Genomic DNA, 115,343 nt, shown 5'->3' on the forward strand with positions numbered 1-115,343 from the left:
ATCGGCGCCCGCCATCAACCCGACCAGCAGCGCGCAATCCTCGACGGTTTGCGCCAGCGGCCCAACGGTATCGAGCGATTGCGACAGCGGCATCGCGCCGGCGCGGCTGATCAGGCCGACGGTGGTCTTGAAGCCGGTGACGCCGCAGAAATGCGCGGGCATCCGGATCGAGCCGCCGGTATCGGAGCCCAGCGCCGCAAAGGTCAGCCGGGCCGCGACCGCCGAACCGGAGCCCGAGGAAGAGCCGCCGGTAATGTGATCGACGTTCCAGGGATTGCGCACCGCGCCGTAATGCACGTTGTGCCCGGTGGGGCCATAGGCGAACTCCACCATCTGCAGCGAGCCGAGCCGGACCGAACCGGCGTCCTTCAACCGCTGCAGCGCGGTCGAGGTCGTGGTCGCCACGAATTCGCGCCGGATTTTTGAGCCGCAGGTCACGACCTTGCCGGCGTCGTAATACATGTCCTTGTGCGCCATCGGCACGCCGTGCAGGGGGCCTGAAATCTTGCTCCTGGCGAGATCAGCATCGGCGGCGTCAGCCGCGGCGAGCGCCTCCTCCTTCTCGATCGCCATGTAGGCGTTGACACGCGGCTGCCACTCCGCGATGCGGTCGAGACAGGATTGTGTCGCCTCGCGCGAGGAAATTTTCTTGCCCGCGATCGCCTTGCCGACCGCAACCAGCGACATCAGGGCCGGTTCGCCGCTCATTTCGACACCTTCGCGTTCTGCACCAGGAGAAAGCTTGCTGGCTCGAGATCCATCGGCAGCGTGCCGGCGATCGGCGCAAAACCATCGAAAGCGGGGCCAATGGAGTTGGCGATGCGTGCGGACACTTCGGCATCCTGCGGCACGCCGGCGACGTCGGTCATTACCTTGACCTGCTTGGGATCGGGTCTACTCATGCGGTCACTCCCGTGTTGTTGTTATTTGCCGGCGCGCGGCTGTGCCCGGAGCCTGCAATGGCCATGTAGCACGCCGCCTGATGGCCCATTGTATCGACATCGCTGAGTTTTGGCGTGGCATTTGCGCAGAGCGGCTCCGCAAACGGGCAGCGGGTGTGAAACCGGCAGCCGGACGGCGGATCGATCGGATTCGGCGGATCGCCCGAGATCGGCGGCGTTTCGGTGCGGTTATCGGGATCGGACGACGGCATGGCGGCGAGCAGCGCCCGCGTATAGGGATGCGAAGGTTGATCCCAGACCTTGTCGACCGGTCCGAGCTCGACCACCTCGCCGAGATACATCACGAGCACGCGGTCACTGATGTAGCGGACGACGTTGAGATCGTGGCTGATGAAGAGATAGGTCAGCCCGAATTCGCGCTTGAGGTCCGCCAGCAGGTTGAGCACCTGGGCTTCGACCGACTTGTCGAGCGCGGATACCGCTTCGTCGAGGATCACCAGCCGCGGCGACAGCGCGAGCGCCCGCGCGATATTGACGCGCTGGCGCTGGCCGCCGGAAATCTCGTGCGGGTAGCGGTTGGCGAAGGTTTCGGGCCGCAGGCCGACCTTGCCGAGCAGCTCGCGCGCCAGCGTGCGCGCGGCGCTGTCAGCCATGCCGTGCACCTTCGGGCCGAAGGCGATGGATTCCTCGATGGTGAGGCGCGGGTTGAGCGAGGCGTAGCTGTCCTGAAACACCATCTGCATGCCGCGGCGCAGCTCCCGAAGCGAGAGCGCGCGGCCGACCTGCATGCCGTCATAGATGATGTCGCCGGCATCGCGCTTCATCAGATGCATCAGAAGCCGCGCAGTGGTCGACTTGCCGCAGCCGGATTCGCCGACGATGCCGACCGTCTCGCCCTTTCCGATCGAGAAGGAAACGTCGTCGACCGCGCGCACGGTCTTGCGTGGGCTGAAGAGATCGCCCCGTACCGGAAAGTGCTTGGTCAGGCCGACCACCTGCAGCAGCGGCTGCGCCGCGCCGCCGATATCCTCGACCTGTTCCAGCACCTCAACTGACTGATATGTCTCACTCATCACGTCAATTCCGGATATCCATGGCGCTACGCATGCCGTCGCTGAGCAGGTTGAAGCAGATCGACACGGCAAAGATCATCACGCCCGGCAGCGCCGCCACCCACGGATTGATATAGATCGCGGTGCGCAGCGTATTCAGCATCAGCCCCCATTCCGGCTCCGGCGGCTTTGTCCCCAGACCCAGGAACGACAGGCCGGCGGCGAGGATCATCGACACCGAGATCAGGCCGGTGGCGTAGACGAAAATCGGCCCGAGCACATTGCCCAGCATGTGCACGCGCATGATGGTGAAGGGCCCGGCGCCGGAGGCGCGCGCCGCCTCCACAAAGTCCATATTGCGCACGCCTGTCGTGACGCTTTCGGAAACGCGGGTGATCTGCGGCACGAACACGATGGTCAGCGAGGCGATCGAGTTGACGATGCCCGCGCCCAGCGCGCCGGAGATCGCGATCGCCAGCAGCACCGAGGGAAAAGCGTAGAACACGTCCACAGTGCGCATGATCGCGGTGTTGAGCCGGCCGCCGACATAGCCGGCGACGAGGCCGAGCGAGGTGCCGATCACGAAGGCGAAGATAACAGGCAAAATGCCGATGATCAGCGACAGCCGCCCGCCATAGATCAGCCGCGCCAGCATATCGCGGCCGAGCTCGTCGGTGCCGAGTGGATAGTTCGGCGTGCCGATATGGCGAAGCCGGCGGATCATCGAGCCCTGATAGGGGTCGGCGAGGCCGAGCCATGGCGCCAGCAGCGCGGAGGCGAAGATCAGGATCAGCACAAAAGCGCAGACCATGCTGACCTTGTCGCGCACGATACGGCGGCCGACGGTCGCCCAATAGCCACGCGCTTTGGTGACGGGAGCGGCCTGCAACGCGGTATCCGACATCACGGCCATGATCAGCTCCGCTTGATGCGCGGATCGATCGCGGCCTGCGCGATATCGACCAGGAGATTGAGCGTGACGAAGAAAAGCGCCAGCACCAAAATCGTGCCCTGCAGCAGCGGCAGGTCGCGCTGGAAGATCGCCGAGTTGAGCAACAATCCCGAGCCGGGCCAGGAGAACACGGTCTCGATCAGGATCGAGCCGCCCAGCATGTAACCGAGCTGCAGGCCCATCACGGCAAGCGCGGTTGGCGCCGCGTTCTTGATGACGTGTTTGAACACGTCGGTCTCGCGCAAGCCTTTTGCGCGCAAGGCCTCGACGAAGTCCTGCGAAAGGATGTCGCCGGTCAGCGCCCGCACCGTGCGGGTGACGATGCCCATCGGAATAACCGAGGTCGTGATCGCCGGCAGGATCAGATATTTCATGTGCTCCCAGTCCCAGCCCCACGCACCGGAGCCGCCGGGGCCGGCGCCGACCGCGGGCAGCCAGTTGAGCTGCACCGAGAAGATGATGACCATCACCATGCCGAGCCAGTAATGCGGCACCGAGACGCCGGCGATGGCAAAGGAGGTCGCGACCTTGTCGATCCAGGTGTCGCGGAAATAGCCGGCGATCAGGCCGAACAACAGCCCGAGCGTGAAGCCGATCAGCGCGGCGGCGATGGCGAGCGTCACGGTGTTGCCGACGGCGCGCAGCACTTCCGACAGCACCGGGCGGCCGGTCGCGATCGAAGCGCCGAGATCGCCATGGATCGCGCGCCACAGCCACAGCCCGAACTGGACCGGTAGCGGCCGGTCGAAGCCGTAGGCGGTGCGCATTTGCGCGGCCAGTTCCTGCGAGGCATCGGCCGGCAGCACCGCAACCAGCGGATCGCCGGGCGTGATGTGCACGAGCAGGAAACACACCAGCGCGACGCTGATCACGATCGGAATGACGTAGACGATACGTCGGGCAGTATAAGCGAACACAGACTTACCTAACGTGATGCCGCACGATGAGGTGCGCTGGTTACAGTAAGGGACGCACGATGTGAGGGTTCCCTCCCGCCTTGCGGGGGAGGGCTAGGGAGAGGGGTGGGCCACACCGGGACTGCCCGTGTGAACCCCTTCCCCCAACCCCTCCCCGCAAGGGGGAGGGGAGCCCTGCCAGCCTGCTCACCTTACGGCGCCATCGACACCGGCGAGAAGTCGACGAACCAGCTCTTCGGCTGCACAAAACCCTTGACCTTCGGGCTCATGGCGCGCGGCGAGACGTCGTGGGCAACATAGAGGAACGCCGCATCGTCCACCGAGGCCGCATGCAGTTCGGCCAACGCCGCGTCACGCGCGGCGGGGTCGAAGGTCTGGCGGGCTTTCGTCACCAACTCGTCGAATTTGGGATTGTTGATATAGCCCCAATTGTTCGAGACGGGAGGTGCCATCGACGATTGCAGGAAGCGCACCAGCGCGAAGAACGGGTCCATCGCCGCGTAAGTGACGTTAGTGGCGTTGGCGCCGTTCGCGGTCGGGTCCTTGGCGCCACGGCGCCAATTGGTGAACAGTGTGTTCCACTCGATCACGTCGAGCTGGACGTCGAAGTAGCATTCGGCCAGCGCCTGTTGCAGATATTCGTTCATCGGCAAGGGCTGCATCTGGCCCGATCCCGACGCCGACGTCTGGGTCTTCACCGTCAGCTTCTTGCTCGGGCCGTAACCCGCCTCCTGCATCAGCTTCTGCGCCGCCTTCAGATCATACTTGATCTCGAAGGTCGGCTTGCCGCGCCAGGGATGGCCGGGCTCGAAGGTACCGGTGGCCGGCACCATCAGGCCGGCGAGCAGACCGTCCTTGAGGCCCTCGCGGTCGATACAGAGATTGGCGGCCTTGCGGACGCGAATGTCGTTCCACGGCGAGCCTTCGATGCGCGAGAACTGCCATGGCCAGACATGGGGAGATTCATTGGCCTGGAGCTGGAAACCGCGCGCCTTGATCTCCTTGACGGCATCAGGTGCCGGCGCCTCGACCCAATCGACCTGGCCTGAAAGCAATGCCGCGGTGCGGGCATTGGCTTCCGGCATCGGCAGCAGCACCATGCGGTCGATCTTGGGCACGCGGCCCTTGTCCCAATAGCCCTCGTTCTTGACCAGTTCGAGCCGCTCGCGCGGGGTGAACTTCGACATCTTCCACGGGCCGGTGCCCGAGGCGGCCCTGGCGAACGCCGCCCAGGCGGCCTGTGACTTGGCCTTGGCGTCGGCACCTTCAGCCTTGTCATAAAGCGCCTGCCACTTCGAAGGGCTGGCCATGAACAGATTGGTCAGGTTGATCGGCAGAAAACTGTCCGGCTCCTTGGTGGTCAATTCCACCGTCATGTCGTCGATCTTGCGGGCGGAAGCCAGCGTCGGCATGCGCGAGGCGGTGACGCCAACCTGGCTGGCGTCGAAATGCGGCGCATCCTGCTTCAGCACCTTCTCGACGTTCCAGACCACGGCATCGGCGTTGAAGTCGCTGCCGTCATGGAATTTGACGCCGGGACGCAGCTTGAAGGTCCATTTCTTCTTGTCGGACTCGTCGACCTTCCATTCGGTCGCGAGCCCGGGAATCATCACGCTCGCCTTGTCGGCTGACGACAGGTCCCACATCGTCAGCCCGTCATACATGGTCAGGCCGGTGAAGCGGTTGCCCTCAAAGCCCTGGTCGGGCTGGCCGAGCGTGCGCGGAATATCGGCGGCGGTCATGCCGATCCGCAGCACCGTCTCGGCGCTCGCCAGTTGCGGCAGACCGACCACCAGCGCCGTCGCCAGCAGCCACGCGGTGGCCGTCTTCTTCGATTTTTCGTTACGCATATGCAGCAATCCCTTCTCGACTTGGGTGACTAATTCTTATGCAACGGTATGCAACGCCTGTGCCAAGGATGGCGCGCCGCCAGAGGCTTTTAGCCACACAACTCTCATGAGTATGTGCATGCAAGTGCGCCTTCCATGCTCCATCTGGCACCAAGTTTGCATTTTTTAACTTCACCCTGCCCGATGGAGCTTAAATCATGCGCACCCGATATTCGATGCTTCTTGCTGCCCCGGCAATAGCCCTCGGATTCTCTCTTGGCCTGCCTACAATTTCGGCGCAGGCGGAGACCGTTGTGCGCTACGGCATATCGATGGCGGACATTCCGCTGACCACAGGCCAGCCCGACCGCGGCGCCGGCGCCTATCAGTTCTCGGCCTATACGATCTACGATCCGTTGGTCGCGTGGGAGATGGATGTGTCCGACCGGCCCGGCAGACTGGTGCCGGGGCTTGCGACCGAATGGAAGGTCGACGAGCAGGACAAGAAGAAATGGCGCTTCGCCCTTCGCAAGGGCGTCAAATTTCACGACGGCAGCGATTTCAACGCTGACGCCGTGATCTGGAATCTGGACAAGGTGCTCAATGACAAGGCACCGCAGTTCGACAAGCGGCAGAGCGCACAGGTCAAGACCCGCCTGCCCTCGGTCGCGAGTTACGCCAAGATCGACGACGACACGATCGAGATCACCACCAAGACGGTCGATTCATTCTTCCCGTACCAGATGCTGTGGTTTCTGGTCTCCAGCCCTGCGCAATATGAAAAGCTCGGCAAGGACTGGGACAAGTTCGCCAGCCAGCCCTCCGGCACTGGGCCGTTCAAGCTGACAAAGCTGGTGCCGCGCGAGCTCGCGGAGCTGACCAAGAACGCCGACTACTGGGACAAGAAGCGGCTTCCGAAGGCCGACAAGATCGTGCTGATCCCGATGCCGGAAGCACTGACGCGCACCAATGCGCTCTTGGCCGGACAGGTCGATCTGATCGAGACCCCGGCGCCGGATGCCGTGCCGCAGCTCAAATCCGCCGGCATGAAGATCGTCGACAACGTCACGCCGCATGTCTGGAACTATCATCTGAGCGTGCTGCCCGGCTCGCCCTGGACCGACATCCGCCTGCGCAAGGCACTCAACCTCGCGATCGACCGCGACGCGGTGGTCGGATTGATGAACGGCCTCGCCAAGCCCGCCAAGGGCCAGGTCGACCCGTCGAGCCCGTGGTTCGGCAAGCCGACCTTCGAGCACAAATACGACGTCGCTGCGGCCAAGAAGTTGGTCGAGGAAGCCGGCTATTCGAAGGATAAGCCGCTGAAGACGACCTTCATCATCGCGCAAGGCGGCACGGGGCAGATGCTCTCGCTGCCGATGAACGAATTTTTGCAGCAAAGTTTCAAGGAAATCGGCATCGAGATCGACTTCAAGGTGGTCGAGCTTGAGACGCTCTATACGCATTGGCGCAAGGGCGCAGCCGACGAGATGAACGCGAACATCACCTCAAACAACATCGCCTATGTCACGTCCGATCCGCTTTATGCCATCGTGCGCTTCTTCCACTCCGGCCAGGTCGCGCCTGTCGGCGTTAACTGGGGCGGCTACAAGAACCCCAAGGTCGATGCGCTGATCGACGAAGCCAAGCAGACCTTTGATGTCGTCAAGCAGGACGAGCTATTGGCGGAGGCCCATGCGCAGATCGTCGACGACGCCACGCTGGTGTGGGTGGTGCACGACACCAACCCGCACGCGCTGTCGCCGAAAGTGAAGAAGTTCGTGCAGGCGCAGCACTGGTTCCAGGATTTGACGCAGATCGGGCTGGAGTAGGCAATCGTGAGGTAGGACATTCGCGCCGCGCGCAGCATTCGTCATACTCCGCGAAAGCGGAGTATCCAGTACGCCGCGGCCTTCCGGCTATCTCGCTGGCGTCACGGCGTACTGGATCACCCGCTTTCGCGAGTGATGACAGTGCGGGTAAACTATTTCGTCAGCAGCGCAAAGGCGCCGTTCCAGTCCACCGGCGGCGGGGCTTGCTGGAAATTGCGGATGCGCGCTTCGTACAAATCGTACAGCAGCTCCAGCGCATTGGCCTCGTCGGTCTTGCGGCCACGTTCGATTGCGGCGAGCGCGCCATCCCAATCGCGGCTGCGGTAGCAGGCGAGCATCTCGATCGTCAGGTTGCGCAGGCGCTGGAAGCGGCCGGACTGCGCAACGTCCTCGCGGCCGGCGATGGCGTAGATCACCTCCGGCTCCTTCTTGCCCTTCACCATGATGAAGTCGAGCTCGAGAATGGCGAACCTGTCCTTGACCGCCAGCGCGGTCTTGGAGCCGACGATGATGGGGAAGCCGTATTCCTTGGACTGGCCTTCCAGGCGCGAGGCCACGTTGACGCTGTCGCCGAACACCGAATAGTTGAATTTGAGATCGGATCCCATGTTGCCGACCACGCAGATACCGGTGTTGAGGCCGACGCCGATATTGAGCGGAATGAACGGACGCCCCGCCTCCTTGGCTTCCTGCTCGCGCTCCCGGTTGAGCTCGTCGACGCGTTCCAGCATGTCGATCGCCGCCTCGCAGGCGTTGAGCTCGTGGTCCTTGTCGTCGAGCGGCGCGTTCCAGAACGCCATGATGGCGTCGCCCATGTACTTGTCGATATAGCCCTTGCGCGCAAGAATCGCGTTGGTGAGCGGCGTCAGAAAACGATTCATCAGCGTGGTGAGGCCCTGCGGATCGTCTTTGTAGGTCTCCGAGATCGAGGTGAAGCCGCGCATGTCGGAGAACATGATGGTCATCTCGCGCTCTTCGCCGCCGAGCACCAGCTTTTCCGGATGCTGTGCGATCTGCTCGACCAACACCGGCGACATATACTGCGCGAAGTCCGAGCGAATCTTCTTGCGCTGCTGCTGCTCGCGCACGAAGGCGGCGAAGATCAGCGTCAGATAGAGCGCGGTGGTCGACATCAGGGGATAGGTGAAGTCGATCAGCAGCCGGTGCTGCGTGAAAAAATAGGCCGACGTTCCGACCAGCACGCTTGCAAAGGCGCCTCCGACGACGACCAGCGAGACGGGGCCAAACAGCGGCGCCAACGCAATCACCAGCAGCCCGAACAGCATTGCTGCCGCGAATTCGAGAACGATACCGTTGACTGGCTGTGAGATGACAGCACCCGACAGCGCGCTTTCCAGCACCTGGGCATGGATCTCCACGCCGGGCATGGCGCGCGCGACCGGCGTGGTCTTGATGTCGTTGAGGCCGACCGCCGAGGTGCCGATCAAGACCAGCTTGCCCGCTATCATGTCGGGCGCGACGTTCTTCTCCAGCACGTTGACGGCGGGAACGTAGATCGAGGCGTCGTTGCGCGCGTAGTGAACCCAGAGCTGGCCGTTCTTATCCGTCGGAATCTGGACGCGTCCGATGCCGAGGCTCTTGATTCCGCCCTTCTCTGCCTTGATCAGGATGGTGCCGGAACCGCTGGCGACGCGGAGCATCTCGAAGGTCAGCGACGGCATGGTCTGGCCCTGCGCCAGCATGATCATCGGCACCCGCCGCACGATGCCGTCGCGCTCGGGCTTGATGGTGAACAGGCCGCGCCCGGCGGCGGCGTGCTCCAGCACCGGCACGTTGCGCAAAAGGCCGGGAAATTCGTACATGAAGCGCTGCGGCTCCTCGCCGAGCATCGCAAGGCCGGTGACCGGCAGCGTCTTGTCAAGCGCTACGATTTCCTCCGGCAGGCCCGACTCGCCGAGCACGACGCGCGACTTCGTGATGGCATCGGCCAGGATCTGGTCGTTGCTCGGCATCTTGCGCAGCTTGGCGCGGGTTTCCTCATCGAGCTGCGGGAAGGCCTCGGCCGCCACGGCCGGGTTGAGCCGGTCGGGTTCCGAAAACACCGCGTCGAACGCGATCACGACAGCGCCGAGCCGCGTCAGCTCGGTAATGAGCTCGGCAATCCGCGTCCGCGGCCACGGCCACTGCCCGAACTTTTCCAGGCTCTTGTCGTCGATATCCACGATGGTCACCGGCCGCGTGGTCTTCTTGCGGGGGTCGATGCGCTGGAACGCGTCAAACGTCCTGACGCGGATTTCCTCGACCGGCGCCGGATCGGCTACCCGCAGTGCGGCGAACCCGATCAGGAGCACAAGGCACAGCAGCCGGGCGTAGCCGATGCGCCGCGAGAACCATCTGGGTAGGGCCCGCAGTCGTTTCATGCTGTCTGGATACCACGCATCGACGGCTCAGGCATGCTGGATTTGCGCGAAAAGCCCGCTCCCGGGCCGCCGGATCAGATGCTGCCGCTGCCGCCGGGATGCAGAAGGAAGTCGCTCATGTGCAGGTTCGTCTTGGCAACGTGCTGCAGCAGGATGCTGTTGTTTCCGTCGAACTGAATCAGGGTGTTGCCCCCGACCTGCGCGACAGCGCTGCTGTTGACCCAAGCGTCGAAGGACGCCGCATCATCGGGGTTGAACGGCAGATTGGCCAGAAGGTCGATCTTGTCCTCGCCAGGCGCGAAATCGATGATCTTGTCGTGACCCATGTCGGCCGCGAACACGAAGTGGTCGGCGCCTGCGCCGCCTTTGAGGATATCGTCCTGCGCGGTCGAGAAGATCACGGCCTTGCCGTCGATCGGGTCTTCGGCGAGGGCGAACTGACTGGTGTTGCTGACTGGCGCGTCGTTCTTGGCACCCACGCTGTAGGATCCGCTACTGAACGCCGTCGTCCCGCCGGTCAGCTGCGGCATGGCAATGATCAAGCCGGAGGCCGAGCCATCGGTGCCATCCCAGGCCAGGAACGTCAGATGCTCGGTGTCGCCGCTGCCGGAGCCGTTGAAGCGTACCTTGGCGTCGGCGGATAGCAGCAGGACGTCACCATAGGCCAGATCGATCGTGAACCACTCCCCACCGGGAAGCTGATATTCCCAGCTTCCTCCCGCCCCACCATTATCGACCCCGGTAATGGCAATTCCATGCAGGGCGCCGTCGGGATCGTTAACCGTAAGCTTGTCGCTGCCGAAGAAGAAGTGGCCGTCGAAGACGGCTACACCATTATCGTTCGCGAGCTGCGCCACCTTGGTGGACACGCCCGGTTCGACCACCGGCGCATCGTTGACCGGCGTTACGATCACCGTTGCCGTATCCGACACCACGGAAAACGCCGTGGAGCCGCCCGCGAGCGATACGTCCGCCGTCGTACCGCTGGTTCCCGTCGTTTGATCCCAGGCCAGGTAGGTGATCGTAGCCGCTTCACCGTTCCCGCCGTCGGGCACATACCTGATCAAGTCAGTAGACGCCAACAGCAGCGCCGCTGTCGTCGACACTGACGGGAAAGCGACGAATGTGGTGCCGTCGGTGGAATATTCCCAGTGACCATGTCCGCCGGTCGTGCTGGTAATCGCGATGCCCTGCACCGCGCCATGATCGACGTCGGTAATGCTGGCCCCAAGGAAAGAGGCAATGGTCTGACCGGTGCTGGCCGGCGCATCTTCGGTGATCGGTGCCAGCGATGGCTGCAAAGCGGTCAGTACCGGCGCGTCGTTGGTGCCGGTAATGGTGACATCTAACGTGCGGCTGACCGTGCCGCCGTGGCCATCATCGAGCGTGATCGTGAAATGCTCGACCTTTGTCTCGCCCTTCGCAAGATACTCGACGGCCGCATCTGGAACGCTGTAGCTCCAGTTGATGATGCCGCCGGCGCCGTTGACGGTGTCTGGACTCACCGTTGCACTCAACGCACCCAGCGCACCGGCCGAAGCCGTGATGGTCGGGCTGATGGCGTGGGTGTCGGTCAGGTCGACATCCGCCAGCGCAATGGCGCCGGCGTCCGTCAAATTGCCCGCGGGCGCGACCTGTTCCGTCACCGCGCCCGTCACGTCCGCCGTCGCAACGACAGGATCGTCATTGGTGCCGGTGATGGTGATGACGAAAGCCTTCGAGGTCGTGCCGCCGTCGCCATCATTGATCGAGACCGTATAGGTCAGCTTCAGGACTTCGCCTTGCCCCAGATAGTCGAACGCGGTCGAAGCCGCCGCGAACGACAGGTTGACCGAGCCGGCAGACGAACCGGAATTCTTGGTCACCCCACCCGATGTCACCAGCGCGATCAGCGCGGCATCGTCTAGCGCAAGACCTGTGGTTTTGCCGGACGCCACCACACCGGTGATGTTGACGGTGTGGCCGACATCCGTCAGGTCGACGTCGGTGAAGGTGACCGGGATTGTTGTGGTCAGTGCTGACGTGTCGGTCTGTTCGGTGAGATTCTGCTGCGCAATGCCGGCAATCACGGGGGCGTCGTTGGTGCCGGTAACGGTGACGACGAATGTTTTCGGCGTTATGCCGCCATCGCCATCGTTGACCGAAACCGTATAGGTCAGCGTCAGCACCTCACCCTTGGCGAGATAATCGAACGCGGTCGAGGCGGCGGAGAATGACAGGTTGACCGAGCCCGCCGTAGAGCCGGCATTCTTAGTCACCGTGCCGGGCGTCACCAGCGCAATCAGCGCGGCCGCATCGAGTGCAAGGCCGGCGGTGACGCCGGACGCCGCCGCACCGGTGATGCTTGCGGTGTGGCCGACATCGGACAGGTCGAGATCGGTGAAGGTGACCGGAATCGTCTTGGTCAGCGCCGCAGTACCGGTCTGCTCGGTGAGGTTCTGCTGCGCGATGGCGGCGATCTCGGGCGCGTCGTTGCGGCCCTGGATGGTAACGGCGACTTCCTGCGAGGTGACGCCGCCATGGTTGTCGTCGACCTCGACCGTATAGGTCAGCGTGACCGTCTCGCCGCTGGCGAGGTAGTCGAAATAGCTGTCCGGCGCCGAGAACGACCAGTTTTGCGAGCCCTGCACGCCGTCGGTGGCATCGCTCAGCGTCCCCAGCGACAGCCAGCCGAGCGGAACCGTGCCGTTGGCGAGGCCGGTCTTGACGCCGGAGGCGTGAATGCCGGTGATCCGGGCCACATGCGTATCCGACAGATCGGGATCGATGAAGGTGATCGCCCCGCTCGCCGTATCTGATGCCGCCGAGCCGTGGGTGTCCGGCTTTTCCGAAATGGTCGCGACTTGCGGATCGCTGGTGATTTCAACGGTATCGTTGCTGCCGGTAACGGTGATGGTAATCGGCTTGGTCACGACGCCGCCATGCCCGTCATCGACGGTTGCGGTGTAGGTCAGCGTCAATATTTCGCCGTCGGCGAGAAAATCGAAGACGCCGTCAGCCGCGCTGTAGCTCCAGCTCGCCGATCCATTGTTGGTATTGCCGGTGGCCTGTACCACCGTCAGCGGCTCCTCGACGGCTGATATCGCCGCGAGCTGTTTGGCCGTGAGCTGCGAAGTGATGTTGACGCTGGATGCGTCGAGGTAGCTGAACGAGGTGAAGGCGGCGCTCGCCACCGGGCGGTCCGTCAGATCGACATCGGTGAAGGTGATAGTGCCGGCCGCGACATGGAGCGCGTTGGAGCCGGTCGGGTTCGGCTGGATGGGGTTGGAAAGCTCGGCAAAGGCGTCGCTGGTTGTGTCGATAGTTGGCACGTCGTTGGTGCCGACGACGACGACGTCGGCGCCCTGGATCGTGACCGTGATCGGGATGGAGACGACGCCGCCATGGCCATCGTCGACCTTGGCGATGTAATTGAGGACCAGCGTCTCGCCTTCGGCGATGAAATCGAACTTGCTGTCCTCGATGCTGTAGCTCCAGGTCGCCGTGCCGTTATTGGTGTTGCCGGCCGTCTGCACCACGCTGAGCGGCACCTCGACGGCGAGGACTGCCGCGAGTTGCTCCGCCGTCAGCGTCGCGGTGATGTCGTTGCCCTCGGCGTCGTAGTAGCGGAACGGATCGCTCGTGGAGATCGCCGCGCTGACGACCGGTCGGTCGGTCAGGTCGACGTCGGCGAAGGTGACGGTGCCCGTCACGGTATCGACCGCCGTATTGCCGGTGCCGATCCGCTCGGTGATTTCGCCGGCGGTCGCGGAGAGCGTCGGCTTGTCGTTGGTGCCGGTGACGACGATCGTGAACGGCACGAACGTCGTCTCGTTACTCGGCGCGTAGTTGTTGTCGACCCGCGCCATGTAGGTCAGCGTCAGCGTCTCGCCGGCAGCGAGGAAGTCGAACGCGCCGTCGGAGACGTTATAAGTCCAGGTCGCGGTGCCGATGTTCTTGCCGTTGGGGTCCTGTGCCACAACCAGCGGGACTTCGACCGCCGTGATCGCCGCCTTTTGCTGCGCCGTCAGTGTCGCCGTGACCTCGACACCCTGCGCATTCTTGTAGGTGTAGGACGAAAATTGCGTGCTGACACTCGGCGTGTCGCCAGCATTGACGTCGAGATAGGTGACCGTGCCGGACACTGTGTCGACGGCCGGGTTGGCGGTGACACCGGCCCGCTCGGTAACCGCGCCGCCAAACGCAACCGCCTGCGGTGGGCCGGGAATGTGCACGAGTTTTTCGACCGGGGCAGCATCCTGCCCGGCGGCCACTCGTTCCGGAATGTTGAGGAATTGCAGCGTGACCGGAACGACACTGTTGCTTGCCAGCTTGAGGAACAGCGTTTCCGGTTGGATCGTATCGGTAAAATTGGTCGTGAGCTTGGTGTTCGGGTTGTTCAGGTCGGTGAACTTCAGCGAGAAAACGTCGCTGATGATCTTCTGCGCATCGGGCGACAACTGCACCGAGGACTGGAAGCTGACCCCGCCCTGGCCGTTGATAATCGTCTGCGTACCGGCCCGGTTGACCGTCGCGATCTGCGTCAGCGTCGTCTTGTCGTACAGGATGTAGGAGCCGGTGGTGCCATCGGGCTCGATCAGCACCTGGAATTTCGCGGGCGGCGCGATGCCCTGGCCGGGCACTTCGAAATCGATCTCAACCAACACCGCGGTGCCACGGATGCCCATGGTCGCGACCGGCGTGTCGATCTTCATATCGCCTTTCTTGGCGGTGGCGCCGGCGACAAAGGAGATCGTGCCCTGCACCAGGCTTAGCAGCGACTTGTTGTCCGACCCGTTGGGGTCGTAGACCATTTCGTTGAGCACCATCCTGGCGTTCGAGGCGAGGCCGAACACGGTGCCGTCGATGAAGGTGATGCCTAGCGTCGAATCCGAGCCGGATTGGACGACATCGCCTTTGTGAACGGTGTCGCCCTGGTTCAGGATGACAGACACGCCGTTGCGGATCGCGGTCGCGTTCCCGGTCAGCTTGGTGACATGCCCGATGATGGCCGGCGCCACGCTGCCGCTGCCGTCGGCTTGCGCAAACTGCATGTGCCCGCTCAGCGCGCTGACGATGTCGCCGGTGAGATGGGCGCCATCGGGCGAGGCCAGCGCCGCGCGCTTCTCGCCCTTGAAGTAGTCGCGCAGCACCACCTCGTGGTCGCCGCTGCTCAGGACGAGGTCAACGCCGGACCGCTTGAAGTCGCCATGGAAGAGCAGATGAGCATCAGAAATAATTATGGCGTCGGAAGGCGCCTGTGTCGAAATCTTGTCGACGTGAAGCTTGCTGGAAGACGAAAGATGGCCGTGCTGTGACAGCGGCCCAAGGTCAATGTCCGCGCCGGCGAGGGGATCAAGTCCGCCCGATCCGAATTTGCCGGCGTAGTTCAATGGGGCACCGCATCTAAATGGTTAAGAATTATAAAATTTCCCTGCGGGATTTTCATACCACGCAGGTAACCAACACAAAAGTACGCACGCCGCGAACACCCTCTATATGAGGTGTGCCTGCAACAGGTCCGAAAAGGACCGGGGAACTGTCGGGCGGGAGTATGGCAATGGCAAGGCCAAATTTCACACGCCGAACCGAAAAATTAGGCAGCGCCCGCGCCCAGGGACAAAGGCCAATAGTCAGAATAACTTATCTTCGCCGCACCGCACCGAATCCGGCTCTCTCTTAGGGGATCCAAGGCTGCCTTGGCGCCAAAGTCCAGCTACTGGAATCGCCAGATGCACCGCGAGACCGATGGCCGTTCTGGGGTTGTAAGCCCCTCCGACCGGCCCGCCCGATTAGGTTAATCCACCAGCCGCCGGAGCCGGGTGCGCACCGGTGATGTCGGCCGCAACCGGTAAGATCTCCTTCAGGCTATTTCGCAACTCGGCCGCCGGCCGCCCCTCGCCTTAAGCAGATCAAAAGCCCATCCGCCCATCCTGTCGCCTGCAAATGATCCGGTCACGCGCAGGCCCTCCACGCCCGCCGATGCCCGGACAAGGGGCGTCAGATGGGGTTGTCGGTCTACGCACGCGCATGGCGTGCGGGCATCGTCGCGTGCGGCCTGGCCTGGTTCGCACCCGCGGGGCTGCGGGCTGAGACAGCGGATACGCCGGCGACGGCGGCGGTCGAGGTCCAGCCATCGGCGGAGCCGTTCGCCCTCGCCACCATCTCCCTCACCAGCGGCGGACTGCTCGACAAATGGCTCGGTGTGCAGCGCCGGCTCGACGACGAGATGGTGCAGCTCGAGCTCTGCGAAGGCGACCGTGACGGCTGCGTCTCACAGGCCGCAATCAAATTCCTCGACATTGTCGGCGCCGCCCGCCAGCGCGACGGCCGCGCCCGTCTCGGCGAAATCAACCGCACCATCAATCTTGCGATCCGGCCGGTCAATGACATCGCGCAACACGGCCAGATCGACGTCTGGACATCGCCGCTCGCAACGCTCGAACGCGGCGGCGGCGACTGCGAGGATTACGCGATCGCAAAGTTCGTCGCGTTGCGACGCGCCGGGCTCACGTCCGACGATCTCAGAATTGTGGTCTTGCACGACACCATTCGTGGCGAGGACCACGCGGTCGCCGCTGCGCGGCTCGATGGACGCTGGCTGATACTCGACAACCGCCGCATGGCAATGGTTGCCGATGCCGACGTCAGGAACTTCCGTCCGACATTCGTGATCAGTGAACGGGGCGTGATGCGATATACCGATTCCTCCCTGCTCGCCGATGCCTCGAACCGGAAGCCCGCGGCTTCGCTCGTCACGAGCTCACTGGCCGCCTTCGCGAACCAGCCAGCCGAATACACCGACTGACGACTGACCGCGCGCAAATGTTGCGCGGTGACAATCGGCAACAATCTGCTTTCCTTGCCGGATATTCCTCGCCGCGCAATCAATGGTGCGGTGCAGCCGTAAGCCGATTGCATCTTCGAAACATCACCCGACGTAGTTTGGTGCATCGCTTCGTGCGCAGCTCACGCGTCATCTTCGACTTTCGTATTGACGCTTTCCCGTTTCAGGAAGATTGTTGCTGCACAGTGCCAGAAAATAGGCGCGCTTAAAGTTCATTGGGAGGGACAGCATGAAGAGCATTGCGTTTGCCGCAAGCCTTGTATTTCTTGCGCCACTCGGTGCAAGCGCTCAGACGACCGAGCAGTTGGTCAAGGGAGCGGCCGATACAAGCAACGTTCTCAATTACGGTATGGGCTACAATCTGCAGCGGTTCAGCACGCTGACGCAGATCAACAAGGATAACGTCAAGAACCTGGTGCCGGTGTGGAACTACAGCTTCGCCGACGATCGAAGCGCGCAGTCACAGCCATTGGTATACCAAGGCATCATCTACATCACCAGCCACAACGCGACGATGGCGGTCGACGCCAAGACCGGCAAGCAGATCTGGAAAACCAAGGTCGAGTATCCAGCAGAGACGCCGCGCATCGTGTGTTGCGGCATCATCAATCGCGGCGGTGCGATTCACAACGGCAAGCTTTTTCGCACCACGCTCGATGCCCATGTCATCGCGCTCGACATGAAGACCGGCAAGGAGCTGTGGCGGCAGAAAGCGGCCGACTTCAAGGAAGGCTATTCGATGACCGTGGCGCCGCTGGTCGCCGACGGCGTGGTCATAACAGGCATTTCCGGCGCCGAGTTCGGTACGCGCGGATTCATCGATGGCTATGATCCGGAAACCGGCAAGCGCCTGTGGCGGACCCACACAGTACCGAGCCCCGACGAGCCCGGCGGCGACACCTGGAAGGGTGACACGTGGAAGCTCGGCGGCGGATCGACCTGGATCACCGGCTCCTATGATCCGGAGCTGAACACGGTGTATTGGGGCGTCGGCAATCCCGGGCCGTTCAACGCGGCGGTCCGCCCCGGCGACAATCTGTACACCTGCGCGGTGCTGGCGCTGGAGCCGAAAACCGGCAAGATCAAATGGCACTATCAGTTCTCGCCGAACAATCCGTTCGACTACGACGCCGTCGCCGAGATGGTGCTTGCCGACATGACCATCGAAGGCAAGCCCACCAAGGTCCTGATGGACGCCAATCGCAACGGCTTCTTCTACGTACTTGACCGGACCAACGGCAAACTGCTCGCGGCCAATCCCTACGTCACCGTCAACTGGGCCAGCGGCATCGACATGAAGACGGGCCGTCCGATCGAGACCGATGTCTCCAAGGACGCCCGCGACGGCAAGAAAGTCCTGGTTCAGCCGTCGATCCTCGGCGGCAAGAACTGGGAGCCGATGTCGTACAACCCGCAGACCGGCCTCGCCTACGCCAACACGCTCAACATCGGCGGCAATTACAAGTCCGAGCCGGCCGTCTTCAAGCAGGGCGAATGGTATCTCGGCATGGACCTGACGGATCCCTGGGCGTGGCCCAACGGTCCGCGCGGCTATCTCAAGGCCATCGATCCCATGACCGGCAAGGCCAAGTGGGAAGTCGGAAGCGACATACCGCGATTCTCGGGCGTATTGTCGACGGCCGGCGGGATCGTGTTCTCCGGCCAGTTGACCGGCGAGTTCGACGCCTTCGACGCCAACGACGGCAAGAAGCTGTGGAGCTTCCAGACCGGCTCCGGCATCGAAGGACAGCCGGTGACCTGGCAGCAGGACGGCGTCCAGTATGTCGCCGTCACCAGCGGTTACGGCGGCGTCTACTCGATCTTCTCCGGCGATGAGCGGCTTGCCAACGTGCCGACCGGCGGGTCGCTGTGGGTGTTCGCGGTAAAGAACTGATCGCGGAACGCGGATGATCGACAGGGTACCCAGGTTGACGGCGGCATCTATTGCCGCCGCTGCGATGGCTATAATCGCGTGGATGACGATGCCGGCCACCGCACAGCAACAGGCGGCTGTCAGCGATCAGGCGCTGATTGCTCCCGGCCGAACCACCTATGCGCAGAAGTGCTCGCACTGCCATGGCCCGAATATGGTGACAGCGGGAACGGTCGCGCCAGACTTGCGCGCATTTCCTGATGACAACGCGCGGTTCGTCAACACGGTGAAGCACGGCAAGAACAACATGCCGCCGTGGAAGGACATTTTGAGCGATCAGGAGATCACGGAGATCTGGGCTTTCGTGTCGAGCCGGAGGAAGCCATGAAGCGCCGGCTGGCCTTTGCCGCCGCACTGCTGGCGACGGCAACAACGGTGCACGCGGCTGAAGATCCACTCAAGATTTGTCTCGACGAGAACGTACCGCCGCTTTCGCTGCATCAGAGCGGCAAGCCCGACAGCGGGTTCGACGTCGTACTTGCAGAGGCGGTTGCGGCACGCTTGGGGCGGCCGCTCAAGATCCAATGGTTTGAAAGCAAGCTCGACGAAACCTCGAGCCCGGCGCTCGAAGCCAACGCCTTGCTGTCCGATGGCCGCTGTTCACTGGTCGGCAGTTATGCGCTGACCAAGGACGCGCTGGTGGTGCCCGGCGTCAAGACGGCAAGGTTGCCGGATTTCGAAGGCGCGACCCGCGACGACCGCCGCCGCCGCGTGCCGGTCGGCGTGCTGGCCCCAAGCCAGCCCTATGTCTATTCACCGCTCACCGTGGTGCTCGGCGAGAAGGCGCAGGGCCGCAAGATCTTCGGCATCCGTGATCTCGCCGGGCTTCGTATCGTGATCGAAAGCGGCACGCTGGCCGATGCGATCCTAATGACGTTCGACAAGGGACGGCTGATCGACGACATCACCCATCTGGTTCCGGGGCGGGACGATCTGCTCGGTGCGCTCAATCGCGGCGACTTCGATGCCACATTGCTCGACCTGCGCCGCTTCGACGCCCACCGCGCCGCCCATCCGGACAGCAAGCTCACGGCGTCCGGCTACTATTATCCGATCGGCGTCAACCGGGGCTATGTCGGCCTCGCCAGCGATCCCGCGCTCATCGTCCTGGTCAACAAAGCGCTCTCCGAGTTGCAGACGGCGGGAACCATCGCCGACCTCGCCAAGGCAGCCGGCCTCACCTATCTGCCGCCGGTGGAGCCCGCGATCCTCGGCGACCAGTTGCAGCAGGTGCTGCAACAATAGAGCCGGGCTGCGGCGGTTTCGTCATTGCGAGCCAACGGGTCGCGCGAATGCGCGCCCGATGACAGGCTCCGCGAAGCAATCCACCTCTCCGCACGGGGATAGATGGATTGCTTCGTCGCTTCGCTCCTCGCAATGACGACGTTTGCTGTCCGAACTAACCGCTCAAGCCAAACAAAAAGGGCTGCGCGATCGTCTCGCGCAGCCCTTGTCCAGCTCGCTGTCATCCGAGTGAACGCCTTATCAGAACATCAGGCCTTCCTTGACCAGCACCCAGCGGCCGTTCTTGACCTGCTGGACCTGGGTGATGGTGTTGGCGAGATGGTTGGTCTTGGAGAACTTGGTCGGCGGCGAGTTGAAGATGTCGAGGAATTGCTCGCCTGATTCCAGCGCGTCCAGCATCTTCTGCCCGGTCAGATCCTTGCCCGCCTTGTTGGCATAAAAGGCAAAGGTCTGGATCGCATTGTAGCCGATGATTGCCTGCGTGTTGGCGTCCGAACCGAACATCTTCTTGTAGTTGGCGAGCCAATCCTTGACCTTGCCCTTGGCGGTGTCCTCGTAGGGGATTTCGAAGCCCGAGGCCGCATAGAGCCCTTCGACCGCTTCCTTGCCGAGAGCCGGCACTTCAAGCACGTTCACAGGCGTGGCACCGAGGAAGGTCACGTCCCATCCGAGCTTCTTGGCTTCCCCCATCGCCCCGATCGGCTCGCGGATGACCGCGCCGAGCAGTACCATATCGCAGCCGTCGGACTTCATCTTGGCGACCTGCGCGCTGAAGTCGGAAGCGCCGCGCTTGTAGCTGGTGACCGAGGCCGGCTGAACCTTCATCACCTCGAGCTGCTGGTTGAAGCCGTCGAGCACGTTCTTTCCGTACTCGTCGTCCTGGTACATGATGCAAGGCTTCTTGAAGTTTTTCGTTTCCATCATGTACTTGACGGCGGCGCGCGTGCTTTCAACGTAAGGCAGCAAATTGTTGAACTTGAGCCGTTCCTGCGGCTTGGCTGGATCGAACTTGAAGGTGAATTCGGCGGCGGTCAGCGGGAACAGCTGCAGCACGCCGGCATCGAACAGGATGTCCTGCGCCGCGAGCACGGTGGGCGAGCCCATCGGACCGACCATGGCGAACACCTTGTCGCGCTCGACCATCTTCTGCGACGCCAGCACGGCGCGCTTCGGATCGTAGCCGCTGTCTTCAATGACCAGCTTGATCTTGCGCCCCTGGATGCCGCCGGCGGAGTTGATCTCCTCTACGGCCATCTTCATGCCGTTCGATACCGGCACGCCCCAGAACTTGATCGGGCCAGACAAGTCCTGATGGGTGCCGATGACGATCTCGCTCGCCGAGATGCCTTGATCGGTAACCTTGGTCTGGGCGGTGGCCGGTAATTGCGTCAGCGCAAGGGCGCTCACCGCAAGGCCCAGCACCTTGAACGATTTCGACATTGCAGTCTCCTCTTCCTTGGCCCGTGTTGCGCGAAGGGTGGGGCCTTCTCGATCCTTCGCCGTTTTCAAATAGTTTGGTTCTAAAGATCGCTACGCCACCGCCTTCTCACGATACATGGCCTCGATTTCGGTCGCATAGCGCTTGTTCACAAAACTGCGCTTCAGCTTCATGGTTGGCGTCAGCTCCTCGTCCTCCGGCGTGAGCTGGCGTTCGATCAGGTAGAACTTCTTGATGGTCTCTACGCGCGCGAAGTTGGCGTTGACCGCCTCGATCTCGCGCTGGATCAGATCCTGGATTTCCTGCGCGCGGCACAGGCTGGCGTAGTTGGTGAAGGGAATGTCGTGGTCCTGGGCGAATTTCTCGACATTCTCCTGGTCGATCATCACGAGGCAGGTCAGATACGGCCGCTTGTCGCCGATCACCACGGCATCGGAGACGTAGGGCGAGAATTTGAGCTGGTTCTCGATCTCCGACGGCGTGATGTTCTTGCCGCCCGAGGTGATGATGATGTCCTTCATCCGATCGGTGATCCGGACAAAACCTTCATTGTCGATCGAGCCGACGTCGCCGGTGTGCAGCCATCCTTTGGCGTCGATGGTCTCGGCGGTCTTCTCCGGCTGGTTCAAGTAGCCCATGAACAGGAAATCGCCGCGGATCAGGATTTCGCCCTGCGGCGAGATCGCAACTTCCCCCCAGGGCGCCGCCTTGCCGACCGAACCGAGCTTGATGCGATCGGGCGGCATCACGGTGGCAACGCCGCAATTCTCGGTCTGGCCGTAGACCTCGCGCATGTCGAGACCGAGCGCGAGATACCAGCGGATCAGATCCGGCGCGATCGGCGCGGCTCCGGTGAATGCCAGCCGGCAGCGGTCGAGCCCGAGCATGCGGCGGATATTGCGGAACACCAGCCAATAGGCAGCGCGGTTGGCGAGCCGCAGCGACAGCGGCGGCGTGTCGCCCTGCAGCTTGTACTCGGTCATCCGGTTGCCGATAGCGAGCGCATTGCGATACATCCAGTTCTGGAACGTGGTCGCATCCTTCAACGCGATGGTGATTCCGGAATAGAATTTTTCCCAGATCCGGGGCACCGCGAGGAACGCCGTCGGCTGCACCTCGCGCAGATTGTCCGGCACGGTTTCCGGGCTTTCGGCAAAGTTCATCACCGATCCCAGCGCCAGCGAGACGTAATAGCCGCCGATCCGTTCGGCGACATGGCAGAGCGGCAGGAACACCAGCCGCTCCTCGGAATCGGTCGACGGAAACAGATCGTTGGCGTGGCGCATCTGGTGCGTCACACTGCGGTTGGAATGCATCGCGCCTTTCGGTGGGCCCGTGGTGCCGGAAGTATAGACGAGGATGGCGAGATCCTCCGCACGGCGGCTTCCGATCATCTCGTCCCAGAGCGCTTCCCTGCCCTGCGCATGGTTGCGCCCGAGCGCGGTGAACTCAGCGAGCGACAGCACCATGGGATCGCTGAACGCGCTGAGGCCTTCCATATCGAACACGACGATCTTCTGCAGTGTCGGACAACGCGAACGGCAGGTCAGGATCTTGTCGAGCTGCTCTTCGTCCTCGGCGAAGATCACCTTGGTCGAGGAATCGTTGATCAGGTATTCGACCTGCGAGGAGGAGTCCGTCGGATAGATGCCGGAGGAAACGCCGCCGGCGCAGAGGATGCCCATGTCGGCATGGACCCATTCGGGCACGGCGTTGGCGATGATCGAGGCGACGTCGCCCGGCCGAAAGCCGCTCGCATGCAGGCCGTAAGCGATGTCCTTGGATATCTGCAGCCATTCGCGCCAGCTGGTCGCCTGCCAGATGCCGAACTTCTTTTCGCGGATGGCCGGGCGGTCGCCGCGGGTCTCCACGGATTTGAGAAAACTTCTCGCGATCGTATCGGCGACCGTCAGCACTGCAGCTTTCGCCATGCGCGCTCTTCCTCCCTCTTGTCGCCTGCTATCTGCCACCGGTCTTGGGAGCCGGTCTTGGGTCAAAAGCAGGGTTAGAACTTAGCTCGAATTCGCTCGTAACGCCAAGGCCTTACCTGCGGCATCTTTAGTCTTAAGCATGATCTTGCCGGACGGCCGGCGTGCACCTTCCCGCATCATGCCCTAGCGCCAGGTCTTCTTCTTTTTCCAGCGCCGCTCGCCGCGGGCGCCCTCTTCCTTGGCGCCGAGATAGAATTCCTGGATATCCTTTGAATTCATCAGCCGCTCGCAGGTGTCGTTCATCACCACACGGCCGATCTCCAGCACATAGCCGTAATGCGCCGTCTCCAGCGCCACCTTGGCGTTCTGCTCGACGAGGAGGATGGACATGCCCTGCTCCTCGTTCACCCGCTTGATGATAGTAAAGATCTCCTTCACCAGGATCGGCGACAGCCCGAGCGACGGCTCGTCCAAGAGCAACAGCGTCGGCCGGTTCATCAGGGCACGCCCGATCGCCAGCATCTGCTGCTCGCCGCCGGAAAGCTGGCCGGCTGGCTGGTTGATGCGCTCCTTCAGCCGCGGGAAATAGCCATAGACGCGATCGAGATCCTCGGCGACGCCGTCGCGATTCTTGCGCGGATAGGCGCCCATCATCAGGTTCTCGCGCACCGACAGGAACGGAAACACTTCGCGTCCCTCCGGCACGTGGCTGAGGCCCAGCCGCACGATCTTGTCGGCTTCCATGCGCTGGATCGGCTTGCCCAGAAATTCGATCGAGCCCTTCTGGGGGTCGAGAATGCCGGAGATGGTCTTGAGCACCGTGGTCTTGCCGGCGCCATTGGCCCCGAGCAGCGTGACGATGCGGCCGCGCGGCACCTCGAGGCTGATGCCTCTGATGGCCATGATCGGCCCGTAATAGCTCTCGATATTGCTGAGCCTCAGGATGATATCGGAAGCGCTCATGGCATCATCCTCATGCGCCGAGATAGGCGGCGACGACGTCGGGATGGCGCTGCACCTCCGACGGCGAGCCCATCGCGAGCACGCGGCCGTAATTGAGCGCGATCACGCGGTCGGAGACGCGGTTGACCAGCGTCATGTCATGCTCGACCATCAGGACGGTGATGCCGAGCTCGGATTTCATGTCGCGGATCCAGAACGACATGTCCTCGGTCTCCTCGACGTTGAGCCCGGAGGACGGCTCGTCCAGCAGGATCAGCTTCGGCTCCGAGCACAGTGCGCGCGCCAGCTCGATCACCTTGCGGACGCCGTAAGGCAGACCCGAGATCAGCTTGTCGCGATAGGCTTCGAGGTCGAGGAATTCGATCACCTGCTCGACGCGCCGGCGATGGGCCTTCTCGCCGGCACGTACGCTCGGCAGGAACAACAACTCCTGCCAGAGTTGCGTCGTGGAGTGGCGGTGACGGCCGACCAGGAGATTGCTCAGCATGGTCGCATTCTCGAACAATTCGATGTTCTGGAAGGTACGCGCAATGCCGAGGCCGGCGATCTCGTAAGCCGGCTGCTCGGTGATGTCCTGGTCCTCGAAGAAGATCTTGCCCGAGGTCGGTGGATAGATCCGCGAGATCAGGTTGAAGATCGAGCTCTTGCCAGCGCCGTTCGGGCCGATGATCGAGAGGATCTCGCCCCTCTCAACCGCGAAGCTGACCTTATCGACCGCTTTCAGGCCGCCGAAATGCAGAGACAGGTTTTCCGCACGGAAATAGCTCATCGGTTCCGCTCCGATTTCACGTAGATCTTCTGACGCTTGAAGGTGGCGCGCTTGTAGAGCGGGAATAGCTGGAAGAAGAGTTTTATCTTCAGCCAGCGCCCGTAAAGACCGAGCGGCTCGAACAGCACGAACAGCACGATGATGATCCCGTAGATGGCGCCCTTCAGGCCATTGGCGGAGGCGATAGCCGAGGCGTTGGCGTGAATTTTTCCGGCCGTTATGCTGTCGGCGCCGAAGGTCGCGGCCAGCCCTGCGATGACGCTGGGCATATCATCCTTGAGGTAGGTCAGGAACGGATCGATCATCACGAGGAAGATCGCACCGAGCACCGCGCCATGCAGGCTGAAAGTGCCGCCGATCAGGATCACGATGATGAACTCGATCGAGAGCTGTAGCGTGAACATTTCCGGCGAGATGAAGGAAAGCTTGTGCGCGAACAGCACGCCGGCAAGGCCAGTGATACCAGCGCTGATCGCAAACGACTTCACCTTGTAGAGCGCAACGTTGACGCCCATGCTGCGCGCCGCCGTCTCGCTGTCGCGAATCGCGACGAAGGCGCGCCCCGTGGGCGACCGTAACAGATTGAGCGTGCCGACGATGGTGAGGACCAGGACGGCAAGACAGAGATAATAAAAGGTCGGCCCGTTCTGCGGCACCGCCTGGCCGAACAGGCTCAGCGTCTTGACCCGCATGCCCTCGTTGCCGTTGGTCACGTTTTCCCAGCGCGCCAGGATTTCTTCGACGATGAAGGCAAAGGAGATCGTCGCGATGACGAGATAGATGCCCGTCAGCCGCAGCGCCGGAAAGCCGACCAGCGCACCGACCACGCCGGTGAGCAGGCCGCTGGCCAGAAAATAGACCGGGAAAGGCACGTTGTATTGCTGGAGATAGGCCGCCGTGTAGGCACCGATCGCCAGAAACGCGGCATGACCGAGCGAGGCCTGCCCGGTGAACCCGGTGAGGATCATCAGGCCGACGCCGACGGTCGCGTAGATGCAGACGAATACCAATTGGCTGACCAGGTAACTCGACAGCACGAACGGCGCGATCAGCAGAAACGCAACCAGGATGCCGTAGGAAATATAGTAGCCGCTGTGCGGAAACAGCTTGATGTCGTCTTCATAGTCCGTTTTGAAAAGAAATCGCATCAGACCTTCTTCCGCGTATGAACACCGAACAGGCCTTCGGGCTTGAGCAGCAGCACCACCAGGAGAACGATGTAGGGCGCGACGTCCTTCCAGCCCTGCGGCAGGTAGAAGCCGGCCATGCTCTCGATCACGCCGATCAGGACGCCGCCGACCACCGCGCCGGGAATCGAGCCGAAGCCGCCGAGCACGGCGGCGGGAAACGCCTTCAGGCCCAGCACCAGGCCGACATTGGAGTGAATGAAGGTGATCGGCGCCAAGAGCACACCGGCGGCGGTCGCCACTGCCGCGGAGATCGCCCACACGATCGACACCACGCGCTTGACCGGAATGCCCATGTAGTAGGCAGCCAGCATGTTCTCGGAGCTGGCACGCATCGCGGTGCCGAGCGTGGTGCGGTTGAAGAACAGGTACAACAGCGCGCAAAGGATGATGGTAGCGGCGATCACCGAGAGCTTGTCATAGGCCAGCACCAGCGAACCGATGCGCAGCACGCCTTGGCTGAACGGCGTCTCGATCTTGAAATCGTCGGTGCCCCAGATCATGCCGACCACGGAGCGCAGGAAATACCCAAGCCCGATCGTCGCCATGATGATGGAAAACTGCGGATAGCCGAGGATCGGACGCACCACGACGCGCTCGGCCAGCATGCCGAACGCCGCCATCGCCGCGACCGCGCCGGCGAATCCGATCCAGTAATTGAGGCCGAGCATGCCGATGAACGTGAACGCGAAGAACCCGCCCAGCATCATCAAATCGCCCTGGGCGAAATTGACGACCTCGGTTGCCTTGTAAACGAGCACAAATCCGAGCGCGATCAGGCCATAGACGCAGCCGAGCGCGATGCCACTCACCAGCTGCTGAACGAAGTCCAGCATCATTTCCCTCCCCGATGCCGGCGATTCTGTCGATCGCCTCTTTCGCATCTTGTGTCTACACGCTGCGTGGTATTCCACGACGCAGCGGCACATGTCCCGCTGCATTGAGCCGAAAGGTTCAAGCCCTGTCAACAAAGCGCTGCGTGCCGCGCCGTTAACAATTGCGGAGAAATGCCGCAGCCCGGGAAGTTGCGGGGTTCGCTGCGATTTGGCGTGCAAAATTCACCGTGCCGAAAGTTCTTCGGTTCATGGTCCGCGATGACCTAACTGGATCGTCCCGAAATCATGAAACCGCATGTATCGGCGCTCGAGGTGCGAAGGTTAACGAAGCGTTTTGACCGCCCGGCGGTCGACGCGCTCGACCTCACCATCCGCACCGGTGAATTCTATGCCCTGCTCGGTCCCAACGGGGCGGGCAAGACCACGACCTTGCGCATGGTTGCCGGCCTGCTCAAGCCCGATGCCGGCTCGGTCTTCATCTTGGGGATCGACGCGCTTGCCGATCCCGTCGCCGCCAAGCAGGTCATGGCCTGGGTCTCCGACGAGCCGATGATCTACGACAAGCTGACGCCGCTGGAATATCTCGAATTCGTCGCCGGCCTGTGGGGCATCGATCCTGCGGTGTCTGCTCCCTCCGCGCACCAGCTTCTGCTGTCGCTCGGGCTGGAGCCGCATCTGCACGAGCGCTGCGAAGGTTTTTCCAAGGGCATGCGCCAGAAGGTCGCGCTGGCCGGCGCGCTGGTTCACGATCCCCGGCTGATCATCCTCGACGAGCCACTCACCGGGCTTGACGCGCTGTCGGCGCGCCACGTCAAGGGGTTGCTGCAGGAGCGCGTCCGCTCCGGCTGCACCGTGATCATGACGACGCATATTCTCGAGGTCGCCGAGCGGATGGCCGACCGGATCGGCGTCATCGCCGCGGGTCGCCTGGTGGCCGAGGGCACGCTGACCGAGCTGCGCCAGCAGAACGGCCGCGGCGACACCAGCCTCGAAGATATGTTCATCGCGCTCATCGATACCACCGCGGCCGCCGCATGAGCTCGGCCGCGGCACTCTCCTGGTTTGCCCGCCACGAAATCCGCCTCGCCTGGCGCGAATGGCTGGCGATGATGACCGGCAGCCGGGGAAAAAGGAAGCGCGCCATCATCTTGCTGATCGCATTCGCCGCCATCATGCACCTGCCGGCCTATGCCGTGATCGGCCGCTTCGCCGATCTGCAGTTTCCGCTCGGCAAGCCCGAGCTGATCGTCATCACGGCGACGATCTTCCTCGCCTGGGCGTTGATGCTGTCGCAGGCCATCGAATCGGTGACACGGGTATTTTATGCCCGCGCCGATCTCGACCTCATCATGTCCTCGCCGGCGAACCTCGCCAACGTCTTCTCGGTGCGGATCGTGGCGATTGCGCTCTCGGTCACCGGAATGGCGCTGCTGTTTTCGACGCCCTTTGTCGACGTGCTCGTGATTGGCGGCGGCGCGCGCTGGCTGCTGGCGTTTGGCCTCGTCGTCGCCATTGGCCTTTCGGCCGCGGCCGTTGCAATCGCCATTACCCTGCTGCTGTTCAGGCTGATCGGCCCGAGCCGCACCCGCCTCGTTGCGCAGATCGTGGCGGCCGTGATCGGCGCCGGCTTCGTCATCGCGTTGCAGGTCGCCGCCATTCTTTCCTACGGCACGCTGTCGCGCTTTGCGGTGCTGACCTCGGATGCGGTCTCCGCCCATGCGCCTGATCTCGAGAGTCCGCTATGGTGGCCGGCACGCGCCGCGATCGGCGACGGCCTGGTGCTGTCCTGGCTATTGGCCTGCAGCCTTTTGCTGCTCGGCGTCGTGATGGCATCCTTTTCGCCAAGATTTGCCGAGACCGTTGTCAGCGTCGCCGCAACCGCCCGGACCGTCAGGCGCGGACCGCGCGCGACAGCGTTTCGAAACGGCTCGCGGCAGCAGGCGCTACGCACCAAGGAATTCCTGCTGCTGCGGCGCGATCCCTGGCTTTTGTCGCAAAGCCTGATGCAACTATTGTATCTGGTGCCGCCAGCCCTGATGCTATGGCGAAGCTTTTCCGAGAGCTCGACGGCAATCGTGCTGATCACACCCGTGATCGTGATGGCCGCGGGCCAGCTTGCCGGCGGCCTCGCCTGGCTGACGATTTCCGGTGAGGACGCCGCCGACCTCGTCGCCACCGCGCCGCTAGCGCCGTCCGGCGTGATCCGCGCCAAGATCGAGGTGGTGCTGATGGCGATCGCGGCGATCTTCGCACCGTTGATCGCAGCGCTTGCATTTGCTTCGCTGGCGCAGGCAATCGTCACCGCGCTCGGCGTCCTCGTTGCGACCGTCTCCGCCACCGCGATCCAGCTCTGGTTTCGCGTGCAGGCCAAGCGCAGCCAGTTTCGTCGTCGCCAGACCTCGTCGCGGCTGGCGACCTTCGCGGAAGCCTTCTGCTCGATCGGCTGGGCCGCGACCGCAGCGCTCGCCGTTACGATTCCGGTCGCGGCCGTCATCAGCGGCGCACTGACATCAGGGATTCTGGCCGCGACTTGGAAGATTAGCCCGCGGCGAGCGTGAAGGGCTGCGCTTCTCCTCATCATGGCCGGCCTTAGGCGCGGATCAGCTCCATCACCGCCGCCGCGAATGCCTCGGGCGCTTCCTGCGGCAGATTGTGTCCGGCCCCCGTCACGACGCGGTGGACCCGGCGGCCGGCGAATTTTGCCGCACTGGCCGCGCCATCGGTCGCGAGGGCGACGCCATCGTTAGCGCCGTCAAGCGTGATCGACGGCACCGTGATCGCAGGCAGCGCCGCCAGCCTGTGCTGGATATCGGCATATTGCGGATCGCCATCGGCAAGACCGAAGCGATGGCGATAGCTATGGATCACCACATCGACATAGTCCGGATTGTCGTAGGCCCGCGCCGTCCGTTCGAAACAGGCCTCGTCGAACGCCCAGCTCGGCGACCATTGCTTCCACAATATCCTCGCGATCTCGCGCCGGTTGGCGGTGAGGCCGGCGCGGCCGCGCTCGAGATGGAAGTAATATTGATACCACAGCGCCACCTCGCGTTCAGGCCGCATCGGCACCATGGCGTTGGCAATATCCTGGATCAGGTAGGAATTGACGCAGACGAGCCCGATGCAGCGTTCCGGCCAGAGCGCCGCGCCAACGCAGGCCGCGCGCCCGCCCCAGTCATAGCCCGCGAATACCGCGCGCTTGATGCCGAGCGCATCCATCAGCGCCATCATGTCCGCACCGACCGCCGCCTGCTCGCCCGAACGCAGCGTCCTCGCATCGCGAAACCGCGTCGGACCATAGCCGCGCAGATAGGGAACGACGACGCGGCAGCCCTGCGCCGCCAGTTGCGGCGCAACGTCGACATAGGAATGGACGTCGTAGGGGAAGCCGTGCATCAGCATCACGGCCGTTCCATCCGCGGGACCCGCTTCGTAACAGGCGATGCTGAGAGCACCGGCATCGACTTGACGCAATGGTTCGAGCCGTTTGGACGATGGCACGCGCGGCGTGGAAGCGGTTGCGGCTTTTTCGGACAAAACGACCTCCCTGGTTGAATTTCAGACTAGGTCAGGCCCGCCTCCAGATGAAGCAAATCCGGCGAATGGCTGTGCGCTATTCTGATCATGACGGCTGCGGATTTCGGCGATACACTGCAAGGCGCGGCCTTTGCCGCAGACGGGTCATGTCATGTTGCGATCTCTTTCTGTCGCCATCGCCCTCCTCGGCTCGCTGATTGTTGCGGCAGTCGCGCAGCAGCAGCCATTGCGCAGCGAGTGCCTGGCGATGGCGAACGCACCGCCCAGCGCGATCCCGGCGAGCTTCCGGCGCGTTGCCGCCAAATCCCAGGAGGTCGCGATCACCTATGTCGGGCACTCCACCTATTATATCGATACGCCCGAGGGCGTGCGGATCGCGACCGACTTCAACGGCGCCTACCGGACCGGGCGGCTGCCCGACGTCGTCACCATGAACCGGGCGCACTCGACGCATTACACTTTATTTCCCGATCCGAAGATTCCGCATGTCCTGCACGGCTGGGGCGAGAACGGGCAGGCCGCGCAGGTCTCGACCCGCGTCGGCGACGTCTATATCCGCAACGTGCCGACCGATATCCGCCGCTATTATGGCGAGGGTTCCGGCGCGATGCTCAAGGACGGCAACTCGATCTTCATCTTCGAGGTCGCCGGCCTCTGCATCGGCCATCTCGGACATCTACACCACAAGCTGGATGAGACGCATTTTGCCGCGATCGGCCGGCTCGACATCGTGATGGTGCCGATCGACGGCACCTATACGATGTCGCTCGACGGCGTCTCCGAGATTACCAAGCGCCTGCGCTCCTCCGTGGTGCTGCCGATGCACCGCTTCGCCACGCCGCTTGACGAATTCATGCGCCTGATCGGCCAGCAATTCACCATCGACCAGCGTAGCGAGCGGACCTTGAAGATTTCGCGGGAGACGCTGCCGGGCACGCCGACGGTGATCATTCTGGAAGGGGTGTGAATTTACGGGCGCTATTGGTAACTACCATCATTGCGAACGAAGCGAAGCAATCCATATCGCGGCATAACGGATAGATGGATTGCTTCGTCGCTTCGCTCCTCGCAATGACGAGGAGCCTGTAACAATCAACAACAATAATGGGAGCGAAACTCATGGCTGCCAGCACTGCCCCCGCCTCCAGCAGCGGACTTTATGCGAATCCACGCGAAGACTGGCTGGCACAGCACACCGAGGAGATCATCGATCCCGCGCGTCCGATCATCGATCCGCACCACCATCTCTGGGACCGCGGCGGGCTGCGCTACATGATCGAGGAGATGGCCTCCGACATCGCCTCCGGCCACAACATCATCGCGACCGTCTATGTCGACTGCCGCTCGATGTACCGCAAGCATGGCCCGGAAGCGTTCCGCCCCGTGGGCGAGGTCGAGTTCGCCAATGGCGTTGCCGCGATGGCGGCGAGCGGCGGCTACGGCACGGCGGCGATCTGCGCCGGCATCGTCAGCCACGTCAACCTCTTGCTCGGCGAAGGCGCACGGGCCGTGCTGGAAGCGGAGATCGCCGCCGGCAACGGCCGCTTCCGCGGCATTCGCCACTCCTCGGCCTGGGACGCCGATCCCAACGTTGCCGGCATGTATGCGACGCGGCCTAAAGGGCTGCTGCTCGACGGCACTTTCCGCAAGGGTTTCGCCTGTCTAGCGCCGCTCGGTTTGAGTTTTGATGCCTGGCTGTTTCATCCGCAGATCGGCGAACTCACCGATCTTGCCCGCGCTTTTCCCGATACCAGGATCGTGCTGGACCATTGCGGCGGCCCGGCCGGCATCGGCCGCTTTGCCGGCCGGCGCGAGCAAGTGTTTCCGGAGTGGAAGGCTTCGATCCAGGAAATCGCCCGCTGCGAAAACGTCGTGGTCAAGCTCGGCGGCCTCGCGATGTGCCTGCTCGGCTATGACTTTCACCTGCGACCCAAGCCGCCCTCATCGGAAGAGGCCGCCGCCGCATGGCGCCCCTATATCGAAACCTGCATCGAAACGTTCGGGCCCGACCGATGCATGTTCGAAAGCAATTTTCCGCCCGATAAGGGCCAGTGCAGCTATCAGGTGATCTTCAACGCCTTCAAGCGGCTCGCGGCGCAGTATAGCGAGGCGGAGAAAACGGCGCTGTTCTCGAAGACGGCGATGGAGACCTACAAACTTAAGCTGGAGTAGGCGCAGCTCCGCGAATGGGCCTCACGCCCACTCGCCTTTGCGGAATACCGGCACGCGGCTTCCGTCGGCGTGAACGCCGTCGATGTCGGTCTCGGCCGTGCCGATCATCCAGTCGATGTGAATGAGGCTCTTGTTGCCGCCCTGACCCGCAATCTGCTCCGGCGTCAGCTTGTCGCCGCCAACGAAGCATTTTGAATAGCACTGCCCGAGCGCGATGTGCGAGGCGGCGTTCTCGTCGAACAGCGTGTTGAAGAACAACAGCCCGCTCTTGGAGATCGGCGAGGAATGCGGCACCAGCGCCACTTCGCCGAGGCGCGCCGCGCCCTCATCGGTGTCGAGCACCTTCTTCAGCACCTCCTCACCGCGGGAGGCCTTTGCCTCGACGATGCGGCCTTCCTCGAACCGGACCTGTATGTTGTCGATCAGCGTGCCCTGGTAGGACAGCGGCTTGGAAGAGACGACATGGCCGCTGACGCGCCGGCAATGCGGCGTGGTGAAGACTTCTTCGGTCGGGATGTTGGCGTTGCAGGTGATGCCGTTCTTCGCTGTCGAGGCGCCGCCTTCCCACTCATGGCCGTCGGCGAGGCCGATGGTCAGATCGGTGCCGGATCCGGAATATTTCAGCGCGTGGAAACGCTGGCCGTTCAGCCATTCGGTCCGCTCGCGCAGCACGGCGTTGTGCTTCTCCCATGCAGCGACGGCGCCGTCCTGATCGACGCGGGACGCCGCAAAGATCGCATCCGCCAGCTTCGCCACGGCGACATCCTCCGGCACATCCGGGAATACCTGCCGCGCCCAAGACGGGCTCGGATAGGCGATGATGTTCCAGTTGGTGTCGAAATTGACGATCTTCTCCAGCGCCGGCTGATAGGCCATCGAATTGGCCTTGCTGGCACGCGCCACCTTGGCCGGGTCCTCACCCGACAGCAGCATCGGATTGTCGCCAACAATGGCAAGGCGCGCGGTGTTGGCGGAGAATGCCTTCGCCATGCCCTCATAGAGCCAGTTGGCGGCCCGATCGAAACTCTCGTTGTGACCATAACGATAGCGCGCCAGCGTGATCTCCTCGTCCGACAGGAACGGCGTCACCAGCCCCGCGCCGGCCTTGTAGGCGTGCTCGGCAATCCGCCGCACCAGCGGCAGCGCGACGGAGGGCGCGGTGAGCAGCAAATCCTGTCCGGGCTGCAACCGCAAGCCGACCTTGACCGCGACTTCGGCGAGGCGGTCGAGCTTCACGGGATCGATCGAGGCGGAAACGCTGCGCTGATGTGCGGTCATGATTCTTTCGGCCAATGCTGCTGGATTCTTTGAAGCTTCGCAGCCCTTGACCGATCACGGGAAATCAAGCCAGGGCGAGCGAAGCGCCTGACAACAGCAATAGCACAAGAATGATCCGGCGAAACCCGATCTCGTTCACGTTCCGGAATGCAACAATGCCGAGCACGGAACCGGCAAACAGCGCCGGCAGGCTGATCGCGAGGTCGACCACGAGTTTGGGAGACAGGCTTTGGCGCCCGAGCAACAGCGCCAGGGCCAGCACCTGCATGATGGCGATGAAAGGTTGCACCAGACCGCGCTGGTCGCTCTTCGGCATGCCGCGTATGTCGCACCAGATCGTCGGAACAGCGCCGGGCATGGCCGTCAAGCCGCCGACCAGGCCGCCGCCGAATCCGATCAGCGCGGTCAAACGCCGGCTCGCCGCGACGCCATCACGCATCAGTGTTGGCCGGAACAGCATGTAACCGGCATACAGCGCCACGATGATACCGAAGCCGATGCGGAGGAAATGCGTATCCGCGTTCTGTAGAAGGTAGATCGCAATCGGAATGCCTAGCGCGCCGCCGACGATCAGCAGCAGGCTGCCTTCCCATTGAATGTTCCGGCGTAGCGCCCACAAATTGGCAGCTTGCACGCCGATGCTGCAGGCCATCATCAGCGGCACCGCCTCCATCGGCTGAAAGATGCGCAGGAGGATCGCGCCCGCGACGGCGGAAAATGCAAAACCCGCAAGGCTCGACACGAAGGCGCCGGCGAACACGGCGACGCTCAACAAGAGATGGGTCGCCATGTCGGGCATGTCGTCATCCTCAGCTAGTCAAATGGCAATGCCGGCGCCGGTGGCTTCGTAGCGCCGAGGCATATCGCGTCATCGTCCAGCGCCGGCCGTGACGCATACGCCAACGGATCGGCCAGCACGGCGCTGGCGGCTATATGAAGGATCAGTATCAGGGCGCCGATGATGGCGAGTGACGTGACGCTCAGCGGCGCCCCGTCACGCAAAGCGAGTCTGGGGGGTCTCACCTGTCCTGCGGCCGGCGCGCGCGGGCGCGATACTTCCGTGGGCATTTCGATCGCTCTTTTCAGTATCTCGGGATTCCGCCTCGGGCTTCGGGGGACGCACCTGCGCCTGCCCGGCCATCAAATGCCGGTAACGGCGAAGCACGCGGATCGCCTCGCGGCGCCGCGAACGATGAAGCGCCTCGAGGATGCGCGCAAAGAATCCCTTGCGCTTCCTGCGCTGGCCCGGCTCGCCTTCAACGGAGTGAGTACGCATCGCTGATGCCCCGCGTCGGTGTGTGTTTCGTGCGGGCAACATGTCAGCACGCGCGACGAAGCGCTGTGAAATAGTTCACAGGGCATTCATTGCGCGAGACAAATGGACGTGAGTCGGCTTGACGAACCCTTGATTTGCCCTTGAGGCGGGACGCGCCACGTCTTCGTCAGGCAGCCGCTTCCGCCGTTACAAGCTGCTGATCACGCGGCCGTCACAGACCTCGCACCGTGAGCACGATGGCGTCGGCGCCTGCCTTCCGGTCGACGGATATCTCCTGATATTCCGGCGAACTCTGAAATTCCTCCGCCGCGGCGGCATCGGGAAATTCCATGATCACCACCTTGTCGCGCGGCCATTCGCCTTCGAGCACCACCGGATGCGCGTCCGCCACCAGGAGCTTGCCCCTGAATTTTTTGAACACGTCCATGAAGCGTGACTGATAGCGATCGTAGCGTTCGCGGCGGGTGAATTTCAATTGCGCGATGATGTAGACGCTCATGGCGATCCCCTGTGCTCCTGGCGCGGCGCCTTTGGCCTACCAACGATCAGCCGCGAAACTTCTTCTTGTTCTTCTTTCCGAACGCGGCCTTCGCCGGCGCCCCGCCTTCATGCCGCGGCCTTCCGGCGTGAGCCGGCTTGTCTCGGTGTCCCTTGGTATCGTAACGCGTCTTCTTGTCAAACCCCGCTTTATCGGGCCGCTTTCCGCTCTTGCGGTCCGGCTTCTCGTTCTGCTCGCGATGCGCATTGGGCGGCGGAGCATCTTGCAACGCTTCGATGCGGATGCTGTCTTCCTTGTCGGGACGGCGGATGCGCGCGGCAAAGCGGCTGGCGACGCGCGCGGAAATCTCGAACTCGGTGACGCTATCGAGTATGCGGATGGCGCCGATGTCCTCCTTCTTGATGCTGCCGCGGCGGCACAGCATCGGCAACAGCCAGCGCGCTTCGGCATTCTTGCGGCGGCCGATCGCAGCGGTGAACCACACGCTGTCTTCCGCCATGCGGTGGCGCGCCGCAGACTTTCCGGGCTTCGCTCCGCGCCCGGTCTCGCGATCCGCCCGCTCGCGCGCGCGTTCCGCGCGTGACTTGACGCGATCCTCGCCGGGATCGGCGATGTCTTCGGGCGAAGGCAGGCGCGCGCGATAGAGTCGCGCCAGCGCGGCGGCAATCTCCTCGGCCGGCCGTTCGGCAAGCAGCGCCTGCGCAAGCGCCTGATCTTCGGTCGTCGTCTCCGCGGTGAACACATCGTCCCGCAGCAGCCGTTCCTGATCGAGCTTTCGGATGTCGTCGGCCTGCGGCGCGACGCCCCACGCCGCGTCGACGCCGGCGAGCTTGAGCAGCATGTCGGCGCGGCGACGCCGCGCCGACGGCACCAGCAAGATGCTGACGCCCTTGCGGCCGGCCCGCCCGGTGCGCCCCGAGCGATGCTGCATGACTTCCGGATCGTTCGGCAGGTCGGCGTGAATGACGAGATCGAGCTTTGGCAGGTCGATGCCGCGCGCGGCAACGTCAGTCGCCACGCAGATGCGGACGCGTCCGTCGCGCAGCGACTGCAGCGCCTGCGTCCGCTCGTTCTGGGTCAATTCGCCCGATAGCGCCACCACCGAGAAGCCGCGCTCCAGCAACGTCGCCTGCAGATGCCGCACCGCCTCGCGGGTGTTGCAGAACACCAGCGCGCCCGGCGACTCGTAGAAGCGCAGCAGGTTGACGACGGCATGCTCGACGTCGCCGGCGGCGATGCGGATCGCGCGATATTCGATATCGGCGTGGCCGCCCGCATCGCCCGCGACTTCGACGCGGAAGGCATCCTGCTGGTACTCCTTTGCCAGGGCGACGATGCCGGGCGGCAGGGTCGCCGAGAACAATAGCGTGCGGCGGCTCTCGGGCGTCGCCTGCAGGATCGATTCGATGTCCTCGCGAAAGCCGAGATCGAGCATCTCGTCGGCCTCGTCGAGCACGATCGCCTTCAACTCCGAAACATCGAGCTTGCCGCGCCGCAGATGGTCGCAGAGCCGCCCCGGGGTTCCGACCACGATATGGGCGCCGTGGGACAGTTCGCGCTGCTCGCGGCGCGGATCCATGCCGCCGACGCAGGAAACCACGCGGGCATCCGCGTGCCGGTACAGCCAGGCGAGCTCGCGATGGACCTGAAGCGCCAGCTCCCGGGTCGGCGCGATGATCAAGGCAAGGGGCGCGGCGGCCGGTCCGAGCCGTTCTGTCCCGTCGAGGAGGCTCGATGCCATGGCGAGACCATAGGCGACGGTCTTGCCCGAGCCGGTCTGCGCCGACACCAGCAGGTCGCGGCCATCGGCGTCATCGGCCAGCACCGCCGTCTGCACCGGCGTCAGGGACTCGAAATTGCGCTCCGCCAAGGCTCGCGCGAGCGGCGGGTGGGTAGTCAGGAATGTCACGAGAAATTAGGTCCTGTTTGGCTCGATGAGCCGTAAAATGTTGAGTATCGCTCCGGAACCGAAACGGCTCGAAGCTTGCGCGAATGACGCGAAGCGGCACGGCCCGACGGATGTGGGTGAGATGGGGATGCTTTAGGCGAATTTCACCCCGCGCGCCATCCATTCTTTGCAGATCCGCCGATCACTTCTAGACTGGTTTTGAGGGGAATTTACCGAAAGGGGCCGCCACCGTGACCGCGTTCAAGACCATTCGGGCCCGCGCCGAACAGCGCAAGGGCGGGCCCAAGGGGCTCGCCAAACTGCTGCCGCCAAAGCCCGATCCGAAGGCCCTCGCCAGGCTCGGCGACGACCGGATCCTCGCCGAAATGGCCAAGCGGGTGTTTTGCGCGGGCTTTGCCTGGAGCGTGATCGAGAGCAAGTGGCCGGGCTTCGAAAAGGCGTTTCTCGGCTTCAAGCCGGGCCCGCTGTCGCTGAAGCCGGACGAATTCTGGGACGATCTGATGAAGGACACCCGCATCGTCCGCAACGGCGCCAAGATCATGTCGGTGCGCGCCAATGCGAGCTTCGTCCGCGACATCGCCAAGGAGCATGGCAGCTTCGGCAAGTTTCTGGCGAACTGGCCTTCGTCCGACGAGGCCGCGCTGCTCGAACTGCTGGCCAAGCGCGGCAGCCGGCTCGGCGGTAATACCGGCCAGATGATGCTGCGCTTCCTCGGCTGGGACGGTTTTGTCACGTCGCGAGATGTCGTGCTGTGCCTGCGCGATGCCGGGCTCGACATTGCCGAGACCGTCACCTCCAAGCGCGACCTCGCCAAGGTGCAGGCGCAGTTCAACGCTTGGGCCGAGGAGAGCGGGCTTTGCTACGTGCAGATGTCGCGGATTTGCGCGCTGTCGATTGGGGAGAATTATTCGGCGGAGCGGCTCGAGAGCATGATGGGTGGTGACGAATAATGATCCGCCTTCGCTCTTCGAGCTGCGGCGAGACAAGTGCGCTCAGATCACGAAGAATCCGTGCGTGCCGTCGCGGCGGAGCTGTTCGACGAGGCCGTATTCCCAATCGAGATAGGCCTGCATCGCGCTTTCCTTGACGTCGGTGCCTTCATAGGGGCGGCGATAGCGGTGTGACGGATCGGGCCTCGGGATCACCTGCGGCGGACCGACCTCCAGCGCGCCGTCATAGCCACCTTCGAGCACGTAGACTTCCCAGCCCATCTGGGCGAGCCAGGATGCGGTCATGTCGGCGCGGACGCCTCTATCGTCTGTCAGCACGATGCGCCCGCCGCGCACGGGCGCAGCCATGTCGATCTCCTGCACCAGTTGACCACCGGCGTAGTGGCGGAAGCCGGAGAGATGCCCTGCGGCGTATTCTTCCTCCGCGCGGACATCGAAGCGGTACAGCGTGCGATCGGCCTGCGCCTGCAGTGCCACCATTTCGGCAAGGCCGATGTGGCGGACGCCGGCGCGATAGGCAACGTCGCGCGCATTGGCTTCGGCCCCCGCGATTGCGCCGATCTCGCCGCGCCTGCCGGCGCCATGTTCGAGCTTCTGTTTGGCCAGCGTCCAGCCGATCGTCCCGTTGCGGAGCGCCCGGACTTCATTGGTAACACCGGCATTGATCAGCGACTGGGTGCCGATGATCGAGCGGGTGCGGCCGGCGCAGTTGACGATGATGGTGGTCTCAGGATCGGGCGCGGCGCGGCCCGCGCGCAGCACCAGCTCCGCGCCGGGCACACTGATCGAGCCCGGGATATTCATGGTGGTGTATTCGTCGAAGCGGCGGACATCGAGGATCTGGATATTGGCGCCATCAGCGATCAGCGCATTGACCTCTTCGGCGGCCAGCGAAGGCGTGTGTCGCCGCGCCTCGACCAGCTCGCCGAACGCCTTGGCGTAGGAGTTGACGTCCTCGAACAGCTCATAGCCAGCCGATTTCCAGCCCTGCAGTCCGCCGTCGAGCTGGCGAACGTTGCTGTAACCCAGCGCCCTAAGCCGCTCCGCCGCGTCAGGTACAAGGCCCTCGCCGCCATCATAGAGCACGATCAGAACGTCCTTGCCCGGCAAGCGGGCCTCCGCCTCCAGCGCAATGCGGCCAGCCGCCATGTTGGCGGCAAACAGCGGATGGCCGGTGGCGAAGACGGCCTCATGCCTGACATCGAGCAGCGCGATTTCCTCGCGCAGCAGCAGCGCGGTGCGGACTTGCGAAGGGCTTACGGACGGTACGGTCATGAACGCTGGATTCCGGATGGGGATTGTTCCTCCTTTAGCAGCATCGCGATGCGCGCGTCACCGCCGGGAAGGTATTGGCTCTCATGCCGCGCCGCATTGGACCGATTGCACCGACCTGCCTGAACCGGCATATGATTGCCGGTCAGACCAGCGGCCGGGGATTCGATGGACCTCAAACAATTGCGCACCTTTCGTGCCGTCGCCGAGCTCGGCAGCCTGAGCAAGGCGGCCGACCGGCTGCGCGCCGCGCAACCCGCGCTCAGCCGGCACATCAAGCTCTTGGAGCACGAGCTTCGCGTCGAATTGTTCGTCCGCAATGGGCGCGGCATGCTGCTGACCAGCGCCGGCCGCATGCTGCTCGACCGCACCACCGGTCTCATTCGCCAGATCGAGCAGGTCAGCGACGACCTCAAATCGGCCAACGGCAATCCATCGGGCCGCGTCATCCTCGGGCTGGTGCCGACGGTGAGCGCGGTGCTGTCCGGGCGATTCGCCCGCCGCGTCCTCGACGAGTTTCCTGACATCTCGCTGCGTCTCGTCGAAAGCTATGGCGGACATCTGGTCGAGTGGCTGCATCGCGGCGAAATGGATCTCGCGATCATCTACGGCCCCGCGGTCGATCTGCATCTGCAGGTCCAGTCGATCGGGCGCGAGGATATCGTCGCGGTCGGGCCGCCGGGGTCGGGGCTGAACAAGCGCAAGCAGGTCGACCTGAAATGGCTGGCGAAGCAGAAGCTGATCCTGCCGAGCATCTCGCACGGCTTGCGGGCGCTGCTGGAAAAGGCGCTGGCGCGCGAAAAGCTGAAGCTCGAGGCCATGATCGAGGTCGATTCCTATCGCGCGCAGATCAGCCTGATGGAGGAAGGGCTCGGCTATACGCTGCTACCGCCGTCGGCGATCCGCACGGAGGTCGCGGCAAAACGGCTGGAGATGGCGGCGGTCAATCCATCGGTCTCCCGTGAATTGATCCTGGCCTCGCCGATCGCCCATCCGCCCTCGATCGCCACGACGACGATTGCGACGCTGATCGTCTCGGAGATTCAGGAACTCTCCCGGCAAGGGCGCTGGAAGATCAACATGACGGCGTAGTGCCGCACATTCGCTCTTCGTCATGGCCGGGCGTAGCCGTCCGAAGGACGGCGTCGCTTTCCGCTCGCCTATGCCCGGCCATCCACGTCTTTCCTGTATGGTGACACCAAAGACGTGGATGCCCGGGACAAGCCCGGGCATGACGAGTTCGGCGGTAGCGCCGCGCGTCAATTGAACAGCGCCTCGTCGCCCAGCACCGATTGCCGGAAGCGCGTCGTGAGAATCACGCCATCGGCCGGCGGCATCACGAACACCAACGCCTCCGGATTGATCTTGATCTGCGCAAATGCCGTCCCTCGCCCGGCATGGGCGAGCTCGCGCAGCTCGGTCACCTCGGCCATCGTGCGGACGATGCGCGAGGTGCGGATGCCGCAAGCGCTCGCGATGGCGGACAGATCGACGCCGGAAGCGGTCGGCGTTTTCTGCATGCCGGTCTCGCCGAACCGCTCATTGTCGAGCACGGCGATGGTGAGGTTCTTCGGCGCCTCGACCGCAATCGTGGCGAGCGAGCCGACATTCATCAGCATCTCGCCGTCGCCGGTGATGACCAGCACCTTCCGTTTGGGCTGCGCCAGCGCGAGGCCAAGCCCGATCATCGAGGCGCCGCCCATCGCCCCCCACAGCGGAAAATTGTTCGGATGATCGCCGGCGGCCGAGACGTCCCAATTCGGCGCGCCGAGGCCGGCGATGACGAGCAGATCGGCGCGGTCACGCAACAATTCGTTGACGACGTCGCGGCGGTGCAGGAGCGCGTTCGGATTGCTGGTCATTTGCGGGCAAGCTCCTTGAAGTTCTTGGCGCCGAGCACGCGCTGGCCGATCAGCACCGCCACCGGCTTCCAGGTGTTGAAGGCAAGGTTCGCCGCGCCCTGCACGGTGGAGGCGACGAGGTCAGGTTCGTCGACCTTGTTGACGATCACGCCCATGGCCTCGAGCGAAGGGCGCGTGCCCTGCCCCATCGGGATCTGCCATGGGTTGAACTCGCCCCAGTCGCCGCGCATGGTGACGATCATCAATAGCGGCATGTGACAGATCACCGGCAGCGACAGCATGTTGATGCAATTGCCGACGCCGCTCGACTGCAGCAGCAGCACGCCGCGCTCGCCGCCGAGCCACGCGCCGGCGAGCATCGCCACGCCCTCTTCCTCCGTTGTCAACGTGACGACACGGGTCTCGGGATCGGCCTCGAAGGCGCGGATCAGGCGGCTATGGCCCGCATCCGGCACCATCGCGACCTGGCGAATGCCGGCGTCCTTCAGCACGCGATAGATCTCATCCGGCCACGTCGGCAGTGCCGGCGTCGCCTCGCCCCGTGATTTTGCTGCTTCCGCCATCGGGCCCGGTTTCCTCTGCGATTCCTACAGTTGAGTTGCGCGGACAATAGAGCGCGGCCGGAAGTCAAGGAATTTGAATGTGGACATGGCTTCTATCGCAAAATTGAAAGGCTGGAGTGGGGTGACGCTCTCTTCAGACGTTACGAGCCACCGGGTCGCGCGCAGGCGCCCCCGATGACAGGCCCGCAAAGCAATCCATCGCGCCGAGCGGTCGACATGGATTCCTCGGCATGACAGTTGGATACAATTTCGCATTGCCGTAGCGCGATCGCTGCGGCGGTCGCGAAGCGCGCCCTCCGCACGACATCGTCAATGTGCCGATGATTTGAGACGGTAAGCGCAAGAACTTGTAGAAGTACGTCGGGCGCTGCGCCCTGGCGCCCAAAACGCCGCACCAGCCGATACAACTTCAGCGTTCAAGTCGAAAAATGTTCTTGATTTGTTCTAAGCATTTCGGCACGCTGCTTCCATTCAATTTCGGGGGCTTTCGATGAACCGCATCCAGACTGGTCACACCAGGCTCGTCATCCATAACGACAAAGATACTCCTCAGGATTTTGTCATAGGCCTTCTCCGCTCTGTCTTCAGTCAGTCGCTGGGTGACGCGATCGAATTGATGGCGGCAATCGAGATGAAGGGCAAAGCGGTCTGTGGAACATATCCGCACGCCGTTGCTGAAGCCCTCCTGAAGGTTTCCGAGGAGCGCATCGAGGCATCGGGTCATCGGTTGATGATCAAGGCCGAGGCCAGTGGCGACTTACAAGGAGACCGGTGCAAACTGTGCGGGAATTTTGCCGGTGAGCAGATCTGCCTGGTGAGCAACGCGGCGCTGATTTGCGACGACTGCACCCTGGCCGTTGCGGCCAATTTGCGTGATCTCACGCAAACAAAGCAGTTCAATTTTGCAAGTGCAGCCCTTGAATGGCACTTCGCCGAAGTTCCTCGGGACCAGCTGATCGCAACATCGCGACAATTTCCCGGACATATGCGCCCGGAAGTTCAAGCGGCGGTGGACAAGTTGTTTTCGGCCTCGCCAATTCGCTTCTTTGGCATTCACGAGCGCCACCGCTACGAGACACTCACATTCGCCTCGCTGAGCCGGTTTGGCGAGACTACGCATGCCATCGCGCCAGTGCAGTACCAGGATGTGGAGATCGGCGAGGCCGAGCCGGTGAAATGCCTCGACAATGGATTATGGCTGTGTGCCACCGATAACGATCTGCACTATGCGGTGCTGCTGTCGGCTCATCGCGAGCACGGCGAAGAAACCGGCGTTCGCATCGAAATCCTGGCTCCTGCCGGGCCGGCAAGTGCCGAGCTTGTGAAGCGCTCATTTTCCGACATCGAGAAAGCGGTCGACGCCGCGCGCTGCTATCGGGGCAAGGTTCTTTCATTTGATGCCGACGCGAGCTATCGCGGAAGCTCGCGGGGCCTCATGGTTCACAAGCTGCCGCGCATCGAACGCGCCAACGTGATCCTGCCCGAGGCGACGTTGAAACTGCTCGACCGCAACGTCCTCCATTTTGTGGAAGGCCGCACGCAGCTGCGCCGGCTCGGACAGTCCACCCGCAAGGGAATCCTGCTGTATGGGCCGCCCGGCACCGGCAAGACGCATACCATTCGGTACCTCGCCAGCAACCTGGCCGGCCATACGACATTGATCATCACGGCTGGTCAGGTCGCGCTGCTCGGCACCTATATGAACCTTGCCCGCCTCCTACAGCCGAGCATGGTGGTGATCGAGGACGTCGATCTCATCGCGCGCGATCGCGAGATGATGGGAGGACCTTGCGAGGAGAGCCTGCTGAACAGGCTTCTCAACGAAATGGACGGTTTGAAAGAGGATGCCGACATCCTTTTTGTCCTCACCACCAATCGACCCGAGCAACTCGAAGGCGCGCTGGCCGATCGGCCGGGCCGGATCGACCAAGCGATCGAGATCCCGCTGCCCGACGACGTCAGTCGCAGGAAGCTGATCCAGCTCTACGGCCAGGGGTTGGCGCTCGATGAATCTCTCGTCAGCGAGGCCACACGTCGCACCAAGGGCGTCAGCGCTGCCTTTATCAAGGAATTGATGCGACGTACAGCACAAGCCAGCATCGGTCGGGACGGCGGCACAACGATACAGTCCCCCGATCTCGGCGAAGCACTCGATGACATGCTCTTCGCGAGCGGCAAGCTGAACGTCAAGCTGCTCGGAGGGACGCAGAGCGTTACGATCGATGGATGAATGGGCTGAGATGCCGATCCTGACCGAGTCAGGTTGCTGACACTACTTCGGTGTGGAATCCGGCGGGCAATCCGGCGAGACCTTCAGCGGCTTATTGCCGCTCCACACCGTCCGTGCGGCGGAGTTCGCGCCACCTGCATCAGGCAACACGGCGCTCTGGCCGACAGTCTGCGAGTTCGGCGTCTTCTCTTCTCCATGGCCCGTCGTCGCAGACGGTGACGTGGTGGTGCACGCCGTGTCCTGCTTGTCGGCCGATTCCGCCGTGGTTTGGGCTGAGGCTGCATTCCCTCCGATTACCGCTGCAAGAATCGCTACCGCGACGCGGGTCATTTTCGTCTCCGCTGGCTGAAAAATAACTTGCCCGGAGCGGAACGTTCTGCTGCAACGATGGTTCCCGCCAGCCTGGACATGACGTTACGGAGCATTCGAACCGACGCGGTATTTGCTTCGCCAGGCGGATCGAAGACGGAGCACGCATGACCATCGATCTGACCCGCCGCACGCTGCTTCATCTTGCCGGCGTCTCATCGCTGTCCGCAGCAGCGGCCGCGGCAGCACGGGCGGAGGGCGCGGCGGGCGGCAGCGGGCCGACCTTCGCGAGCCAGACGCCGATGCGGATCGGCATGGTGACCTTGCGCGTGCGCAACCTCGATCTGGTCGCCGACTTCTATCGCGACGCCATCGGACTCACTGTCATGCAGCGCACGCCAACGGGCGCCCGTCTCGGCGCGGGCGGCGTGCCGCTACTCGATCTCAGCCGGCGACCGAACGCCGCCACCGAGCCGCGAAACGCGGCTGGCCTTTACCACACCGCCTTCCTGATGCCGACGCGCAAGGACCTGGCGCGCTGGCTGGTGCATGCCGCGACCAGCAAGGTGCAGCTCTCCGGCTTCGCCGATCACCGCGTCAGCGAGTCCGTCTATCTCGACGATCCCGAGGGCAACGGCATCGAGGTCTATGCTGACCGCGCACCTGACCTGTGGAAGTGGGACGGCGCGACGGTCGCGATGGCGACTGACCCGCTGGATTTTGACAATCTGCTGGCCCTGACGAATCCGCGCGTGTCCAACTATGCCGGCGCGCCTGAAGGGCTGCGCATCGGCCACATGCATCTGCGTGTCGGCGATCTCGACCAGGCGGATCGCTTCTATGGCGGCACGATCGGCTTCGACCCGACGCGCAAACGGACCGGCGCCGCATTCCTCTCCTCGGGACGCTATCACCATCACCTCGGCATCAATGTCTGGCAGAGCGCCGGCGCCGGATGGCGCGATGATGCGGCGACCGGGCTTGCGTGGTTCTCGCTGGAAATCGCGGCGCCGGAAATATTGGAGGCGCAGGAGCAGCGGCTGCGGCAAGCCGGTGCGCCGGCTGCGGCAATTAGCAACGGAATTGAGACGGCGGACCCCTGGGGCACCAAGGTGCGTCTGATCAAAGTTTGACGGCGCAATAACGAATAAGCCACAGCATCCCCGCGCCGGGGTCAAAGCTGTGCCGGGAAGGATGATTTCATGAATTTGCCGATGAGCTGGGACGAATGGGCGCAACATGACGGCGTTGCGCTGGCGACGCGTGTCGCAAAAGGCGAACTGACGGCCGCTGAACTTTCGGCGCAAGCGGCTGCCGCGATCGCCAGGGTCGATCCCCCGCTCTCAGCTGTCGTCGAAGTGTTCGACGATGCCGTCACTGACCCCGCAACCGACGGCACCAATCTCGACGGCCCGTTTGCCGGCCTGCCCTTCCTGATGAAAGACCTCGGCCCGACCCTGAAGGGCCGGCTGCAGGAAATGGGCTCGCTCTATATGCGCGGCAATCGCGCCAGCGCCGACACCTTCCTGACCAGGAAGCTGCGCACGGCCGGGCTCAACCTGATCGGGCGCACCACCACGCCGGAATTCGGCGTCTGCAGCTCGGCGGAGAATCCCGCCGTCTATGTCACGCGCAACCCGTGGGATACCGACTACACCACGTGCGGATCGTCGGCCGGCAGCGCGGCGATGGTCGCCGCCGGCGCGGTGCCGATCGCGCATGCGACCGATGGCGGCGGCTCGATCCGGATCCCGGCCGGCGTCAACGGCAATATCGGGCTGAAAGTTTCGCGCGGCGTGTTCTCGCTGTCGCCCCTGCTGTCCGATCTCTCTGGCCTCGTCTCCATTCAAGGCTGCCAGTCGCGCACCGTTCGCGATACCGCTGTCTTCGTCGACGCCTGCCGCGGCCCGGCGCCGGGCGAGTTCATGCCGTTCTGGAGTCCGCCGGAGCCTTATACCCGGATGATCGCGCGCGACCCGGGAAAGCTGAAAATCGCGCTGTCGCACAAATGGGGCGACTTTGAAGCGACGCCACACATCGCGGCCGAGCTGGAAAAAGCCGGGCGCTTCCTCGAAGGCCTCGGCCATCACGTCGATTACGCCCTGCCCGAGATCGACTACAGCGCAGCTTTCGCGGCGCAGACCACCTGCTACATCAGCAATTTTGCCGTCGTGATCTCCAACATGCTGGCGGCGCGCGGGCTCGAGGAGCCGCCGGCGGACCTGATCGAGCCGATCAACATCCGGATCTGGCAGCACGGCCGCGATACGAGCTACGCCGACCGCGCAAAGATGCAGGCCGTGTTCAACACGACCTCGCGCGGCTTCGGCACGTTCTTCGAGGATTGGGACATCATGCTGACCCCGATCACGGCGCTGCCGACACCAAAGGTGGGCACGACGGAGTATCTCACGATCAGCGACAATCCCGACGTGCTCGACTGGTTCGGCAATCTCTGGCGCAATTTTGCCTTTACCCCGCTCGCCAATCTCTGCGGCATCCCCGCGATCTCGCTGCCGCTCGCCACTCACGAGCACGGCCTGCCGCTCGGCATCCAGGCGATCGCCAGGCAGGCCAATGACGGCCTCTTGCTGCAGCTCGCCGCCCAGATCGAGCGCGCGATCGACGGCAAGTGGAACGGGGGGCAGAGGCCGGGCGTGCATGTGACGAAGGAGTGAACGGCAGGCGCGTCGTACTTGAATGATCCGAAGCTCCACCGAATAGCGATCCAGGACCGTCCAACACCGCAGCCGGAGCGGTGTTGATCCTGCCCTGCCGCCGGTGCCGCTACTATTTCGCCACCGGGACGGCTGGCGTGCTGCCCTGACTTCGGCCAGCGGCAGTTGCGTCCCACCAGTTTCCCAGGGCATCAAGCAACGGCATGAGCTTGAGACCGGCCGCTGTCAGATCATATTCCACGCGCAACGGATATCCTTCGAACTCGCTGCGCGCCACGATGCCCGCGTCCTCCAGCTTGCGGAGCTCCAGCGTGAGCATCCGGTGCGAGATGGTGGGGTTGTCCCGGCGCAGGTCGCTGAAGCGTTTCGTGCCCTGCTTCAGATAGTAGATCAGCAGACTGGGCCAGCGGCCGCTGAGGATCTGCATCACTTCCTCGATCGGACAGCGCGAGACGAGATCTTTCATCTGAATGCTCGTGGTTACAAAAAGGTGCGTAATTTACTTGGGCAGCGCGATCCGTAGATTCCAGTGACGCTGCGCAGCGTGATCGGCAGAAATCACGGAGAACATCTCAATGGAACCAATTCTCATCTATGGCTTCCCGGCCGGAAGCTCGATGGGGCTTGTCGCCGCGCTCGAATGGCTTGGCAAACCCTATCGGCTATGCCGTGTCGATATGCTCGGCGAGATGCGCAATCCGTCCTATGCGCGCATCAATGCCCGGCATGAAACGCCGGTCCTGATCACGGATGCAGGGCGGGTGCTGACCGAGACGGTCGCGATCGCCGCCTGGCTCGAGGCAAGAGACAGCGAGCAGCGCATCAGTTTCACGCCGCTTTCGCCGGAAGCGGACCGGATGCACCAACTGATCGGCTTTATCAACACAGGTTTTACCAGCGCCTTCTCGCCGCTGTGGGCCGCGATGGAGATGGCGAAACCGAACCCGCAAATGCAGTCGTCTCTGCGTGAGTTCGGCGCCGCGCGCGTGATCGAGCGGCATGACAAGCTCGAAGCGATGATCGGAGATCAACCCTTTCTCACGGGTGAGCGCCCGACGCTGGCCGACGGCATTCTGGTCGGCGTTGCGCGGTGGCTCGATTTTCATCAAGTCGCCGATCCGGCGCGCTGGCCGAAGCTCGCCGCTTTGCGTCGGCGCATCGAAGCCGACCCCGCCGTCATCTATGCGAAGGCCTTGGAGAGCGGAGATACGGCTTCGAGCTCCGGCGCTTGCAGCGGCCACATCCTGCTCGCGGACGTTATCGAGCGGTTCGGTGATTGAGGCGATCATGCGGCGCGGCCAGCAGCATCCCATGCGCTGATCGTTGCACAGACGTGCAGCGCTGCTACAGCGGCGGATGCCGGCGGTGCCAGTCCGTCGCGCTCTGGAACGCTATACCGGCGCGGATCAGCATCGCCTCATCGAGATCCGCGGCCACCAACTGGATCGCAATCGGCAAGCCATCGCTGCTGAACCCGCCCGGCAGGGTCAGTGTCGGCTGTCCCGTCATGTTGAAGGGGGCGGTATAGGCCTGCAGCCAGGCGATCAGCTCCGGCTGCAGGCCCATCGTCCCCATGGCCTTCAGGGACAATGGCGCGAACGGATGCGCTGGCACAAGGAGCAGGTCGATCTTTCCGAACAGAGTGCGCATGCGGCCGCGGAAAGCCATGCGCCGCAGCAGCACCGCTTGATAGTCGAGGCCGGACAAGGCGCCTCCGGCCTCGAGAACCATGCTCAACACCGGACCGTAGGAATCCCGGCGCGCCGGATACGTCGCCCGATGAGCGACCGCCGCTTCCACGGCGCAATTCGGAGCCCAATCGGCAATAGCCTGAGTGACATCCGGCACCTGGACTTCCACGAGTTCGGCGCCGAGCGCGGTGAGCACACACGAGGCGTCATCGAGAACCGTAACCACTTGCGGATCGACGTCCCGGCGGCTCCAGTTGCGATCGACGCCGATTTTGAGACCGCCAATGCTGTCGTTCGCCATCGTCGCGAAACTCGCCACCGGCGCTTGCAATGCGGTGGGATCGGCCGGGTCGGCGCCGGCGATAGCCGTCAGCAGCGCGGCGGCATCCGCGACACTGCGCGCCATCGGCCCGACGTGATCGAGGCTCGGCGCTAGGTCGAAGACGCCGTGCCGGCTCACCCGTCCCCACGTCGGCTTGAGGCCGGTCAAGCCGTTGGCAGCCGACGGCCAGCGGATCGAGCCGCCGGTATCGGAGGCAAGTGCCCCGAAGCAGAGCCCGGCTGCCACCGCGACACCCGGCCCGCTTGACGAGATGCCCGGCCAGTAATCGGCATTCCAGGGATTGCGGGGCGGCGTGATCTCGGGATGATGGTCGGAATAGGCGCCTTCGGTCATCTGCAGCTTGCCGAGCAGCACGGCGCCCGCTGCGCGCAGACGCCGCACGGCGGTGGCGTCCTCGGCCGGCCTGAAGCTCTTGTAGATCGTCGTCCCTGCCGCAGTCGGAACGCCCTCGGTCCAGAACAAGTCTTTGACGGCAAGCGGAATTCCGTGCAGCGCTCCGCGATAATCACCGGCAATCATGTCGGCCTCCGCCACCCGCGCCTCGGCCATCGCGCGCTCGGCCGTGACGAGAGCGTAGCTCGCGAGCCTGCCATCCAGTGCTGCGATCCGGTCGAGCTGCTGACGGGCCGCCTCCACCGGCGATATCTCGCGCGTGCGGATCAGCTCCGCCAGCTCAGTCAATTCCAGGAAATGCACTTGTCTCATGGCCGCTCAGCCCATCGCTCCCGCGCGGACATCCGCGACAAACCGAGCCAGCGCCTTGCCGACATCGTCGGGCGCTTCCTCCTGCAGAAAGTGCGCCCCCTTGACCATCACGGTCTGCTGATTGGGCCAGGAGCGACAGAACTCCCGCTGTGCGCCGATCAGAAATCCGGCCGGCTCCGCGTCGATAAAGAGTTTTGGCATCGGGCTGGCCGAGAGCCAGCGCGCGTAGTCTTCGACGATAGCCACCACGTCCGCCGGCTCGCCGGCGATTGGCAGATCCCGCGTCCATGCCAGCATCGGCATGCGCAAGAAGCCGGGATTGCGATAGTGGCGCCGATAGACCTCGATGGCTTCCTCGCTGATATGGCGCAGCGGAAGCAGATATTCGATGAAAAGATTCTGCCGGAGGATCAGGTCCTCTCCGAGATCGCTCCGTTGCCCCTGAAAGAAGGCGCGCGTCGCCGCGGGCCACTCATCCCAGGACGCGAACGGCCGCACAATCCCTTCCATATAGGCGATCGCCTTGACTCGCCCAGGATTGCGTCGGGCCCAATCGAAGCCCAGCGCCGAGCCCCAGTCGTGAACGATGAGGATCACGTCCTTCATCAAGCCCATCTCCTCGAACCAGCTATCGAGATAGCGGCGATGATCGAAGAACCGGTAATTTCCGTCAGGAGCAGGACCGGAATTGCCCATGCCCACATAGTCAGGTGCAAGGCAGCGTCCATAGGGCAACAGATAAGGGATGATGTTACGCCACAAATACGAAGGCGTCGGAACACCGTGCAGGAACACGATCGGATCGCCTTCGCCAACGTCGACGTACGCCATGTTGCTGTCGAGCACCGCAACGCGTTTCCGGTAGGACACATCTTCGGTCGAGATTGCGGGATACGTCATCGGGAACACTCCTCTTGTTCAACCGTGCGGAACCATTCGCGCCAGGTTCTGACACCTGCTAACGCGTTTTACCAGTGTCGGTTGCAGAAACCAGCAAAATTATTATGCTGGTGTCATGAGACATTCGGACAAATTCCCGGTTCCCGGCGATGTCGCGCTGCTCTACGATTTCGTGAACTCGGTCGACCAGCGCCGATACGTTGAGCAGGGTGTCGCGCATGAGCCTGGCGACGAACTGGAGACGCCGCCGCAGCTCGAAAGATGGCTTCAGAGTCGCGGCCTGTTGAAACCCGGCGCAAGGGTTTCGCCAGCCGAGCATCGCGAAGCGCTGGAGCTGCGGACGGCCCTCAGGCAATTCCTCAGTTCCTCGCCAACGCAGCTGAGCGCGGCGGCCATCGATGTTGAACGCGCTGCCGCCCGCTTTCCCTTGTTAGTCACGGCCTCCCGAAAACGTTCGCTCGACTTGCGACCGCTTGAGCGGCGCGCGAGCAGCGGACTCGGAGCCGTTTTGGCTGAACTCGTGCGCCTATCCGATAGCGGCAGGCTCGAACGTATGAAGATGTGCAGTTCCGACGAGTGCCAGTGGATCTTTTACGACCGCTCCAAGCCGGGCAATCGCCGCTGGTGTTCATCGGACCGATGCGGAAACCGGGAGAAGACCCGGGCCTATCGCGACCGCCAGCGCCGCGGTGATTGATGACCATGCATCCCCGGGCAGATGGCTCGCATTGCCCGAGGATGAGCCGCTGATGCGGACCTCAGGATCCGCCTTACTTCCACTTCGCCAGATAGAACCGCGGCAGCTCGTCCGGATACGGCGTGAAGTCGAGCTGCTTGGAGTGGCCGTAGGTCGTCACATAGGTGTGCAGCGGTGCCCAGTAGGCCTGTTCGGTGATCTTCTTGATCGCCGCCGAATAAGCCTCCTTGCGCACCTCCGGATTGATGGTCGAACCGCCCTGCAACAGCAGCTTCGTCACCTCGGGATCCCTGGCATAATCGTCGGCGCCGCCGTCGAAGTAGTTCGGCATGATGGCCGAGACGTCGTTGATCGAGTAGCTGCCCCAGCTTCCGAGATACATCCGCAGTTCGCCGGCCTTGGCGCGCTGGGTCAGGGCCGCGACCTGAAGCTGGTTGAGCTTGGCGCGGATGCCCACCGCATGAAGGTAGTTCTGGACCGCAGAGCCCCATTGCGGCAGCACGTAGCTGGCAAGCTCCACATCGAATCCATCGGGATATCCCGCTTCAGCGAGAAGCTGCTTGGCCTTGGCCGGATTGTAGTCGTAGGTCACCGCCGCTTCGGCATCGCAGCCGAACTGCGAGGGGAAGCACGGCGCTGCGGGAACGCGGCTGCCGCCGGTGACGAGCTTGTCGGCGATCGCCTTGCGGTCGATCGCATGCCAGATCGCTTGACGTACTTTCTGCTTGGTCAGCGGATTGTCGGCGCCGGTGCGGCCGGCAGCGTCGAGCGAGAGAAAGCCGATCCGCATCGATTCCTTCCGCACCGCCTGCAGATGCGGCATCCGGTTCACGGCTTCGAGCTGGTCCGGATTCATGTTCCAGATCCAGTCGGCCCGACCGGCAAGCAATTCCGTCATCTCGGTCGTGGCATCAGGCACGAAGCGCACGCTCATCTTCTTGATCGCCGGCTTGCCCTTCGGGCTGCCGGCCCAGTAATCGTCAAAGCGCTCGAAGTCGATGGAAACGCCGGGCTCGACCTTGGTCATCTTGTAGGGGCCGGCGCCGACCGGCGCCTTGGCGTAGCCTTCCGCGCCGACCTTCTCGCGATAGGCTTTTGGATAGATCGGCAGCACCAGCGCAAAATATTCCAGCGCGGCCGGGGTCGGCCGCTTCAGCGTGACACGAACCGAAAGGTCGCCGGTCTTCTCCGCCTTGTCGATCCAGTTGTAGTTCGACGGCGTCGACACGCGGCTCCCCGGATCGGCCACGAGGTTGATCGTGTAGACGACGTCATCGGCGGTGAGCTGGCTGCCGTCATGGAATTTGACGCCCGGCCGCAGTGTGAATTCGATCGTGGTCGGATCGGGCAGCTTCCATTCAGTGGCGAGCAGCGGCTCGATCTTGAAGCTGTCAGGATTGCGGTAGACCAGCCCGTCCCAGCCCTGATGATGCATCACTACGCCGGTGCGCAGGTTGTTGTAGAAGGGATCGATGTTGGGCAGCGCGTCGCGCATCACGATGCGCAACGTATCGGCGGATTTTTGCGCTGAAGCGGGCAATGCAGCGGCGCCCGATAGAACCGCCGCCAGAATTGCAACGCCGAGCCTGGTTTGCATGCGCATATCGCTCTCCACTATTTTCCATTACAGACGCCGTTATTTTTGCAGCGCACAGCCGTTAGGCCCTCATCCTGAGGAGCCCGCGGAGCGGGCGCCTCGAAGGATGTAGGCCACAGACGGGGCCTCATGGTTCGAGACGCGCGTTCCGCGCTCCTCACCATGAGGGGCTTATGCCGCAGCAGGACTATGCCAAATGACATTCTACCATTCCCTGGGGCGGACGGACCATGTGCGCTGGTGCCTCATGGCGGCAGCGCTCGACCGCGATGCGGCAGCGCGGGTTGAACCGGCAGCCGGGCGGAATATTGGAGGGATCCGGCATGACGTCGCCGAGGCCGAGGTCCGGCACCCCGCGGCCCGGTTCCGGCGTCAGCACGCTTTCCAGCAGCACCTTGGTATAGGGATGTAGGGGGTTGCGAAACAGCGCGTCGGTCTCGTTGCGCTCGACGATCCGGCCGAGATACATCACCGCGACTTCGCTGGCGACGTGCTCGACCACCGCGAGGTTGTGGCTGATGAAGAGATAGGTCAGCCCGAGATCCCTGCGCAGATCGGCCAGCAGGTTGAGGATCTGCGCCTGCACCGAGACGTCGAGCGCGCTGGTCGGCTCGTCGCAGATCACGATGCGCGGCTCCAGCACCAGCGCCCGCGCAATCGCCGCGCGCTGGCGCTGCCCGCCGGAGAGCTGCGCGGGCATCCGCTCACCCATCGCGGCGGAGAGGCCGACGCGCTCGAGAATGCCGCCGACGCGCCGCTCAATCTCGGCGCGAGAGAAACTGCCCTGGGCCTCCAGCGGCAGCGCCACGATATCCCTGATGCGCCGGCGCGGATTGAGCGAGGCGAACGGGTCCTGGAACACCGGCTGGATCAGCCGGGCGCGCGCCTTGCGGTCAAGATCGAACAGGCGCTTGCCGTCGACCAGCACGGTGCCCGCGGTCGGCTTGAGTAGTCCTAGGATCAGTCGCGCCAGCGTGGACTTGCCGCAGCCGGATTCGCCGACCACACCGAGCACGCTGCCGGCCGGCACCCTGAAGGTGACATCGTCGACCGCGACGACGCGCTTTTCCGCCGCCATCAGGCCGGTGCGGACGCGAAATTCACATCGGAGGTTTTCGACCTCGATCGCAGCGGTCATGCGGGTTGCAGCTCCGCCCAGCCCGGCTCGAGCCGGCAAAGAAAATCATGCGCCTCGCCCGCCGGCCGCCGCGGTATGGCGCGGGTGCAGGTCTCATCGGCATGGGCGCAGCGCGAGCGAAAGGCACAACCGACAAACCCTTCGCCGATCGCCGGCACGATGCCGGGGATCGAGCCGAGCGGCTTGTCGCGCTGCATGCGGCCCGGCACCGGCACGCAGGAAAGAAGCCCGCGGGTATAAGGATGCTGCGGCGAGCGAAACAATTCGGCGGTCGGGGCACGCTCGACTACCTCGCCGGCATACATGACAGACACATGGTCGGCGACGCGCGCGACGATGCCGAGGTCGTGGGTGATCAGGAGGATCGACAGGCCGAGCTCGCGCTGCAGCGAGGCAAGCAGCCGCAGGATCTGCGCCTGCACGGTGACGTCGAGCGCGGTGGTCGGCTCGTCGGCGATCAGCAGTTCGGGATCGCACATCAGCGCCATCGCGATCATGACGCGCTGGCGCAGGCCCCCCGAAAGCTGGTGCGGGAACTGGCCAAGCCGCATGCCCGGTGCGGTGATGCCGACGCGCCCCATCAGTTCGGCGGCGCGATCCAGCGCCGCGCTGCGTGAGCCGCCCTTGTGGCGCGTCATCACCTCGGCCATCTGCGAGCCGATGGTGAAAGCGGGGTTGAGGCTCGTCATCGGCTCCTGAAAGATCATCGCCATGCGGTTGCCGCGCAGGCGCGCCATCTCGCGGTCCGACAGCGAGGTGAGATCGGTGCCGGCAAAGCTCATCCGTTTCGCCGAACGCTGGCCGCCGCGCGCCAGCAGGTTCATCACCGCCAGCGCGGTGACCGATTTGCCGCAGCCGGATTCGCCAACCAGGCAATGGGTCTTCCCCTTCTCGACCCGGAACGAGGTGCCACGCACCGCTGCGGTGCGGCCGAACGTGACCCGAAGCTCCTCGACTTCCAGAAGCGCGCTCATCGCAGCCGCTCCGCGCCGAGCAGGTTACGCAGTCCGTCGCCGACCAGGTTGATGCCGAGCACCAGGACGGCCAGCGCGACGCCGGGGATCATGATCACCCAGGGCGAAAAGAACATGTAGTCCTTGCCTTCCGCAATCATCAGCCCCCAGGACGGCAGCGGCGGCGGCACGCCAAGGCCGAGGAACGACAGCGCGGCTTCGAGCAGGATCGCCAGCGCCATCTCCAGCGTCGCCACCACGGCGAGATGGCTCGCAATGTTCGGCAAGATTTCCTTGATCAGGATATGCGAGGTCGAAGCGCCGGCGCACCAGGCCGCACTGACATAATCGTGGTTGCGGACCTGCATGGTGGTGGCGCGCGCCACCACCGCGAAACGGTCCCACAATAGCAGCCCGAGCGTCGCGACGACCAGCCCGAGGCCCGATCCCATCAGCCCGACCACGGCAAGCGCGACCAGCACCACCGGAATCGACAGCCGTGTCGTGATCGCAAACAGCACGAGGTCGTCGACGCGGCCGCCGAAGAAGCCGCCGAGCACGCCGAGCGTGGTGCCGATCAGCCCCGACGTGATGACCGTCATGATGCCGATCAGAAGCGAAATGCGCGCGCCATAGACCAGCCGCGCCAGATAATCGCGCCCAAGCTGATCGGTGCCGAGCAGGTGGCCCGCCTGGCTGCCCTCCATCCAGAACGGCGGCTTGAGGCGGTTGCCGAGATCCTGGGTGAACGGGTCCGCCGGTACCAGCCAATTGCCGATCAGTGCCGCGGCCAGCACCAGCGCGACGATGGCGATGCCGATCGCAAAGCCGGCGGTGCCGATCCGCGACGTGGCGAGGCCCGAAGGCTGCGGCGCCTGAATGGCAAGCGGCTCGCTCATCCCGTTCGCAGCCTCGGATCGAGCAGCGCATTGAGAATATCAGCGAGCAGCGTCAGCCCGATGTAGAACACGGCCAGCACCAGCACCACCGCCTGCACCACGGGAAAATCATTCTTGGCAATGCTCTCCCAGCCGAGATAGCCGACGCCGTGCAGCGCAAACACCGTCTCGATCACGATCGAGCCGCCGAGCATGAAGCCGAGCTGAACCGCGGCGATCGAAACCACCGGAATCGCGGCATTACGCAGCGCATGCTTGAAGATGATGCGCGCCCGCGACAGGCCTTTTGCACGTGCGGTGCGGATATAGTCGGAGGCCATCGCCTCGATCATGCCGGAACGCGTCAGCCGCGTCAGCGCTGGAATCGCGGTGAAGGCGAGCACGATGCCGGGCATCACGAAATGCTGCCAGGTGCCGGTGCCTGAAATGGGCAGGATGCCGAGCTGCAGGCCGAGCACGATCATCAGGATCAAGGCGAGCCAGAAGCTCGGGACCGCCTGCCCGACCATGGTGAATATGGTGACGCCACGATCGATCCAGGTGTTCTCGCGGAGCGCCGCGAGGATGCCGAGCGGAATCGAAACGATCAAGGCGAGGCTCAAGCCGACCAGTCCGAGCGTCAGCGTGATCGGTAGCCGCTTCTGGATCAGGTTCGCGACGCTATCCTTGAAGAAATAGCTCTGGCCGAAATCGCCGACGAGGGCGCGGCCGGTCCAGGCGAAGAACTGGACGTAGAGCGGACGATCGAGCCCATAGGCCTTGCGCACGATCTCGACGTCGGCCTGCGTCGCCGACGGGCCTGCGATCGAAATCGCAAGATCTCCGGACAGCCGCGTCAGCAGGAACGCAAGCGTCATGACGGTCAGCGCGACCAATACCCCGAGAGCAAGACGCCTGGCAATCAGACGCAACATCTACGAACTCCAGCGCCGACGGATCGCACCCACGTTCTCAAGCCGGCCAAGCAAGCACAAGTGTCACCAAACTGTCGCCCCATGCAAGAGACGATTGCAACGATTTCCCGCCGCGACGACCGCCGGTTGCAGTGGTGCAATGTGTGTGCCAATGCAGAATGCAATCTCTCGCGGCTCCTTGATTGAGAAACTTGGCCATTCCGGAAGCAAATTTGGCGCCAAGGTCCGCGGGATTAAAAGACGCTGCGTTGCGTCGAACGCCATCTGCCTGGCCTGTGAAAGCCTACGCCCATTTTTCGAGCGATCTGAGCCGAGATGGCTCCGCGGACATTCCAAATTTTGTCTCAGTCCGAGCCGCAGGTTGACGCAATCCCGACCGAGCATCGCGCCGCGCATTTGCAGCCGTAGCGACGTGGGGGAATCATGAAGTCCGTTCTGAAGTGGGTCATCTGGCTCTACATCGCGGCAGCCTGCGCTTATATTTTCTATGAATGGTACTCTTACACTGGGCTCTACCGGCTGGCCGCCGAGTGGCAGCTGGAGCACTACGGCTCCTACCAGCTCAAGCTCACGCTGATCGTTCCGTTGGTGGTCCTGCTCGCGCCAGCCGCCGTGCTCGTCTCGCTCACCGGCATGCAGGACCAACTGCGCAGTGCCACCCAGGGCGGCGGATCGCCCGCGCTGTTCGCCGTGCTGGGTGCCCTGGCCGTCGCGGTGGCGGCCGGGGCCGGCTGGTACGGCTATGTGAAGTCGATGGAAACGGTCGACGTCGAAAGCTTCGATCTGTCGAAGGGCGACACGCCGCGATCGACCCATGTGACAATCACCGGCATCGCGCGCACCGAATACATCGTCGAGTTCGGCAGAAAATCTTCCGACACGACGATGCTCGACCGCTACATTCCATTGACTCCGGCGAACTGGCGTCCGGGCGAGCCGCTCGTCTATTTCATGAAGACCAACGCGACTGCCTATATGCCGCCCGGTGGCGGCGGCATGGTGATGCTGTCGCCGAGGACGCCGGCCTTCCAGATCACGACGCAATCCGGCGTCCTGATACGTGACGGTCTGCCGGGGCCAGTCGGCGAGCACTACCACAAGAACAAGCTCGCGCTCGCATCGCCGCCGATCCTGCTCGACCTCGCCTACGGCGCGGACGTGAAGCCGTTCTTCGTCACGGCCGGGGTGAGCGGCGTGCTCGGCTTCCTGATGCTGTTCGCTGCCGGGGCGGCGGCGCTGCGCCAGCGGCGTCAGGAAATATAGCGGCCTGGCGCGAACGGCGTCACGTCGTAGGGCGGCGCTGCGCCGCCGATCATGGTGGCAATCGCAGCGCCGGTCGCGGGTCCGGTCGTGAAGCCGATGTGCTGGTTGCCGAACGCAAGCCACAGCCCGGCATGCCGCGGCGCCTGGCCGATCATCGGTAGGCTGTCGGGCAGCGTCGGCCGCGCGCCGCGCCAGGGGTCGCCGACGGCATCGCCGAACTCCATGACGCCACGCGCCAGCGGCACCACCTGGTCGAGCTGGGCGAACGAGGACGGCGCGTCGCGATCGGTCAGTTCGACACCCGAGGTGACGCGGATGCCCTGCTCCATCGGCGTCATGATGAAGCCGCCGTCGATATCATAGACCGGCCGCCGCAACGAACGCGCGGGGTTCGGCTTGAATTCACGGTGATAGCCGCGCTCAAAGGCAAGCGGCACGCGATAGCCGAGCGGACGAAGGATATCCGCGGACCACGGTCCGAGCGCGACCACGACATGGCGCGCCGACATCTCGCCGCCCGTTAGCACCACGCGCCAGCCATCGCCATCCGGCGCGATCGCCTTGACCTCCGACTGCCTGATATCGCCGCCTGCGCCAGCGAACATCCGCGCATAGGCCTTGACTACGGCGCCCGGCGAATCGACTGAGGCGGTCTCCGTATGCAGCAGGCCCACTTTGTAGACAGGCAGAATATCCGGCTCGAGCGCGGAGATGGCCTGGCGGTCGAGCAGTTCGCTGGCGATGCCGTATTCGGCGAGCAGCGCCTGCTCCTGCTTCGCTGCAGAGATCGCGTCGCCGCGCCATGCCCTGAGCCAGCCGGTTTCACGGATGCGATGGCTGGCTTCGGCTTTCACAATCCATTCGCGATGCAGTTTTGCCGAGGCGCCGATCAACCCGTGCAAGGCGGTGGCACGCGGCTTGAAGCGCGACGCCGACATGTCGGCGAGAAAGCGCGCGACCCAACCGGCGTTGCGCACCGCCCAGGACGGATTCCACCGCAATGCCGCGTGACGGTTGGTCAGGTATTTCGGTAGCACCTTCCACAGCGAGGGATTGTTGAACGGCGCGATCGAGCCGCTGCTGATGATGCCGGCATTGCCATACGACGTTTCGCTGCCCGGCTCGCGCCGGTCGATCAGGACCACCGACATCCCGCGCTGGCGCGCGGCACAGGCTGTCGATACGCCGACGATGCCCGCACCGAGCACCACGACATCCGTTTTGTCTTCCAACATCGGTCTTCCCAACCACTTCGCCAAGGAGATGCTCGCATCATGGGCGGCGCAGCGCCGGCCGGCAACATCGGAAGTTCCGCTTCCAACAGAAGTTCCTTTCCCAACAAATGATCACCAAAACGCCGCATGTGAGTCCGCAACCTTTCTGACTCTCGGAGCTTTGTGCAGCGCGACACTCGTCGCATTCCAGCCAACCTTCATAGGAGTTGACTACATGGCTGCACTACTCGGAAACCTGCTCGGTACCGTTGATGGCCTGCTTGGAACCGCCACCGGCGTCGTTGGCGGCGTCAGCGGCAGCGCCTCGGCCGGTGCCAGCGGCACGGCGGACCTGTCGCATACGCTCGATCTCGGCGCGGTGATTGAAACCAACCCGAGCATCGACCTGTCCGCCGGGCTTGACGGCGTCGATGCCTCGGTTTCCGCACCGACCCTGATCGGCGCCAGCGCCGACGTTGGTCATCTCGATGTCGGCGGGCTGCTCCACGGCCTCGCCTAGTTCCTGTTGAGTCCAGACATTTTCAAATGCGCGCGGCGTGGGGAACGCGTCCCCACGTCGCCTCGCGAACGCCTGCACTGCGCGATTCGATCGCACAGCGTCATGCCTCTTGCCTTGAGGTGATTGCCCAATGCCTACGGGCACGCTGACCGCCCCTGACGATTCCGCCGCGCCGACACGGCGCATCGATGACGTCCGCCAGGCGCTGATCGCGCTGTGGCCGCATTTCCTGTGGGCCGGCCTGTTTTCCAGCGCAATCAACCTGCTCTATCTGAGCTCGCCGCTCTATCTGATGCAGGTCTACAACCGTGTCCTGCTCAACGAGAACGTCTCCACCCTCGTCCTCCTCACGCTGATCCTCGCGATTGCGCTGCTCACCATGGCCGCGCTGGACGCGGTGCGGTCCTGGGTCCTGATCCGCTGCGGCATCCGCCTCGATATGGAACTCTCGGCGCGCGTGTTCGAGGCGTTGGTGGTGCACTCGGCGCAGCGCGGCGCCTCGCGTGGCGCGCAGCAATTGCGCAATCTCGACCAGTTCCGCACCTTCGTGACCGGCCCGGGGATTTATTTCGCGTTCGACCTGCCGTGGATACCGATCTATCTGCTGCTGCTGTTCTTCATCCATCCGCTGCTCGGCATCGTCGCGACCATCGGCGCCGTGCTGCTGCTCGGCCTCGCCGGGCTCAACGAGATGATGACGCGCGATCCGATGAAGCAGGCGGAAGCCGCCGGCAACCAGTCCTACGTGTTCACCGAAAATATCCTGCGCCATGCCGACGTCATCCGCGCCATGGGCATGCAGCCGGCGGTAGAGCGCAACTGGCAGAGCCAACGCTCGTCGATGCTGGTGCAGCAGGCGCAGGCCAGCGACAAGAACGCGGTGATGACCTCCTCGATCCGCTTCTTCCGCCTGCTGCTGCAATCGCTGATGCTCGGCACCGGCGCCTGGCTCGCGATCGACCATGCCATCACGCCGGCGACCATCTTCGCCGCCAGCATCGTGATGGGCCGGGCGCTGGTCCCGGTCGAGCAGGCGGTCGGCACCTGGAAGCAGTTCATCGGCGCGCGCGAAGCTTATGCGGAGGTGCGCGAGCTGCTCGGCGCCATCGACCTGACGCCGCCGCAAACCATCGTGCCGCGCGCGCGCAACACCATCGAGGCGCGCGAACTGCGCTGCCTCTTGCCGACACGCAAGGAACCCGTGATCAAGGGGCTGACCTTCGAGCTGGCCGGCGGCCAGGCGCTCGGCATCGTCGGCCCGAGCGGCTCCGGCAAGAGCTCGCTGGCCCGCCTGCTGGTCGGCGCGATCACGCCGGCCGATGGGCGATTGCGCTTCGGCGGGCTCGATTACAGCCATTGGGACCCGCTCGAGTTCGGCCGCCATGTCGGCTACCTGCCGCAGGATGTCGGCCTGTTCGCCGGCACCGTGCGGGAAAACATCGCCCGCTTCGGCGATGCCTCGACGGAGGAGATCATCGACGCCGCCAAGCGCGCCGGCATCCACGAAATGGTGCTGGACCTGCCGAAGCAATACGACACCAGGCTCGGTCCCGGCGGCGTCGGCTTGTCCGGCGGACAACGCCAGCGTCTGGCGCTGGCGCGGGCGCTGCTCGGCCGGCCGCCCTTGCTGGTGCTTGACGAGCCCAACGCCAATCTCGACGCGCCCGGCGAGGAAGCGCTGAAGGTGGCGCTGCTGCAGGCCAAGAGCGAAGGCGCGACGATTATCGTAATCACCCACCGCACCACCATCCTCGATATCGTCGACGTCATGATGGTGCTGCGCGGCGGCGTGCTCGATATGCTCGGGCCCCCGGGCGAGGTCTATCACGCCTTGCAGCAGGCCGCCGCGGGGCGCGCGTCATGACCGCGATCGACGACGGCTACGCCCCGCTGCGCAACCGCGCGCGCTATTCGCGCCCCGCACGGCCGGCGCTGTTAGGTGCCGGCGTGGTCGCGGCGTTCGCGGGGGCGATGACGATGTGGGGCACGCTCGCGCCGATCTCCGGCGCGGCGATCGCCAGCGGCAACCTCCAGGTCGAAGGACGACGCCAGAGCGTGCAGCATCCCTATGGCGGGATCGTGCGCCAGCTCACCGTCCGCGACGGCGCCCGCGTCGAGAAAGGCCAGCTCCTGATCCGGCTGGACGACAGCGACCCGCGCGCCAAGCTCGACGTGTTGATCGCCGACCGCGATGCCGCGCTCGCCGCCCGCGCCCGGTTGATGGCGGAACGCGACAAAAGCGATGTGCCGGCGTTTGACGAAAGTCTGCGCAGCCGCAGCGAGATCTCCGCGGTGCGCCAGGCCATGGCCAACGAGACGGCGATGATGGCGGCGCGCAAGCATCAGTTCGCGGCCGAGACGGCGGTGCTGCGCGGCAAGATCAAGGAGCTGGTGGCGCAGATCACCGGCACCAAGGCGCAGCTTGCCGGCACCGAGAAGCAGCGCGAACTGCTGACCGACGAGATGAACGGCGCGCAGCATTTGTACGCGCAGGGCTATACGCCGAAGACCCGCATCCTCGCCCTGCAGCGCGAGGACGCCAGGCTGCAGGCCGATATCGGCGCGCAACAGGCCAACATCGCCGGCATGCAGCAGCAGATCGCGCAGAACGATCTCGAGCTCGCCAGGGTGGAACGCGCGCGCTTAAGCGAGATCACCGATCAGTTGCGCGCCACCGAAAACAAGCTCGCCGAACTCGCCCCCAAGGTCGATGCCGCCACTGACGTGATGGCGCGCACCCGGATCACCGCGCCGGCGACCGGCTCCGTGGTCGGCCTCGACGTCTTCACCGAGGGCGGCGTGATCCAGCCCGGCGCACGGCTGATGGACATCGTGCCGACGGACAATCCGCTGATCGCCAGCGCCAAGCTGAAACTGTCAGATATCAACGACGTCGCGGTCGGCCACCGCGCCGAGGTGCAGCTCACCGGCATCAACTATATCGAGCGCCCGCGGCTTTACGGCACCGTACATACGGTGTCCGCCGACCGCCTGACCGACGACAAGTCCGGCCAGGGCTATTACGCCGTCGAGGTCGCGCTCGATCCGAACGATGTCAAGAAATCGCGCGTCGATCTGCAGGCCGGCATGCCGGCCGAGGTGATCGTGCCGACGCGGCCGCGCACGCTGTTCGAATATCTGCTCGGGCCGCTGCGCGACGAGATCACCCGCGCGTTCCGCGAACGCTGAAGAAGGAGATGGTCATGGCCGAATCTGTCAAGAATGCCCGCCGCTCCGATGCAGCCGAACGCAGCCGTCATCTCGCGGCAACCGAATCGGTGGCGTTCGCCACCATGCTGCTCGGCCTGCTCAACGATTCCGACGCCGTGCTGCATCGTCTGGAGCACGAGGGCGAAGCGCGGGCGAACCCCGCCGCTGCGCAGGCACACCCTTCGGAGTCGGTGGCCGCGCCAGCACCGGCCGATGCCGGCCTTGCCCAAGAGGATCAACACGCCGGCACGATCGACGCCCAGCCAACAGATCTCGCGCCCGCCATCCATGCCGATGCCACGGCCACGATCCCGTCGCAGGATACAGGCGCCGCCGTCGATGACACCTCATCGGCCAGAGTAGTCACCACGGAAGCCCTTACGTCGCCTGCGCCGTCGAGCTTCAGCGCGTCGATGGAACACGCGCCATCGGCAGGCGCAAGTAGCGCGCCCGCCAGCAGCATCGCATCACCCTCGCTCGATCTCGGCGCGACCGTTCACACCGTCACGGACACCGTCACCGGCCTCGTCGACACGGCGCTCACAACGGTCTCAAGCACGATCGCAAGCTTGAGCACCACGGTCGGGCAACTGACCTCGACCCTATCAGATACCGTCAGCCACCTCACCGACGGCTTGCTCGGCACGATCACCGGCAGCGCCCACGATGCGCCGAGCACTGGCGTGCTCGGGCCCCTGGTGACAGACCTCCTCGCTCCCGCGCTCAGCCCGGTGGACACCGCCTCGCATGAGATTCCGCTGCTCGACACCGCGGGCGCAATCCCGACATCGCTATTACATCCGATGCCGCTGCAGCTCGGCTTTCTCGGCCAGCCGACGATGGACGGCCACGAGCCACATGACGGCGCATTCTCGGCGCTGGGAATCCATCATTTCTGAAGAAACTGCCGCAATCGCCCGTGGATCGATCCGGGGCCATTGCACGCTGCGAAGAAACGGTTCGACCAATCCAAGGCACGCGAATGTCGCCCGCACGCCATCATGCGGCGCGGCCAACGCCATGATCCCGCGCCATTCGGGATCGACGATATCGGCGGCGGGCGGTCGCGTTTGTAGCAGCGTAGCGAGCAATTTCGAATGCCCGTATCAGCAGGTCGCGAAACGGCCGATGCGGAGGGTCTGGCGGTCGGTCGCCGCGATGCGCGGGCCGGCCGTGCCAGCGCGTCGACGTTGTGGCGCCGACTTCTGATTTGCCTTGCCGGCGTTACACTCATCGGCGCAATTGGGGGAGCGGCCTGCATTCTGTTCGCTCCCGGCCTCTTGTTTGACGAACCCTCCTGTGCGTTGCCGGCCCACGGCCCCCACCTTGGCGGATGTATTGCTTCGCTGCCGATCCCTGACATCGCGGTGACGATCACCGCGACGGTTCGTCTCTCACCTAATGGCGACACGCTATTGCTCGGCGGTGCGCTTCGCAGCGACACGACAAAAGTCGTGGTGGCAGCGTTCAATATCGCGGAGCGGCGGGAGATGTGGCGCACCGCGCTCGACGATTTCGGGCCCGACGTCAGGATCACCGTCTCTGCCACGGGCAGCAAGGCCGCGGCCTGGGGCGCCGGCGGCATTCGCGTGCTGGATCTGCCGGCTGGCAAACCCGTCATCGCGGTGCCGGCCGTCGTGCTCGGCAACCGTCTGTTCTTCGACGTAGCGTTCTCCGAGGACGGCGCCGATATCCTGACCGGCGATGCCGCACGACGGAGAAGCTTTCGCATCAAAGGGGCCGCATCCGAATCCACGCCAGCGCCGGGCTTTGACCAAGCGGAAGCCTGCCGCGCATCGGGCCTGGTCGGGCAGAGCAACGGCGGAAGCGTCCGCAGCCGCGACGGCAAATCCGTCGTGCTGCTGCCGACGGCCCTGTCGGGCGCACCGGTCCAGCTTGGCCGATCCGCCCGCAGCAGCGAGCTTGCGGCAGCGATCTGCGGGACCAAATCCGTCAGCGTGCTCGTCGGCCCTGCCGGCTGGGAGGACGTCGCCGCGCTGTTCGCATCGTTCTCGCCCCGCAATGACCGGCTCGCGATCGTCTATTCCGGCAAGACCGCTGATGGAAAATGGCGGACCCTGATCGACATCAGGGACGCCAGGGGATCGATGGAGCGGCTCGCCTCGTTTCCGATCAGCGGCAATGTCGGTTATCGAATCGGCTGGTCGCAGGATGCACGTCGCCTCGCCGCCATCCGTTCCATCAACGGCACTACCGACGCCCTGATCTACGCAATCCCGTGAGTGCTAACGAAATGCGTGACATGACCCGCATCGTCTCCACCGTCCTCCTCGTTGTTATGGCAACGTGCCTTGCTGTTTGCCTTGGCGCCGATGCGGCGCTCGCCCAGTGGAGCGGACGGGCCACGGCCAGCATCGGGCGCAGCTACGGAAATCTTGCGCTGAGCCAATCGATCCTCAGCGGCACACGGCGGCTCGGGGATGCCGCGCCCTCACCCGGTCCGGCGCCGGTCCCGTTGAAGCCGGCACAAATCACAGCGGCGTTGAGCTATGCGGCCGACCCGCAGCACAGCGAGCGCATCCGCGCCGAGATGATCAGGAACATGAGCGGATCGGATGCCGCGCTGCGCGCCGAGCTGGAAAGAGCTTTCGCCGACGACGCCGTGCTGAAGGAATTCGACCGCGTGATGTCCGCAAGCGGCTATTCGAGCCGTAACGTCGCCGACGACATGGCGGTTCTGCTGCAGATGACGTGGGAGACGTATAGCGGCAGCACGGCCAGCAAGGCGCAGATCAAGGGTATTCGCCAGCAGGTGCTTGGCATCTTCCTCGGCACGCCAAGGCTGCGCGCGATGACCAACGCCGAGCGCCAGGACATGGCCGAGCGGATCGCGTACCACGTCGTGCTTGGCACCTTGGCGAGAGACGAGGCGCTGCGCAGCGGCGATCCCGCGCGGGTCACGCAGGTCCGGCAGTCAGCCGCCGCGACGCTGCTGGCACATATTGGCATCGACATGTCGCAGCTGCGGCTGACCGAGCGGGGATTCTTCAAGAAGCTCTGACGCGGAAATGCAGCGTCAGCTGCGACGCGCCTTTTCGATCGCGGCGACGTCGATCTTCCTCATGCTCATCATTGCATCAAATGCGCGTTTGGCCTCGGCGCCGCCCGCCGCCAGCGCCTCGGTCAGCACACGCGGCGTGATTTGCCAGGAGACGCCCCATTTGTCCTTGCACCAGCCGCACGCGCTTTCCTGCCCGCCATTGCCGACGATGGCGTTCCAATAGCGGTCAGTCTCCGCCTGGTCGTCGGTGGCGATCTGAAACGAGAAGGCCTCGTTGTGCTTGAACGCGGGACCGCCGTTGAGGCCGAGACAGGCCACACCCGCAACCGTGAAGTCCACCGTCAACACGTCGCCCGCCTTGCCGGACGGGTAGTCACCGGGCGCACGGTGGACGGCATGCACAGCGCTGTCGGGGAAAGTCTCGGCGTAGAAGCGGGCAGCAGCCTCGGCGTCCTTGTCGTACCAGAGACAGATCGTGTTCTTTGCCATTGCGACTCCTTTCAGTTCCACGCGAATCCCCTGGCCGCTACCCAAGATGGGCGGCCTGGGCTAGCAGCGTGAAATGGCGTGCCGTGACCGATGAGAACGGGCACTACTCTTTCGCCGTGGCGCAATTATGCTGTCGGTGATTTTGTGCGACGCTTGCAAACAGGCTTCAGTCGGCCATATCCAGGGAGCACAGTTTCACCGGTTCCGCCATGGCCGATACGGCAGATACCGCCAACGTCATTGTCCGGCCGCCGATCGCGTGGGCGCTCGCCGTGCTTGCCGGGCTCGTGCTCGACTGGCTCATGCCGTTGCCGCTCTTGCCGGCCGCGCTACCTGCAGGCTGGCTCGGCGCAACGGTGTTTGTGCTGGCGCTGGCGCTATTCGTGTGGGCGATCTTTACCATCACCCGGGCCGGCTCGAACGTGCCCACCAACTTGCCTGCCACCGCTATCGTGGACACTGGACCCTACCGCTTCACGCGCAACCCCATCTATCTCGGCATGGTGCTGGGACTCATCGGTTTGGCCATTGCCGTAAACAGCCTGTGGCTGTTGATGATGCTGGTGCCCTTCGCGCTTGTCATCCACTACGGGGTGATCACCCGCGAGGAAGTCTATCTCGAGCGCAGGTTCGGGGACGTCTATCGGCGCTACCGCGCGCAGGTGCGGCGCTGGCTGTAGCGCTTGGCGAGGACGAGCGCCGGGAACTTCGCGCCTCGCCATTCCCGCAATGCAGAACGGCATGGGCGCGGGTCGCCGGAAGGCGTATAGTTGAGGCGGTCCTTCGCACAAACTGATCGACATCACGTGGAGGTGGCCATGAAATACGTGTTGCTTGGTAATCTGAGCCCGGAGTGGGCAAGCAAGCAATCGGAGCGGATCGGCAAGGCCAAGGCAAAGCTCGACAAGCTCGGCATCAAGGTCGAGTCGATCCACTACACGCAGGGCTACTACGATTTCGTCGACATCGTCGATGCCCCGAATGAGGGGGCGATGCTCGCCTTCTCCGTTTGGTACGCGACCCAGGGTCTGGGGCGGGTCCAAAGCATGCCGGCCTTCGACGCCCCGACCTTCGAAGCCGCGGTCAAGGACGCTGCGGACTAGGCGTCGGATAGCGGCTCACAGCTTTCCTGCCAGCCAGCCGTGCCATTCGCTTGCACGGCTCGGGCGACGAGCAATGGCGTGCTCGCTGCTCATTTTTGAAGTCATGCGTGACGCGACGAACATTCCGAAATTGCTGAGGGCTGCATCGGCAGCGCCGTCGAGTTGCTGTGGATCATGAGCCGACCGACGGTATGATGTCATGCGCGACACAGCGCCTATCCGATACTTCGCCCGCCTCGCAGGCACGCTCAGACGAAACCGGGCCGACGCTACTATTCCGTTTCCAGACGGCAGCGACATCGTCGCCCCATGACGTGAGGGCGAAATCCGAGCGCTACCGCGTGCCCGGCGTGCGAGAAGGCTACCCTCACTTCGCCATCTCGGATGAGATCGACACCGGAAGCTTCTATCGCCGGCTCGGCAAGGACGTAAGTCCATCCCGCTAGGGCGGCTGATGTTCCGGCTGTTCCTGGAAGGGATGACCCTTGCAAAACCACGGGCAGCGCCGGCAAGATGTCGCTGCTGAACTCCTGAAGCGCGCACCAAGCGCGATGGTCCCCCAACGGATGGCGCTCACCCTCTACCGCGGGACGCCAAGCACATGACCGAGGCCCTGCGCGAGGCGGGCCTTGATCGCTGGTCCATTGAGGAATGGCGCGCCCGAAAGGATTCGAACCTCTGACCCCCAGATTCGTAGTTTTGGCCATGCGCCAAATCCTGGTTAAGGGTCATTAAGCAAGAACCGGCGGGCGGGAGCTAAGCCTAAGATTTGACTGCGTAAATTAACCTCGCTTAGTCAAACCTGGCTTAGACCTCCAGACTAAATGCGCGGCACTTGGCCTCTTTATACGTGCAAAACCCGTGCAGGAGGATCCATGCCGTCAACCCCAGCGCCGCGCATTCTTTTGACCGACAAGGCCGTCAAAGGTCTGCCATTCGCCCCCGCCAAGCCGCAAATTATCCGCGACACCAAAATTGCCGGCTTCCATGTGTGGGTTGGCAAGACCACAAAGACGTACCGTTATCAGTACGAAACACCGAGGGTGGACCGCCAGCGTGGCTCCACCAAGGTGGAATGGCTGGGCGAACACCCCCACGCCAGCGCCGACGAGGCACGGGCCAAGGCTCTCGAAATCGTGGCGCTCCGCGCCCGCGGCGAGCCGATCCCACGCGGTTTTGCCACCACTCCGGAGGTTGCCACCGCCCTCACGTTCAAGGCCGCCTGGGAGGCCTATAAGGCCGCTATCACGAAGGAAGGCAAGAGCATCCGCACCATTGCCGACTACCAGGACAAGTTCGACCGCCACCTGAAAGACTGGCACGACAAGCCGCTCGCCAGCATCAAGCGCGAAGATGTCGTCCAGGAGCACGCTGCGATCACCGAGCGGGCCCGAAAAGCCCGCGCCGGCCAGAAGTACGCAAGCGGCAAATACGCCGCCAACGGCACCCTCCGCTTTGCCCGCGCTGTCTGGAACTACGTCAAGGACGAACTCGAGACGCCCGGCCTTCCGGAGCGCAATCCGTTCCGGTCAGGAAAGCTGTTCCACAAGGAGAAGGCCCGCAGCACCGGCATGGGGGTTGCCGAGCTGCCGGCGTGGTGGGCTCAGCTCCAGGCGCTAGCCAATCCCATCCGCCGCGAGCTTCACCTATTCATGCTCCTCTCTGGCTTGCGTCGTACGGACGTCTTAACCGCCCGCTGGGCGAACTTCGATCCTGCCCGCCCCTCGCTGCGCCTGCCAGCTCCAAAGGGGGGCGAGGAGCGAGCGTTCGAGCTGCCGCTATCGACAGCAATGCTGGAATGCTTGGAGCGGGTCAAAGAGGCCGGCCAGACCTACTACCCCGAGGAGAGCAAGACCTGGATCTTCCCGGCGCCCGGCGGACACGTCGCTGAAGTGAAGGAAGAGGGCCGGCAGAAGCTTTCTCACACGGGCCATGCGCTTCGGCATTCGTTCCGGACGCTTGCTGCGGCTGCCGGCATCGATCGTCTTCGTCTGAAGATCCTAATGAATCATTCGATCGACGATGACGTCACCGACGCATATGCCAACGTACCCGCCCTATTCGCTTCTCTTCGAGATGCGCAGGAGCAAGTCTCCGTCTTTATAACCTCACGCATCGCAAGTACCCGATGAGCAAAACCATGAATCTGCGACGCGCGTTCGACAAACTTAGATCGAAGGCGGAGAGCGAGAAATCAGAACTTCCGTCGTTTGACATTGGGCGTCATCGCGAGTCGATGCGATTGCTAGGCATGATCGATAAGCTAGACGAGCTAATCGGCGCCGAAAACATAGATGAGGCCACAAAGCGGAGACTACTCCAGCAACGATCCGAGATTGCACGAGAGTTTGCACAGCACTTGGACGGCGATACGTCACCCTTTGCCTCTGGCTGCATTACTTCGGATGACCATCGAAACGTCTGGGTTGTTCAGGAAATCACTGGGCCCCCACCTCGTAAATTCCGTCAGCAGGTTGATGAGTGGACGGCCTCTCGCGGCCAGCCCTGGAAGGGCAATACCAAGTTACTACACGCATTAATGCGGCAGGCTATCCGAAACGGCGAGAAACTTCCTGACGGGCATTTTGGCGTTCACGTTGGACGAACGATCAGAATAGGCCAGTGGTCTAACGACGATGCGCGCGAGTGGGAGAACATGCAACCGCCCCTCGGGGCCCCGAACTAAACTTCAAGTTAACGATCTCCTCACTGAGCGCTTGATCGCTCGAGTAAACGAGGTTATTTGTCGAGCCGATCATACTCAATGGCCGATGATCATCATATCGGAACGCAATTGCCCCGTGACGTGACAAGCTAACCGAGCCCCTAGCGGCTCTTAGTACGCCGAGAAACATCGGGTTTAAAGCAAAGGCCATCAAGCGATCCGACGTTGCAACCCCATCTCGAATGGGCGCGCTCGTCGCTGTCGCTGTTTCATAGCATCATAATCCCACGACAACGCAAGCGCACCTCATTCGGTCCAACCGAAAGACACCGCGCATGCCGACTTCTGACATTAGTCCACCGCTCTCCCCTTCAGGTGATGAGAAGCAGGTCGAAGCTCTCGCTGACTTGATCGCGAAAGCGGTCGCCGATCGGCTCAGCCCCAATGTGCTCAGCACACAATTCATACGCAGCAGCCAGTGCGCGCGGCTCATGGGCGTGACACCTCAGCATCTGTGCGGCATGCGCGCGCGGGGACAGGGCCCTCCGTGGTCGGGCGACGGCAAATGGGTCCGGTACGAACGTGCCGCCGTCATCGAGTGGATCCGAACTCTTCCCCGACAATCAACAACAAGCCCCGACGAGAGCTAATCCACCTCATTCGATTGAGCGATCCGGCCCTCCTGACTCTCAACCGACGATCCAGTTGACCAGAACGCTGCAGACAAAAAGGAACACAACATGTCGTCTTCACCGAAAAGAACTTTTGACTATACGACGTTGAATGAAACTGTCTTGACACAGTTGAAGGCAGCGCTCGCCACCATCCGGCGAAACTCGCGATCGACCGTCAAATCGACGATGGCCATTGGAATGGCCCTCCTGGACGTCAAGCGACATCTCGAACACGGCCAGTTCAAGGCTTGGGTAATAGAGCAATGCGGCTTTTCCATCCGCACTGCCGAGCGCTACATGCGCGTCGCTGAGTTCCTTGAATACGACACGGTGTCGCATTTGCAGCTCTCAACGATCTATCGTCTGTCCGCTAAGAATATCTCTGCGTCCATCGTTGCGCAGATCCTTGCTACCCAGACTAGCGAAGGACCACTTTCCGACAATCAAGTGGATGCGCTGCTTGATCAACTTCGGCAAGGCGACGCACCCGCAATCCAGCATAGCTCAGCAGGCCTGTCTCCATCGCATTTGATGGGCGCCTGGCTTGCCGCATCGGACGCTGATCGGAATGAGCTTGTTCTTTCACTTCGAGCTGACCTTGTCAGCTCAGCGTGGCAGGCCATGAACGCGGCTGAAAGGGCATCCTTCGTCATTCAACGCAGCGTCGAACTCACCGCGCTGCTCAATGCCCGCTCCGACGAACCTGTCAATGACACTGACGCAGAGGCCGCAAATGTTGTGCAGCTCTTTGTCAACGCCCCCTCCATTGTCGAGGACTCGAATACCGCCATCGCAACCAGCAGTATCGAACTCTCGCATCACTAACTTTCCGATCACCGAAGAGGACAATTTCCATGAAGCAATCAAATTCACTTCCCTGGTCGCAGTTCAGGACGCGGGCTCCTGATGCATCCAGAGTATTCCTAGATGCCGGACGAGCCGAGGTCATGTTCAGCATGATATATTTGCCCGACCTCTTAAGTAGCTCTGGGCTTACGCAATTCATCGGCGCTGCGCAAATCGCGTCTGGCGGTAAGGCGGCAATATTGGAATTGCTTATCGATGCATTCAGCCAACGGCATGAAATGGACGAGGCCCTGGAAGCGAATATCCGACGGCTGTGGAGTAGGCACCCGCCCAACATTAGCGTGCGAGACGCGATCGCTGAATTGCGCAGCCGTTGCACTCATCTGCAGACACGCCTTCCTACGGATCTCATTGAAGCGATCTTCGACGACGCTTCATTCGACTTCGTCGCTTATCTCGCATGGCACAACAGGGGCGATGATCAGTTCGAGAGGGAGGCAGACAGATGAAATCGCTCGCTAATCACCTAGAGCTGACATTCAACCGCAGCGACACCTTGAAATTCATGGTCGCGCTTGAGAACTCGTGCAAGGTTGATTGGAACTTCCGATGCATTGCAGAAACAGCCGGTTGTCGTGCTGAATTTCGTCGGCGTGTTAGAGCTGGCGAGCCTCTGCCACGATTGAAATTTCGCGGAACGTTTGAGCAGCACGAAGCGGCTCTAAGAAAACGCAACAGGCAAGGCTTTGCGATCTTTTACTCTCTCAACGTGATGCATGGCGGCGTAAAGGCGCAACACTGTTGTGCCATTCGAGCGATACCGCTGGATCTCGATCATTCGCCCCTTCCCGATATTTGGACCAACGGCATCAAACCTCATATCGTAGTCGAGACATCGCCTGGGCGATATCAATGTCTGTTCCGTGTCTTCCATTGCGAGGACTCCGAAATGGAAGCCGCTGAGGATATCGGCCGTAGGCTCGCAGCGCATTATGGTGGCGATCCTTCAGTCGCGGATCGCGCCCGCGTTCTTAGACTGCCGGGCTTTCTGCATCAAAAAAGCAAGCCGTTTGTTAGTCGAACCGTGCTCGTCAACCTCATGCCGCGCTGCTTCGACTTCGAGGAATATACGCTGGACGACTTCAAGTTCCTACCGAAGCTGCCAAAGCGATCGACGTCGCGCGTCCCCGGCACGCTCGGAGTGGCCAGCGCCAAGCTTCTCTTCAAACATTATCCAGTTAGCGCGCTGAAGGGTAATGCGGCCTGGCAGACGTTCGCTATGGCGCTCCACGCAGCGTGTGGAGGCTGTGAGGAAGTAGCGGAGCTCTTCTTTGAGTACTGCATGACAGACGACAGCTACGACATCAACGATGATGCCAACAACCGGCTGCGGTGGGACTCATTCACCGCCGACAAACCGGACGGTCTGACCATCGCTACGCTTCGCAAGCTTTGTTATGACGCGCGCCTGCCTGCGTCGGTCCGGTTTGCGCTTTTCAATAACGCTCAGGAGGACTTTCCCAATGTCTAACTCGGACGAGCTTGATTCCGACGATCCGCACTCTGACTACGATTTTGACGCACCATATTGGCCCGTTGAGGTGTTCTACTCAACGGCAAGGGGTACAAATGTCTCCATGCATGCGATGACGTTTTTGGCGAACCGGCCGGATGAGTTGATCGTGTCAGACGGCGACATCTACAGTCTTGGCTGTTTCAACGTTTGGGACCACATGACGGATGATGACCTCAAGGTGGAAATCCGCGCGACGAATCCCAATGCCGATGTTTTGGATATTCACGATCTCCGAAACATGGTTCAAGAGATTAAGATCGTACGGATGAAGAAGGCTCGACCATTTGAATGGATCAACGAGCCAACGAATGCACCTCGGCCCCAAGATCTCATCCTATGCGCCAACGGGATTCTAAATGCTGCTACGGGTAAGTTGCTTGACCTTACTAGCGATTACTTCGCGACAGCTCTTCCGGCTTGGGAATTTGATCCGGCGGCCGAATGTCCTTTGTGGATGGAGAAACTAAACGAGTGGCTACACCCATCATACCACAAAACTTTGCAGGAGTTTACTGGATACCTCCTTGTTCCAGACGTTTCTTATCACGCGATGCTAGCACTCCTTGGGGAAACGCGTGGAGGGAAAGGAACAGTGACCCGCATTCAATCAGCGCTAGTCGGACTAGCTCATTGCGCGTTCCCTTCATTCAACGACATAGCGGGAGATTTTGGCCTGGAGGGTTTCGGGGATAAGCGAGCACTGTTCGTGCCAGATGCCCACGATGTTCCAAAAGACAAGCGCGGTCTTGCGCTGGAACGTCTCAAAAGCATTGCGGCCGGCGATCCGGTCACGGTGAATCGCAAAGGCATCAAGCAGGTGCTCGATGCTCGGCTGGTCACCAAAATTGTTCTTACCGCCAATCAACATCCAAAACTGCTGGATGAGTCGGGCGCTCTCGCTGCGCGCGAAATCCTGGTCATGTTCGAGCGCTCCTTCGCCGATCGCAAAGATCCAGAGCTTACAAACAAATTGCTTGCTGAACTCTCTGGCATCGCAAATTGGGCCATCGAAGGACTTCGGCGCCTGCGATGGAACAACGGCGAGTTTTCCGTGGGCGAGCGGGGGGCCAAGCTCTTGGAAGATCTGAAGGCCGAGCAATCGACCGCACTCCGTTTCGCGAATGCCTGCTGCGAGGTAACCGGAGACAAGTCGGACGTGCTGCCACTTCCGCTTGCCTACCGCGCCTATCAAGAATGGGCATCCAACGTTGAGGGCCTGCACCCACGACAGCGACGCGACAAAACCGCGTTCAAAGAGGATATGATGGCGGCACTGCGAAAGCGGGGCGTCACCTGGGCCGAAAAGCAAGTTCGGTGGCACGACCCGTGCCTGCCCAGGAAGCGAGAAGGAGACCGAGTCAAGCATCGCTTCGTTGGCATCAAGCTCCGACGCGAAGCGCATCCCGATGCGTCCACAGACGATGGGTAAGGCGTCACTGTGATGACCAGGTCGAGGTGACGCGTATGCGATTGTTTTACAGAGATAATTTGCCCGCTATTGCCGTGTCACCACAGAATCTTTGCCGCGCTCGCATGCTTGATATCACTAGAGCTATTGGACCTATTCCTAAGTCCATAATGTCGATCTGGGTGACAACAGCCTTCAAGCTATTGTATCATCGACCAAAATGCCGTCACTCGAAGGGGTGACGGCAGAGTGCCAGATCAGACCGCTGTTAGGAAAAGGTGCAAGCAGTAACCTACCTGCTTGGAAGTCGTATGCGGCTTCTTCGTCAATAGCTTGGGATGCAACTCTCAGCGCGACACAGCTCCACGGCATTACTCGAACGCGGCCGATAAAAAGACTATAAAAAGAATATGCTCGGATTCATGATAAGAGGAATATTTCTCTTACGTTGGCCGCTATTAACCTTAACGGGTCCTCCCGCCGACAGAGAGTCAATGGGGGCAATGACGGAGGGGCAAGTCGGAACTGGATGGGCTAAGAAATATTTCCGCCTGCGAAATGTGTAAACTCACCCGCATGGGCCGGACATATCATCGTGAGGCCTAGCGGCGGCTAGAGGCCCCGTCTGCCTACCCTGTTTCCTCGAAGCACAATCTCGAGCTTGGTAAGACGAGCCCGACCTGAGCAGCCGAGTGGTTACGGCTCTAGTAGTTCGGTACAGAATTCTATCGCGTGCAATTTCGTAGCTTGTGGTTTCGCGTCCCTGTATGGCTTCACGTAGCAGGCATCGTTCGTCGCCAGAGCGATTGTTCGACTCCATTCCAAGACACCGATCATTGTCGTCGATGCGGTAGCCGTGCACACTCTGATCGGCAAGGCGCACTTGTACCCGCCAGCTATCATGTCGTTGATTGGCGAATCGGCCTGCCGAGTCGCCACGTTGCCATTGGGCCGTCGCTTGGCACTCAAACAAGCCATCTCTTCGGAAAGGCCGGCTGCAGCCCCGAGGGCTTCCGAGTGTCTACGCGCCGTATAGATAAAACGAGTTAGTGACAAGCCAAAGCAGAGTTCTTGCTCTTTTCGTTGCACTCATTCGATGCTTTCGTGTATTTCGTCATCCCTTCCTTTTCAGCGTTAGTAGGTTTTGTTGGATCCTTCGGTTTAATATCAGGTGGAAGTGATGCTTGGCATAGAGCGAGTTCCGCCTGAGCAGCTTTGAGGCACTTCTCTTTGGCAGTTTCAGCATGTGCGGGAGATGCTGCTAGAACCAAAGAAAATACAAACAAAGTGGACTTATTCGTTCTCATCGTGATCTCCCCTGCTTGAATGCGTTCAATCTGATTCCGGCCGAAGCGCCTCACCCACTACGCTGGTCGGTTCCTTGTCGATCACCGGGCCTCGTTTGCCATATGCGCAACCACCGTCGCACTTTGAAGCCCGGTGTTAAAGTCACACTCCGAGTTCCCCATTGAGAACCCAAGCCATAGCAGCACTGTCACTGATTGCGCCATAACTCGAACTTCATTGTCTCTCGCTGAATCATAGCCACTTCGTCTGTCACGGTTATGGGACTGCCCAGCGGCAGCTTTCGGGACCACGTTGCATCAGTCGGAAGTCCCGAGCCTAGACCACCCTTATAAGGCGCCAACAATCGACCATTCGCAGTTGCAGCCACCAAAGTGGACGGCCGGGCACCGGCAAACCTATCAACTAACGGCTCGTACGCCTGCTGGTTAACCGAAACACAAACCTTGCACTTCCAAGCGATGCTCACGTTGCCGTCGACGGCTGCCTTCCAGCCTGTTACATCGAGAGCGTCCCCGTTTTGCCGAACAGAGATTACTGATTGACCATCCTCTGCAAACTTCAATTCCATCGAACTGCATCCGTCGCTCACGGCGCTCGGACCGCAATCGTCGAGATAGGTAAGGTCCTGCTCGCCCGGGGAGACAAACGCTAGTCCCGTCTCTCGAGCCTCGATGAAGGCTCCTCCGACTTTCGCTAAAATCCTATCAGGCTCACGTAAATCAACTTTGCTCGTTTGCACCGTCCCGTCAGAATGTATCTGAATGATAGCTACGGTCTGCGGCTCCTTCTTTTGATAGAGGCTGTCGTAATCGCTGCGCTTTTTGCCGGGATCCAAGTTAATTTCAGTTTTTAGCTCACCGGGCACAAGTGTCAGCCGTGCCTGGTCCGGGGTGAGATGCCCTGTCGGCTGCTTCAGCAATCTCCAACCTTGTTGCTTCCCTCCGATCGAAGCGAGGCTAGGAAACTGATAAACCTTCGGCTCAGATTTCGCAGACGAATAGGTACTTACTCGGACGACTTCCCCCGAGGTTGCATCTCGCTCGACGCGGAAAAATCCTCCCTGCACCGCCCCTGCGATTGGAATGATTTCATTAATCGGAAGACCCTTCGAGCTTTTGGCGCCGGAGAAGTCGTGGAGAGTATCGAGTGCCCTATTTACGATCCGAATTCTCTCGTCTTCGTCTCTCAGAAGCATGTGCTCTCCACCTGGTAACAGCACTGCGTCCTCATATCTTGCTCCCGCAATTCGAGCCTCCCATAACTGCCCGTTCTGTATGGAATGAACATGCAGGACCGCGGGCAGCTTCTCCACCAGCAAGGTCGTCGTTTTAGTGGCTTTGTTGAAAGACGAGATCGTCAAACCTTGCGTAGAAATCGAAGATTGAAATTGCATGTTTAAGAGCGGAGCGGCAGCGGCGCTCTTCCAGTTCGCCAAGTCCTTCCCTTGTTTGCTAAGTTCTTCCCCGTCTAGGAGCGCGATCCCGCTGACTGTCTCTCCAACCGTCGGCAAGAGGGCGAAGTAAGAATCGCCTACTACCTCTAACCTCAAACCCTTTGTTTCGTGCGGCAACCGTAAAATGCTCGAGTTGGACGGCTTGTCCGTCATGCAGATTAGGAGAAACTCGTCTCCAAGGATCGTTGTAGCAAAGCGCTCGTCCGCGCTGAACACCGACAGTGGCTTGGAAAGGCTCAATTCATTCGGGAGCTTAGAAGTGAAGGTGTTTGAGGCGTCTTGTTTGGAGTTGGCCTCCAGCTTGCTGAGATCAACTATCGTTAAGCTTCCATCGTTGCCTGACATCTGAAGGAACTGTACGAAGCGTCCACTTGGAGATAGCGAAAGCGCCTTGGTCGCTCCACCGCTCGTTTCGATTAGAAAACTCTTCCCATTCCTTACGATCTTGATCTTTGAGGCATCCTTTCCGTCCGTGAAGGCGGTAACCGGACTGGATTCCGCAGCGTCCCATAGCGCCGTCTTTTCGATGGACTTCTCAAGGGTAATCAGCTTGCCGCCGTCAGTCGCGACCCAATCGCCGCTTGAGCTATCTACTCCTACCAACTCGCCAGCTCGGTAGGGCCGCACGTCGGATAAGAACGAAACCCCGGGCATTAGAAATTGCTCAACACTTTTTGGCGAGGAGGGCGCCCAATATCCATATTCGAGTGATGAGTCGCCGCTCGGTCGCTTCATTAGAAGTCGACCAGATGTTCTGACGGTTCCAATCGGCTTCCAGCCGCCGGACGGAAGCAATCCGACCAGCACTTGTGCTTTCCCAACCTCCGCCAACGGTTGAAAAAAGGACGACGTCAAAAAGTGTTTCCGATCAGATGATACTGCGGTCACCATTCCCCGGCCAACTCTTGGAAGAAAGCGCCTAGCGTCCTCCAGCTTTGTGGTCGCGCGTTCAAGAGCTGGCTTAGATCTTATCAATTGAAGGATCCGCGCTTGATCTACTTGTACCTGAGCAATTTGGGTACGTTCGTCGTCACTCAGTTCTTCAGCTTGCACCTGGTATTCAGCCCAAATCTTCAGCGATCGCTCATAAAAGCCATTTGCAGTCTCTACATCTTGAAGGTCGGTTGCTGCACGATCCCTCAAAAATATCTGCCCCGCATTGCGCAATGCCTGCGCAAAGCCTTTTAGAGTATTTCGATCCTGCGGATTCGCGCTATACGCCTCGCTAAACTTCCTAAGGGTTTCGCCGCCTTCTGCTTTTGCTTGAGATAGGCTTCCAGTTTCAATGTGGTAACGTACTAACTCGTTTCGGGCATCCGGATTTCCCGGGTCTAATGAGACTGCAAGCTCAAGAATTTGCCGAAGATCCTCGTCTCGCGCGCCGCCCTGAAGCTGATAATGGGTTCGGGCATGGGCCATGAGAAGCGCAGTTACATTGACTAGCTTCGGGCGTAATTGACTTTGCCCATTCTTGATTTCGTGCTTCATAAAGTAGTCGATTACACCAGGGCTTGAAATCTCCCCGTAGCTGCGCTTACGAGCTAGATAACGCTCAAACATCTTTTCACGCGCCGTTGTATCAACGGCCTTAAGCTTCACGATGAACTGCCCCTGACTGCAATATTCGCCATTGCGGTGCGGAGCGCATGGATTCCGGACTAACGAAGGATACGATCCGCCTGCGTTGTACCGTGTGGCAACGCGTCCTTTAAGCACGAACCCGCGTGTAAAGTTATCTTGGATCGATGCGTCATCTAGGTCGATCGTAAATGTTCCAGTGTTCGCGGGAAGGTGGCTAGATGCATCGAACTCATCCGACTCTGATTTTACGCGGGCTGGATTGGTCCTCGTTGCGCCGCTCATCGGAGCAGATCCGTCTTGCGGGCCTTCAAATAATTCAAGCATCAATGGTACGCGGTCGGCACCCATTCCACTTCCATCGGTACGCTTTATGTACTCACACCAAATGCCACCGAACCACTTACTCCAGCATTCACGTGTCTCATACATTCGACTCATCGCGTCTACTTTGGAAATCACCTCCAATTCTACCTTTGTCCCTGGATACACACGCAACGTGTCGAGAAATACCGGTTTGTAAGCCTCTGTGCGCACTTCAAGCCGACCGTCGGTCACGCGCTCAGCCTCAGCGGCCTTAGTTGAAGGAATTACGCAAACGGCCATTAACGCGAATAGACTGCCGGTTGCTGCGTAAGCTCTCACCAAGTGTTGCGGACTTAATGTCCTCATCGTTGAGCCTCCAAGACAGAAACTGGGCGGGGAGACTTGCACTCATTGGATTTGAGTTCTTTCAGTCGCTTCTCAGCCGACGCGACAGCAAGCGCCTCGGACCCGCTCGTTTGTCTGTAGTAATTGATTAGCAGACGACGCATGTCATCATCCGACTTGCACGTTGCAAAAACGGCCGGTTTGTCGCTGCCGCCGGGCACCTCTTTCACTTCGTCTGCCACCAGCGGTTCGCAGAGATCGTTTGGAATTTGCGTCCGTCCAACATTGATGAGCGATAACGCCTCCAATGGGACTGGAACTCGTCCTGCTTTTGGTAGGGCAAGAGATGTCATTCGACCGTCAACCGCAACCCGCGCCCAGGGCGGATCATTTTTCCAAATGATGGCCGGTTCAAAAACGCCGGGGGGACCACTGACTGGTCCATCCAAGAACCGCTTCTCGCCGACCGAATTACTTTGATCAATGTAACGATATGCAAATCGAAGCCAGACTTCTTCCGCTCGAACATTTTCTTCTACGGGCTCGAGGAGGATCTCCCAAGCGGTGTAGATCGGATATCCTTCGAATTCGCTGATACGGGCAGAACTATTATACCTCCAGTTCTTCCCGAGCTCTTGAATATCAAAAGGCTCAGGAGGTTCGTGTCCCCACCTACTGATTGGAAGCAGTACCTGTCGGCTCAGTTGGCTGTCCGACCGAACATATCCGACGCCAGGGTGCGTCAAGCGAACCCGAGTGAGTAATGTCGCTTTTCCGCTCGGCCACTTCGAGCCAATTCTTACATCGATGACGCGCACATTCTCTAGGTCTGAAGGGACAAAGCGCCCATCTGGAGTGAGAAATACTGTCAACCGCAGTGGCTCGGTTGATCCAGACGTCTGCCAGCGTTTCCATCGTCGCAAATCTTCGGCTGAGAGTAATTCAGTCAATTTCAGTGCGTCTGTTTGATGGACTTGACCGAGCGCTCTTCCCCCGGACGTGCATCCCAAACGACCGCAAAGATCTTTCGATAGCCGAACCAACTGACGCCAATGTATCATAAGTCCGTCGACATCAGTTCGCGTGCTTTCTCGCTCGCGGTTGAGCCAATCGAATAGATGGATTTCCGAATCGAGAGCCAATCGTACATTTTGCGGGTCTGACTTGATCATTTCCGATATCAGGCCGCGAGGGCTATTCGATCGGCCAACCCAAAGCGCGAGCGAGCGATCAAGTGCGTCGAACTCTTGGCGCATCCGCTCCGCGAGGTAAAACGCTAACTTGCGTCGTATCGTTATAAAGCTCCGTTCCTTATCTTGGTTTGCGCCCAGTTGAGTTATTGCGAAACGATAGCTTTCATACTGCGCTTGAGCAGCCGCTTTCATAATCTGCGAGATCTCGCGTTCCTTCGAGAGAACCACCTGCTTTAATCGCGCTTCATTCACAAGCTCGATGACTTGCAATTCCTCCGAGAGGTTTGCTTGTAGTTCCGCGGCCAGCCGTTTAGCTTTGTCTATTGCCTCTCCGAATGCCGAAAATGAGCTAATGACATCGATTGCGACGCCGGCGCCCGGAAGTACTGCGTTAAGCGCCAACTTGGCCATCTGTTCGGCTTGAGCATCCCCCCCGGCGGAAGGTTCATTCGCCTTGCTTGCTCCCGCGTAAAGGCGGCGTTCTTGTTCGGCTCGGATTTGCTTTTCGTCATCGTGCTTGGCGACATATGACGAGCCGATCTGAATTGCTGCGACGCGCTCAACGAGCTGGTTGCGAGCCGCTTCATTGGGCATTGCCTTTAGCACTGCGTTCCAAGCTTTATCTTTGAGTTCCAGTTCTTTGGCGGCTTTGCTCGGTCCGTCGGGCACATTCATCGCTCGACGAAACGCCTCGTCCAGCACGTCCGGCGAAAGTCGCTTGAGAACGAGTTGGCGGAGTGCTCCTTCCGAAGCCTTCAGACGGTTCAATTCCTGTTCAAGCGCCTCCTGAGCCGCTACTCCAAACTTCTCAATAGGATTCGCCTGAACTAACGCCCCGAGGTCCGTGGTTTGAATTCTGGCTAGGATGACGCCGGCCGGGTCTAAGATCTCAATTCGGTCGGCGTGTATCGCCACGCGCTTTTTGATCAGCCCCAATCCGGCAGCACTCAAGCGCTCCTTCAAAGCCTCCTTGTCTTCTACACCGGCGGCCTTTGTGAGCACGTTGATCGCTGTTGGACTTAGTTGATCCGTGAAAGCTGTTGTCCAATGTCGAACGGCCTGATCGGCCAGACGCTCTGAGTTTGCGGCGTCAAGTTTGAGTTTGCCTACTTCGCCAAGAAGCTTTGAATATACGCTTCCGACCTCCGCCGTCCCCGATTCAACTTGTCTGCGAATGGCACGGCGAAGAAAATCGTTAGATAAGGTAGAGTCTGACGCAAGGTATCTCTCAGCGCCCTGCCGTAAGGATCCCGCTATGTCCGAATTATCTATTGAGTGAATTAGCTGGATCGCTCCAACCACAGGCTTAGCATCGCGTATTTTCTCTGCCCACTCGCGCTTCGTGTCTGCATCAAGCTTACTGTAGATCTGGGTGCCCAGACGCGTTAGCCCTTCCAATGTCGGTTTCCGAAATGTTTGGGCGGCGACTTCTATTTCATTTCTGTATGTCTGCAGTTGTCCTTTCAGTTCTTGTCCCCGACGTACGAGATCTTGTCCTTGCTTCACATATCCCGCGATTGCTTCGTTGCCGGCCGTAACTTGACTTAGTGCATCATTAAATGCAGCAGACTTTAGCAGGTCTGATTGCGCGACGGCTGAGAGTGCCGCCTGATCGAGCTTTCCATCCTTGATGGATTGCATAACATCAGGAGGTATTCCGAGAGACGAGCTGGCAGCATTTGTGAGCGCTTTATCGAGCTTTGCTGATGCAGCACGTGCCTGAGCAACCGCGGAAGCAATCTCATTCTCTAGCCGCTTTCGATTCGCTTTTAGTTGATCAATGCGTCCATCGAGCATGTCTTGGCGGTCTTCTTGAAATCTGCGCTCGATGGTGATGCGCTCTTCGTTGACCGTCTGACTCTTGATCTTTCCGTCGATGGCGCGAGACATCGCATCGAGCTTGCCCGTTTCGACTGCACCGGCAGCAACTTCGCGAGCTGCCGCCGTAATTTCGGCGCTCTGCTTTTCAAAATCGGCGAGTAGCTCTTCTAGTGCTACAAGATGACCGCCAGGCATCGACGGAGTTAAAGTATCAACAGCGCCCCAAAAATCGATATTTCTGTTCAGTAGCAAGAGACGATATCCAATATCGGCCCTCAAGAGTTCAAGCGTATTGTTCTTTGTTGCGGGCAATTGAAGCCCGTGCTCAACCTCTTTGCGCGCTTCGCAATATAGCTTTTGCGCACCTGACCTGTCATTGGCGAGAAAGCGCTCGTCTGCCAATGTCTTCTTAGTGAGGGCAATCTCCAGCGTGAGCGAATCGTAGGATATTGGATCGTCGGGTATTGTCGTTTTCACTTCTTCAGAGATTGCTCTCGAACTCAATGCTGATAACGTCGCTGCTGCAAGAATTAGACGCCTTGTCCAACTCGCTGTGCGACTAAGAACACGGTATCGCATCTGATCTCCGATAACTTGGTCAAATTAGTCAAATATCGACTCTTCCAAAATTTGCTCTATAGATTCCCGAAAATTTCCTGCTACGCAATCGAAAGTTGCTGCACACTCTGGACAAGCAGAATATGCCGTCAGTGACGTGCCGGTGGACCGAGGTGAGCCACGCGGCAAACCTCGAAGCTTATTTGGGAAGGACGCCGGTGACTTCACCGATGCAATTGATTGGGCCCGACAGGTTTTGCGCCGCCTACTCGACCACTTTGGAGCGGTCTCTAGAGGTGAGCATCACCGACCGTGATTGTCTCTCGAGGATCGTCGCGCTACGTAGAAAGCGCAAACGCGGCCGGGAGACGGCTCCCGGTCATTGCGGGTAGATCCGGCGAACCGCGGGAAACCTTGATTCGCGAGGGCACTAGAATTGGAGCCGCTCTCCTTATGCTTCATGACGCAGCCGCGCCGATCTCAATCACTTAGGCAACCAATTCACTTGGGCAGAACACGACTATGGAGCCTGGACAACTGCTTCCAATCACCCGTGGAAAGCCAACCCTTAAAGCTTGGATTGTACGCCAGTCGCAATAGTTTTCAGACTTTGGGACCATTGCAGGGATTGTATCCACACCTGCTGCGTACCTCTGTCGGAACTGTTGGCCGGTATCTCCGTCTGCGCCTTAATGATATTCGACTCCAGATCAGCAAAAAATCGAAGCATCCAAACCCCTTTTACCCACTGTTTGTCGCCGGCTGAAATGGTCGCCGTGTTCAAAGAATGCAGTTGTTGATCGAGCGATGTCATAGATCGTTGAGCCCATCCCATAACTTGCGCCCGTCTCCCTGGATCTGCCCAGTTCGAAACCGCACCTAGCACCCACCGGAACATCTGTCCCCGCTCGAACGAAATCTTATCAGTGCGCTCGATAATCTCCTTGCTTGCTTTAACTGGGGTGCACTCAGTTATCGTGTATTTCGTTGCATCACGAATCGCAGCCAAACTTAGATCCACTAAGTTTCTGAATGAGAAGGATATTGGTTGGACAGACTGTTGAGTGGCTGTGGCGGTGAAGTAGCTTGCAAGATTTCCAGTTTTGATCAGGTCGACGACACCATTGGTCGGACCGCCTATCGCGGTAATGCTCATTTGTGAGTTTTGAAGAATTTTCTTTTGGTCTGCCGACAAACTCCCTCCTACTCCCGCCGCACCTGAATTGTACGACGCGGCTACAGCGGTCCTGATCTGATCGGCCTCCGCGTCTGCGGTCGTGGTTACGTACAGGATACGTCCGAAGGAAATACTTGAAAGGTAGACAGGGATGTTGCTTGGGCTAATCCTTCCGAGGGCGGCCTGCTCATTAAGATCGTCAATCGTCAAATCGCCGGAAAAAAGATCGGCTGGTGTACGAGGCGTCTCCATAAACACCGTGAACATGTTTTGAATAAAATATGTTGTTGCCGAGCTTTTGGTCCGGCTCGTTTCGGATTTGTGCGATGCGGAAAGGCTGCCTCCCGCATATTTAGCAGAAACTCCCAGAGAGAGCATCGCTTGTTCGGCGGTGTATGAAGCCGTACTTGAATAAGAGACTCTTGAACCGAAATCGACCTTCTGTTGCACAATACGGTCGACAATCTCAGATATTTTTGCATTTACGGCAGTAGCGGTCGGCAGATTTACGGTCTCAAAATTATCTTTCGAAAGGAGGGTGATTCCTAGGCGGAAGGGAGCGCGCTTCTTGATCGGCAATTCCCTAAGGGAGCCCAGTCCCTCAGAGTACCCTTTGCCTTGAACTAAAGCTCCCGGCCAAAGGATTTCCCGGTCGGGGTCGAAAATAACAATTCTATCCGAGTTTCTCGACAGCGTGTATTCTGTTCGAGTGCACGATTGACCGTCTTCGATTTGCGTAGCCGGGTCGCCGGTTCGTTGGCTGCCATCAAGTACCGTGGGAGAAAAATCGTTCCAGTTTGGCAGCTTCCGGAAATATTCATTCACAGTGCTTCTCTTGGAATCAGAACGAACTTTAGCGATAGACGATCCCGAAAAGATAGCTGATGCGGCCGCTCCCCCGACAACCTCTAAGGCGCGCCTTCGAGTAATCGACATTGGTGCCCCCTCAATAAAATATGCGCCGAAACAATAAAATGTGCACCGTAATCATGCCTCAACCCCAAGGGGTAGGCAAGACCGTTAGTGTCGGCACTTCAATTCGGACGCTTGCAGATCGCCCACAGTCCGCTGAAGTATCGCCCGTCGAATGCCGCTGTCGAGGCAGTTGGGATCGAGGTGTTCGAAAGGGAGGAAGTCGACGACGCGCGCGCGGCCGTCTTCCCGACGCCCGATCAGGAATGCGCCGCTCTCCCGGCTGAACCGACGACCGCGCTCACGCAGCTTTTGGCGAAGCCGCAACCAAACCAACCAGGAGCAAAATCTTCATAGCTTTCGCCCTCACGCTTCGTCACAGCGTCCAAGGCTGCGATGATCTTGTCCGAAAAGCCTTCTCCTCTCAACCTTGCGAAGTCCCACCCGGGACAATCCTCGCATCCTTAGGGCGCGAGAGGACCTTTTGAACTGTGCAAAAGCAAGTTCATCTCGTCTAACTTCTTACTTGAGGCAATTTTTTTGTATAGCTTGACACATGTTGGAGTACATAGATTTCAAGCGCGCTTGCGCTTCCGTAACTCCTCGCGCTTCCTTTCGATCCATCTCTTGCTTAAACAGCGCATCGTGCGAAGCGAGTCCGGTCTTTAATGCGGTCAGGTTAGTGCTGGCTTTGCCTGTGTTGTTGACCAAGTCATAAGATCCTAGCATAGCGATGCCTAATCCGACTGAACAGACAGCCTTTGATACGGTCACATCAGGAGCGAAGCAGGTCAGAATTGCGGAATATTTCCCGTATTCCATGAGCGCGACGTCGACCAGTATCCGAGTTGGATTGGGAGTGGCATCCTTGATCGCCTGCTCAAGCACTGCACGTTGAGCACTCATTGTCTTTTGATACGCTTTTAAATCTGCAAAGTCCTTATCACCGATTTTCGTCGCTCCGTTGACGAACAGGTATTCCCGATATTTTTCAGCGACTGAGCAGGAAATGGGGTGTGTTGCATCGGCCTCTGGCATCGCTACCAAGACGCTCATCGATGAAATGGTCTTCTTGGGATCGACATCAAAGGATTGATCGCAGCTGGCATAAGCGGGTGCAGCGAGAGCGCAAAATAGAGAAAAAAAGTTCAAAGCTCTGCCAAACATGGTGTGGCCTCCTAGGGGCTATTCGTGACGCGGTAAACCCAAGGCACTGAATTTGTTGGCATCGGAAGCGAGATGTGCGGTTCAGATCCACTACCCCATCGCCTCATCAACGGGGTAATTGTCCATGGTCTCCACACTGCCAGCTGGTATAATATAGTCAAGGCCACTCAAGCTTGCGCGACGACGGGCGCAGGCAAAGCTAAATTCGCGCCAGTGGCTCGTACCTACTTTGACAGCCGTGGGCGTAGATAGCTGAAACTATATGGCCTGCTCAGTGGCAATTGAATCATTGTCGCGTCTTCGCTTGCCGGTCATACCAGCCGACGAAACGATCAAAAGCCTGAGTTGAATACACTTTCGTAGTTGCGTTCACAGTGTCCGCGTGGCGAAGGGGCCGCTTACCCTCGCGCCCGTCGCAACGCAGCTTGCAGTCGCGTCATCTCCTTCTCCCAACGCGCCCCTTCGGCCCGCGACTCCTTCTCGAGAGCCTCCAGCTCGGCTCGAATGCCAGCTACTTTCTCTTCGTGCTTCCGACGGGCTGCGTCCAAGGCGCCTTGTGCCTTGTCGATGGCATGCTGGCGCCGCTCCGGCTCCTTCTCCAGGGCAGCTTCTTCCTTCGCGCGCTCGCGCGCGCGGCGATTGTGCTCCTTTTCGAAAGCGAGTGCGACCTTCCCATCGGTCGCCTCGTCGTTGCCTCGCCTCGAAGGCTTCTGTGCGTTACGGCCCTGCGACTTGCGGTCTGACGTCTTCGAGCCGCGGTCGCCGGCGAGATCGGTAGGCAGTTCTGCCTGCTCCTTGAAGGGCCCGTTGGAACCCACGGGGCGTTTCAGAACGACGCCGGGGGCGGCCATCGTCGCTGCGATTATGTTGGGATTCTCGCTTTGCCTCGCCGCGCCCTGGTGAAAGAGATTGCTGTCGGCGCCCCAGGCTTCCAAAGCCGCCTTCATCGAAGGCGCCGCTATCGCCAGGTCGAAAAAGCCTAATGATGTCTCGTACGTCTTCAGCTTCTTCGCCATGCCTGTACTCCGCGGCGGCCGGTTAGATCACGATATGGTCGAAATCCAAGGCAATCCGGCTGTTTGGAAACGTCTTCTTTGCCTCCGCCAATAAGTCCTTATCGGTATAGCGGCCGGAAATGTGTGTTAGGACGAGTTGCTTCACGTCGCATATCGCCGCAAGCGCGGCCGCTTCACCTGCGGTGAGATGTCCATAGTTGCGCGCAATCGCCGCGTCGCGGTCCAGAAACGTGCCCTCGATTACCAGCACATCCGCGCCGCGAACCGGTTCGGCCAAACCCTCGGTGGTTTCGGCATCGCCCACGACGACGAGCTTCTTGCGCCGCTCCGCCGGACCGAGAACGCTTTCGGGATCAATCGTCCTACCGTCCGCGAGTGTCGCCGGTCGTCCTTCTGCCAGCTCCTTACGCACAGGGCCATCGGGCACGCCGAGGGCAGCGAGGCGGTCTGGCCGAAGGTGACGGCGAGCCCGACTTTCAAATGAGAAGCCGAAGCTGTCGGTATCGCGGTGGCGAACCGGGAAGCAGCCAATTGTGAACACGCCGCCGTCAATGACCTGACCTGCCGTCAGCGGAACGAGTTCGAGTGGAATGGGCGCCCTTCCCTCGCCCCAGAGGCCGGCGAGCATCCCGATGACGACGTCGAGTGTGGCCGGGCTTGCGTGTATCGTCATGACATCAGCGCTCTGTCGCAGCCGCAGGGTCGAAAAGAGACCGGGAATGCCGAGCACGTGGTCGAGATGGCCGTGGGTCAACAAAAGCCTATCTAGCCTTCGAAAGCCCGCGCCGCTGCGCAGCAGTTGGCGCTGCGTCCCCTCTCCGCAATCCACCAGAATACGGTGACTTCCGACCTCGACGAGGAGACCGGGATGATTCCGCTCGGCCGACGGAACGCTTGCCGACGTCCCTAGGAATGTGACCGCGAACATCGTAGGCCGGCTTCCCCCTCTTACCAGCACTGGTAGCCGAGAACGCCCTGGTTTTCTACGAGGACACGGAATCCAATCAGGCGGACTTGCGCTGCGGCCTGGCTGCCGGCTTCTTCGCCGCCGCTTCTTTCGGCTTTTTGCCGGCGATCGGCATCAGCATTTCCTTCTGTCCGGCTGCCGCCTTGCGCGGCTTTTTCACCGGCTTCTTCGTGGCCTTCGTTTCCGCCGCGGCCCCGCCAACGCTTCTTCGCAGCGCTTCCATCAGATCGACCACGTTCTCACCGCGCGGTCGCTCCCTTGGCGTGATCGGCTTGCCGGCACGCTTCTGATTGATGAGATCGATAAGAGCGGTTTCGTACTGATCCTCGAACTTGTCAGGTTCGAACCGACCTGATTTCTGGTTCACAATATGCCTGGCCAGGTCCAGCATGTCTTTCGTAACTTTGACGTCCTGGACATCGTCGAAATACTCCTGTTCAGAGCGCACTTCGTAGGGGTATCTCAACAAGGTGCCCAGCAGCCCTTTATCCAGCGGTTCGAGCGCGATGATGTGCTCGCGATTGGTTAACACCACACGGCCGATCGCGACCTTGTTCATCTCCCGGATGGTCTCGCGGATGACCGCGAAGGCCTCGTGACCAACCTTCCCATCCGGACGCAGATAGTAGGGACGGATCAGGTAACGTGGATCGATCTCGGACTTCTCGACGAACTCGTCGATCTCAATGGTGCGTGTGGACTCCAGCGCGACCTCTTCGAGCTCTTCCTTCGTCACCTCGATGAATTGGTCTTTCTCGAGCTGGTAGCCCTTGACGATGTCCTCGTTCGGCACCTCTTCACCGGTATCGGCGTCAACCTTGAGGTATTTGATGCGGTGGCCAGTCTGCCGATTAAGTTGGTTGAACGAGATTTTCTCGGACTCGGAGGTGGCTGGATACAGCGCGACCGGACAAGTGACGAGCGACAGACGCAGAAAGCCTTTCCAGTTGGCGCGGGGGGCCATGTACGCAGAACTCCGTTTTCAGTGCAGCTCGGATTCAAGACGATCGAAAGGGGCTGGTTCCGACACGCCGTCCTGTTTTGAGATGGCCAACTTGGACAGAGCGGATCGCAACCAAATATCCGTCCTGCCCTCTGTTGGTCGGACTCGACATTTGTTCTTGATATGTTCTAATCGTGCCATGAGTGATCGACCCGCGAGTTGGCGGATGCCTACCCCGAAACAAATGGAAAAGCTGGCCGCTTCGATTGAAGGTAAGGGGCGCCCTCTTGGACCCCAAGACGAGATGCCGGACGAATATTGGCATGCCGTCCTGAACGATGCCCAATTCGAAACGAGATCTTCGGAACGATCAAGCGCAGGGCAGCGCCTCGCCGAAATCCCGCAGCATGTCCTGCGAGTATCCTGTCGTCGGTGCGAGCGCATTGTCGAGATCCAGAAGGCCGATGCCATCCGCCTGTACGGCCAGCAAGCCAGCTGGAGGGAGGTCGGGCAACGACTGCTAAACAACACCTGCCAGAACCGCACCGGTCGCTATGAGGAAGACGGCTGCTGGCCGGCCTTCGAGCCCGTCTGAGCTCGGCGCCGTTCCGGATGGCTCCCAAGCATCACCCCACGCCTCTGTCTGGAGGAGATCGTAAGGCCTTAAAGAAGGAGCTTGGCAAGGCGCGAGCGATGACAGGCATTTTGGCCTCGCAATCGGACGAGCTGCGCGCCAAGGCGGACGCCCTGATACGCCAGGCCGATCGGCTCCTGGCTGAAAGCTGGAACGAGCGGATGTGGGCGGATGGAGAACCGATCGATCCCTCTCCGACCGTCGACCAGGCGATAAACGGCGGCTATCCTTGGCTTCAGATTGAGTGCTCGCGCTGCAAGGCGCCGAGCCAGATCGATCTCGCTGCCCTGCCCCATCCACCGACAACTTTCGTTCATGATCTCGCCGGCAGGCTGCGCTGCCAGAAATGCGCCAAGGCGGGCCGGCGCCCCTCGGCGACGCTGCTCCAATTAACTCAGCGGCCGCGCAACGTGGCTCCGGAGGACTGAACGTGTGCAATCTCTATTCGATGACCAAGAACGTTGACGCGATCCGTCGCCTCTTCAGCGCACTCAACAGTCGCGTTGGCAACTTGGCTTCAATGCCCGGCATCTTTCCGGATTACCCGGCGCCGATCGTTCGCAACGCGCCTGACGGTCGCGAGATTGTTATGGCTCGATGGGGCATGCCGTCCTCCCAGCAGGCGCTTTTGGACGCCACCAAGAAGCGAGCCCAGAGGCTCGAGGCTAAAGGTAAGCCGGTTGATTTCAAGGAATTGCTTCGGATGGAACCGGACAGCGGCACCACCAACATCCGAAACGTCGGCAGCGCGCATTGGAAGCGGTGGCTCGGGACCGAGCACCGTTGCCTGGTCCCCTTCACGTCGTTCAGCGAGTACGACACCATCGATGGCAAGAAGGTGCCGGTATGGTTCGCTCCGGACGAAAGCCGCCCACTGCTGGCGTTCGCGGGCCTCTGGACGAACTGGACCAGCGTCCGGAAGGCCAAGGAAGGCGAGGTCACGATCGACGTTTACGCCTTCCTGACCTGCAAACCGAATGCCGAGGTGGCACGCGTCCATCCGAAGGCGATGCCGGTGATCCTGACCACGACCGAAGAGTACGATGTCTGGCTGCGCGCGCCCTGGGACGAGGCCAAGGCGTTCCAACGGCCGCTGCCGGACGGGACGCTGAAGATCGTGGCGACCGGCGAAAAGGAAGATCCTGCGCTAGCCGCCTGACATCCACAGACGGACGGAACACGTGGAAAAGCGATAGGCTATGCAATTCGGAATCCCTGACCTGTGTTAGCAGCCCGGAACGGACGGCGAGGCGTGAGATTCGCCCGGTAGGAGCGATTTCGAATGCTGATGACGAAGGAGAGGCAACCAGCGATCCGGACGCTCCGCGGCTGGGCAATTTCGGTGCTCAGCGAGGCCGGCGCTATCAGTGAATGCGAGGAGCACGGGTGGATACAGGACCGCGCCGATCCGCATGCCCGCGACCGCGCGTTCCAGATCGCTCGGACGGATCCGCCGGCCGGCGTTTCATCTCAAGCGGCTGCCGTCGCGATCGCCGAGGTACTGGACTCGATCGGCGACACCTGCCCTGAATGCCCCTCCGCGGATTGACACTCACTTGGCCGCGACTTGGCTTGCGGCCCCCTGTACAATCCGCCCATGGTCCCTCCCGATCCGGAACACAGCGTTTCGACCGCGCCTCACCGCAAGATCATCCACATCGACATGGATGCCTTCTACGCGTCGGTCGAACAGCGCGATAATCCGGACCTGCGCGGCAAGCCGGTGGCAGTGGGCGGCTCGGCCGAGCGCGGCGTCGTCGCCGCCGCGAGCTACGAAGCCCGCCAATATGGCGTTCGCTCCGCCATGCCGTCGGTCACCGCGAAACGGCAATGTCCAGACCTGATCTTCGTCAAGCCACGCTTCGAAGTTTACAAGGCGGTCAGCCGGCAGATTCGCGAGATCTTCGCCGAGCACACGCCCATTATCGAGCCGCTTTCGCTCGACGAGGCCTACCTCGACGTCACCGAGAACCTGCAAGGCATCCTGCTGGCCAGAGACATCGCGTTAAAGATCCGAGAGAAGATCAAGGCTGAAACAGGCCTGAACGCCTCGGCGGGCATCTCTTACAACAAGTTCCTGGCGAAGCTCGCCTCCGATCACCGCAAACCCAACGGGCAGTACGTCATCTCGCCGGAGATGGGACCGGCCTTCGTCGAGAAGCTGCCGGTCGGGAAGTTTCACGGCATCGGGCCGGCAACCGCCGCCAAATTCAACGCCTTCGGAATTTGGACCGGCCTCGACATTCGCAACCAGTCCCTCGCCTTCCTGCAGGAGAACTTCGGCAAGTCCGGTACCTATTACTATTGGATTTCGCGCGGCATCGACGAGCGCCCTGTGCGGGCCAATCGTATCCGCAAATCGGTCGGTGCCGAGAACACGTTTTCTGCCGATCTCAGAGAATTCGACGCGATGGTGGCGGAGCTCCAACCTTTGATCGACAAAGTCTGGCGACATTGCGAGTCGCCGCGCGCCCGGGGGCGAACGGTGACACTTAAAGTGAAGTTCGCCGATTTTGAGATCATCACGCGCAGCCGATCGGTCTCTGCGGTCGTCGCGAACCGCGACGATCTCGCGCGTCTAGCGATCGGCCTACTCGAAGACGCCATGCCCCTTTCAAAAGCGGTGCGCCTCCTGGGAGTGTCGCTGTCTTCCCTGCAAGGCGAGGACGACACGGAGCCGCAACTGGATTTCGGGATTTGAACTGCAAAGCAGCGCGGAAACATTCATCTAGTTTACCGCGATGGCCATCGGTCAACTGGAGTGGTTAATCTCAAAATAGCCCCCTCTGCTTTCGTTGAATCTTGGTTCCAACTGTCGGAACTGCACGCCAGAGACGCCCGGATGTCGGCTCTTTCTGCGTGAGTATGGTCGTTCCGACGGCGGGCACGTCTGTCTCTAAAGCTACGTCGATAAGCTCTCGGAGACAAACGGACAGCCGACGCGTTAGCATCGCGGACCTCCTCGGTGTTTTGATAGCTTGCAAGCGGAGAGACTATGCGGGTTGTGATTTGCGGCGGCGGCGTAGTGGGCGCCTGCACAGCCTATTTCCTCAGCCGACGCGGCGCCCAGGTGATCGTGGTTGAGAGCACTGAGGTTGCCGCCGCAGCATCTGGAAAGGCCGGCGGATTTCTGGCACTCGACTGGTGTGCCGGCACGCCTTTAGACGCGCTGGCCAGACGCAGCTTCGAGCTGCACGCTACGTTGCCGCGGGAGGTCGCCGACGATTGGGGCTATCGTCCCATGACCGCTTACAGCGGCTTCGTCGCTTCCGAAGGCGACCCGCGTCGCCAGAAACCTTCGGAGCTCGATTGGCTCTCCAACGGCGTTGTTATTGCATCGCGGTTGAGCACCCCTGAGACGACGGCAATTGTTCATCCGCGCATGTTCACCTCCGCCATGATGCGCGCCGCCCAAGCCCGCGGCGCCGAACTGCGCCGCGGGCGCGCTACCGGCGTGGTGAGGCACACCCATGCCACCACTGTGCGGGGCGTCGAAGTTGACGGCGACGTCATTGAGGCAGACGCCATCGTCATTGCCATGGGACCGTGGTCATTGCTGGCGGCGGAATGGATGAGCTTGCCGGCCGTGTTCGGGCAACGTAGTCCGAGTCTTGTCTACGACACCGGCGCAGACGTTCCCCCGCACGCACTATTTCTGGACTATCACGACGAGAGCGGCGGCACGGTGAGCGTTGAGGTGTTTCCGCGCGCAGACGGCAGCACCCACATTACGGCTCTGTCTGACGTCGTCCCGCTGCCGATCGACCCCGCCGCGGTGAAGCCGGATTCAGAGGCGATCGGTCGCCTGCAGGCCATCGCCGAGCGCTTGTCGCCAGTCTTTCGGCCAGAAAGGATCCTCGCGCGACAAGCCTGTTTCCGTCCGGTCACGCAGGATGGCCTGGCGCTAATAGGCAAAGTCCCACGCACAGAGGGGCTTTATGTTGCGACCGGACACAATGTCTGGGGTATCCTAAACTCACCGGCGACAGGAGAAGCAATTGCCGAATTGATCGTTAACGGCGCAGCAGAAAGCGTCGACTTGGCGCCGTTCGACCCGATAAGACTGCCTGCGCTCGAACCTTCGCTGCTGCGTACGAGTTGAATTTCGGTAGGCGCGCCTGATTCGAAGGCGCCGAGGTGACGCCCAAGGCTTTCCGCCAGAAGTCAACCTGTGGCAATCTCACGGCTGGGCGCCGTTTCCTCTGAATAGTTACTGAGCCACGCGTCACTGCTGATGTCGGGCCTGGTCATCGACGGGCACGCATTGCGCGATCTCGGACTCGCAGATCAAGACGGCCACTTTCATTTCACGGCGTCGCAGATCGCGGCGATCCTGGAGAGGCTACCGCGCCGTTTCGTCTTCAAGGACTCTTCGTCGGGCTGGCAAGGATCAGCAGCCGAGCGTTACCTTGGCCGCAGCGCTCAGCGCGTCGTCAGGGAGGATCTCGCGTTTACCGGCCAGCTACCAGACACCGTGCCGACGTCTGGAGGGCTTGCCTTTGCCTCCGAATCCCTGAATTACCCAGCTTAGAGGTAGTGCCATGGCCGGAAAGAGCGCGCTGCAGGTACGAACCGTCATCGTGGAGGGCTCACTAGCCTCCCAGATGCGCCGCGCTGCTGCCGCGCGCGCGAACGAATGCGGGCTTCGAATTCTGGGCCTGCCGCAGCTCGCGGCAAGGCTTGCCGGCGCCTTCACCACGCCTGTGACGCCTGAGGTGTTGGACCCGGCAATCCGGCTCGCCCTGGACGAAGCCGGCTTCGTCGAGATCGAGCCCGTGCGCCGGCTTCCGGGAACGGCTCGGGCGTTCGCACGCTCTCTGCGCAGGCTTTGGGATGCCGATATCGATCTTGGAAGGATGGACGACAGCAACCGGATCCGCGAACTGAGGCTGGTCGAGGAGCGAGTCAAACGGCTGATGCCGAAGGCGGTGCTGACCACCCGAGATCTGCGGGACGCGGCGCTACAACGGATCCAGTACGCACCGAAGCTCGTAGGCGCCGTGCAGCTCGAGAGGATTTCCGTGGTTCAACCGGTCTGGCGCCCCCTGATTGAAGCTCTCGAGAAGGTCGTCGAGGTCGAATGGCTCGCGCCCCGCGGGGCCGAAACCGAATGGTTTTCCGGAACGGTCATCGCCCTGGCGACGCCGTCCCGCCCGGCGGAGCCGACGGCGGTCTCTTGCGCCGATCCTCGCCATGAGGTGGTCGAGACCTTGCGCTGGGCACGGCGCCTGATCGCATCCGGCGCCGCGAAGCCCCATGAAATCGCCATCGCAGCCCCGAGCACCGCTCCATGGGATGATCACTGGCTTGCGTTGGCCCCCGACGCGGATCTGCGGGTGCACTTTGCGCATGGCGTTCCGGCTCTCGCGACTGTCGAGGGCCAGCGCTGTGCTGCCCTCGCCGATCTGCTGCTGCGCGGGTTGAGCCAGAAGCGGGTGCGGCGACTCGTCTCGCTCAGCCGCGGTCAAGGTCTCGGACTGGACCAACTCCCGCATGGTTGGCTCGCTGCACTGCCTCGAGGCGCCGCCCTGTCCACCATGCGCGATTGGGAGCACGCAATTGCCGCCGCGATCATCAAGGACAGCTCGCTCGATCGAGCACGCACCGTCCTGCCGCTGCTCGGTACCCTGGCGAGAGGCCCTTCAGCTTCCGGGGAGGCGGCCGGCCTGTTCCTGCGCGGGCGCTCGCTTCAGATTTGGGAGGCCGCGACCCGGTCAGCGCCGCCCGATGCGCTCGAGCTATCCCTGAGAAATGTCCGGCTTCCGGCGGAGACCGATGCCGCAGACTCGATCGTCTGGTGCACCGCCCGAGATCTCGCAGCTGCACCCCGACCGCACGTCCGGCTGTTAGGTCTCACCAACAGGAGTTGGCCTAGAAACGCTGGCGATGACCCCATTTTGCCAAGCCACGTGCTTTCCCCGGACGAATTCGATTTCGATCCCGTAGGCCGAGCCGACCGCAGGCATTTTAGGATCATACTCGAAGGCGCCTCGGGCAGCGTCGTGTTGTCGCGCTCCCGTCGGAGCGGCCAGGGTAGCCGCTTAGGCCGAAGCCCGCTCCTGCAAGACCGCCCCGAGACGGCCCTTTCTCGCGCTCGCATTCCCGAACACGCGTTCAGCGCGGCGGATAGATTGATGGCCCGCCCCGCCGAAGCGGCGGGCGTGGCCAGGATCCGATCGGCCACTCACTGTTGGCGCAACTGGCACGGCGAACATCTTACGCCGCATGACGCGCAATTCGGTGCGGATCACCCCGTCGTGGTGGCGTCGATCGAGCGTGTGCAATCGGCGACTTCGTTGCGCCGGCTCCTGCAGGACCCATTGAGCTTCGTTTGGCGGTATGCACTCGGGTGGGATGCGCCGGAGGAACGAGAACAGCCGCTTTCCATTTCTGCGCTGGACTTCGGGAAGCTGGTTCACGAGCTTTTGCGCCGCGCAGTGGATACGCTTGAGCCCTATCCAGGTTATGCGAAGGCCTCGGACGGGGAAATAGAAGGCGCTCTCTCATATGCAGTCCAGATCGTTCGTGAGGCTTGGCCCCTCGAACGTCCGGTGCCTCCAAAACTTCTCTGGCGCAACACCGTCGATTACGCCGCCTCCTTGGCGCTGGTGGGACTATTGCGCAAGGAGATTTCGGAGCCAGGAACGCGCAGCTGGACCGAGGTGCCGTTTGGACAGCCTGCTGGGTTTGTTGCCGGACGTGAATTGCCTTGGGATCCTACGAAACCGGTCGTTGTTCCCAACACGCTCGTGCGATTGCGCGGCACGATCGATCGCTTGGACCTGCGACACGATCGCTCTGCGGCACGTGTAACGGATTACAAGACGGGCACACCGCCAAAGAACGTCGGGCGGATCATCATCGGTGGGGGCGCCGAATTGCAGCGTGTTCTCTATGCCCACGCCTGCCGCGAGTTGCTGGAAGGCGACCCGCAGATCGTCGCAAGGCTGCTGTACCTCGCCGGAGAACCCATGACCGCGAGGCTTCACGACCTGGATGGTGCTATCGATCAGATCAGCGCATTCATCAACGAAGCGACCGCCCTGCTCAGGAGAGGCGCCACAGTCCCCGGTCGTCTCGCATTCGAGCGCTCGAACGATCTGCGCTTGGCGCTGCCGGCCTCGCCAGGATACCAGCGACGTAAGCGTGTCGCGTACAGCGAAATAGAGGCAGGCATTTCACGGTTTTGGAGCGCGCCATGACTCTGATCGGTGACCGTGCCGAACGCTTCAGGGCGCTTACCGAACTTGATACGACATTTGTCGTCGAAGCCGCGGCCGGCACCGGCAAGACGTCCTTGCTCGCCGGACGCGTGGTCATGCTTCTGGCCCGCGGCACTAGTCCTAGGTCCATCGCGGCGATCACGTTCACCGAGCTCGCAGCCGGAGAATTGCGCCAGCGGATTGCTCAATATCTGGATTCTTTGATCGCCGGGATAGTCCCGGAGGAACTTCAACTCTGTCTACCGCACGGACCGAACGCGGAGCAGCAGACGGCGCTGCTCGCAGCTGCCGCAGAGCTGGATGAGCTGGTTTGCTCCACCATTCACGGCTTCTGTCACGACCTCCTCGCGACCTACTCGGTCGAGGCAGGCGTCGATCCCGGTGCGGAGATTCTCGATGGCAACCAGGCGGACTTCGCTTTCGATGGGATCTTCGACCAATGGTGGCGTGATCGTCTCGATGAACCGATCTCTGCCAATGATCCGATCGCCTCTGTTGCAAGGAGAGATCCGAGAGGTGCTGAAGCGCTGTTGCGGAGTTTCGCGAATTTCCGCAGGCGGTATCGCGCGGCTCGCCCGTTGCAACCGAATCTCGATCCGAGCGCCGACCTCGATTTCGTGGAGAGCGTGCGCGAATTCAGACGCTGGTGTGATCATGCCGGCGCACCACGCGATGCCGATCCGGAGCTAACGGCACTCGAAACCTTGGCTTCGCATTTTGAGGGACGCTTCGATCCCGTGCCCGATTTCGACGGGCTATGGTCCCTCGCGCATCCGGCCCCCCTGCCGATCATGCGCAAAGGCTCGTTCGACTTGCGTGAATATCGGCGGCGCTCGATGTGGCGAAAAGTGGCGGGCCGAGAGTTGGGCGACCGCCTTGCCGATCAAGCGGAGGAGCGCTACGCGCGCTGCCGCGAAGCTTACGGCGCGCTGATGGGCCGCGTCGCGACCGCAATCATCTCCACGTTCTCAGCCGAACTCGACGGCGTGTTGGCGAGCTATGACGCCTTCAAGAAGCGGGCGGCCGTGCTGGACTTCGACGACCTGCTGTTCACCTGCCGGGATGTCCTTCGCGCCTATCCGCAGGTCCGCGCGGCGGCAGCCGAGCGTTTTTCTCGCATACTCGTCGATGAATTTCAGGACACAGATCCGGTGCAGGCTGAGATCCTGTTTCTGCTGTGCGGCTCTGGAGATGATGGGGAGATCTGGTACCGGCGGCGATTGAAACCCGGTCAACTTTTCCTGGTCGGCGATCCCAAGCAGGCCATCTACCGGTTCCGCGGCGCCGATCTTGCCACATATCTCACCGTGCGGCGCGCGATCGAAGAGCAATTTCCCGATAGCGTCCTTCGCGTCACCTCGAATTTCCGCTCGCGTGGTCAGATCGTCGATCACGTCAACCGCTGCTTCGAAGAGAAACTTTCAGCCCAAGAAGCCGGCTATGTGGCCCTGCGAAGCACGCGCAGCGAGGCCCAGCACGGCTTTCCGTGCGTCGCGAAGATAAATATCCAGCTTCCACCCGACTCTCGGGTCGACAGCTCCCGAGACGAAGAGGCGTCGGTTGTCGCCGAGGTCTGCGCTCGTCTGATCGGTAACGTCGAGTTGAAGTTGAACAATGGCGAAACCCGGCGGCTGATGCCGGGCGACATTGCCCTGCTGGCCCCAGTTTCGACCGATCTCTGGCGATACGAAAGAGCGCTTGAAGAAGCAGGCCTGCCTTTCGCGTCCCAGGCGGGGAAGAACCTTTTCAGGCGTCAGGAGGCTCAGGATTTCGTCGCTCTCGTGCGCACGCTGGCCGATCCTCGTGACACGTTGGCTCTGGGGGCGCTGCTTCGTGGGCCGCTGGTTGGTCTCACCGAGCAGGAATTGTTGGACATCACGCAAGGCCTTCCCTCGCCGGACGGAGGCGATGGATTTGCCAGGCTTTCCCTCCGAACCGATCCCAGTCACATACAAAATGACGTCGCACGCGAAGTGCTCGGCGTCCTGCGGGACCTGCGCCGTCGTGTTCACAGCACAACACCAGCCCTTCTTCTGACGGAAGCCGTCGAACGGCTTCGTGCGCGTGCAATCGTGACGGCGCGGAGCGCCGACCAGGCCGCGCGATCGCTTGCCAATGTCGACGGGCTTCTTGAGCGATCCCGGAGTTATGGCGTGCGTGGCTTGGCCCAATTCGCGACCGATCTCGACGACGAATGGTCCAACGGGTCAGGTCATCCGGAAGGGATGCTCGAAGCCGACGGCCAATCGATTGAGATAGTGACGGTGCACAGTTCAAAGGGCCTGGAATGGCCCGTGGTGATCCCGATAAACCGCGCCTCCATGCCCCGACGGGCGGAGACTTTCGTTTATCGCCGCCGAGACGAGAGCCTGCATTGGGCCCTCGGCCAGGTGGTCCCGCCAAGTCTGGAAGATGCTCTGCGAGCCGAGAATATCGAAAAGCAGAACGAAAACCTGCGCCTGCTATACGTCGCGTGCACACGAGCAATGGAATTGCTGATCGTGCCCGACTTCACTTGGAGCAACGACGCATCCTGGGCGAAACTGCTCGATTTCAAATTGGACGAGGTGCCCGAACTGAACATTGCGCGCCTCCCACGCGCAACGGTCGCCGCGACGATTGGAATCCAAAATCAGCAGAGCGCTGAGGTGTTTGCAGCTGAGCAATCGATCCTGACGGAGGCCTCCCCGACCATTCGGTGGATCCGGCCGAGTGATGGCGATCCTGATGTGATTGCAGTCGCGCCTCCGACATCGTTGGCCGAGGAGGGACCGCTTCAGCCCTCTTCAGCCATTGAAGGGGGCCGCACGCGCGGCGTTATTTTGCACAAGCTTTTGGAAGAATTTCTGACTGGCGAATTGGAGGAACGCGTTGATGACGTGAAATCGAGAGCGGCCTTCCTACTCGAGCAACTGACCACGGAGGCGCTGGCCGCCGACGCACCGCGCATCGAGGAGTTGGCGGGCACGGCTTTGCGGACTCTTTCGCTCCCGGAACTGACGCCGTTTCGAGACCGGCTGGTAGCGGAGGTGCCGATCTACGGAGCAGCACCGACAAGCGTACAGGGACTCATCGTCGGCCGGGCGGATGCCGTCGCACGCACGGAGGATGGCAGCTTGGTCGTCTTCGACTGGAAGAGTGATGTTGCGCCGAGAGAGGCGGAACGTTCCGCCTATCGGCAACAACTGCGGCAGTATCTGCACGTGGTCGGCGCCCAACGAGGCGCCATCGTCTATATGACTTCTGGATACATCGATTGGACAGTAGCGTCCTGAAGGATTGGGCCCGGATTCTTACGGGGAATCTGGATCGCCAACCGGCGCTGAATTGCAGTAATCCAAATTACGGTATTACCTAGGGCTGACCGCTGCCGTTCCACTTCTTGCGGCTTTCCAACCGATATTCCTAGGTATAAGCGCACGAAAATGCTCGAAATGCGCGAGTAATCCCCTTATGGTCGCGCCAAAGGAGCATGGGGATATAGGGGGATTTTGTTGCTGATGGTTTCGCCCGACGAAGCTGCGGGGCTGCGCCACGCGGGGCACTCGTATTCTTCTATTCGACCGGTTGGGTACCTCCTGCAAGATCAGGCAATTCCCGATAGACGAAGCAACTCGCGGCCAGGCCACATCCGTGCGCCCTCGGTGCCGCCAGGTATATCGGCCGATCGCTAATTGCGCGGCTTTCCGAGGCATGACCATGTTGGACCGGACTGAAACTGAGGAAATGGTTACCGGTACTGTAAAAATTTCGTGCATCACGACGGATAACGTCAACGTTGCGTTCTATCAGAACGCTGTTCCGATCATCCGGGACCTCGCAATCGAAAATACTCTGGGCGCCGATGTTACGGGAATTTCGGTCCACCTGACATCGGAGCCGCCATTCGTCTCGCCGGGAGTTTGGCGCATCGAGCGCATCGCGGACCAAGCAGTTCACCACATTCGCAGTCTCGATCTGAAGCTTGATCCCGCCTTTCTCGCTGGCATCAATGCCTCGCGGCGCGGCGAACTGCGTATACGGGTCGAAGCTGACGGAATGGTGCTCGCCGAGCAGGCCGTCGAGATCAACCTGTTGCCGCCCTCCCATTGGGGTGGCGTCAGTTCGGCGCCGGAGTTGCTGGCAGCCTTCGTCAGGCCGACAGATCCCAGCATCGACGTCATCCTGCGGGAAGCTTCCGACAAACTTGCCGCCGCCGGTCGCGACGAGGCCATGGACGGTTACCGCAAACGCACCAAGGCCCGCGCCTGGGAGATCTCTGAAGCGATCTGGGCAGCGCTTGTGGCTCATTCGATTGCCTATGTCCTCCCGCCGAAGAGTTTCGAGCGCTCCGGGCAGATGGTCCGCGGACCAAGCGACATCCTAGCGCGCAAGGTGGGCACCTGCCTCGATCTCACGCTGCTCTACGCCTCCTGCCTCGAGCAGGCGGGCCTCAACCCGGTCATCGCCCTGACCGAAGGCCACGCATTTGTCGGCATCTGGCTGGTCGACGAGGATTTCTCCGGTCTCGTCATCGACGATCCTCAAATGTTGCGCAAGCGAGTGCAACTGGAGGAAATGGTCGTGGTCGAAACCACGCTGCTGACGGGCGCGCACCCGGCGCGCTTCAAACAGGCGGTCGTGGCAGCCAACAAATTGATCGCCGAGGACGCCGCCTCGCCATTCGAGCTTGCCATCGACGTCCGTCGCGCGCGTAGCGCCAAGATACGTCCGCTCGACCTCTCCGGCTCGGCCGAGCCTGCGATCCGACCCGTCACCGCCTCCGCGGCCGCCCAGGAAGTCGGCGAAGTTCCGCAGTTTGAAGAAGATCTCGACAAGCGTCGCGAACCGGTGCCCGAGAAGAATCTCGACAGGCTCGAAATCTGGAAGCGCAACCTTCTCGATCTGTCGCTCAAGAATCGGCTGCTCAACTTCAAGGACTCCAAATCGACCATCGCGATCGACTGCCCCGATCCCGCGATGCTCGAGGATAGACTTTCCGACGGCGACCGTTTCAAACTGCTTGGAAAAACCACCGTGCTCGACGGCACGGACGGACGAGACACGACGCTGCTCGCTGAGCGTCAGAACGAGGAGGCCCGCAAGGCTTTTATCCTCGACGCGATGAAACGGGGCGACCTGCACACCAACATAGCCGACTCCGAACTTGATGGCCGACTCACCGATCTCTACCGGGCTTCGCGGCTCGCGTTCGAGGAGGGCGGCGCAAATATCCTTTATCTATGCCTCGGCTTCCTCATATGGACGCCTCAGGACGGTGCCGGGCCGTACCGAGCACCGTTGATCTTGATACCCGTACAGCTCGAACGCAAAAGTGTGCGCTCGGGCTTTCGTCTCGCGCTGCACGAGGACGAAGCGCGCTTCAATCCGACTCTCCTGCAGATGCTGAAGCAGGACTTCGATCTGGCGATGCCGGAGTTCGACGGTGAACTGCTGCAGGACGCCACCGGCATCGACGTTACCGGGATATGGAAGGCCGTTCGGCGCCACATCAAGAACATCAAGGGCTGGGAGGTGACAGAGCAGGTCAAGCTCGCGACTCTGTCCTTCACCAAATACCTGATGTGGAAGGACCTGGTTGACCGCACCGATCTGCTCAAGCGCAATCCGGTTGTCCGCCATTTGATCGATACCCCGACCCACAGCTACGAGGGCTCCGGGGCGGGCTTCATCGACGCGCGGACCATCGACGAGATCGTCGATCCGGCCGAACTGTTCGCTCCGCTCTCCGCCGACTCCTCGCAGATCGCTGCGATCGTCGCCGCCCAGCGCGGTGCCGACTACGTGCTGTTCGGCCCGCCCGGCACCGGAAAGAGCCAGACGATCGCCAATGCCATAACGAACTGCCTTGCGCACCAGAAGACCGTGCTGTTCGTCTCACAGAAGACCGCGGCGCTCGAAGTAGTAAGGCAGCGCATGCAGGCGATCGGATTAGGCAACTACTGTCTAGAGGTGCACTCGACCAAGGCCCAGAAGTCGAGCGTGCTGGAGCAACTCGCGACAGCCTGGCGAGAGCGCAATCTGGTCACCGAAGAACACTGGTCGACGGCCGCCGGCGAACTGAAGAAGAGGCGTGATCAGTTGAACAGGCTGGTCTCGGCCCTGCACCGCAGGCGCGCGAACGGCATGACGGCCTACGAGGCCTTCGGGCGCGTGATCGCGGATCGCAACCGGCTCGCCGACATCGAGTTGACTTGGCCGGCTGGAACCGTGCATTCGCCGGGGCAACTCGCCCGGATGCGCGAGAGCTGCGCGGACATCCGCACCGCATTGGAAGCGGTCGGCGACCCGTCGGTCCACCCGTTGCAGGGTATCGAGCAAACTCGCTGGAATCCCGCCTGGGCGCAAGCACTGCAGCAAGCGGTCGATCGGATGCAGGCAACGCTGGAGCAGACGCGCGAGGCGGCGGACTCACTCCTCACCTCCCTTGGACTGAACGAAGTCGCCGACGACAGTTCGTTGCCGCAACTCCTCAAGCTCGTCGCACTGATGCTGAATCAGGACGCCGCCGATGGCGTCCTGCTCCTCAACGAAGAGGCTCCTCATCGTATCCGAGCACTAAGTGCCCTGGCCGACATGGTCGGTCGCATCCGGAACAAAGCGTCTGAGCTGTCGACCGAATACGATTTCAAGGCCGCGTTCCTCGACTTATCGGCCCTACAGCGGGACTGGACCGAGGCCTGCGCATCCAACGTATTGCTGCGCGGCGGCCGTAAGAAAAAGGTCCGTCTCCATCTTCAGCCGTACTGCCCGGGCGAGGTGCCCGACGAGATCGGACGCGACCTCATCGTCCTGCAAGACCTGTGCGATCTGCTTCGCGGAATGGAAGCGCTCAAACCGCATTTCCGAGACATCGAACGGCTGTGGCGGGGGCTCGATAGCGACCCGGAGCGCATCGCTTCCCTGATCAAATGGGCGCACGACCTGCAAACCGCGGTCGATGCCTTCCACGTCGACGACGTGACGCCGCAACGGATGACCGCCCACGTCGCCGGGCTCCTCGCCCGCGACATCTCGCGCTTCCGTTCCGGAGGTCAGGTTCGCAGGGCGTTCGACGCCATGCAGCAGGCCTTCCCGGCCATGTACCAGGCGGCCAAGGACGTCGGGACCTGCATTGGCCTCGATCGTCCTTCGGAGATCATTCGGTTGGAGCCCGGCTGGATCGACGCGTTACAGGAACGGTCGGCGCGGTGGCGGGCCAACATCATGAAGGCGCCGCAATGGGCGACGTGGCGGGCGGCGGCGAAGGCGGCGCGCGCCGCCGGGCTTTCCCCGCTGGTCGAGGCCGTCGAGGGCGGCCGCATCACGCGCGACGAACTCGTCGGCGCGTTCGACTACGCCTATGCACGCTGGGTCGCTGAGACCATCGTCAACGACGACGAGGTGCTCAGCGGCTTTCTAGCCGAGAGGCACGAGGCAGTCATCGAGGCCTTCGTCGCCGCCGACGAGAAGGTCGGCGAGTTGGCCAGGCAGATCGTCAAGGCGCGGATCGGAGCCGCGGTGCCGACCCAGACGAATTTCGGCAAAGACCCGGAATGGGGCACGCTGGCGCGCGAGATCAACAAGAAGGCGCGGCACATGCCGCTGCGCCAGCTCTTCGGGCGAATTCCGAACGTCATGACCCAACTCGCGCCCTGCATCATGATGAGCCCCCTTTCGATCGCCCAATACCTTCCGGCTGAAGCTAAGCCGTTCGACGTCGTGATCTTCGACGAGGCTTCGCAAATCCCCGTCTGGGACGCCATCGGCGCCATCGCGCGGGGCAGCCAGGTGATCGTCGTGGGCGATCCGGAACAGCTTCCGCCGACCAGCGTCGGCCAACGCGGTGTCGATGACGAGGACGATGATGGTTCGACCGTGCAGAGCCAGCAGAGCATCCTCGACGAGTGCCTTGCCTCAAACATTCCCAGTATGCGGCTGTCCTGGCACTACCGCAGCCGTCACGAGAGCCTGATCGCGTTTTCGAACGCTAAATACTACCGCGGCGAACTGATGACCTTCCCGTCGCCGGTGACCCGCGACACTGCGGTCCGCTACGTTCACGTCGAGGGCGGCATCTACGAGCGCGGCGGCGCCAAGGTGAACCGCAAGGAAGCCGAGGCCGTGGTTGCCGAGGTTGTCCGGCGCCTGAAGACATCGACGAAATCGATCGGTGTCGTCACGTTCAACGGCGATCAGCAGCGGCTGATCGAGAACATGCTCGACCAGGCGCGACGAAGCGATCCGGCACTTGAGCCCCATTTCGACCGGAACCAGACCCGCGAACCGATCTTTGTCAAAAACATCGAGAACGTTCAGGGCGACGAGCGCGACATCATTATCTTTTCGGTGGCGGTCGGCCCCGACAAGATCGGCCGAATAACCGCGCAGATCTCATCCCTCAACAGCGAGGGCGGTCACCGGCGGCTGAACGTCGCAGTTACCCGTGCGCGCAGCGAACTTCTGGTGTTTGCGACGCTACGCCCGGAACAGATCGACTTGGGCCGCACCAGTGCCAAAGGCGTGGTCGATTTCAAGCACTTCCTGGAATTCGCCGAGCATGGCGCCCGCGCCATCGCCGAAGCCTTCTCTACGACAGGTCGAGAAACGGAATCGCCCTTTGAAGATGCCGTGATGGACGCGCTGCAGAGCCGTGGGTGGGAGGTTCACCCTCAGGTCGGCGTGTCGTTCTTTCGGATTGATCTGGGCATCGTGCATCCCGATTTTCCGGGACGCTACCTCGCCGGCGTCGAATGCGACGGCGCCACCTATCACCGCTCGGCGACGGCCCGCGATCGCGATCGCCTGCGCGAGATGGTCCTCACCAGCCTCGGATGGCGGATCCGGCGTATCTGGAGCACTGAGTGGTGGATGGATGCCTCGTCAGCGGCAGACAAGATCCATGCGCGCCTGACGGCCGATCTCGAAGCCGACCGCGCGTCGCGGCCTCCAGCCGGCTCCGTGGACGAGGCGATCGATACTGACGCGTCGACAGATAAGCAGATGCCCTTGCCCGGCGCTGAGGATCCACCGGAGGAAGCTCAGGTCATAAATTATGAACCACCGCTGAATCCTACTTTACCAATCGAATCCGAACCGCAGCATCCACCGCACGCCCCTCCTGATCCGGCGAACGACCGCGAAGCTATCGAGGTGCCAAGGATGTACGCGCGCGGACCGACGCCGGCCGTAGCGGACCCTGCCGCGATTCCGGGCAGCTACGCCAAGGCCGACCCGAGCACCGTCGCGGCACCCGATCGCGAGCGCTTCTACGACGTCTCTTATCGTACCAACCTCCGCAGGATGATCGATCATGTGGTCGAGATCGAGGGACCAATTTATTTCGACGTCCTGATCGACCGGATCGCCCGCTCCCACGGCTTCCAGCGCTCGGGCGAAAACGTGCAGCGGGTCATTCGTTCGGCGCTCGGACGAGGCCGCTTCCCTGTAACCCGGGACGGCGATCGAGAGATCATCTGGCCGCAAGACGCCGCGCCCGGCGCCAAGTCGCCCTATCGCCAGGCCGGGGGCCGCGAGCACGGCGACGTTCCGTTGCCCGAACTGGCGAACCTTGCCGATTTCCTTCGTACACGGGGCCTTGAGGATGACGAGGACCTGATCCGTGGCATGCAGGAACATTTCGGACTCGGTCGTTTGGCAACCTCGACGCGCCAACGTTTCGAGGCCGCCATAAGGTCTAGTGAGAACTGAGCAAGAGCCGGCAGTCCATTCGAGATCTCCCAAACACATCACACATTTGACCCGTCTCTTAATTGGACCTACGCGCGCATGTCATCTCTTGCCTGGATCGATTTCGACGAAGCCGAGCGCCAGCGCGCAGAGCGGATCATGGCACTCTTTCAAGAGCGCGAGGGCCGCGACGAGCTGGGCTTGGGCGCCATACGCGATTCGATCGCGGATCACCTCTTTCCAGGGACGAGCACGATCCAGACGCGCTTGCGGTATATGCTTTTCATTCCGTGGGTCTTCCGTATGCTGGAAGGGCGGGACGTTCAGGAAAACCAGCTTCGTGTGGAAGCCCGAGCCTTAGAAATTCGCCTCGCCGACGCGCTAAGGGCTGGTGGCGAATCGAACGGCATCATCGGCCGCGACGCCGGTCCGCGGCTGCAGCGGCTGCCTAGCTCGGTCTATTGGGCCGGTCTGGGCGCTTGGGGCATTCGTCTCTTTCCGGGCTCCATAGATAGCCTTCTTAGCTCTCTGCGCGGCCTGAAGCGACTGCGCGTGTCGTACGACGGCGAGGACGCCAGCGCAGTTCCACGGGCCGCGGCGATCTGGAGTCAGGCCTTGCCGCAGCCCCCCAAAGACTTGCTCGAGCGCGCCGTCTTTCGACTGACCGGCGACGAAGCGCAGTTCATCATCGATCGCCTTGTCGCTACCCAACCAGCGGCGCTCCTGACCCTCCTGGCGCGCGATGGCATCAATGCGGAGTGTGACCATATCTGGACACATCCACATCTTGCGTCGTTCCCGGCGCATGCGCGCCGCCTCGTCCGCCACGGCGAGATTTTCTCGCATGTGATGCATGGGGCGGCACTCCTCTACAATCTCGCGCTGAGCGAATTGCGCAGCCGGGATGATTGGGCTGCGGACTATCGCGAACGCATTGCGAGCTGGGCCGCCGGACTGGATCTTTCCGTCGTGCGCAGCTGGTCGCTCGATGACTTCTGGAACGCCGTTGAGCATCCCGGCCATAGCATCCGGCCTGCAGCCAAGCGCTTCGTGATGCAATGGCTCGAACTGGTGATCGAGGGTACAACGCGAATTGCGTTGTCATCCGCTGCGCGGCAGCTGGTGGAGGAGCGTGAACGCCGATTGAAAACCAGCCAATCGCGCTACACCAACCACGCTGTGCGCGATCGCTGGACCGGTGCCTCCGGCGTCAACCGCCTCAACTTTCGCTGGAGCCAAGCGAAATCGCATTTGAAGGACCTGGCCAATGCTGAATAGGCGCAGCCTCGATCCCGAACAGCGCACCCTTTACGGCGCTAATCTTCAACCGCCCGCCGGCTACGTCTTCGACGCTGCCGTCGCCACCAGTTTCTCACTGGACCTCGAGACGGCGCTCGCCGTCCCGGTCAGCCTGGCGCTTTTTGCCGCCGAGAACCGCGACGACATTCTCACCCATCCCTTGGCGCTGCTTGAAGGAGCTGAGCGCATTGCCGGTCGTCTCCTAATCTTCACCGATTCCGGACATATCCAGGCGCACACGCGGCCGCATTCTCGCCTGTGCTCACTGCTCGAACGGATCATCGTGGAGGTGGCGGCCCCTAACGGAGGTGCTTTCCATCCCAAGATATGGGCACTCCGCTTCAAGCCATTGCGCTCGGATGATCCGATTCGCGTTCGCCTGCTAGTGCTGTCGCGCAATCTCACCCGCGATCGCTCATGGGACATCGCCCTGACGCTTGACGGCGTGGTCGCAAAAAGGCCGCAGGCTCTCAATCGCCCATTAGTTGATCTCATTCGCCGATTGCCAGATTTGGCAATCGCAGGCCTGCCCAGCGGTGCTCGCGACCTCACGGAAGAAATTGCCGAGGACGTGCGCCGCACAGATTGGAGCCTACCCGCGCCTTTTCAGAGCGTCGCCTTCGCTGTGAACGGCCTCGGGGGCAAGCAATGGCGTCCAGAACCCTGTGCCCGGATCGGCGTGATCTCGCCCTTCTGCGACGACCAAGCGCTATCGATGCTTGCAGGCCTGGGTACAGAGAAACCCGTTTTTATCGGCCGCTCAGATGAACTCGCTATGGTGCCTGGTACAACGCTTGACCGTTTCGGCCGGGTAGCCGTGCTGGACGAGATGGCGGCCACGGAAGACGGCGAGGATGCCGACGCCACTGCTCTCCACGGGCTGCATGCCAAGGCTTTCATCGCGGAGACGGGCTGGGATACGGCGATTACAGTCGGATCCGGTAATGCCACACGCCCCGCTCTTCTGTCAGGAAGCAATGTAGAAGTCTTCGCCACCCTAACTGGCAAGCGTTCACGCGTGGGCGGTGTTGAGGAGATCTTGGGAGACAAGGGGTTTGGTCGGCTAACCCGTCCCTTTGTACCTGATGAACTGTTGGCCGTGGGTTCAGCCCAGCGTGCTGCCGAGGCACGGCTTGATGCAGTTCGCCGCGAAATTTGTCAGAACGGCTTGAAACTTCAGTGCGAGCGCACCCAGTCGGCCGATGACAGATCTCCGCTCTGGCGCGTTTGGCTGACGCCGTCCGCACCGCTTGCACTTCTCGGTATCAGCGGCCTCCGCGTATGGCCCATAACGCGGGGCGAGGGTCATGGCAAAGACGCCCTTGAAATGCTGCGACTGGGGGAGCGGGTCGACCTCGGCGCGATGCCGCTGATTGATCTGACTTGCTTCCTCGCTTGCTATCTGACCGATAGAGATAGCGAGGCCTCTATTTTGTTTAGCACCGGGCTCGTCATTGAAGGGCTTCCATCGGAACGGCACGCCGCCATCCTACGCTGGGTGATCGACAGCAAGGAGGCGTTCTTTCGGTATCTTAGGCTGCTTCTCTCCGAGCTCGGCGATCCGTTCGCCGCCGCGCTGGCCGCCCAGGATCGATCCGGTCGCGGCGCGTGGCGCACGGCCGACGACGACGCCCCACTCCTTGAGGAGATGGTGCGCGCCTTCTGCTGGGGCGGTAATCACCTCCGGGCGATCGAACGGTTGATCATACGATTGGAAACTGTCGAGCCGGGTGAGGTAGACCCAATCCCAGCCGAATTCCGGACACTGTGGAGCACATTCCGGCTTGCGCTCGACGCTCAGGGGAGCGCTCATGCAGAATGAACGATTCCGCGCTGCGCCCGCATTGGCGCCGCTGAAAGCCTTTCAGCGCCGTACCGTCGACTATGTGTTTGATCGGCTCTACGGGGCAGACGATCCCGTGCGCCAGTTCCTGGTGGCCGACGAGGTGGGACTCGGCAAGACCATGGTCGCTCGCGGCATCATCGCCCGGATGATCGAGCATCTGTGGGACAGCGTCGGAAGGATCGATATCCTCTACATCTGCTCCAACCAGGCGATTGCAGCGCAAAATCTCAACCGCCTGAACGTCCTCGGCCGCCGCGAACTGGCCCTGCCAACCCGTATGACCTTGATTCCGCTACAACTGCAGGAGCAGGAGGGGTTCGCCGGTTATCAAGAGGGACTCGACGCTAATAAAGTAAACTTCGTCAGTCTGACTCCCGGCACCACATTCGATCTCCGATCAGCGACTGGGGTTACACAAGAGCGCGCCCTTCTGCTGCACCTGTTGAACGACCTCGTCTCTCGCCCCCGCGGTCTTCATAACCTGTTGCAGGTTACCGCCGGCGTCGATGGCTGGAATCGGGCTGTCGATGGCCTGAGTCTGAAGGGTGTCGAGGAGCAAATTATCGAACGTTTCCGCCGCGACGTGCAGACCGATCGGGATCTCTTCCAGGAATTGGAGCGGGTCTGCGAGATGTTTCCGCGTCGTCGGCACGAATATCCCGCGGAATTGACGCAACCTCGCAACAACCTCGTCGCAAGGCTACGCGTCAAGCTATCCCACGCCTGCGTGGATGCGCTCCAGCCCGATCTGATCATCATGGACGAGTTCCAACGCTTCCGCGATCTGCTACACGGCGATAGTGACGCGGCAATGTTGGCGCGCAAGCTGTTCGAGTACTCTGCTGGCGACGGTCACGCTGCGCGTACCTTGCTTCTATCCGCCACGCCCTATCGCATGTTGAGTCTCGCCGGCGACGAGCCGGAGGAAGGCGATCATTATCAGGATTTCCTAGAGACGTTGAGCTTTCTGTACGGCCGTGACAAGGGCCCCGAGATAGCCGGCATACTTGCGGGCGAGATGCGTGCCTTTCGGGGATTCCTGCACGGCCTTCCCGCATCACACGCAACTGCAGTCAACACGCGCAAAGCGATCGAGCAACGCCTACGCCAAGTGATCGCGCGCACCGAACGCGTCGCCAGTACCGTCGATCGCGACTCCATGATGGGCGAGCCGCCCATCACCGTCTCCGTGGCGCCGGTCGATCTCGTACAGGCGGCCGCAGTCTCGGGGGTGGCGCGCGTGCTCGATGCGCCTGAGATCATCGAGTATTGGAAATCGGCGCCGTATCTCCTCAACTTTATGCGACACTACAGTCTAAAGCGCCTGCTGGAGGAGAGAATGGATGCGCCCTCCGCCGCGCTGCGCGATGCGATATTGGCCGCCCGACCATCGATGCTCGATCGCAACCTACTCGACTCCTATGCACCGCTCGACCCGGCCAACGGCCGTATGCGCGCGATCGTGGACGACATTTTCGGCGCAGGCCTCGAACAGAACCTCTGGATCCCACCGGCGATGCCCTATTACGGGATTCAAAGGTCGGAGCCGCCCCTCACCAAGGCGCTAATCTTCTCCTCCTGGTCCATGGTGCCCGATGCCATCGCTGCGCTTCTGTCTTATGAGGCCGAACGGCGCATGGGTGTAGGCGAATCCGGCCGACGCTATTTCGATCAGCACCGCTTGCGGCCGTTGCAGTTTCGACAAGACCAAGGTCGACTGGCCGGACTGAGGGCGCTGCTGCTGATCTATCCGTCCCCCACACTGGCCGAGATTGCCGATCCGCTCTCGGTGTTCGCCGAGCGTCACCAATCGCTCTCGCAGCAAGCGATGCGCGAAGCCATAGCCGGCCGCCTCCAACCAGCGATTGACGCGCTTAAGCACGCCGCCGTTCAAGGTGACGAGGCAACCATCGCCGAATGGGCCGCCCCCGCGCTGATCGACCGTCTGCTGGGCTCCCGCGCCAATGTTTGGCTTTCGGCGCCGGGCGGATTAGCCGCATTGGCCGGCGAAGAAGGTTTCCGCGAACATGTCGCCGAACTAGGCAGTGCGGCGAAAAGTGACTTCGGCGCCGTTCCTCATGACCTCCGCGATCTGCTCGTTGACGTCGCACTCGGCAGTCCTGCGGTGTGCGCGCTTCGCGCCCTGCGCCGGATCGCGCCGGAGCTTGCTTGGGACGACACACGGTTGCTGAGCGCCGCCTCCGAGGTCGCCTGGGCGTTCCGCACGCTGTTCAATCAACACGATGCCGTCGCCCTGCTCCGACGTGGCGCCGAAGATCGCTACTGGCATCGTGTTCTGACCTATGGCGTCGACCAGAACCTCCAGGCGGTCCTGGATGAGTACGCTCACTATCTCGTCGATGCGGAAGGCCTAGGTGCTCAGCCCCCACAGGAACGGGCCGCAGGAGTAGCCCGCGCGATGGCCACGGCCTTGTCCATCCGTCCCTCACAAATCGACGTGGATGACCTTCGCGTCGAAGGCGACGCTCTCAAAATCAGCAAGTTCCAAATGCGCGGCCGTTTCGCAATGCGCCTCGCTGACTATCGGGATGAGGAAGGCGCCGTTGCACGCCTTGGCGGCGTGAGGGACGCGTTCAATTCGCCATTTCGGCCCTTCGTTCTCGCCACCACATCCGTCGGCCAGGAGGGACTGGACTTTCACCCATATTGCTATCGCGTTTACCACTGGAATCTTCCGGGCAATCCGGTCGATCTGGAGCAGCGCGAGGGACGCGTTCACCGCTTCAAAGGACATGCGATCCGTCTAAATCTCGCCGAGCGCCAGGCTGCGGTCGTGCGTGGAAGCGGCGACGCATCCGTCGATCCCTGGATGCGAATGTTCGACAGAGCCCGCTTCGAGACTGCTGTCGACACGGATCTCATCCCTTATTGGATCTACGAAGGCTCGGTCCGGGTCGAAAGGCGGGTGCCCGTGCTGCCTTTCAGCCGCGAGGTCACACGCTTAGCGTGGCTCAAACATAGCCTGACGGTTTACCGTCTGGCCTTTGGTCAGCCGCGGCAGGACGACCTGTTGACGTACCTTAATACGCTGGCCGGCACGGGTGTTTCAAATGACGACTTGCGCGAACTCCAAATCAGTCTGGAGCCTACTGATCCTACTTCACAGAGCGACAATCCTTAGCAAACTTATCGGGCCAGATGCCACAGAGCGTCCAGCGAGCCAACATCTCAGGGCTATCGAATCATGCCTCTGCGAGGTCTCTGCCCGGCTGGCAACCTGTGTCAAAGCGTTTTGTTGCTTCGCGGTCGACTTCTAAGGGAGGTGTTAATCTATAGCATCGCTTCCGCCAGTTCCCTGTCATTCGATCGCAGGCCGGATGGATCGATCGCAGAAGCCGACGACGCCAGATTGGTCGCGCCCGACTGGAAGAGCGACATCACTCCGGAAGGAGGCCGACCGTTCCGCCTACCTACAGCAGCCTTCCAGGCGACCGGAGTACGGCTGAGCGGTCGTTTACATGACGTTTGGTCGCGTCGATTAGGCAACCCGTATAATCGCCGGCGTCGACCGTGGTCAGTTCGACCAGATCTAGGCCGATGCCTGCGTCGGCTTTAGCAGGCTCTACGAGCCATTCGCAAGGGCGGCCCGATCATCGAGGCCGCGTGCTGGGCGCACTGCAGGCGCAAGTTCTTTGATCTCGCGCGGCTCAGCAAGGCGCCGATCGCGGCCGAGGCGGTCAAGCGCGTCGATATTCTGTTCGCCATCGAGCGCGAGAAGTGTCGGACCCTATTCCGTCGGTGAGCGTCGCCCCTCCGCCGCCGCTTTCAGCCAACTGCCTGACGTTCAGATTCGCCAAGCGAATGTTATGGCATATGCTGGCCAACTGATAAGCTTTGCGACCAAACCTTATCAGTCGACCCGTCGGACGATCCCCACGCGCGAACGACGCGGGCGGTGGCAGCGCAAGCAAAGCGTCGGCCATGCGGCGACCGGCCATTTCATACCATTTGTAGCCGTCGCGATCTCGCCGCCTCCGCCATTGGTGTAGGACCAGACCTCCGCCCCGTTCGGCCTCGACGCGTTGGGCGGCGGTTTACCGGCGCGAATCGGACGAGCATTCGAAAAGGCGGGGAATGTCTGTAAGGGGCCGCAGCGGCTGTTGTCGGGGCGACCGCCAGGATTGTGGTGGGCTGGGCTGACAAGGAGAATACTGGAGGCGCTATAGACGACATCCCCAGCAGCAATGGATGTGGGTTCCTACGACCAAAGGTTAAGTAGCCAACAGAGCCACTGAAGTGCATCCAGGATTTCGGTAGCCGTCGGGACGAAGAATCACTGGCCGCTACCCACGGTGGCAAATAGTTGCTAAAAGCATACAAGGCTGGGGGGCCTTGTGAATGAATAATAAGTCGTCCGTTGTTTCTGCGTTTACGCCCGAAGCTCTTCTCAAGCGAAAAATCCGCACTCATCTTCGGAAACTGGGATTTCATAAGTCCGAGGATGGCTCCTTGGTCCCGCCGTCCTCCTCCAAAGAGACTGTCCGGGCTCTCCATTCCGATCAACGGAAATCGGGATTGAAGTCGAACCGTGCCTTCGTTCAGCGAGTCTATCCGAAGCTGAAGCAATACTTCGCAGAAGGGAAGGACATCG

90 protein-coding genes (2 of these 90 running past the window's edge) are annotated in these 115,343 nt (G+C 61.7%); 47 read left to right on the forward strand and 43 right to left on the reverse strand.

Translation table 11 applies throughout. The annotated features are described in order from the left end of the window. The 6 genes from QA643_RS36435 to QA643_RS36460 all read right to left on the reverse strand — a co-directional run. On the reverse strand, positions 1–708 hold the 5' portion of the coding sequence (locus QA643_RS36435) for an amidase (RefSeq protein ID WP_283030502.1). The gene continues 705 nt to the left of window position 1, outside the view; the window shows 708 of its 1,413 coding nt (coding positions 1–708); the start codon lies at positions 706–708; its stop codon lies beyond the left edge, outside the window. Further along, the gene (locus QA643_RS36440; protein WP_283030503.1) at positions 705–902 is read right to left on the reverse strand and encodes a hypothetical protein; all 198 of its coding nucleotides are present in this window, start codon (positions 900–902) and stop codon (positions 705–707) included. Before QA643_RS36440 ends, QA643_RS36435 begins: the two co-directional genes overlap by 4 nt. Next, positions 899–1,975, reverse strand: coding sequence for an oligopeptide/dipeptide ABC transporter ATP-binding protein (locus tag QA643_RS36445; RefSeq protein ID WP_283030504.1), 1,077 nt, complete (start codon positions 1,973–1,975; stop codon positions 899–901). The genes QA643_RS36440 and QA643_RS36445 overlap by 4 nt, the downstream gene beginning before the upstream one ends. Before the next feature lie 4 nt (positions 1,976–1,979). After that, positions 1,980–2,867, reverse strand: coding sequence for an ABC transporter permease (locus tag QA643_RS36450; RefSeq protein WP_283030505.1), 888 nt, complete (start codon positions 2,865–2,867; stop codon positions 1,980–1,982). A 2-nt stretch (positions 2,868–2,869) separates the two neighbouring features. Continuing rightward, complete coding sequence (locus QA643_RS36455; RefSeq protein WP_283030506.1) at positions 2,870–3,823, reverse strand: ABC transporter permease; 954 nt, start codon at positions 3,821–3,823, stop codon at positions 2,870–2,872. Between the two features lie 191 nt (positions 3,824–4,014). Next, positions 4,015–5,673 (reverse strand): ABC transporter substrate-binding protein, encoded by a 1,659-nt coding sequence (locus QA643_RS36460; RefSeq protein WP_283030507.1) that lies wholly within the window; start codon positions 5,671–5,673, stop codon positions 4,015–4,017. Positions 5,674–5,870: 197 nt separating this feature from the next. Here QA643_RS36460 and QA643_RS36465 point away from each other — a divergent pair, with 197 nt between their 5' ends. Beyond that, complete coding sequence (locus tag QA643_RS36465; RefSeq protein WP_283030508.1) at positions 5,871–7,484, forward strand: ABC transporter substrate-binding protein; 1,614 nt, start codon at positions 5,871–5,873, stop codon at positions 7,482–7,484. A gap of 152 nt (positions 7,485–7,636) precedes the next feature. Here QA643_RS36465 and QA643_RS36470 read toward each other — a convergent pair whose 3' ends face one another. Next, positions 7,637–9,865, reverse strand: coding sequence for an adenylate/guanylate cyclase domain-containing protein (locus QA643_RS36470; protein ID WP_283030509.1), 2,229 nt, complete (start codon positions 9,863–9,865; stop codon positions 7,637–7,639). Between the two features lie 74 nt (positions 9,866–9,939). Next, entirely contained in the window at positions 9,940–15,237 is a 5,298-nt protein-coding gene (locus QA643_RS36475; RefSeq protein ID WP_283030511.1) for a VCBS domain-containing protein, read from the reverse strand. 611 nt (positions 15,238–15,848) lie between these two features. On the opposite strand from QA643_RS36475, the gene QA643_RS36480 reads away from it, so the two are divergent. From QA643_RS36480 to QA643_RS36495, 4 genes are all read left to right on the forward strand, one after another. Then, positions 15,849–16,652 carry a transglutaminase-like cysteine peptidase gene (locus QA643_RS36480; RefSeq protein WP_283030512.1) on the forward strand — a complete coding sequence of 268 codons (804 nt, stop codon included), beginning with the start codon at positions 15,849–15,851 and terminating at the stop codon, positions 16,650–16,652. Between the two features lie 268 nt (positions 16,653–16,920). Next, a complete protein-coding gene (locus tag QA643_RS36485; RefSeq protein ID WP_283030514.1) occupies positions 16,921–18,585 on the forward strand; it encodes a methanol/ethanol family PQQ-dependent dehydrogenase in 1,665 nt (554 codons plus the stop codon). Between the two features lie 82 nt (positions 18,586–18,667). Beyond that, positions 18,668–18,952, forward strand: a complete 285-nt coding sequence (locus QA643_RS36490; protein WP_283030515.1) for a cytochrome c — start codon at positions 18,668–18,670, stop codon at positions 18,950–18,952. Further along, complete coding sequence (locus QA643_RS36495; RefSeq protein WP_283030516.1) at positions 18,949–19,869, forward strand: transporter substrate-binding domain-containing protein; 921 nt, start codon at positions 18,949–18,951, stop codon at positions 19,867–19,869. Before QA643_RS36490 ends, QA643_RS36495 begins: the two co-directional genes overlap by 4 nt. Before the next feature lie 240 nt (positions 19,870–20,109). On the opposite strand, the gene QA643_RS36500 is transcribed toward QA643_RS36495, so the two are convergent. From QA643_RS36500 to QA643_RS36525, 6 genes are all read right to left on the reverse strand, one after another. Further along, entirely contained in the window at positions 20,110–21,309 is a 1,200-nt protein-coding gene (locus QA643_RS36500) for an ABC transporter substrate-binding protein (protein ID WP_283030517.1), read from the reverse strand. Positions 21,310–21,399: 90 nt separating this feature from the next. Next, entirely contained in the window at positions 21,400–23,238 is a 1,839-nt protein-coding gene (locus QA643_RS36505) for an AMP-dependent synthetase/ligase (protein WP_283030518.1), read from the reverse strand. 183 nt (positions 23,239–23,421) lie between these two features. After that, positions 23,422–24,201, reverse strand: a complete 780-nt coding sequence (locus tag QA643_RS36510; RefSeq protein ID WP_283030519.1) for an ABC transporter ATP-binding protein — start codon at positions 24,199–24,201, stop codon at positions 23,422–23,424. Between the two features lie 10 nt (positions 24,202–24,211). Continuing rightward, the gene (locus tag QA643_RS36515) at positions 24,212–24,970 is read right to left on the reverse strand and encodes an ABC transporter ATP-binding protein (protein ID WP_283030520.1); all 759 of its coding nucleotides are present in this window, start codon (positions 24,968–24,970) and stop codon (positions 24,212–24,214) included. After that, positions 24,967–26,118 carry a branched-chain amino acid ABC transporter permease gene (locus QA643_RS36520; protein WP_283030521.1) on the reverse strand — a complete coding sequence of 384 codons (1,152 nt, stop codon included), beginning with the start codon at positions 26,116–26,118 and terminating at the stop codon, positions 24,967–24,969. The genes QA643_RS36515 and QA643_RS36520 overlap by 4 nt, the downstream gene beginning before the upstream one ends. Further along, a complete protein-coding gene (locus QA643_RS36525) occupies positions 26,118–26,993 on the reverse strand; it encodes a branched-chain amino acid ABC transporter permease (protein ID WP_283030522.1) in 876 nt (291 codons plus the stop codon). Before QA643_RS36525 ends, QA643_RS36520 begins: the two co-directional genes overlap by 1 nt. Positions 26,994–27,278: 285 nt before the next feature. Between QA643_RS36525 and QA643_RS36530 the strand changes: the two genes are divergently transcribed. After that, positions 27,279–28,031: an ABC transporter ATP-binding protein gene (locus QA643_RS36530; protein ID WP_283030523.1), complete on the forward strand. Its 753-nt coding sequence runs from the start codon at positions 27,279–27,281 to the stop codon at positions 28,029–28,031. Next, positions 28,028–29,551 carry a permease gene (locus QA643_RS36535; RefSeq protein ID WP_283030524.1) on the forward strand — a complete coding sequence of 508 codons (1,524 nt, stop codon included), beginning with the start codon at positions 28,028–28,030 and terminating at the stop codon, positions 29,549–29,551. The genes QA643_RS36530 and QA643_RS36535 overlap by 4 nt, the downstream gene beginning before the upstream one ends. 31 nt (positions 29,552–29,582) lie before the next feature. On the opposite strand, the gene QA643_RS36540 is transcribed toward QA643_RS36535, so the two are convergent. Continuing rightward, the gene (locus QA643_RS36540) at positions 29,583–30,467 is read right to left on the reverse strand and encodes an alpha/beta hydrolase (RefSeq protein WP_283035050.1); all 885 of its coding nucleotides are present in this window, start codon (positions 30,465–30,467) and stop codon (positions 29,583–29,585) included. Positions 30,468–30,681: 214 nt separating this feature from the next. Between QA643_RS36540 and QA643_RS36545 the strand changes: the two genes are divergently transcribed. Together QA643_RS36545 and QA643_RS36550 are read left to right on the forward strand one after the other, a co-directional pair. Then, positions 30,682–31,497 carry an MBL fold metallo-hydrolase gene (locus QA643_RS36545; RefSeq protein WP_283030525.1) on the forward strand — a complete coding sequence of 272 codons (816 nt, stop codon included), beginning with the start codon at positions 30,682–30,684 and terminating at the stop codon, positions 31,495–31,497. Positions 31,498–31,649: 152 nt separating this feature from the next. Beyond that, entirely contained in the window at positions 31,650–32,702 is a 1,053-nt protein-coding gene (locus QA643_RS36550; RefSeq protein WP_283030526.1) for an amidohydrolase family protein, read from the forward strand. A 21-nt stretch (positions 32,703–32,723) separates the two neighbouring features. Here QA643_RS36550 and QA643_RS36555 read toward each other — a convergent pair whose 3' ends face one another. Both QA643_RS36555 and QA643_RS36560 read right to left on the reverse strand, forming a co-directional pair. Beyond that, entirely contained in the window at positions 32,724–33,980 is a 1,257-nt protein-coding gene (locus tag QA643_RS36555; protein WP_283030527.1) for an aminopeptidase, read from the reverse strand. A 64-nt stretch (positions 33,981–34,044) separates the two neighbouring features. Next, positions 34,045–34,779 carry a sulfite exporter TauE/SafE family protein gene (locus QA643_RS36560; RefSeq protein WP_283030528.1) on the reverse strand — a complete coding sequence of 245 codons (735 nt, stop codon included), beginning with the start codon at positions 34,777–34,779 and terminating at the stop codon, positions 34,045–34,047. Between the two features lie 261 nt (positions 34,780–35,040). Between QA643_RS36560 and QA643_RS36565 the strand changes: the two genes are divergently transcribed. Further along, positions 35,041–35,262: a hypothetical protein gene (locus QA643_RS36565; RefSeq protein ID WP_283030529.1), complete on the forward strand. Its 222-nt coding sequence runs from the start codon at positions 35,041–35,043 to the stop codon at positions 35,260–35,262. A gap of 205 nt (positions 35,263–35,467) precedes the next feature. Here QA643_RS36565 and QA643_RS36570 read toward each other — a convergent pair whose 3' ends face one another. Together QA643_RS36570 and QA643_RS36575 are read right to left on the reverse strand one after the other, a co-directional pair. After that, positions 35,468–35,755 (reverse strand): DUF1330 domain-containing protein, encoded by a 288-nt coding sequence (locus QA643_RS36570; protein ID WP_283030530.1) that lies wholly within the window; start codon positions 35,753–35,755, stop codon positions 35,468–35,470. A gap of 46 nt (positions 35,756–35,801) precedes the next feature. After that, the gene (locus QA643_RS36575; RefSeq protein WP_283030531.1) at positions 35,802–37,664 is read right to left on the reverse strand and encodes a DEAD/DEAH box helicase; all 1,863 of its coding nucleotides are present in this window, start codon (positions 37,662–37,664) and stop codon (positions 35,802–35,804) included. A gap of 230 nt (positions 37,665–37,894) precedes the next feature. Here QA643_RS36575 and QA643_RS36580 point away from each other — a divergent pair, with 230 nt between their 5' ends. Further along, entirely contained in the window at positions 37,895–38,614 is a 720-nt protein-coding gene (locus QA643_RS36580) for a DNA-3-methyladenine glycosylase I (RefSeq protein WP_283030532.1), read from the forward strand. A 42-nt stretch (positions 38,615–38,656) separates the two neighbouring features. On the opposite strand, the gene QA643_RS36585 is transcribed toward QA643_RS36580, so the two are convergent. Then, complete coding sequence (locus QA643_RS36585; RefSeq protein ID WP_283030533.1) at positions 38,657–39,889, reverse strand: rhodanese-like domain-containing protein; 1,233 nt, start codon at positions 39,887–39,889, stop codon at positions 38,657–38,659. A gap of 165 nt (positions 39,890–40,054) precedes the next feature. Between QA643_RS36585 and QA643_RS36590 the strand changes: the two genes are divergently transcribed. Then, the gene (locus tag QA643_RS36590; protein WP_283030534.1) at positions 40,055–40,978 is read left to right on the forward strand and encodes a LysR substrate-binding domain-containing protein; all 924 of its coding nucleotides are present in this window, start codon (positions 40,055–40,057) and stop codon (positions 40,976–40,978) included. A gap of 167 nt (positions 40,979–41,145) precedes the next feature. Here the strand turns inward: QA643_RS36590 and QA643_RS36595 are convergent, their stop codons facing one another. Together QA643_RS36595 and QA643_RS36600 are read right to left on the reverse strand one after the other, a co-directional pair. Next, a complete protein-coding gene (locus tag QA643_RS36595) occupies positions 41,146–41,748 on the reverse strand; it encodes a thiamine pyrophosphate-dependent enzyme (RefSeq protein WP_283030535.1) in 603 nt (200 codons plus the stop codon). Continuing rightward, positions 41,745–42,311, reverse strand: coding sequence for a thiamine pyrophosphate-binding protein (locus tag QA643_RS36600; protein ID WP_283030536.1), 567 nt, complete (start codon positions 42,309–42,311; stop codon positions 41,745–41,747). The genes QA643_RS36595 and QA643_RS36600 overlap by 4 nt, the downstream gene beginning before the upstream one ends. Before the next feature lie 490 nt (positions 42,312–42,801). On the opposite strand from QA643_RS36600, the gene QA643_RS36605 reads away from it, so the two are divergent. Further along, entirely contained in the window at positions 42,802–44,541 is a 1,740-nt protein-coding gene (locus QA643_RS36605) for an ATP-dependent Clp protease adaptor ClpS (RefSeq protein WP_283030537.1), read from the forward strand. A 42-nt stretch (positions 44,542–44,583) separates the two neighbouring features. On the opposite strand, the gene QA643_RS36610 is transcribed toward QA643_RS36605, so the two are convergent. Then, entirely contained in the window at positions 44,584–44,871 is a 288-nt protein-coding gene (locus QA643_RS36610; RefSeq protein WP_283030539.1) for a hypothetical protein, read from the reverse strand. 146 nt (positions 44,872–45,017) lie between these two features. Here QA643_RS36610 and QA643_RS36615 point away from each other — a divergent pair, with 146 nt between their 5' ends. Together QA643_RS36615 and QA643_RS36620 are read left to right on the forward strand one after the other, a co-directional pair. Then, a complete protein-coding gene (locus QA643_RS36615) occupies positions 45,018–45,983 on the forward strand; it encodes a VOC family protein (RefSeq protein ID WP_283030541.1) in 966 nt (321 codons plus the stop codon). A gap of 69 nt (positions 45,984–46,052) precedes the next feature. After that, entirely contained in the window at positions 46,053–47,528 is a 1,476-nt protein-coding gene (locus QA643_RS36620) for an amidase (protein ID WP_283030542.1), read from the forward strand. Between the two features lie 112 nt (positions 47,529–47,640). On the opposite strand, the gene QA643_RS36625 is transcribed toward QA643_RS36620, so the two are convergent. Then, entirely contained in the window at positions 47,641–47,994 is a 354-nt protein-coding gene (locus QA643_RS36625) for a helix-turn-helix domain-containing protein (RefSeq protein WP_283030545.1), read from the reverse strand. A 109-nt stretch (positions 47,995–48,103) separates the two neighbouring features. On the opposite strand from QA643_RS36625, the gene QA643_RS36630 reads away from it, so the two are divergent. Beyond that, complete coding sequence (locus tag QA643_RS36630; protein ID WP_283030547.1) at positions 48,104–48,808, forward strand: glutathione S-transferase family protein; 705 nt, start codon at positions 48,104–48,106, stop codon at positions 48,806–48,808. A 64-nt stretch (positions 48,809–48,872) separates the two neighbouring features. Here the strand turns inward: QA643_RS36630 and QA643_RS36635 are convergent, their stop codons facing one another. Together QA643_RS36635 and QA643_RS36640 are read right to left on the reverse strand one after the other, a co-directional pair. Continuing rightward, positions 48,873–50,267, reverse strand: coding sequence for an amidase (locus QA643_RS36635; protein ID WP_283030549.1), 1,395 nt, complete (start codon positions 50,265–50,267; stop codon positions 48,873–48,875). A gap of 6 nt (positions 50,268–50,273) precedes the next feature. Continuing rightward, positions 50,274–51,167, reverse strand: a complete 894-nt coding sequence (locus QA643_RS36640) for a haloalkane dehalogenase (protein ID WP_283030551.1) — start codon at positions 51,165–51,167, stop codon at positions 50,274–50,276. 115 nt (positions 51,168–51,282) lie between these two features. Between QA643_RS36640 and QA643_RS36645 the strand changes: the two genes are divergently transcribed. Continuing rightward, on the forward strand, positions 51,283–51,864 hold the full coding sequence (locus tag QA643_RS36645) for a CGNR zinc finger domain-containing protein (RefSeq protein WP_283030552.1): 582 nt from the start codon (positions 51,283–51,285) through the stop codon (positions 51,862–51,864). Positions 51,865–51,937: 73 nt separating this feature from the next. Here the strand turns inward: QA643_RS36645 and QA643_RS36650 are convergent, their stop codons facing one another. The 5 genes from QA643_RS36650 to QA643_RS36670 form a co-directional block, all read right to left on the reverse strand. After that, complete coding sequence (locus tag QA643_RS36650) at positions 51,938–53,467, reverse strand: ABC transporter substrate-binding protein (protein WP_283030554.1); 1,530 nt, start codon at positions 53,465–53,467, stop codon at positions 51,938–51,940. 181 nt (positions 53,468–53,648) lie between these two features. Beyond that, positions 53,649–54,599 carry an oligopeptide/dipeptide ABC transporter ATP-binding protein gene (locus QA643_RS36655; RefSeq protein ID WP_283030556.1) on the reverse strand — a complete coding sequence of 317 codons (951 nt, stop codon included), beginning with the start codon at positions 54,597–54,599 and terminating at the stop codon, positions 53,649–53,651. Then, the gene (locus tag QA643_RS36660; protein WP_283030557.1) at positions 54,596–55,573 is read right to left on the reverse strand and encodes an ABC transporter ATP-binding protein; all 978 of its coding nucleotides are present in this window, start codon (positions 55,571–55,573) and stop codon (positions 54,596–54,598) included. Before QA643_RS36660 ends, QA643_RS36655 begins: the two co-directional genes overlap by 4 nt. Next, on the reverse strand, positions 55,570–56,451 hold the full coding sequence (locus QA643_RS36665; RefSeq protein ID WP_283030559.1) for an ABC transporter permease: 882 nt from the start codon (positions 56,449–56,451) through the stop codon (positions 55,570–55,572). The genes QA643_RS36660 and QA643_RS36665 overlap by 4 nt, the downstream gene beginning before the upstream one ends. Further along, positions 56,448–57,365 (reverse strand): ABC transporter permease, encoded by a 918-nt coding sequence (locus tag QA643_RS36670; RefSeq protein WP_283030560.1) that lies wholly within the window; start codon positions 57,363–57,365, stop codon positions 56,448–56,450. Before QA643_RS36670 ends, QA643_RS36665 begins: the two co-directional genes overlap by 4 nt. 423 nt (positions 57,366–57,788) lie before the next feature. Between QA643_RS36670 and QA643_RS36675 the strand changes: the two genes are divergently transcribed. Continuing rightward, complete coding sequence (locus tag QA643_RS36675) at positions 57,789–58,628, forward strand: hypothetical protein (RefSeq protein WP_283030561.1); 840 nt, start codon at positions 57,789–57,791, stop codon at positions 58,626–58,628. On the opposite strand, the gene QA643_RS36680 is transcribed toward QA643_RS36675, so the two are convergent. Continuing rightward, positions 58,616–59,863 (reverse strand): FAD-dependent oxidoreductase, encoded by a 1,248-nt coding sequence (locus tag QA643_RS36680; protein WP_283030562.1) that lies wholly within the window; start codon positions 59,861–59,863, stop codon positions 58,616–58,618. The genes QA643_RS36675 and QA643_RS36680 overlap by 13 nt on opposite strands. A 214-nt stretch (positions 59,864–60,077) precedes the next feature. Between QA643_RS36680 and QA643_RS36685 the strand changes: the two genes are divergently transcribed. The 6 genes from QA643_RS36685 to QA643_RS36710 all read left to right on the forward strand — a co-directional run bounded on the left by QA643_RS36685 (position 60,078) and on the right by QA643_RS36710 (position 66,594). Next, positions 60,078–60,362 (forward strand): hypothetical protein, encoded by a 285-nt coding sequence (locus QA643_RS36685; RefSeq protein ID WP_283030563.1) that lies wholly within the window; start codon positions 60,078–60,080, stop codon positions 60,360–60,362. A gap of 130 nt (positions 60,363–60,492) precedes the next feature. Continuing rightward, complete coding sequence (locus QA643_RS36690) at positions 60,493–62,226, forward strand: type I secretion system permease/ATPase (RefSeq protein ID WP_283030564.1); 1,734 nt, start codon at positions 60,493–60,495, stop codon at positions 62,224–62,226. Next, complete coding sequence (locus QA643_RS36695; protein WP_283030565.1) at positions 62,223–63,551, forward strand: HlyD family type I secretion periplasmic adaptor subunit; 1,329 nt, start codon at positions 62,223–62,225, stop codon at positions 63,549–63,551. Before QA643_RS36690 ends, QA643_RS36695 begins: the two co-directional genes overlap by 4 nt. A gap of 14 nt (positions 63,552–63,565) precedes the next feature. Beyond that, positions 63,566–64,471, forward strand: coding sequence for a hypothetical protein (locus QA643_RS36700; RefSeq protein WP_283030567.1), 906 nt, complete (start codon positions 63,566–63,568; stop codon positions 64,469–64,471). A 198-nt stretch (positions 64,472–64,669) separates the two neighbouring features. Continuing rightward, positions 64,670–65,815 carry a hypothetical protein gene (locus QA643_RS36705; protein ID WP_283030569.1) on the forward strand — a complete coding sequence of 382 codons (1,146 nt, stop codon included), beginning with the start codon at positions 64,670–64,672 and terminating at the stop codon, positions 65,813–65,815. 11 nt (positions 65,816–65,826) lie between these two features. Beyond that, positions 65,827–66,594, forward strand: coding sequence for a DUF6683 family protein (locus QA643_RS36710; protein WP_283030571.1), 768 nt, complete (start codon positions 65,827–65,829; stop codon positions 66,592–66,594). A 15-nt stretch (positions 66,595–66,609) separates the two neighbouring features. Here the strand turns inward: QA643_RS36710 and QA643_RS36715 are convergent, their stop codons facing one another. Then, positions 66,610–67,083: a VOC family protein gene (locus tag QA643_RS36715; protein ID WP_283030573.1), complete on the reverse strand. Its 474-nt coding sequence runs from the start codon at positions 67,081–67,083 to the stop codon at positions 66,610–66,612. Between the two features lie 209 nt (positions 67,084–67,292). Between QA643_RS36715 and QA643_RS36720 the strand changes: the two genes are divergently transcribed. Both QA643_RS36720 and QA643_RS36725 read left to right on the forward strand, forming a co-directional pair. Next, complete coding sequence (locus tag QA643_RS36720; RefSeq protein ID WP_283030575.1) at positions 67,293–67,763, forward strand: isoprenylcysteine carboxylmethyltransferase family protein; 471 nt, start codon at positions 67,293–67,295, stop codon at positions 67,761–67,763. Between the two features lie 138 nt (positions 67,764–67,901). After that, positions 67,902–68,186 (forward strand): GYD domain-containing protein, encoded by a 285-nt coding sequence (locus tag QA643_RS36725; RefSeq protein WP_283030577.1) that lies wholly within the window; start codon positions 67,902–67,904, stop codon positions 68,184–68,186. 15 nt (positions 68,187–68,201) lie between these two features. On the opposite strand, the gene QA643_RS36730 is transcribed toward QA643_RS36725, so the two are convergent. Then, positions 68,202–68,396: a hypothetical protein gene (locus QA643_RS36730; protein ID WP_283030578.1), complete on the reverse strand. Its 195-nt coding sequence runs from the start codon at positions 68,394–68,396 to the stop codon at positions 68,202–68,204. Positions 68,397–69,061: 665 nt separating this feature from the next. Here QA643_RS36730 and QA643_RS36735 point away from each other — a divergent pair. The 5 genes from QA643_RS36735 to QA643_RS36755 all read left to right on the forward strand — a co-directional run bounded on the left by QA643_RS36735 (position 69,062) and on the right by QA643_RS36755 (position 75,337). Beyond that, on the forward strand, positions 69,062–70,318 hold the full coding sequence (locus QA643_RS36735; protein WP_283030580.1) for an integrase family protein: 1,257 nt from the start codon (positions 69,062–69,064) through the stop codon (positions 70,316–70,318). A gap of 1,273 nt (positions 70,319–71,591) precedes the next feature. Beyond that, positions 71,592–72,350, forward strand: a complete 759-nt coding sequence (locus QA643_RS36740) for a DUF3102 domain-containing protein (RefSeq protein WP_283030581.1) — start codon at positions 71,592–71,594, stop codon at positions 72,348–72,350. Positions 72,351–72,379: 29 nt separating this feature from the next. After that, positions 72,380–72,841 carry a hypothetical protein gene (locus tag QA643_RS36745; RefSeq protein WP_283030582.1) on the forward strand — a complete coding sequence of 154 codons (462 nt, stop codon included), beginning with the start codon at positions 72,380–72,382 and terminating at the stop codon, positions 72,839–72,841. Beyond that, positions 72,838–73,863, forward strand: a complete 1,026-nt coding sequence (locus tag QA643_RS36750) for a DNA-primase RepB domain-containing protein (protein WP_283030584.1) — start codon at positions 72,838–72,840, stop codon at positions 73,861–73,863. The genes QA643_RS36745 and QA643_RS36750 overlap by 4 nt, the downstream gene beginning before the upstream one ends. Then, entirely contained in the window at positions 73,856–75,337 is a 1,482-nt protein-coding gene (locus tag QA643_RS36755) for a phage/plasmid primase, P4 family (protein WP_283030586.1), read from the forward strand. Before QA643_RS36750 ends, QA643_RS36755 begins: the two co-directional genes overlap by 8 nt. A 1,025-nt stretch (positions 75,338–76,362) precedes the next feature. On the opposite strand, the gene QA643_RS36760 is transcribed toward QA643_RS36755, so the two are convergent. The 4 genes from QA643_RS36760 to QA643_RS36775 form a co-directional block, all read right to left on the reverse strand. Beyond that, the gene (locus QA643_RS36760; protein WP_283030588.1) at positions 76,363–76,623 is read right to left on the reverse strand and encodes a hypothetical protein; all 261 of its coding nucleotides are present in this window, start codon (positions 76,621–76,623) and stop codon (positions 76,363–76,365) included. A 188-nt stretch (positions 76,624–76,811) separates the two neighbouring features. Next, positions 76,812–80,213: a hypothetical protein gene (locus QA643_RS36765; protein ID WP_283030589.1), complete on the reverse strand. Its 3,402-nt coding sequence runs from the start codon at positions 80,211–80,213 to the stop codon at positions 76,812–76,814. Positions 80,214–80,323: 110 nt separating this feature from the next. Further along, positions 80,324–83,899, reverse strand: a complete 3,576-nt coding sequence (locus QA643_RS36770) for a hypothetical protein (protein WP_283030590.1) — start codon at positions 83,897–83,899, stop codon at positions 80,324–80,326. A gap of 547 nt (positions 83,900–84,446) precedes the next feature. After that, complete coding sequence (locus QA643_RS36775; RefSeq protein WP_283030591.1) at positions 84,447–85,880, reverse strand: thiol-activated cytolysin family protein; 1,434 nt, start codon at positions 85,878–85,880, stop codon at positions 84,447–84,449. A 198-nt stretch (positions 85,881–86,078) separates the two neighbouring features. Between QA643_RS36775 and QA643_RS36780 the strand changes: the two genes are divergently transcribed. Continuing rightward, the gene (locus QA643_RS36780) at positions 86,079–86,324 is read left to right on the forward strand and encodes a hypothetical protein (protein WP_283030593.1); all 246 of its coding nucleotides are present in this window, start codon (positions 86,079–86,081) and stop codon (positions 86,322–86,324) included. Between the two features lie 165 nt (positions 86,325–86,489). On the opposite strand, the gene QA643_RS36785 is transcribed toward QA643_RS36780, so the two are convergent. The 4 genes from QA643_RS36785 to QA643_RS36800 form a co-directional block, all read right to left on the reverse strand. Then, complete coding sequence (locus QA643_RS36785; protein ID WP_283030595.1) at positions 86,490–87,134, reverse strand: hypothetical protein; 645 nt, start codon at positions 87,132–87,134, stop codon at positions 86,490–86,492. Between the two features lie 398 nt (positions 87,135–87,532). Then, complete coding sequence (locus tag QA643_RS36790; RefSeq protein WP_283030597.1) at positions 87,533–88,150, reverse strand: cell envelope biogenesis protein TolA; 618 nt, start codon at positions 88,148–88,150, stop codon at positions 87,533–87,535. 22 nt (positions 88,151–88,172) lie between these two features. After that, a complete protein-coding gene (locus tag QA643_RS36795; RefSeq protein ID WP_283030599.1) occupies positions 88,173–89,078 on the reverse strand; it encodes a ribonuclease Z in 906 nt (301 codons plus the stop codon). A 76-nt stretch (positions 89,079–89,154) separates the two neighbouring features. Further along, positions 89,155–90,081, reverse strand: a complete 927-nt coding sequence (locus tag QA643_RS36800) for a Ku protein (protein WP_283030601.1) — start codon at positions 90,079–90,081, stop codon at positions 89,155–89,157. 178 nt (positions 90,082–90,259) lie between these two features. On the opposite strand from QA643_RS36800, the gene QA643_RS36805 reads away from it, so the two are divergent. The 9 genes from QA643_RS36805 to QA643_RS36845 all read left to right on the forward strand — a co-directional run bounded on the left by QA643_RS36805 (position 90,260) and on the right by QA643_RS36845 (position 101,192). Then, the gene (locus tag QA643_RS36805) at positions 90,260–90,655 is read left to right on the forward strand and encodes a hypothetical protein (protein ID WP_283030603.1); all 396 of its coding nucleotides are present in this window, start codon (positions 90,260–90,262) and stop codon (positions 90,653–90,655) included. 17 nt (positions 90,656–90,672) lie between these two features. Continuing rightward, positions 90,673–91,122 (forward strand): hypothetical protein, encoded by a 450-nt coding sequence (locus QA643_RS36810; protein ID WP_283030605.1) that lies wholly within the window; start codon positions 90,673–90,675, stop codon positions 91,120–91,122. Between the two features lie 2 nt (positions 91,123–91,124). Then, entirely contained in the window at positions 91,125–91,853 is a 729-nt protein-coding gene (locus QA643_RS36815) for an SOS response-associated peptidase family protein (protein ID WP_283035051.1), read from the forward strand. 123 nt (positions 91,854–91,976) lie between these two features. Then, positions 91,977–92,243 (forward strand): hypothetical protein, encoded by a 267-nt coding sequence (locus QA643_RS36820; RefSeq protein WP_283030607.1) that lies wholly within the window; start codon positions 91,977–91,979, stop codon positions 92,241–92,243. Positions 92,244–92,291: 48 nt separating this feature from the next. After that, the gene (gene dinB, locus QA643_RS36825) at positions 92,292–93,395 is read left to right on the forward strand and encodes a DNA polymerase IV (protein ID WP_283030610.1); all 1,104 of its coding nucleotides are present in this window, start codon (positions 92,292–92,294) and stop codon (positions 93,393–93,395) included. A gap of 294 nt (positions 93,396–93,689) precedes the next feature. Then, positions 93,690–94,796 (forward strand): FAD-dependent oxidoreductase, encoded by a 1,107-nt coding sequence (locus QA643_RS36830; RefSeq protein ID WP_283030612.1) that lies wholly within the window; start codon positions 93,690–93,692, stop codon positions 94,794–94,796. Between the two features lie 132 nt (positions 94,797–94,928). Beyond that, complete coding sequence (locus tag QA643_RS36835; protein WP_283030614.1) at positions 94,929–95,225, forward strand: hypothetical protein; 297 nt, start codon at positions 94,929–94,931, stop codon at positions 95,223–95,225. 10 nt (positions 95,226–95,235) lie between these two features. Then, positions 95,236–97,896, forward strand: a complete 2,661-nt coding sequence (locus tag QA643_RS36840) for a PD-(D/E)XK nuclease family protein (RefSeq protein WP_283030615.1) — start codon at positions 95,236–95,238, stop codon at positions 97,894–97,896. Further along, on the forward strand, positions 97,893–101,192 hold the full coding sequence (locus tag QA643_RS36845; protein ID WP_283030616.1) for a UvrD-helicase domain-containing protein: 3,300 nt from the start codon (positions 97,893–97,895) through the stop codon (positions 101,190–101,192). The genes QA643_RS36840 and QA643_RS36845 overlap by 4 nt, the downstream gene beginning before the upstream one ends. A 280-nt stretch (positions 101,193–101,472) precedes the next feature. Here the strand turns inward: QA643_RS36845 and QA643_RS36850 are convergent, their stop codons facing one another. After that, positions 101,473–102,207, reverse strand: a complete 735-nt coding sequence (locus QA643_RS36850) for a hypothetical protein (protein ID WP_283035110.1) — start codon at positions 102,205–102,207, stop codon at positions 101,473–101,475. Between the two features lie 267 nt (positions 102,208–102,474). Here QA643_RS36850 and QA643_RS36855 point away from each other — a divergent pair, with 267 nt between their 5' ends. The 6 genes from QA643_RS36855 to QA643_RS36880 form a co-directional block, all read left to right on the forward strand. Continuing rightward, on the forward strand, positions 102,475–107,607 hold the full coding sequence (locus tag QA643_RS36855; RefSeq protein ID WP_283035052.1) for a DUF3320 domain-containing protein: 5,133 nt from the start codon (positions 102,475–102,477) through the stop codon (positions 107,605–107,607). Between the two features lie 78 nt (positions 107,608–107,685). Further along, entirely contained in the window at positions 107,686–108,864 is a 1,179-nt protein-coding gene (locus QA643_RS36860) for a DUF6361 family protein (protein ID WP_283030617.1), read from the forward strand. After that, on the forward strand, positions 108,854–110,707 hold the full coding sequence (locus QA643_RS36865; RefSeq protein WP_283030618.1) for a phospholipase D family protein: 1,854 nt from the start codon (positions 108,854–108,856) through the stop codon (positions 110,705–110,707). The genes QA643_RS36860 and QA643_RS36865 overlap by 11 nt, the downstream gene beginning before the upstream one ends. Beyond that, entirely contained in the window at positions 110,697–113,873 is a 3,177-nt protein-coding gene (locus tag QA643_RS36870) for a helicase-related protein (RefSeq protein ID WP_283030619.1), read from the forward strand. The genes QA643_RS36865 and QA643_RS36870 overlap by 11 nt, the downstream gene beginning before the upstream one ends. Positions 113,874–114,344: 471 nt before the next feature. Beyond that, positions 114,345–114,494 (forward strand): transposase, encoded by a 150-nt coding sequence (locus QA643_RS36875; RefSeq protein WP_283035053.1) that lies wholly within the window; start codon positions 114,345–114,347, stop codon positions 114,492–114,494. Positions 114,495–115,267: 773 nt separating this feature from the next. Further along, positions 115,268–115,343, forward strand: partial view of a Druantia anti-phage system protein DruA gene (locus tag QA643_RS36880; RefSeq protein WP_283030620.1) — the 5' end (the start) only. The gene runs 974 nt beyond the window's last position; 76 of the gene's 1,050 nt are visible here — the first part of the coding sequence; its start codon is at positions 115,268–115,270; its stop codon lies beyond the right edge, outside the window.

Origin of the sequence: Bradyrhizobium sp. CB3481 (assembly GCF_029714305.1) — a bacterium.
Taxonomy (GTDB): Bacteria; Pseudomonadota; Alphaproteobacteria; order Rhizobiales; family Xanthobacteraceae; genus Bradyrhizobium.

What these genes read in the sequence shown, in the direction of transcription:
- QA643_RS36440 (WP_283030503.1), bottom strand. Translation starts at nt 902, where the DNA reads ATGAGTAGACCCGATCCCAAGCAGGTCAAGGTAATGACCGACGTCGCC.
- QA643_RS36445 (WP_283030504.1), bottom strand. Translation starts at nt 1,975, where the DNA reads ATGAGTGAGACATATCAGTCAGTTGAGGTGCTGGAACAGGTCGAGGAT.
- QA643_RS36450 (WP_283030505.1), bottom strand. Translation starts at nt 2,867, where the DNA reads ATGGCCGTGATGTCGGATACCGCGTTGCAGGCCGCTCCCGTCACCAAA.
- QA643_RS36460 (WP_283030507.1), bottom strand. Translation starts at nt 5,673, where the DNA reads ATGCGTAACGAAAAATCGAAGAAGACGGCCACCGCGTGGCTGCTGGCG.
- QA643_RS36465 (WP_283030508.1), top strand. Translation starts at nt 5,871, where the DNA reads ATGCGCACCCGATATTCGATGCTTCTTGCTGCCCCGGCAATAGCCCTC.
- QA643_RS36470 (WP_283030509.1), bottom strand. Translation starts at nt 9,865, where the DNA reads ATGAAACGACTGCGGGCCCTACCCAGATGGTTCTCGCGGCGCATCGGC.
- QA643_RS36480 (WP_283030512.1), top strand. Translation starts at nt 15,849, where the DNA reads ATGGGGTTGTCGGTCTACGCACGCGCATGGCGTGCGGGCATCGTCGCG.
- QA643_RS36485 (WP_283030514.1), top strand. Translation starts at nt 16,921, where the DNA reads ATGAAGAGCATTGCGTTTGCCGCAAGCCTTGTATTTCTTGCGCCACTC.
- QA643_RS36490 (WP_283030515.1), top strand. Translation starts at nt 18,668, where the DNA reads ATGACGATGCCGGCCACCGCACAGCAACAGGCGGCTGTCAGCGATCAG.
- QA643_RS36495 (WP_283030516.1), top strand. Translation starts at nt 18,949, where the DNA reads ATGAAGCGCCGGCTGGCCTTTGCCGCCGCACTGCTGGCGACGGCAACA.
- QA643_RS36500 (WP_283030517.1), bottom strand. Translation starts at nt 21,309, where the DNA reads ATGTCGAAATCGTTCAAGGTGCTGGGCCTTGCGGTGAGCGCCCTTGCG.
- QA643_RS36505 (WP_283030518.1), bottom strand. Translation starts at nt 23,238, where the DNA reads ATGGCGAAAGCTGCAGTGCTGACGGTCGCCGATACGATCGCGAGAAGT.
- QA643_RS36510 (WP_283030519.1), bottom strand. Translation starts at nt 24,201, where the DNA reads ATGAGCGCTTCCGATATCATCCTGAGGCTCAGCAATATCGAGAGCTAT.
- QA643_RS36515 (WP_283030520.1), bottom strand. Translation starts at nt 24,970, where the DNA reads ATGAGCTATTTCCGTGCGGAAAACCTGTCTCTGCATTTCGGCGGCCTG.
- QA643_RS36520 (WP_283030521.1), bottom strand. Translation starts at nt 26,118, where the DNA reads ATGCGATTTCTTTTCAAAACGGACTATGAAGACGACATCAAGCTGTTT.
- QA643_RS36525 (WP_283030522.1), bottom strand. Translation starts at nt 26,993, where the DNA reads ATGCTGGACTTCGTTCAGCAGCTGGTGAGTGGCATCGCGCTCGGCTGC.
- QA643_RS36530 (WP_283030523.1), top strand. Translation starts at nt 27,279, where the DNA reads ATGAAACCGCATGTATCGGCGCTCGAGGTGCGAAGGTTAACGAAGCGT.
- QA643_RS36535 (WP_283030524.1), top strand. Translation starts at nt 28,028, where the DNA reads ATGAGCTCGGCCGCGGCACTCTCCTGGTTTGCCCGCCACGAAATCCGC.
- QA643_RS36545 (WP_283030525.1), top strand. Translation starts at nt 30,682, where the DNA reads ATGTTGCGATCTCTTTCTGTCGCCATCGCCCTCCTCGGCTCGCTGATT.
- QA643_RS36550 (WP_283030526.1), top strand. Translation starts at nt 31,650, where the DNA reads ATGGCTGCCAGCACTGCCCCCGCCTCCAGCAGCGGACTTTATGCGAAT.
- QA643_RS36555 (WP_283030527.1), bottom strand. Translation starts at nt 33,980, where the DNA reads ATGACCGCACATCAGCGCAGCGTTTCCGCCTCGATCGATCCCGTGAAG.
- QA643_RS36560 (WP_283030528.1), bottom strand. Translation starts at nt 34,779, where the DNA reads ATGCCCGACATGGCGACCCATCTCTTGTTGAGCGTCGCCGTGTTCGCC.
- QA643_RS36570 (WP_283030530.1), bottom strand. Translation starts at nt 35,755, where the DNA reads ATGAGCGTCTACATCATCGCGCAATTGAAATTCACCCGCCGCGAACGC.
- QA643_RS36585 (WP_283030533.1), bottom strand. Translation starts at nt 39,889, where the DNA reads ATGACCGTACCGTCCGTAAGCCCTTCGCAAGTCCGCACCGCGCTGCTG.
- QA643_RS36590 (WP_283030534.1), top strand. Translation starts at nt 40,055, where the DNA reads ATGGACCTCAAACAATTGCGCACCTTTCGTGCCGTCGCCGAGCTCGGC.
- QA643_RS36595 (WP_283030535.1), bottom strand. Translation starts at nt 41,748, where the DNA reads ATGACCAGCAATCCGAACGCGCTCCTGCACCGCCGCGACGTCGTCAAC.
- QA643_RS36600 (WP_283030536.1), bottom strand. Translation starts at nt 42,311, where the DNA reads ATGGCGGAAGCAGCAAAATCACGGGGCGAGGCGACGCCGGCACTGCCG.
- QA643_RS36605 (WP_283030537.1), top strand. Translation starts at nt 42,802, where the DNA reads ATGAACCGCATCCAGACTGGTCACACCAGGCTCGTCATCCATAACGAC.
- QA643_RS36610 (WP_283030539.1), bottom strand. Translation starts at nt 44,871, where the DNA reads ATGACCCGCGTCGCGGTAGCGATTCTTGCAGCGGTAATCGGAGGGAAT.
- QA643_RS36615 (WP_283030541.1), top strand. Translation starts at nt 45,018, where the DNA reads ATGACCATCGATCTGACCCGCCGCACGCTGCTTCATCTTGCCGGCGTC.
- QA643_RS36620 (WP_283030542.1), top strand. Translation starts at nt 46,053, where the DNA reads ATGAATTTGCCGATGAGCTGGGACGAATGGGCGCAACATGACGGCGTT.
- QA643_RS36625 (WP_283030545.1), bottom strand. Translation starts at nt 47,994, where the DNA reads ATGAAAGATCTCGTCTCGCGCTGTCCGATCGAGGAAGTGATGCAGATC.
- QA643_RS36630 (WP_283030547.1), top strand. Translation starts at nt 48,104, where the DNA reads ATGGAACCAATTCTCATCTATGGCTTCCCGGCCGGAAGCTCGATGGGG.
- QA643_RS36635 (WP_283030549.1), bottom strand. Translation starts at nt 50,267, where the DNA reads ATGAGACAAGTGCATTTCCTGGAATTGACTGAGCTGGCGGAGCTGATC.
- QA643_RS36640 (WP_283030551.1), bottom strand. Translation starts at nt 51,167, where the DNA reads ATGACGTATCCCGCAATCTCGACCGAAGATGTGTCCTACCGGAAACGC.
- QA643_RS36645 (WP_283030552.1), top strand. Translation starts at nt 51,283, where the DNA reads ATGAGACATTCGGACAAATTCCCGGTTCCCGGCGATGTCGCGCTGCTC.
- QA643_RS36650 (WP_283030554.1), bottom strand. Translation starts at nt 53,467, where the DNA reads ATGCGCATGCAAACCAGGCTCGGCGTTGCAATTCTGGCGGCGGTTCTA.
- QA643_RS36655 (WP_283030556.1), bottom strand. Translation starts at nt 54,599, where the DNA reads ATGACCGCTGCGATCGAGGTCGAAAACCTCCGATGTGAATTTCGCGTC.
- QA643_RS36660 (WP_283030557.1), bottom strand. Translation starts at nt 55,573, where the DNA reads ATGAGCGCGCTTCTGGAAGTCGAGGAGCTTCGGGTCACGTTCGGCCGC.
- QA643_RS36665 (WP_283030559.1), bottom strand. Translation starts at nt 56,451, where the DNA reads ATGAGCGAGCCGCTTGCCATTCAGGCGCCGCAGCCTTCGGGCCTCGCC.
- QA643_RS36670 (WP_283030560.1), bottom strand. Translation starts at nt 57,365, where the DNA reads ATGTTGCGTCTGATTGCCAGGCGTCTTGCTCTCGGGGTATTGGTCGCG.
- QA643_RS36675 (WP_283030561.1), top strand. Translation starts at nt 57,789, where the DNA reads ATGAAGTCCGTTCTGAAGTGGGTCATCTGGCTCTACATCGCGGCAGCC.
- QA643_RS36680 (WP_283030562.1), bottom strand. Translation starts at nt 59,863, where the DNA reads ATGTTGGAAGACAAAACGGATGTCGTGGTGCTCGGTGCGGGCATCGTC.
- QA643_RS36685 (WP_283030563.1), top strand. Translation starts at nt 60,078, where the DNA reads ATGGCTGCACTACTCGGAAACCTGCTCGGTACCGTTGATGGCCTGCTT.
- QA643_RS36690 (WP_283030564.1), top strand. Translation starts at nt 60,493, where the DNA reads ATGCCTACGGGCACGCTGACCGCCCCTGACGATTCCGCCGCGCCGACA.
- QA643_RS36695 (WP_283030565.1), top strand. Translation starts at nt 62,223, where the DNA reads ATGACCGCGATCGACGACGGCTACGCCCCGCTGCGCAACCGCGCGCGC.
- QA643_RS36700 (WP_283030567.1), top strand. Translation starts at nt 63,566, where the DNA reads ATGGCCGAATCTGTCAAGAATGCCCGCCGCTCCGATGCAGCCGAACGC.
- QA643_RS36705 (WP_283030569.1), top strand. Translation starts at nt 64,670, where the DNA reads ATGCCCGTATCAGCAGGTCGCGAAACGGCCGATGCGGAGGGTCTGGCG.
- QA643_RS36710 (WP_283030571.1), top strand. Translation starts at nt 65,827, where the DNA reads ATGCGTGACATGACCCGCATCGTCTCCACCGTCCTCCTCGTTGTTATG.
- QA643_RS36715 (WP_283030573.1), bottom strand. Translation starts at nt 67,083, where the DNA reads ATGGCAAAGAACACGATCTGTCTCTGGTACGACAAGGACGCCGAGGCT.
- QA643_RS36720 (WP_283030575.1), top strand. Translation starts at nt 67,293, where the DNA reads ATGGCCGATACGGCAGATACCGCCAACGTCATTGTCCGGCCGCCGATC.
- QA643_RS36725 (WP_283030577.1), top strand. Translation starts at nt 67,902, where the DNA reads ATGAAATACGTGTTGCTTGGTAATCTGAGCCCGGAGTGGGCAAGCAAG.
- QA643_RS36735 (WP_283030580.1), top strand. Translation starts at nt 69,062, where the DNA reads ATGCCGTCAACCCCAGCGCCGCGCATTCTTTTGACCGACAAGGCCGTC.
- QA643_RS36740 (WP_283030581.1), top strand. Translation starts at nt 71,592, where the DNA reads ATGTCGTCTTCACCGAAAAGAACTTTTGACTATACGACGTTGAATGAA.
- QA643_RS36745 (WP_283030582.1), top strand. Translation starts at nt 72,380, where the DNA reads ATGAAGCAATCAAATTCACTTCCCTGGTCGCAGTTCAGGACGCGGGCT.
- QA643_RS36750 (WP_283030584.1), top strand. Translation starts at nt 72,838, where the DNA reads ATGAAATCGCTCGCTAATCACCTAGAGCTGACATTCAACCGCAGCGAC.
- QA643_RS36755 (WP_283030586.1), top strand. Translation starts at nt 73,856, where the DNA reads ATGTCTAACTCGGACGAGCTTGATTCCGACGATCCGCACTCTGACTAC.
- QA643_RS36760 (WP_283030588.1), bottom strand. Translation starts at nt 76,623, where the DNA reads ATGAGAACGAATAAGTCCACTTTGTTTGTATTTTCTTTGGTTCTAGCA.
- QA643_RS36770 (WP_283030590.1), bottom strand. Translation starts at nt 83,899, where the DNA reads ATGCGATACCGTGTTCTTAGTCGCACAGCGAGTTGGACAAGGCGTCTA.
- QA643_RS36785 (WP_283030595.1), bottom strand. Translation starts at nt 87,134, where the DNA reads ATGTTTGGCAGAGCTTTGAACTTTTTTTCTCTATTTTGCGCTCTCGCT.
- QA643_RS36790 (WP_283030597.1), bottom strand. Translation starts at nt 88,150, where the DNA reads ATGGCGAAGAAGCTGAAGACGTACGAGACATCATTAGGCTTTTTCGAC.
- QA643_RS36795 (WP_283030599.1), bottom strand. Translation starts at nt 89,078, where the DNA reads ATGTTCGCGGTCACATTCCTAGGGACGTCGGCAAGCGTTCCGTCGGCC.
- QA643_RS36800 (WP_283030601.1), bottom strand. Translation starts at nt 90,081, where the DNA reads ATGGCCCCCCGCGCCAACTGGAAAGGCTTTCTGCGTCTGTCGCTCGTC.
- QA643_RS36805 (WP_283030603.1), top strand. Translation starts at nt 90,260, where the DNA reads ATGAGTGATCGACCCGCGAGTTGGCGGATGCCTACCCCGAAACAAATG.
- QA643_RS36810 (WP_283030605.1), top strand. Translation starts at nt 90,673, where the DNA reads ATGGCTCCCAAGCATCACCCCACGCCTCTGTCTGGAGGAGATCGTAAG.
- QA643_RS36820 (WP_283030607.1), top strand. Translation starts at nt 91,977, where the DNA reads ATGCTGATGACGAAGGAGAGGCAACCAGCGATCCGGACGCTCCGCGGC.
- dinB (WP_283030610.1), top strand. Translation starts at nt 92,292, where the DNA reads ATGGTCCCTCCCGATCCGGAACACAGCGTTTCGACCGCGCCTCACCGC.
- QA643_RS36830 (WP_283030612.1), top strand. Translation starts at nt 93,690, where the DNA reads ATGCGGGTTGTGATTTGCGGCGGCGGCGTAGTGGGCGCCTGCACAGCC.
- QA643_RS36835 (WP_283030614.1), top strand. Translation starts at nt 94,929, where the DNA reads ATGTCGGGCCTGGTCATCGACGGGCACGCATTGCGCGATCTCGGACTC.
- QA643_RS36840 (WP_283030615.1), top strand. Translation starts at nt 95,236, where the DNA reads ATGGCCGGAAAGAGCGCGCTGCAGGTACGAACCGTCATCGTGGAGGGC.
- QA643_RS36845 (WP_283030616.1), top strand. Translation starts at nt 97,893, where the DNA reads ATGACTCTGATCGGTGACCGTGCCGAACGCTTCAGGGCGCTTACCGAA.
- QA643_RS36850 (WP_283035110.1), bottom strand. Translation starts at nt 102,207, where the DNA reads ATGAGCCACAAGCGCTGCCCAGATCGCTTCAGAGATCTCCCAGGCGCG.
- QA643_RS36855 (WP_283035052.1), top strand. Translation starts at nt 102,475, where the DNA reads ATGGTCGTGGTCGAAACCACGCTGCTGACGGGCGCGCACCCGGCGCGC.
- QA643_RS36860 (WP_283030617.1), top strand. Translation starts at nt 107,686, where the DNA reads ATGTCATCTCTTGCCTGGATCGATTTCGACGAAGCCGAGCGCCAGCGC.
- QA643_RS36865 (WP_283030618.1), top strand. Translation starts at nt 108,854, where the DNA reads ATGCTGAATAGGCGCAGCCTCGATCCCGAACAGCGCACCCTTTACGGC.
- QA643_RS36870 (WP_283030619.1), top strand. Translation starts at nt 110,697, where the DNA reads ATGCAGAATGAACGATTCCGCGCTGCGCCCGCATTGGCGCCGCTGAAA.